This is a genomic window from Pseudomonas sp. 2822-17, assembly GCF_002742485.1.
Classification (GTDB): Bacteria; Pseudomonadota; Gammaproteobacteria; order Pseudomonadales; family Pseudomonadaceae; genus Aquipseudomonas; species Aquipseudomonas cyclaminis.
In genome coordinates this window covers 1-83,209 of sequence record NZ_LJRZ01000428.1, presented here as the reverse complement: position 1 = coordinate 83,209, position 83,209 = coordinate 1, and the positions used below count along the sequence as shown (strand labels likewise).

At 61.4% G+C, this 83,209-nt stretch carries 74 protein-coding genes, 1 tRNA gene and 2 pseudogenes; 45 read left to right on the top strand and 32 right to left on the bottom strand.

The window, feature by feature from the left end; all coding sequences use genetic code 11:
- Positions 1–1,808, bottom strand: a 1,808-nt coding sequence (locus AOA60_RS15080; RefSeq protein ID WP_256592836.1) for a DUF6531 domain-containing protein, incomplete at its 3' end; no start/stop codon positions are given.
- 428 nt (positions 1,809–2,236) lie between these two features.
- Here AOA60_RS15080 and AOA60_RS15075 point away from each other — a divergent pair.
- Entirely contained in the window at positions 2,237–3,322 is a 1,086-nt protein-coding gene (locus AOA60_RS15075) for a DUF1615 domain-containing protein (RefSeq protein WP_099585100.1), read from the top strand.
- On the opposite strand, the gene AOA60_RS15070 is transcribed toward AOA60_RS15075, so the two are convergent.
- A complete protein-coding gene (locus AOA60_RS15070; protein WP_099585099.1) occupies positions 3,323–4,117 on the bottom strand; it encodes a DUF4349 domain-containing protein in 795 nt (264 codons plus the stop codon).
- Between the two features lie 155 nt (positions 4,118–4,272).
- On the opposite strand from AOA60_RS15070, the gene AOA60_RS15065 reads away from it, so the two are divergent.
- Positions 4,273–4,689 (top strand): PaaI family thioesterase, encoded by a 417-nt coding sequence (locus AOA60_RS15065; protein ID WP_099585098.1) that lies wholly within the window; start codon positions 4,273–4,275, stop codon positions 4,687–4,689.
- 103 nt (positions 4,690–4,792) lie between these two features.
- Here AOA60_RS15065 and AOA60_RS15060 read toward each other — a convergent pair whose 3' ends face one another.
- From AOA60_RS15060 to AOA60_RS15050, 3 genes are read right to left on the bottom strand one after another with little or no spacing between them, the layout of a single operon-like run.
- Positions 4,793–5,974 (bottom strand): acetyl-CoA C-acetyltransferase, encoded by a 1,182-nt coding sequence (locus AOA60_RS15060; protein WP_099585097.1) that lies wholly within the window; start codon positions 5,972–5,974, stop codon positions 4,793–4,795.
- Between the two features lie 11 nt (positions 5,975–5,985).
- The gene (locus tag AOA60_RS15055) at positions 5,986–6,645 is read right to left on the bottom strand and encodes a CoA transferase subunit B (protein ID WP_099585096.1); all 660 of its coding nucleotides are present in this window, start codon (positions 6,643–6,645) and stop codon (positions 5,986–5,988) included.
- 36 nt (positions 6,646–6,681) lie between these two features.
- Positions 6,682–7,380, bottom strand: coding sequence for a CoA transferase subunit A (locus AOA60_RS15050; RefSeq protein ID WP_099585095.1), 699 nt, complete (start codon positions 7,378–7,380; stop codon positions 6,682–6,684).
- 133 nt (positions 7,381–7,513) lie between these two features.
- Between AOA60_RS15050 and AOA60_RS15045 the strand changes: the two genes are divergently transcribed.
- The gene (locus AOA60_RS15045) at positions 7,514–8,419 is read left to right on the top strand and encodes a LysR family transcriptional regulator (protein WP_099585094.1); all 906 of its coding nucleotides are present in this window, start codon (positions 7,514–7,516) and stop codon (positions 8,417–8,419) included.
- Between the two features lie 61 nt (positions 8,420–8,480).
- Here AOA60_RS15045 and AOA60_RS15040 read toward each other — a convergent pair whose 3' ends face one another.
- The 6 genes from AOA60_RS15040 to AOA60_RS15015 form a co-directional block, all read right to left on the bottom strand.
- On the bottom strand, positions 8,481–8,810 hold the full coding sequence (locus AOA60_RS15040; RefSeq protein ID WP_032886651.1) for a hypothetical protein: 330 nt from the start codon (positions 8,808–8,810) through the stop codon (positions 8,481–8,483).
- 506 nt (positions 8,811–9,316) lie between these two features.
- Positions 9,317–10,162 carry an NAD-dependent protein deacetylase gene (locus AOA60_RS15035; RefSeq protein WP_099585093.1) on the bottom strand — a complete coding sequence of 282 codons (846 nt, stop codon included), beginning with the start codon at positions 10,160–10,162 and terminating at the stop codon, positions 9,317–9,319.
- A 9-nt stretch (positions 10,163–10,171) separates the two neighbouring features.
- Entirely contained in the window at positions 10,172–10,612 is a 441-nt protein-coding gene (locus tag AOA60_RS15030; RefSeq protein WP_099585092.1) for a CBS domain-containing protein, read from the bottom strand.
- A gap of 131 nt (positions 10,613–10,743) precedes the next feature.
- Positions 10,744–12,693 carry a DNA topoisomerase III gene (locus AOA60_RS15025; protein WP_099585091.1) on the bottom strand — a complete coding sequence of 650 codons (1,950 nt, stop codon included), beginning with the start codon at positions 12,691–12,693 and terminating at the stop codon, positions 10,744–10,746.
- A 217-nt stretch (positions 12,694–12,910) separates the two neighbouring features.
- On the bottom strand, positions 12,911–14,536 hold the full coding sequence (locus AOA60_RS15020; RefSeq protein ID WP_099585090.1) for an MFS transporter: 1,626 nt from the start codon (positions 14,534–14,536) through the stop codon (positions 12,911–12,913).
- A gap of 65 nt (positions 14,537–14,601) precedes the next feature.
- Positions 14,602–16,248 carry a GMC family oxidoreductase gene (locus tag AOA60_RS15015; protein WP_099585089.1) on the bottom strand — a complete coding sequence of 549 codons (1,647 nt, stop codon included), beginning with the start codon at positions 16,246–16,248 and terminating at the stop codon, positions 14,602–14,604.
- A gap of 129 nt (positions 16,249–16,377) precedes the next feature.
- Between AOA60_RS15015 and AOA60_RS15010 the strand changes: the two genes are divergently transcribed.
- Positions 16,378–17,268 (top strand): LysR family transcriptional regulator, encoded by an 891-nt coding sequence (locus AOA60_RS15010; RefSeq protein WP_099585088.1) that lies wholly within the window; start codon positions 16,378–16,380, stop codon positions 17,266–17,268.
- A 42-nt stretch (positions 17,269–17,310) separates the two neighbouring features.
- On the opposite strand, the gene AOA60_RS15005 is transcribed toward AOA60_RS15010, so the two are convergent.
- The 4 genes from AOA60_RS15005 to AOA60_RS14990 all read right to left on the bottom strand — a co-directional run bounded on the left by AOA60_RS15005 (position 17,311) and on the right by AOA60_RS14990 (position 22,682).
- A complete protein-coding gene (locus AOA60_RS15005; protein WP_099585087.1) occupies positions 17,311–18,408 on the bottom strand; it encodes a DNA alkylation repair protein in 1,098 nt (365 codons plus the stop codon).
- A 22-nt stretch (positions 18,409–18,430) separates the two neighbouring features.
- Positions 18,431–19,777, bottom strand: a complete 1,347-nt coding sequence (locus tag AOA60_RS15000) for a glutamine synthetase family protein (RefSeq protein ID WP_099585086.1) — start codon at positions 19,775–19,777, stop codon at positions 18,431–18,433.
- 11 nt (positions 19,778–19,788) lie between these two features.
- Entirely contained in the window at positions 19,789–20,346 is a 558-nt protein-coding gene (locus AOA60_RS14995; RefSeq protein WP_099585085.1) for a helix-turn-helix domain-containing protein, read from the bottom strand.
- 179 nt (positions 20,347–20,525) lie between these two features.
- Complete coding sequence (locus AOA60_RS14990; RefSeq protein WP_099585084.1) at positions 20,526–22,682, bottom strand: WG repeat-containing protein; 2,157 nt, start codon at positions 22,680–22,682, stop codon at positions 20,526–20,528.
- Positions 22,683–22,852: 170 nt separating this feature from the next.
- Between AOA60_RS14990 and AOA60_RS14985 the strand changes: the two genes are divergently transcribed.
- Together AOA60_RS14985 and AOA60_RS14980 are read left to right on the top strand one after the other, a co-directional pair.
- Positions 22,853–23,161, top strand: a complete 309-nt coding sequence (locus AOA60_RS14985) for an RcnB family protein (protein WP_099585083.1) — start codon at positions 22,853–22,855, stop codon at positions 23,159–23,161.
- A 76-nt stretch (positions 23,162–23,237) separates the two neighbouring features.
- Complete coding sequence (locus tag AOA60_RS14980) at positions 23,238–24,431, top strand: MFS transporter (protein ID WP_099585082.1); 1,194 nt, start codon at positions 23,238–23,240, stop codon at positions 24,429–24,431.
- Here AOA60_RS14980 and AOA60_RS14975 read toward each other — a convergent pair.
- The 4 genes from AOA60_RS14975 to AOA60_RS14960 form a co-directional block, all read right to left on the bottom strand.
- Complete coding sequence (locus AOA60_RS14975) at positions 24,394–24,666, bottom strand: DUF1652 domain-containing protein (protein WP_099585081.1); 273 nt, start codon at positions 24,664–24,666, stop codon at positions 24,394–24,396. The genes AOA60_RS14980 and AOA60_RS14975 overlap by 38 nt on opposite strands.
- Positions 24,667–24,769: 103 nt before the next feature.
- The gene (locus AOA60_RS14970; RefSeq protein WP_099585080.1) at positions 24,770–26,266 is read right to left on the bottom strand and encodes a PAS domain S-box protein; all 1,497 of its coding nucleotides are present in this window, start codon (positions 26,264–26,266) and stop codon (positions 24,770–24,772) included.
- 183 nt (positions 26,267–26,449) lie between these two features.
- Positions 26,450–27,337, bottom strand: a complete 888-nt coding sequence (locus AOA60_RS14965; protein WP_099585079.1) for a nitrilase family protein — start codon at positions 27,335–27,337, stop codon at positions 26,450–26,452.
- 215 nt (positions 27,338–27,552) lie between these two features.
- A complete protein-coding gene (locus AOA60_RS14960; protein ID WP_099585078.1) occupies positions 27,553–27,798 on the bottom strand; it encodes a DUF3077 domain-containing protein in 246 nt (81 codons plus the stop codon).
- A 396-nt stretch (positions 27,799–28,194) separates the two neighbouring features.
- Between AOA60_RS14960 and AOA60_RS14955 the strand changes: the two genes are divergently transcribed.
- The 6 genes from AOA60_RS14955 (at position 28,195) to AOA60_RS14930 (ending at position 37,843) form a co-directional block, all read left to right on the top strand.
- Positions 28,195–28,539 (top strand): FKBP-type peptidyl-prolyl cis-trans isomerase, encoded by a 345-nt coding sequence (locus AOA60_RS14955; protein ID WP_099585077.1) that lies wholly within the window; start codon positions 28,195–28,197, stop codon positions 28,537–28,539.
- Positions 28,540–29,317: 778 nt separating this feature from the next.
- Positions 29,318–32,023: a magnesium-translocating P-type ATPase gene (gene mgtA / locus AOA60_RS14950; RefSeq protein WP_099585076.1), complete on the top strand. Its 2,706-nt coding sequence runs from the start codon at positions 29,318–29,320 to the stop codon at positions 32,021–32,023.
- Positions 32,024–32,039: 16 nt separating this feature from the next.
- Entirely contained in the window at positions 32,040–32,756 is a 717-nt protein-coding gene (locus tag AOA60_RS14945) for an MgtC/SapB family protein (RefSeq protein ID WP_099585075.1), read from the top strand.
- 281 nt (positions 32,757–33,037) lie between these two features.
- Entirely contained in the window at positions 33,038–33,667 is a 630-nt protein-coding gene (locus AOA60_RS14940) for a response regulator transcription factor (protein WP_099585074.1), read from the top strand.
- A gap of 1 nt (position 33,668) precedes the next feature.
- Complete coding sequence (locus AOA60_RS14935) at positions 33,669–37,286, top strand: transporter substrate-binding domain-containing protein (RefSeq protein WP_099585073.1); 3,618 nt, start codon at positions 33,669–33,671, stop codon at positions 37,284–37,286.
- 134 nt (positions 37,287–37,420) lie between these two features.
- A complete protein-coding gene (locus AOA60_RS14930; RefSeq protein WP_099585072.1) occupies positions 37,421–37,843 on the top strand; it encodes a chemotaxis protein CheY in 423 nt (140 codons plus the stop codon).
- Here AOA60_RS14930 and AOA60_RS14925 read toward each other — a convergent pair.
- From AOA60_RS14925 to AOA60_RS33925, 3 genes and pseudogenes are all read right to left on the bottom strand, one after another.
- Positions 37,840–38,055 (bottom strand): annotated as a pseudogene (locus AOA60_RS14925) (aldo/keto reductase); the annotation flags it as partial. The gene AOA60_RS14930 and the pseudogene AOA60_RS14925 sit on opposite strands and share 4 nt — an antisense overlap.
- Positions 38,056–38,191: 136 nt before the next feature.
- Positions 38,192–39,262, bottom strand: a complete 1,071-nt coding sequence (locus AOA60_RS14920) for a 3-deoxy-7-phosphoheptulonate synthase (protein ID WP_099585071.1) — start codon at positions 39,260–39,262, stop codon at positions 38,192–38,194.
- Between the two features lie 341 nt (positions 39,263–39,603).
- Positions 39,604–39,738: a hypothetical protein gene (locus AOA60_RS33925; RefSeq protein WP_256592835.1), complete on the bottom strand. Its 135-nt coding sequence runs from the start codon at positions 39,736–39,738 to the stop codon at positions 39,604–39,606.
- A 146-nt stretch (positions 39,739–39,884) separates the two neighbouring features.
- Here AOA60_RS33925 and AOA60_RS14915 point away from each other — a divergent pair, with 146 nt between their 5' ends.
- Positions 39,885–40,634: a carbon-nitrogen hydrolase family protein gene (locus tag AOA60_RS14915; protein WP_099585070.1), complete on the top strand. Its 750-nt coding sequence runs from the start codon at positions 39,885–39,887 to the stop codon at positions 40,632–40,634.
- A complete protein-coding gene (locus AOA60_RS14910) occupies positions 40,635–41,060 on the top strand; it encodes a GNAT family N-acetyltransferase (protein ID WP_099585069.1) in 426 nt (141 codons plus the stop codon). It abuts the gene before it with no gap.
- A gap of 35 nt (positions 41,061–41,095) precedes the next feature.
- Here AOA60_RS14910 and AOA60_RS14905 read toward each other — a convergent pair whose 3' ends face one another.
- Positions 41,096–41,335 (bottom strand): DNA-binding protein, encoded by a 240-nt coding sequence (locus tag AOA60_RS14905; protein WP_034097254.1) that lies wholly within the window; start codon positions 41,333–41,335, stop codon positions 41,096–41,098.
- An 82-nt stretch (positions 41,336–41,417) separates the two neighbouring features.
- Between AOA60_RS14905 and AOA60_RS14900 the strand changes: the two genes are divergently transcribed.
- The 10 genes from AOA60_RS14900 to AOA60_RS14855 all read left to right on the top strand — a co-directional run bounded on the left by AOA60_RS14900 (position 41,418) and on the right by AOA60_RS14855 (position 50,804).
- Complete coding sequence (locus AOA60_RS14900) at positions 41,418–41,783, top strand: helix-turn-helix domain-containing protein (RefSeq protein WP_099585068.1); 366 nt, start codon at positions 41,418–41,420, stop codon at positions 41,781–41,783.
- Positions 41,784–41,934: 151 nt separating this feature from the next.
- Positions 41,935–42,576, top strand: coding sequence for a UvrY/SirA/GacA family response regulator transcription factor (gene uvrY / locus AOA60_RS14895; RefSeq protein WP_099585067.1), 642 nt, complete (start codon positions 41,935–41,937; stop codon positions 42,574–42,576).
- A 1-nt stretch (position 42,577) separates the two neighbouring features.
- A complete protein-coding gene (uvrC, locus tag AOA60_RS14890; RefSeq protein ID WP_099585066.1) occupies positions 42,578–44,401 on the top strand; it encodes an excinuclease ABC subunit UvrC in 1,824 nt (607 codons plus the stop codon).
- Positions 44,402–44,433: 32 nt separating this feature from the next.
- Positions 44,434–44,994, top strand: a complete 561-nt coding sequence (gene pgsA, locus AOA60_RS14885) for a CDP-diacylglycerol--glycerol-3-phosphate 3-phosphatidyltransferase (protein ID WP_099585065.1) — start codon at positions 44,434–44,436, stop codon at positions 44,992–44,994.
- A gap of 60 nt (positions 44,995–45,054) precedes the next feature.
- Positions 45,055–45,130 (top strand) — tRNA-Gly (locus AOA60_RS14880).
- 400 nt (positions 45,131–45,530) lie between these two features.
- Positions 45,531–46,097 (top strand): hypothetical protein, encoded by a 567-nt coding sequence (locus AOA60_RS33920; protein ID WP_244643838.1) that lies wholly within the window; start codon positions 45,531–45,533, stop codon positions 46,095–46,097.
- A 316-nt stretch (positions 46,098–46,413) separates the two neighbouring features.
- Positions 46,414–47,676: a serine hydrolase gene (locus AOA60_RS14870; protein ID WP_099585063.1), complete on the top strand. Its 1,263-nt coding sequence runs from the start codon at positions 46,414–46,416 to the stop codon at positions 47,674–47,676.
- Between the two features lie 116 nt (positions 47,677–47,792).
- The gene (locus AOA60_RS14865) at positions 47,793–49,130 is read left to right on the top strand and encodes a hypothetical protein (RefSeq protein WP_099585062.1); all 1,338 of its coding nucleotides are present in this window, start codon (positions 47,793–47,795) and stop codon (positions 49,128–49,130) included.
- 39 nt (positions 49,131–49,169) lie between these two features.
- Positions 49,170–50,273 (top strand): polyamine ABC transporter substrate-binding protein, encoded by a 1,104-nt coding sequence (locus tag AOA60_RS14860; RefSeq protein WP_099585102.1) that lies wholly within the window; start codon positions 49,170–49,172, stop codon positions 50,271–50,273.
- Between the two features lie 42 nt (positions 50,274–50,315).
- Positions 50,316–50,804, top strand: a complete 489-nt coding sequence (locus AOA60_RS14855; protein WP_099585061.1) for a DUF3237 domain-containing protein — start codon at positions 50,316–50,318, stop codon at positions 50,802–50,804.
- 161 nt (positions 50,805–50,965) lie between these two features.
- Here the strand turns inward: AOA60_RS14855 and AOA60_RS14850 are convergent, their stop codons facing one another.
- Together AOA60_RS14850 and AOA60_RS14845 are read right to left on the bottom strand one after the other, a co-directional pair.
- Complete coding sequence (locus AOA60_RS14850; protein WP_099585060.1) at positions 50,966–51,577, bottom strand: TetR/AcrR family transcriptional regulator; 612 nt, start codon at positions 51,575–51,577, stop codon at positions 50,966–50,968.
- Positions 51,578–51,663: 86 nt separating this feature from the next.
- Entirely contained in the window at positions 51,664–53,406 is a 1,743-nt protein-coding gene (locus AOA60_RS14845) for a sigma-54-dependent Fis family transcriptional regulator (RefSeq protein ID WP_099585059.1), read from the bottom strand.
- A 269-nt stretch (positions 53,407–53,675) separates the two neighbouring features.
- On the opposite strand from AOA60_RS14845, the gene AOA60_RS14840 reads away from it, so the two are divergent.
- The 3 genes from AOA60_RS14840 to AOA60_RS14830 all read left to right on the top strand — a co-directional run bounded on the left by AOA60_RS14840 (position 53,676) and on the right by AOA60_RS14830 (position 56,997).
- Positions 53,676–55,151 (top strand): benzaldehyde dehydrogenase, encoded by a 1,476-nt coding sequence (locus AOA60_RS14840; RefSeq protein ID WP_099585058.1) that lies wholly within the window; start codon positions 53,676–53,678, stop codon positions 55,149–55,151.
- A gap of 49 nt (positions 55,152–55,200) precedes the next feature.
- A complete protein-coding gene (locus tag AOA60_RS14835; protein ID WP_099585057.1) occupies positions 55,201–55,968 on the top strand; it encodes a coniferyl-alcohol dehydrogenase in 768 nt (255 codons plus the stop codon).
- Between the two features lie 81 nt (positions 55,969–56,049).
- Entirely contained in the window at positions 56,050–56,997 is a 948-nt protein-coding gene (locus AOA60_RS14830) for a transporter (RefSeq protein WP_099585056.1), read from the top strand.
- Here the strand turns inward: AOA60_RS14830 and mhpT are convergent.
- Positions 56,975–58,192, bottom strand: a complete 1,218-nt coding sequence (mhpT, locus tag AOA60_RS14825; RefSeq protein ID WP_099585055.1) for a 3-(3-hydroxy-phenyl)propionate transporter MhpT — start codon at positions 58,190–58,192, stop codon at positions 56,975–56,977. The genes AOA60_RS14830 and mhpT overlap by 23 nt on opposite strands.
- A 308-nt stretch (positions 58,193–58,500) precedes the next feature.
- Here mhpT and AOA60_RS14820 point away from each other — a divergent pair, with 308 nt between their 5' ends.
- The gene (locus AOA60_RS14820; protein ID WP_099585054.1) at positions 58,501–59,817 is read left to right on the top strand and encodes an OprD family porin; all 1,317 of its coding nucleotides are present in this window, start codon (positions 58,501–58,503) and stop codon (positions 59,815–59,817) included.
- 9 nt (positions 59,818–59,826) lie between these two features.
- Here AOA60_RS14820 and AOA60_RS14815 read toward each other — a convergent pair whose 3' ends face one another.
- A complete protein-coding gene (locus tag AOA60_RS14815; protein ID WP_099585053.1) occupies positions 59,827–60,315 on the bottom strand; it encodes a MarR family winged helix-turn-helix transcriptional regulator in 489 nt (162 codons plus the stop codon).
- Positions 60,316–60,504: 189 nt separating this feature from the next.
- Between AOA60_RS14815 and AOA60_RS14810 the strand changes: the two genes are divergently transcribed.
- From AOA60_RS14810 to AOA60_RS14785, 6 genes are all read left to right on the top strand, one after another.
- Positions 60,505–61,335: a p-hydroxycinnamoyl CoA hydratase/lyase gene (locus tag AOA60_RS14810; RefSeq protein ID WP_010567568.1), complete on the top strand. Its 831-nt coding sequence runs from the start codon at positions 60,505–60,507 to the stop codon at positions 61,333–61,335.
- A gap of 76 nt (positions 61,336–61,411) precedes the next feature.
- Positions 61,412–62,860 carry an aldehyde dehydrogenase gene (locus AOA60_RS14805; RefSeq protein WP_099585052.1) on the top strand — a complete coding sequence of 483 codons (1,449 nt, stop codon included), beginning with the start codon at positions 61,412–61,414 and terminating at the stop codon, positions 62,858–62,860.
- A 63-nt stretch (positions 62,861–62,923) separates the two neighbouring features.
- Positions 62,924–64,798: a feruloyl-CoA synthase gene (locus AOA60_RS14800; protein ID WP_099585101.1), complete on the top strand. Its 1,875-nt coding sequence runs from the start codon at positions 62,924–62,926 to the stop codon at positions 64,796–64,798.
- Positions 64,795–66,036, top strand: a complete 1,242-nt coding sequence (locus AOA60_RS14795) for a thiolase family protein (RefSeq protein WP_099585051.1) — start codon at positions 64,795–64,797, stop codon at positions 66,034–66,036. The genes AOA60_RS14800 and AOA60_RS14795 overlap by 4 nt, the downstream gene beginning before the upstream one ends.
- Positions 66,037–66,067: 31 nt before the next feature.
- Entirely contained in the window at positions 66,068–67,768 is a 1,701-nt protein-coding gene (locus AOA60_RS14790; protein ID WP_099585050.1) for an acyl-CoA dehydrogenase, read from the top strand.
- Positions 67,769–67,823: 55 nt separating this feature from the next.
- Entirely contained in the window at positions 67,824–68,537 is a 714-nt protein-coding gene (locus tag AOA60_RS14785) for a GntR family transcriptional regulator (protein ID WP_099585049.1), read from the top strand.
- 6 nt (positions 68,538–68,543) lie between these two features.
- On the opposite strand, the gene AOA60_RS14780 is transcribed toward AOA60_RS14785, so the two are convergent.
- Positions 68,544–69,494: a PDR/VanB family oxidoreductase gene (locus AOA60_RS14780; RefSeq protein WP_099585048.1), complete on the bottom strand. Its 951-nt coding sequence runs from the start codon at positions 69,492–69,494 to the stop codon at positions 68,544–68,546.
- Positions 69,491–70,531, bottom strand: a complete 1,041-nt coding sequence (locus tag AOA60_RS14775; RefSeq protein WP_099585047.1) for an aromatic ring-hydroxylating dioxygenase subunit alpha — start codon at positions 70,529–70,531, stop codon at positions 69,491–69,493. Before AOA60_RS14775 ends, AOA60_RS14780 begins: the two co-directional genes overlap by 4 nt.
- A gap of 266 nt (positions 70,532–70,797) precedes the next feature.
- Between AOA60_RS14775 and AOA60_RS14770 the strand changes: the two genes are divergently transcribed.
- From AOA60_RS14770 to AOA60_RS14755, 4 genes are all read left to right on the top strand, one after another.
- Positions 70,798–71,790, top strand: a complete 993-nt coding sequence (locus AOA60_RS14770; RefSeq protein WP_099585046.1) for a helix-turn-helix domain-containing protein — start codon at positions 70,798–70,800, stop codon at positions 71,788–71,790.
- Between the two features lie 104 nt (positions 71,791–71,894).
- Positions 71,895–72,791 carry a transporter gene (locus AOA60_RS14765; RefSeq protein WP_244643816.1) on the top strand — a complete coding sequence of 299 codons (897 nt, stop codon included), beginning with the start codon at positions 71,895–71,897 and terminating at the stop codon, positions 72,789–72,791.
- A 10-nt stretch (positions 72,792–72,801) separates the two neighbouring features.
- Positions 72,802–74,034, top strand: coding sequence for an MFS transporter (locus AOA60_RS14760; protein WP_099585044.1), 1,233 nt, complete (start codon positions 72,802–72,804; stop codon positions 74,032–74,034).
- A gap of 16 nt (positions 74,035–74,050) precedes the next feature.
- Positions 74,051–75,529: an amidase gene (locus AOA60_RS14755; RefSeq protein ID WP_099585043.1), complete on the top strand. Its 1,479-nt coding sequence runs from the start codon at positions 74,051–74,053 to the stop codon at positions 75,527–75,529.
- A gap of 2 nt (positions 75,530–75,531) precedes the next feature.
- On the opposite strand, the gene AOA60_RS14750 is transcribed toward AOA60_RS14755, so the two are convergent.
- Positions 75,532–76,137: a type II secretion system protein GspJ gene (locus AOA60_RS14750; protein ID WP_099585042.1), complete on the bottom strand. Its 606-nt coding sequence runs from the start codon at positions 76,135–76,137 to the stop codon at positions 75,532–75,534.
- Positions 76,134–76,595 carry a type II secretion system minor pseudopilin GspH gene (gspH, locus tag AOA60_RS14745; protein ID WP_099585041.1) on the bottom strand — a complete coding sequence of 154 codons (462 nt, stop codon included), beginning with the start codon at positions 76,593–76,595 and terminating at the stop codon, positions 76,134–76,136. Before gspH ends, AOA60_RS14750 begins: the two co-directional genes overlap by 4 nt.
- 68 nt (positions 76,596–76,663) lie before the next feature.
- On the opposite strand from gspH, the gene AOA60_RS14740 reads away from it, so the two are divergent.
- The gene (locus tag AOA60_RS14740; protein WP_099585040.1) at positions 76,664–77,095 is read left to right on the top strand and encodes a type II secretion system protein N; all 432 of its coding nucleotides are present in this window, start codon (positions 76,664–76,666) and stop codon (positions 77,093–77,095) included.
- Positions 77,096–77,101: 6 nt separating this feature from the next.
- Here the strand turns inward: AOA60_RS14740 and gspI are convergent, their stop codons facing one another.
- Entirely contained in the window at positions 77,102–77,488 is a 387-nt protein-coding gene (gene gspI / locus AOA60_RS14735) for a type II secretion system minor pseudopilin GspI (protein ID WP_099585039.1), read from the bottom strand.
- A gap of 137 nt (positions 77,489–77,625) precedes the next feature.
- Between gspI and gspG the strand changes: the two genes are divergently transcribed.
- The 6 genes and pseudogenes from gspG to AOA60_RS33915 form a co-directional block, all read left to right on the top strand.
- Positions 77,626–78,075: a type II secretion system major pseudopilin GspG gene (gene gspG, locus AOA60_RS14730; protein ID WP_099585038.1), complete on the top strand. Its 450-nt coding sequence runs from the start codon at positions 77,626–77,628 to the stop codon at positions 78,073–78,075.
- 8 nt (positions 78,076–78,083) lie between these two features.
- Entirely contained in the window at positions 78,084–79,007 is a 924-nt protein-coding gene (gene gspK, locus AOA60_RS14725; RefSeq protein WP_099585037.1) for a type II secretion system minor pseudopilin GspK, read from the top strand.
- Entirely contained in the window at positions 79,004–80,137 is a 1,134-nt protein-coding gene (gene gspL, locus AOA60_RS14720; protein ID WP_099585036.1) for a type II secretion system protein GspL, read from the top strand. The genes gspK and gspL overlap by 4 nt, the downstream gene beginning before the upstream one ends.
- Positions 80,130–80,639 carry a type II secretion system protein GspM gene (gene gspM, locus AOA60_RS14715; RefSeq protein ID WP_256592834.1) on the top strand — a complete coding sequence of 170 codons (510 nt, stop codon included), beginning with the start codon at positions 80,130–80,132 and terminating at the stop codon, positions 80,637–80,639. Before gspL ends, gspM begins: the two co-directional genes overlap by 8 nt.
- Positions 80,636–82,918: a type II secretion system secretin GspD gene (gspD, locus tag AOA60_RS14710; protein WP_099585034.1), complete on the top strand. Its 2,283-nt coding sequence runs from the start codon at positions 80,636–80,638 to the stop codon at positions 82,916–82,918. Before gspM ends, gspD begins: the two co-directional genes overlap by 4 nt.
- Positions 82,919–83,060: 142 nt before the next feature.
- A pseudogene (locus AOA60_RS33915) lies at positions 83,061–83,209 on the top strand (type II secretion system protein GspE); the annotation flags it as partial.

Sequence of the window (83,209 nt, the reverse complement as noted above, 5' to 3'; positions counted from 1 at the left end):
GGCTCATGTCCCTTGGCCCGCTGAACCTGGTAGTCCACCGCCACAATGCGGCCCGACTCATAGCGTAAAAACAGCGCGAAACCGACACCGTTATCCAGCCGTTCAATGCGCCCTAAAACGTCCCGACTAATCCGCAGCCGGTTGTCATACGCATCACTGATTGAAACCAGCACCCCATCGCGAAAGTGATAAAACCGCGACGTCTGCGCCAGCACCAACTCATCCGGCTCCGAGCCCAAGTAGATCGCAGCTTCAGCCAGGCTATTGGTGATTGCAGGTCGGGCAACTGTCGGCAGTGGAAACTCAGTCGAGCGGTTCTCATGATCCGTCCAGACCGCGAAATCACCGTCAACCGAAAGCCGATGCGCCAGCGAATGACTCCACCCAAACCCCAGCCCGACATCCACTTCCACCGCACTGGTGCGATACAGCCGTGTCCACTCAAACGGCAGAATCCCGTCTAAAACACCGTCAGTCAGCGTAAGTAATTCTTCGCCGGTGACCATCGACACCGGACACCCGTTGGTCACGGTCTTATCCGAAGCCGCAGCAGCATCCCCCTTCGGATTCGTCGCCACGGCAGGCGCGTCGTCGACATGTTCCTGGCGAACCAACACCGTCCGCTGTGTCTTGCCGCGAACCGCCGGCACCGCGTTCGAAACCAGATTCTCCCCAGCCTTCAACGGCGCAGCGGGTACCACCTTGATTGGCACAGCCTCACTCTTGAACAACACCGGCTTTAGCGCTTCGGCATGGCCATCCAGTTGAGCGGTGCCAAACTGTTTGGCTATTTGCTCCAGCCACTTGCGTACACGTTGAGACTTGATACTGCCGAGCACTTTCGTGCTCATACGCACCGCCATGCCCATGCCCGCGGTAGCAAGCCCCAGCAGTAGATAGATCAGCACCTCGGCACCGATCTCCCCCAGCATTTCGTTCATGTACGGAGGCGGCAACATCCTCATCCAGCTGACCAGCGCGGCCAGATGGATGAACATCAAGGGCTCATCACTGAGCACCAGCAGGCCCTTGGCGATGGTCTCTGTGCTCAACGCCAGTAACTGTTCAAATTCATCCTGGGTCAGGTATTGCAGCAGCTTTTCGGCGTTGGCCAAGGGGTCGCTCAGCCATTGGCAAAGCTGCTGGAGGTTGTCCCAGAGTGTGTACAGCGCGTCGCCAAAACCACGGGCATAGGCTTGATGCAATGAGAGATAGCGCTTGAGGAAGTCCGCCTCGGAATAGCCCTTCCACAATGGTTCAAACGTTTCGCTCCATTCAGTGCGCAACCACACTTCCAGTGGCGTGATCACCGACCGATAAGATGCGTAGAGCGCCTTGAAGTGTTCCTTGGAAACGTTGGGGTAGAAGCTGACCCGATACTGCTGGTTGCGATCACATTCTTTGATTTCAAGAATGCCGCTGGGGCCAATGGTTTTATGAATGGGCTCGCCCAATGGGCCGCCGTTTGGGTCGATGCGCTGCAGCACCACCGGCGTATTGCCAATGGGCACGAAGCGTGAACTTTGAAACATATGCACCAGGGTTAACGTCCCGCTGGCTTGACACTGTGCAACGGTCGCACTGGGGAAGAGGGAGCGGTTGATCGGCGCCACCAGCGCCACCTCATCCCCAACCTTGAACACCTGCTCGATATCCAGCGCCGAAAAACTGAAAAAGCTTTCGGCCCAGGCATCGTAGTGATTGAGGCAACTGCGGAAATCACTGAGCACGGACTCGACGTCACGCGTCTTTGAATCCATGGCCGCCAGCACCAGATACCCAATGGCTTGGCTGGTGGCGTTGATCATGAGACAGCCCCGTCAACCAGGGCCTTAACGAAAAGAACCATCTGCAATCCCTCGCACTGTGTATTCAGGCGAGGGACTTTGCAGAGGTTTTCAGGGGGAAGCTGTAGAGCTTATCCGGCGTCCACGTGGGAAGCTTCGACAGCTTTTGTCAGCTTGAAAAAAGCCTTTTGTGACGCGCAAACGCAAGGCCTAATTCCAGCCCTGCAAACGCAGCAGTGAAACACGTGATTCATTGCGAAGACAGACGGTCGCAGTGGGTGACGAGGAAGTTCAGGCTCAGCATGGCATTCAAACTCCTTGTACGAATGGTCGAAGAAAGATCCTGTCATGATCGGCTCGGGCTGGCGAGAGGGCGAGTTGACGAACCCGCGTTAGACTTACCTGTCCATATCCGCAACGCTCGGCCCATTGTTCTTCAAGGAAGCCCCATGTCCCCACGCCGCCTGATCCTGTGCCTCATCCCCTTGCTGGTGCTGGCCGGTTGCTCCACCTCACGCGGCCCGCAGCAACCGGAGCGCAGCGAGGCCGAGGTGAAGGCGCAGATTGTGCGCCTGCTCCCGGCCAAGGTGGCGGATCGCAATGGTTGGGCTCAGGATATCTACACGGCTTTCGACAGCCAGAAAATCTACCCCAGCACCGAGAATATCTGCGCTGTGCTGGCGGTGACGGAGCAGGAGTCGACCTATCAGGTCGACCCGCCCGTGCCCAATATGGGCAAGATCGCCCAGGACGAGATCCTGCGCCGCGCTGGCAAGGTGCATGTGCCGGCCTTCGTGGTGCGCAGCGCGCTGCAATTGAGGTCGCCCACCGGCAAGTCCTACGCCGATCGGTTGAATGCTGCCCGCACCGAGAAAGACCTCAGCGGCATCTTCGATGACTTCATCAGCATGGTGCCCTTGGGCAATACACTGTTTGGCGGCTTCAACCCGGTGCACACCGCTGGCCCCATGCAGGTCAGCATCGACTTTGCACAGAAACAGGCGCGGGGTTATCCCTACACGGTGGATGGCACGATTCGTCGGGAGGTCTTCACCCGCCGTGGCGGTATGTACTTTGGCATCGCCCATTTGCTCGGTTATCCAGTGAATTACGACCAGCCGCTGTACCGCTTTGCCGATTTCAATGCGGGTTGGTATGCGAGCCGCAACGCGGCGTTCCAGGCGGCGGTCAGCCGGGCTTCCGGCACTGAGCTGGCGCTAGACGGGGATTTGATCCGCTATGGCTCACTGCTGCCCGGCACCACTGAGCTGGCAGTGCGCTCCCTGGGCGCCAAGCTGGATATGCGCAACCCCAGCATCCGTAGCCAGTTGGAGCAGGGCGAACAGTTGGATTTTGAGGACACCACGCTCTATAAGCGCGTGTTTGCCCTGGCGGACAAGGCTGCCGGTAAACCGCTGCCCCGGGCGATCTTGCCGGGCATTGTGCTCAAGAGCCCGAAGATCACCCGTAACCTCACCACGGCCTGGTTCGCCAAGCGCGTGGATGAGCGCTATCAGCGCTGTATGAAGCGCTGATCAGGGGCGGCGGCGCACAAACCTGCGCCACAGCCACACCCACAACCAGACCACCGGGAATGCCAGGATCACAAAGGGCAGGACATAGCTGGCGCGCTCCAGGGCGTCAGCCGTGCCTTCCACCATATTCGTGCCCAGGTTGCTGAACATCCGGCTGAAGCGTGACGGTTGGTTCGCGCCGTCCGAAGAGCGGAAGTTGAGGGTGACACGGTTGGTATCCAGGCGGCGCTGCTGGCCGGCGGCAATCTGGGCCAGCGCCTGCAGGTCGTTTTCGATGCCGGCCTGTTCCTTGCTCAAGACGATCAGGTCGCTGACGGTGATGTCCTTGCGCTTGGCCAGTTCATCAAGGCGGTTTTGCTGGGCTTGCAGACGGTCCCGGCGGCGATTCACATCGTCGACAGCATCGGCCAGGTCTTCGGCGGTGGTGATGCGCTGGCCGAGCGTGCCGCCTTCAGCCGCCATGGCGACCATTGGCTCAACACCCGCTGGCGCGATACGCAGGATCATCTCGCCACCGTTACTGTCTTCGGTGATCCCCAGGATATTGCACGTGCCGAACCGCGCCGTTTCACAGGCCTCACGGGTGGCCTGCATCCGTGGCACGAGTAGGGCGCCGGGCAGGGCCAGGGTCAGCTCATGCTCATAGGCCAATTGGGCGCCGGCCTTGCCTTGTTCCCCATTGACCACCGTGGCGCGGGAGTGATCCTTGGGCGAGCAACCGACCAGGGCCATGCCGGCCAGCAAAATCAACAGAGGCGCGCGAAGCGAGTAAAGGTTGCCGTCCTGATGGCGCATTGCTGTTCCTTGAGGTGTGCGGGGAAATGGGCGGCGATTAAAGCCGGTCTGGCGGATTAACGCAAAGCATCGCGCAAGATTTGTGCGGCTGATGGTGATGGCTAGCGTTCGGAGCGTGGCGTACACGTCAAGCCTGACTCCAAGGAAGACTTGCCATGATTGCTCACGCCGTGCCTGAAGGATTTGTTCCACTGCCTCGCAGCAGCCCATTGCTTGACCTGCTTGGCCCGGCGTATTGCCGGGGTGAAGGCTTGCAACTGGAAGTCGGCCTGCGCGCCGACAATCGCCACGCCAATGGGCGCGGCACGGTGCATGGCGGGGTGTTGGCGACGCTGGCGGATATCGGCATGGGCTATGCGATGGCGTTTTCCAGTGAGCCGCCGTTGCCGCTGATCACTGCGAGCATGACCGTGGATTACCTGGGCGCGGTGCAGGTGGGGGAGTGGATTGTGGTGCGGCTGGAGCATCACAAGCGTGGGCGGCAGATGGCGTTTGGGACGGTGAGTCTGCAGGTGGGGGACAAAGTGGTGGCGCGGGCGAATGCGGTGTTTGCGGTGCCGCGCTCGGACTGAAAATGCCGATATGAAAGAGATATCCCTATTGGGGCTGCTTCGCAGCCCAGCGCGGGGCAAGCCCGCTCACCACAGCAAGCCCGCGCACCACAGATCGTCAATATCAGCTGCGTTCGAGAGCGAGGGCTACGCCCTGGCCGCCACCGATGCACAGCGTTGCCAGGCCTTTCTTGGCGTCGCGTTTGATCATTTCATGCAGCAGGGTCACCAGCACACGGCAGCCTGAAGCGCCGATGGGGTGGCCGATGGCGATGGCGCCGCCGTTGACGTTGACTTTTTCAGCGTCCCATTCCAGCTCTTTGCCCACGGCTAATGCTTGAGCAGCAAAGGCTTCGTTGGCTTCGATGAGGTCCAGGTCACTCAGTTTCCAACCGGCTTTGTCCAGGCAACGGCGGGTGGCCGAGACCGGGCCGATGCCCATGATCGCCGGGTCGACGCCGGCGTTGGCGTAGCTGGCGATACGTGCCAGTACCGGCAAGCCTAGTGCCTTGGCCTTGTCGGCACTCATCAGCAGCACGGCGGCGGCGCCGTCATTGAGGCTGGAGGCGTTGCCGGCGGTGACGCTGCCGTCTTTCTTGAATGCGGGTTTGAGTTTGGCCAGGGATTCGGCGCTGGTGCCGGCACGCGGTTGTTCATCCACGGCGAAGGCGACTGGGTCGCCCTTGCGCTGGGGGATCAGGATCGGCGTGATTTCATCCGCGAAGCGCCCGGTTTCGATGGCCGCGCTGGCTTTTTGCTGGGAGGCGGCAGCGAAGGCGTCCTGGGCTTCACGGCTGATGCCGTACTTGTCCACCAGGTTCTCGGCGGTGATGCCCATGTGGTAGTCGTTGAATGCATCCCACAGCCCGTCGCTGATCATGCTGTCGATCATCTTGGCATGGCCCATGCGCAAACCGGTGCGTGCGGCCGGCAATACGTACGGGGCGAGGCTCATGTTCTCCATGCCGCCGGCGATGATAACGTCTGCGTCGCCGCATCGGATGGCCTGGGCGCCGAGGTGCAAGGCCTTGAGGCCCGAGCCGCAGACCTTGTTCAGGGTCATGGCTGGCACAGCGTGGGGCAGGCCGGCGAGGATCGAGGCCTGGCGCGCGGGGTTCTGGCCCGAGCCAGCGGTAAGCACCTGGCCGAGGATCACTTCATCTACCTGGGCCGGGTCCAGGCCGGTCTGCTCCAGCAGGCGGCGGATCACGGCGGCGCCCAGTTCCGGTGCCGGGATGTTGGCCAGTGAACCTTGAAAGCTGCCCACGGCGGTGCGGGTGGCAGCAACAATCACGACGTCTTGCATGGAATCTGTCCTCACTGGAAGTGCATTTCTGGAACGTGGTCCGGGACGATCAGTTTACCGGCGGTCTTGCTCACAATCTCTTCAACGCTGACGCCAGGTGCGCGTTCCTTGAGGACAAAAGCGCCATTTTCGATCTCCAGGTACGCCAGGTCCGTCAATACACGCTTGATGCAGTTGGCACCGGTCAGAGGCAGGCTGCATTGGCTGAGCAACTTGGACTCACCATCCTTGGAAGCATGGGTCATGATCACGATGATGTTTTCCGCGCCGGCCACCAGGTCCATGGCGCCGCCCATGCCTTTGACCAACTTGCCAGGAATCATCCACGAGGCGATGTTGCCGAGTACGTCGACTTCAAACGCACCGAGCACGGTGAGGTCGACGTGGCCGCCACGAATCATCGCGAAGGACTCGGCGGAGGAGAAGATCGAGGCGCCGACGCGTGCGGTGACGGTCTGCTTGCCGGCGTTGATCATGTCGGCATCGATGGTTTCTTCCGTAGGAAACGGGCCCATGCCAAGCAGGCCGTTTTCCGATTGCAGCATCACTTCCATGCCTTCGGGGATGTAGTTGGCCACCAGGGTCGGAATGCCAATGCCGAGGTTTACGTAGAAACCGTCCTGCATTTCGCGGGCGACGCGTTGAGCCATTTGTTCGCGGGTCAGAGCCATGGTTGTGTTCCTCTTATTCTTAGGGCCGCAGGCGGATTATTTGCGCACGGTGCGCTGTTCGATGCGCTTCTCGAACGTGCCGCAGATGATCCGGTCGACGTAGATGCCAGGGGTGTGGATCTGCGCCGGGTCCAGCTCGCCCGGTTCGACGATTTCCTCGACTTCAACCACGGTGATCTTGCCGGCAGTGGCGGCCAGCGGGTTGAAGTTCTGGGCAGTGTGGCGATAGATGACGTTGCCGAAGTGGTCGGCTTTCCAGCCCTTGACGATGGCGAAGTCGCCGGTGATGGACTCTTCCATCAGGTACGGACGGCCGTTGAATTCGCGGGTCTCCTTGCCTTCGGCCACTGGCGTGCCGACGCCGGTGGCGGTGAAGAAGGCCGGGATGCCGGCGCCGCCTGCGCGCATTTTCTCCGCGAGGGTGCCTTGAGGGGTGAGGACCACTTCGATCTCGCCGCTGAGCAGTTGCTTCTCGAACAGCGCGTTTTCACCTACGTAGGAGGCGATCACTTTACTGATCTGCTTTTGCTCCAGCAGCACGCCCAGGCCGAAACCGTCGACGCCGCAGTTGTTGGAAACCACGGTGAGGTCGCGGGTGCCTTTGCGCTTGATCTCATTGATGAGGTTCTCGGGAATACCGCACAGGCCAAAACCGCCGGAGAGCACGGTCATGCCGTCTTCCAGGCCTACCAGCGCTTCCTCGTAGGACGCCACGCGTTTATCGAAACCTGCCATATGCACCTCTAGTTATTGTGTGTGGGCCAGCCAATGAACCGAGTGTTGCGCCGACGGATTGATTTGTTAAGTTGTTTTTTAAGGTTGATTGTTTTAGAAAACAGCATAGTCCATTCCCGTTCGGAGCAGCGTCATGACCGTTAAGCAGATGCGTGCGTTTCTCGCCGTGGCCCAAAGCCTGAGTTTTGCCGCTGCGTGCGAGCGCTTGCACCTCTCTCAATCGGCGTTGAGCCTGACCATTAAAGGTTTGGAGGAAGGCTTGGGGGGCCGCTTGTTCAGCCGTAACACCCGCAATGTCGCGCTGACGCCGGAAGGTGAATCCCTGTTGCCCCTGGCGCGCCGGCTGATTGCCGACTGGGACAATGCCGAGGACGAATTGCGCCAACGGTTCACCCTGCAACGCGGACGGGTCACTGTGGCGGCGATGCCATCGTTTGCGGGCAATTTGCTGCCGCCGATCCTGAAGATATTCCGCGCACGTTACCCCCAGGTGAATGTGACGGTGCACGACTTGATCAACGAACAGGTACTGGAAATGGTCCGCGACCGCCAGGTGGAACTGGGCGTAGCGTTTGAGCCGTCGGAAGGCTCGTCACTGGCGTTCACGCCGTTGTACCTGGATCGTTTCATTGCCGTAGTGCCGGGTGATTCACCTTTGGCGCAATGTGCCGAGATCGATTGGGCGACCTTGCTGGAACAGCCGTTCATCACCTTGCAGCGGCCGTCCACGGTGCGGGTAATGCTGGAAGAACACTTGGGCGCCTTACAGATGAAACTGCCCGTGGCGTTGGAAAGCCATCAATTGGCAACGGTGGGCAAGATGGTTGCCAGTGGCCTGGGCGTCAGTGCCGTGCCTGCATTGTGTGCACGGCAGATGGAAGAGGCAGGTGCCCATTGCATCACCTTGAACAGTCCAGTGATCGAGCGGCCGATTGGTGTGCTCACCAAGCCGGGGCATGAGCTGTCGGCGGCGGCACAAGTGTTGTTTGATATTTTTCGCGACGAAGCCGGCAAAGGACGATTTCCGGCAGTGTTGTAAGAGTGCAATTAAAAAGCCCGCTCGAACTATCGAGCGGGCTTGAATGTTAAATGCTGAGTGATCAGCAGTATCTATCAATCACCTTGACTTGCGACTGGCCTTTAAGGTTCTGCCATTCGGTATTCAATGTATGAAAGACCTGCTCTATAAAGTTGCGATCAGCCGCGGCCTTCTTGCCGACATAACCCTGGCCACGGCGATACACCTTCAGGCGCGCTGCCAGCTCACGGTTATTGCGGTCAAACTCGGCTTCTTCGGTATTGGGCTCCAGGCAGTCAAGTTGCACTTCGCCCGATTTGCCAATCCACAGGATATGGTCGTCGAGTGTGTCTTTCTGCGCTGCGAACATCTCAGCCAATTCGTCGATAGTTGGTTGGTTGTTCAGATTCATGTGTAAGCCCCTTGACCAGTTGGCGATCTATCAGTTGATTCCGTTAAAACTGCTTAGTTGTCTCCGGCGTTGAAAGCCGGGCGTCAGTGACGGTCTGCCGAATACGGGCAGGGTCTTGAACCTGATGCATGTAGTCTTGCTGATGAACTGCTACGCAATGGTTTCATAACGAAGACAAGCAGCGTTTGAGCTCCTTGTACCTATCCCTTTCGAGACGGGTCAGCTTCATCAATCTGCCTTGTGGGCAGTGCACATCCGGAAAAAACAGCTCGGCGGTCAGACGAGCTCTTTCAAAACGCTTGTTACCAACGCTCCCGATCCGGGAGACGTCTCGATAATGCAAGGACAAAAAGGTTACGTCAACGATTATGTAGTGATTATTTTTAGTCACTACATAAATTGCCGTGGGGACGGGGAAATGCGGGAAAACGTGACTTGGGCGTCATTTTCTGGAGCTGGCGGTCAAGCCGTAAAGGCGCTTTTGTTGCAAGCGGGCTTGCGGCAGGTCAGGTCAATCGATCGACAAGCAGGGGTAACAACCGCTCGCACGACGCTTGGATCTTCACCTGCAACAACCCATCCCCACGGGTCTTGCCGAGGTTGATGGCGATCACCGGTTTGCCTTGTTCAACCGTGGCTTTGCACAGGCGGAACGCCGAATACGCCATCAGCGATGAACCCACCACCAGCAACCCCTCGGCGTGCTCCACGGCAGCCATCGCCTTGGCTGCGGTGTCCTGAGCGACGTTCTCGCCAAAAAACACCACGTCCGGCTTGAGCCGCTGGCCGCCGCAATGGGGGCAACTCGGAACCAGGAAGCGCTCTTCAAACGCAGGATCAAGCAGGGTATCGCCATCGGGTGCCTGCACCGCGTCGACGCCAGCCAGGTAGGGATTCTGGCCTTCCATCAGTTGCTGGATCACATCGCGCTCGCTGCGTTGCTGGCAATCCAGGCACAGCACCCGATGCAGGCTGCCATGCAGTTCGATCACATCGTGACTGCCTGCTTGATCATGCAGGGTGTCGACGTTTTGGGTGATCAGTCCGCTGATTTGCTGGCGTTGTTGCAGGGTCGCCAGTGCCAGGTGCGCCTTGTTCGGCTCGGCAATACGCACCCTCGGCCACCCCAGCATCGCACGCGCCCAGTAACGGCGGCGGGCTTGTGGGGTGGCGAGGAATTCCTGGTACATCATCGGCGCCTTGCCCCGGCGCACGCCTTCGCTGTCACGGTAATCGGGGATGCCCGACGATGTGCTGATCCCCGCACCGGTCAGCACCAGAAAGCGCCGTTCGGCCATGGCGCGGAGCAGGGTGTCGAGGTGGTCTTCCTGGTGTTGCAGGCTGTCGAGCATGGGGGCTCCCTATTCGCCGCGGATGTATTGCTCCAGTTGTTTGATCAGATCGGCCTGTTCGGCAATGGCTTCTTTTACCAGGTCACCGATGGAGAGCAAGCCGAGCAATTTGCCATCCTCAACCACGGGCAGGTGACGCAGGTGGCTGTCGGTCATGATGTTCATACATTCGTCGACACTTTTGTGGGTATCGACGGTGATCACCGGGGAACTCATCACCTCGTGGACCTTGGTAGTGACCGACGATAGACCCTTGAGCATGATTTTACGTGCGTAATCACGTTCGCTGATGATCCCCACCACCACGTCTTCCTTGACGACCGGCAAGGCCCCGACGTTTTTCTCCGACATCCGCACCAGCGCTTCAAACACGGTGTGGTCCCATCGGATGGTGTGGACGTCCTGGTTCTTCTGGTCCTTGGCTTTGAGCACTTGTGCAACGGTTTTCATGGCGGCCACTCCGGTGTTGTTGTTAGGAAATCAGCAGGTCCCTACAGAATCCTAGACGTCCAACGCGGGAGCAAGGTCCAAAGCGGCGCTAAACCCGTCGAAAAACGTCATTCGCCGGATTTTTTCTGCATTTAGCCTGCATTTTTTGGCTTTTTAGCTCGCTTGGAGCTGGCGGCGGTCTTACGTGGGGCGGCCTTGCGCTTCTTTTTCCACGGCGTGGCGCCTCGACCCGCGGGGCTCGCCGGCCCGGTAATGGTCATGCGCATCCCATTGCAGCGCGCCACCTGCTTGCTCATCCACGCCGCCTGCTTGGCGACGAATTCTTCCAGGCTCATTTCACCGCTTTGCACCATGTCCAGTGCCTGCTCCCAGATGGCAGTGGTGCCAGGGTCGGCAATGGCCCGAGGCACAGCGTCGATCAGGCTGAACGCCGCCGGGGTGGCCGACAGCGCCTTGCCGTTTTTCACCAGGTAACCTCGGTCGAGCAGACCCTGGATAATCCCGGCGCGGGTGGCTTCGGTGCCGATACCGGTGGTGTCCTTGAGTTTTTGCTTGAGCAGCGGGTCTTCCACCAGCTTGGCGACGTTTTTCATCGCCTTGATCAGGTCGCCTTCGGTAAAGGGTTTGGGCGGCTGGGTCCACAAGTCCTTGAGGTTGACCTTGGCCACGGCATAGTCCTGGCCCTGTACCAACGTCGGCAAGGCTTGTGGTGCGGGGGCTTCACGGCCCTTGGTCGGCGCCAGGGCTTCGGGCAAGGCGCGTTTCCAGCCTGCTTCGATCACCACCTTGCCCACCGCGCGCAAGGCAAAGCCCACGCAGTCGAAATCCGCCTGCGTGCGATCGTATTCATGGTTGGGCAGAAACTGCGCCAGGTAGCGCGCACGAATCAGCGTGTACACCGCTCTGTGTTTGCCTGTGAGCTGCCCGACGTCCTTGCCGGCGCCCGTTGGAATGATGCCGTGGTGGGCGCTGACCTTGGCGTCGTTCCAGGCCCGCGAGCGGCGTTGGGGATCGATATGGGGCATCAGCTCGTTGACCGCTGCGTCGGCGCGGCCCAGAGCAGCAAGAATCTTCGGCGCATCGCTGTGCTGGCTCACGGGCAGGTAGCCGCAGTCACTGCGTGGGTAGGTGATGACCTTGTGGGTTTCGTAGAGGGATTGGGCGATGTCCAGGGTTTCCTGGGCGCCGAGGCCGAGCTTCTTGGAGCAGATTTCCTGCAATGTGCCGAGATCGAAGGGCAGGGGCGCCACTTCGCGCATGCGTTCGGTACGCAGTTTTACCAGGCGTGCGCTGGCGGCGTTGCTCATCGCATCGGCGGCTTCACGGGCCAGCTGAGGATTGAGGCAGCGGCCTTGATCGTCGCAGGCGTCTTCGGCGGCACGCCACTGGGCGGTGAAGGTCATGCGCTCGTGACGCAGGTCCACATCAATGGCCCAATAAGCCACCGGCACGAAATCGGCGATGCTGCGGTCGCGGTCCACCACCAGGCGCAGGGTCGGGGTTTGCACCCGGCCTACCGGCAACACACCTTGATAACCGGACTGACGCCCCAGCAGGGTAAACAGACGACTCATGTTCATGCCGATCAGCCAGTCGGCACGGGAGCGGCCCAGGGCCGAGTGATACAGGCTGAAGGTTTCGGCACCCGACTTGAGCGCTGCCAGGGCTTTGCGAATGGAAGCGTCATCCAGCGCCGACAACCACAAACGCTGGATCGGCCCGCGATAACGACAGTGCTCCACCAGCTCGCGGGCGATCATCTCGCCCTCGCGGTCGGCGTCGGTGGCGATCACCAGCTCCTGGGCTTCCCCGAGCAGGCGCTTGACTGCCTTGAACTGGCTGGCGGTCTTGGGCTTGACCCGCATCTTCCATTTTTCCGGGACGATTGGCAGGTCGGCCAGCACCCAGCGCTTGTACTTTTCGTCGTAGGCGTCGGGCGGAGCGGTTTCCAGCAGATGGCCGATGCACCAGGTGACTGTGACCCCATTGCCCAGCCAGCACCCGTCGCCCCGGCGACTGGCGCCAAGCACGGCCGCGATATCCTTGGCCTGGGAGGGTTTTTCACAGAGGTACAGCCGCATGGTCAGCCCATTCGTTTCACAGTTGAATGGAGAGCAGGATGGGCATAAGAAGGGAATTGAGCAACTGTTATCTGTATGGATATACAGCTATTTATGTAGGCGCTGGGGAATGAATGTGGAAGGGGGCTTGCTCCCGATAGTGGCATACCAGTCCCTGCAACGCTGACTGCACCATCGCTATCGGGGGCAAGCCCCCTCCCACAGGGGATCTTCGGGATCAGTTTTTATCGATATCCACATGCCGCGTTTCTTTGAGGCAGATCATCCCCACGATCAGGCTTACCCCGGTCACGACCACCGGGTACCACAGCCCGTAGAAGATATCCCCGGTGTACACCACCAGCGCAAACGACACGGTCGGCAGGAACCCGCCAAACCAGCCATTACCGATGTGGTAGGGCAAGGACATCGAGGTATAGCGGATGCGCGTCGGGAACAATTCCACCATCAGCGCCGCCAGCGGGCCGTAGCACATGGCCGCGATCAGGATCAGTGCGACGATCAGCACCACCACCATGACCTTGTTGACCTGAGCCACATCTGCCGAAGTCGGATAACCGGCCAGGGTCACGGCGCCGCGCAGGGCCTTTTCGTCAAAACCGTCGATGCGCACCTCGCCCACGCTCACCTGCACCGGGCTGCCGGCGGGTGCGGCGGCGCTGCTGTAGGGCAGGCCTTGCTTGACCAGGAAGGTCTTGACCTTGTCGCACGGGCTGTCAAATTTCGCCTTGCCCACCGGGTCGAACTGGAAGGTGCAGGTGGCCGGGTCGGCGAGTACGGTGATGGGGGCTTGAGTGCTGGCCTGGTCCATCGCCGGGTTGGTGTAGTGCGCCAGGCTCTTGAAGATCGGGAAGTACAGCACGGTGGCCAGCAGCAGGCCGAGCATCAGCACCGGCTTGCGGCCGACCTTGTCCGACAGCCAGCCAAAGAAGATAAAGAACGGCGCGCCGATCACCACGCTGATAATCAGCAGCATGTTGGCCAGCGCCGGGTCCATCTTCAGGAACTGCGTGAGGAAAAACAGCACGTAGAACTGCGACGCGTAGAAGGTCACCGCTTGCCCGCCGTTGATGCTGAACAGCGCAATCAGCACCACCTTGAGGTTTTCCCATTTGCCGAACGACTCACGGATCGGCGCCTTGCTGGCCTTGCCTTCCTCTTTCATTTTGAGGAACGCTGGCGACTCGTGCAGGCTCATGCGGATCCAGGTGGAAATGCCCAGCAGCACGATGGAAAACAGGAACGGAATCCGCCAGCCCCACACTTCGAACTGGTCACCGGTGAAGTAACGGCAGGCCAGCACTACCAGCAGCGACAACAGCAGGCCGATGGTCGCGGTGGATTGAATCCAGCTGGTATTGAGGCCACGTTTGCCGGCCGGTGCATGTTCGGCCACATAGGTCGCCGCGCCGCCGTATTCACCGCCCAGCGCCAGGCCTTGCAGCATGCGCAGCACGATCAGGATGATCGGCGCCGCGATGCCGATGCTGGCGTAAGTCGGCAGCAGCCCGACGCAGAAGGTGGCGACGCCCATCAGGATGATGGTGACGAGGAAGGTGTACTTGCGCCCGATCATGTCGCCCAGCCGGCCGAATACCAGCGCGCCAAACGGGCGCACCACAAAGCCGGCCGCGAAGGCCATCAAGGCAAAGATAAACGCCGTGGTGTCGTTGACCCCGGCAAAGAACTGCTTGCTGATCACGGCCGCCAGGGCGCCGTAGAGGAAAAAGTCATACCACTCGAACACCGTCCCCAGGGACGAGGCGAAGATGACCTTTTTTGAGTCGTTGGTGCTGCTGGCGGTGTTGACCGTCGAGCCCAAGGGTTGAGCATGTTCTGACATCGGGTAGCCCTCACAGTGATTATTTATTGTTGTTCCACTGTCGGCGCCAGGTGCGGCGCCGCTATTCAGATTGCATGAACCAGTTCTTTCTCCGGGGCGAGGCTCCTTGTAGGCGGCGAAAGGATCAGCTGCGCGGCTTTCTCCGCGATCATCAGCGTGGGTGAACAAGTGTTGCCGGAGGTGATGCGCGGCATGACCGAGGCATCAGCGATGCGCAGGCCGGGCACGCCATGCACCCGCAGTTGCGCATCGACCACTGCGTCTTTGTCACTGCCCATGCGGCAGGTGCCCACCGGGTGGAAAATCGTCGTGCCGATACGGGCGGCGGCTTCGTGCAGTTCCTCTTCGGTTTGCAGCGAATCACCGGGCAGGTATTCCACCGGTTTGAACTGGCTCAGGGCGGGGGCGGCGACGATGCGTCGAGTCAGGCGAATCGCGTCGGCGGCCACGCGCAAGTCTTGCGGATGGCTGAGGTAGTTGGGCCGGATCAGCGGCGCATCCGCCGGGTTGGCCGAGCGAATATCGATACGGCCACGGCTTTGCGGGCGCAGGTCGCACACCGAGGCGGTGAACGCCGGGAACGCGTGCAACGGTTCGCCGAAGCGCTCCAGGGACAGCGGCTGCACGTGGTATTCAAGGTTGGCCGAAGTCTGTTCCGGGCCGGAGCGGGCAAAGGCGCCGAGCTGACTGGGTGCCATCGACAGCGGGCCGCTGCGGTCGTACAGGTAGCGCAGGCCCATGCCCATCTTGCCCCACACGGTGCCGGCGATCTGGTTCAGGGTGCGGGCGTTTTCCAGCTTGTAGATCAGCCGCAATTGCAGGTGATCCTGCAGGTTGCCGCCCACGCCAGGCAGTTCATGCAACACGTCGATGCCCAAGGGTTTGAGCACGCTGGACGGGCCGATGCCGGAGCGTTGCAGAATGCCCGGCGAGCCCACGGAGCCGGCGCACAGCACGATCTCCTTGCGCGCCTTCCAGCTTATCTGCTGGCCGTTTTGACGCCCGACCACTGCCGAGGCGCGGCCGTTTTCCAGGACCACGCGGTCGACTTCGACTTCAGTCAGCACGGTGAGATTGGGACGTTGGCGAATAGGCTTGAGAAACGCCTTGGCGGCGTTCCAGCGTACGCCGGCCTTCTGGTTGACCTGGAAGTAGCCGCAGCCTTCGTTATCGCCCTCGTTAAAGTCATTGATATTGGCGATGCCATTTTGCGCCGCCGCCTCGCGAAACGCATCCAGGATCGGCCACGACAGGCGCTGCTGCTCGACGCGCCATTCACCGCCGTCGCTGTGGAACTCGGAACCACCGGCGAAGTGGTTTTCGCTTTGTTTGAACAGTGGCAGCACGTCTTTCCAGGCCCAGCCGAGGTTGCCCTCAGCGGCCCAGCCGTCGTAGTCCTGGGCCTGGCCGCGCATGTAGATCATGCCGTTGATGGACGAGCAGCCGCCCAGCACCTTGCCGCGCGGGTAACTCAGGGCACGGCCTTGCAGGCCTTCCTGGGCTTCGGTCTTGAAGCACCAGTCGGTGCGCGGGTTGCCGATGCAGAAGAGGTAGCCGACCGGGATATGGATCCAGGGGTAATTGTCGCGGCCACCGGCTTCGAGCAGCAGCACGCGGTGGGCGGGGTTGGCGGACAGTCGATTGGCCAGCAGGCAGCCTGCGGGGCCGGCGCCTACTACCACGTAATCGTATTCAGCAGCTGCAATGGGCATCTGAGGTCTCGCTTGTTTTTCTTATTAGCTCCATCCTAGTTGTTAGTTTTCGTCTTAAAAATGTTAGTTTTTACCCAGCTGCTGTGCGTTTTTAAACAGCGCTGCCCCTGCTGATGGAATGGAGGCGACATGTTCGACTGGAATGACCTGCGGTTCTTTCTTGAGCTCCAGCGCAGCGGCCGCCTGCTCACCGCTGCGCAACGCCTGAAAACCACCCACGCCACCGTGGCCCGGCATATCGAGGCCATCGAGAAGAGCCTCGGCACCGCGTTGTTCGTGCAGCATGCCCAAGGCTATGAGCTGACGCCTTCCGGCGAAGCGCTGCTCAAACACGCCGAAGCCATGGAAAACGTCGCACTGCTGGCCGAAGACGAACTCACCCATTGCGCCGCGCCCCTGGGCAAGATTCGCCTTGGCGTGGCTGAAGGGCTGGGGGTGATGTTCCTCGCCAGTCGCATGGGCGGGTTGTTCGACCGTTATCCGGGATTGGAGGTGGAGCTGGTGGCGGTGCCGCGCTTTGTCAGCATCCTCAACCGCGAAGCGGAAATCAGCATCCATCTCGAACGCCCCAGCGTCGATCAACTGGTCACCCGCAAACTCACCGATTACCGCCTGGCGCTCTACGCCAGCCGCGCCTACCTGGACCGCAGCCCACCCATCGAAAAACGCGAAGACCTCGCCGCCCATGCCTGGATCGATTACGTCGACGACCTGCTGTTCAGCCAGGAGCTGAAACTCCTCAGCAGCTTCTGCCGCAATCCCAAAGTGGTGTTTCACAGCACCAGCGTCATCGCCCAGCACCAGGCGGCGCGCTCCGGGTTGGGCATTGCGGTGTTGCCGTGCTTCATGGCCTCGGGCGACCCGGATCTGGTGGCTGTGTTGCCGGGGGAGGGGATCCAGCGCAGCTACTGGATCAGCTCGCGTCGGGAGCTGCACAAGTCAGTACGATTGCGGGTGTTGTGGGATTACGTGGTGGAACTGTGCGCGCGGGAGCAGGGGTTGCTGCTCGGCGAACCTTGACTGAAGAAACCGCCCCTCCCACATGGGTGCTCTGGTGTGGGTTCAATCGCGCAATTCGAATGCAGCACTGCCGAGCCTTTCACCATTCACCATCACATGCACCTTGTGCCGACCGGGATAGTGCTTGCGTGTGGTCAGTTCACGGATGTGTTGCTCGCGGCTGATGCGCTGCTGTTCTCCGGCCCCCAGGGTAAACGCCTTGAGCTTGAATACCTTGCTCGCGCTGTGCCCGGCGCTTTTTACATAGTCGATGGCGTAATCCACCACCAGTTTTTGCGCAGTGACCGCAGTGGATTCCAGGCTGAACGACAGGTTGATCCGTTCCCCCAGCCTGATCACCGCCGGCGTTACGCTCAGGTGATGGAGCTTGACCTCGGCCTTGGCCCCCGCGCCCATGATCGTCAGTGCGCGGGTGTTGCCTTGCTTGATCAGGCTGCGCAGCGCATGGCGGGCGATCCAGGCGGTGTGGGGGTTATCGAGGTTCCAGCCTTCGATCAGGCCAAGCACCCACTCGGGATGGTCCTTGGTGATGTCATTGAGGTGGTTGGCCACGGACTTGCGCACGTAGAGGCTCGGATCGGCCTTGAGGTTGTCGAGGATCGAGGCGCATAACGCTGGGTTGGCCTGCACGTCGGCCAGACGAAACGACCACGGTAAACGCGGTCGCGAACCTTCGCTTGCCAGGCGGCGCACGTGGTCGTTGTCATCCAGCGACCACTGCTGCATCACCGCCAAGGTGCGTGGCAAGTCTTGAAGCAGGAAGTGACGAATGGCGAATTCGGCAGAGCCAAAGGTAGTGAAGTACTTGAGTGCCGCCATGGATCGCTTGAAGTCCGCCAGGCCGTAGCTCGCCACGTAGTGCGGCAGAAACAGGCTGACAAACCCGCTGTTCAGGCGGGGCGCGAGGGCGTAAAGCAGTTTGAGGCTTTGCGGATAATCCAGCGGGATCACCGCATGCAGGCTTTCGCTGACCCGTGCCACGCGCTGCATCACCGACAGCTCGGCCAAGCCGGCCTTGGCGTGTGCGAGGAAGCCTTTGGCGTCGAACGCCGGGTACACCGCCGTCATTTCCGTGGCGATATGTTGCAGGCGTTCGACGTTGAAGATGTCCTTGAGGGCCGGGGCGCTTGGGTCGGTCATCGGTGATTCCTTGGCAGTTGAGTCAGAGAAACCAGCGGTATTCCCGCGCGTGGATCTCTTGCTGGAAGGCCAGGTGATCCTGGCGCTTGTTCTCGCAGTACACGTCGACAAATTCGGCGCCCAGCTTATCGCGCACTACCGCTTGATGCTGCATGGCACGCACAGCGTCGAGCATTTCGACGGGGAAGTCGGTGCCGCTGGCGCGGTCCTCGTTCAGCGGTGGGATGGGCTCCCGTTTGGCGTCGAGGCCATGCTCCAGACCGACGAGAATCGCCGCCAGCACCAGATACGGGTTGGCGTCGGCGCTGGCCAGGCGATGTTCGATGCGCAGGTTGCGGGGGTCGGACTCGGGGACGCGCACGCACGCGTCGCGGTCTTCAAAGCCCCAGCAGGCGCGGGTGGCGGCGTTGACCGTGCCGCCCAGGCGGCGAAAGGCGTTGTGGTTGGGCGAGAAGATCGGCATGCAGTGGGGCAGCAGTTCCAGGCAACCGGCGACGGCATGGCGCAGCGGCTGCTGTTGATGCGCCGCCAGCAGGTTATTGCCCGCGCCGTCATACAGGCTGACATGCACATGCATGCCGCTGCCGGGAAATTGCAGGTAAGGCTTGGCCATGAAGCTGGCGCGGTAGCCGTGCTTGAGTGCCACGCCGCGGGTGCTGCGGCAGAACAGGGCAGCCCAGTCGGCGGCGCACAGGCCGTCGCCCTGGTGGCCGAAATTGATCTCGAACTGGCCGGGGCCGAGCTCGGCGGTGATCACCGTGATGTCGATGCCCTGGTCCTTGGCGGTCTGGGCCATGTCGTCGAGTACTTCGCTGAAACGCGACAGCCGTTCGATATGCAGGTTGGGCTGGTCGTCGGCGTCATCACTCAGCGGGTCGCGGGCGAATTGTGGCAGGCCGTTGTCGAGTTTCTTGTCGAACAGGTAGAACTCCAGTTCAAACGCCACCACCGGGTGAATGCCCTTGTGGTGCAGGCGCTCCAGCACCTTGGCCAGCACCTCACGCGGCTCGAACTCGATGGGCGCTTCGGTGCCGTCGGAAGTGATCAGCATCTGCCCCAGGGGCTGCGATTCCCAGTTCACCGGCTTGAGCGTGCCCGGCACGAGGCGGCGGTTGGCGTCTGGGTCGCCGTCGTTGAAGCAGTAGTCACCAATCTTGAACAGCCCGCCTTGGGCGCCAAGCAGCACAGCGTTCTGCGGCAGTTTCAACGGGCTGCCGGCGGCGACCTTTTCCAGCATCTCGATCGGGTAGCGCTTGCCGTAGAAATGCCCGGGAATGTCCAGGGCTATCAGGTCGACGTAGCGCACGTCGGGGTGGTTCTGGCGAAAGGTCCGTACTTCGGCCAGTAACGTGGCGGCATGGCTTTTCACGGGTGCAGCTCCTAGTTGTAAACCCACAACACGCGGGCGGGCAGGTCGGTCAGGTTGGCGTAGCGGCAATGGGCGAAACTGGCCAGGTGGAAACTGTCGCCGGGGCCGAGGGTGACCGAGTCGGCCTGGCCTTCGACCCACAGTGTCAATTCACCTTCGAGCACAAAACCGGCCTGCTCGGCGCGGTCGCTCATGGTCTGTTCACCACTGTTGGCTCCGGGCGCCAGCAGGCTGTCGAGTATCGAAAACGCACCCTTCATGCTGGGGGAGACCAGGATGTCGGTGATCCCATTGGCGTAATACACCGTGCGCCGCTCGTTGGGACGGGTGATCCAGTCCACCGCTTTGGGCTTGGGTTGGCTGTAGAAATAAGTGGTGGGCACGTCGAGGGCGTGGCTGATGGCCGTCAGGTCTGCCACAGTCGGGCGCGACAGGCCGCGCTCTACCTGGGACAGGAAGCCTACTGAACGCTCGATCTTTTGCGCGAGTTGGGCGAGGGTCAGCTTCTTATGCTTGCGAAGGTCGTGGACCAGGCTCGCCAGCGCGTCGAGTTCTTCTTGTTGGTTCATGAAATTTATATCGAGAAATTTCATGAAAAATTACAGTATAAATTTCACGCGGGCAATGGGTGGCCGAGATTCAAAGGCAGCCCCCCTCCAGCCACTGGGTTTTTTAGAAAGATTGCGGTTCGGCTTTTTGGGGCTGCTGCGCAGCCCAGCGGGAGCAAGCTCCCTCGCCACAGGGGCGGTTACTCGCGTTGGTAGCTGTCCACCTGTACGCCGTCGGCATTGAACACATTCACCCGGTTTTCGTCTTTCGCGTCCCAGATGCTGTACGTCGCGTCGTTGCTGTTGGTGGGCAGGCTGTAGGTGGTGTACGAGCCGAGTTTTTTCACCAGGGTGTTGTTTTTGTCGATCAGCACCAGGCCTCTGAAACCGTCCATTTCCGCCGAGGCGAGGTTTTTCTGGAAGGGGTTGAGGCGGGTGTACTTCAGGGGCACGCGCAGTTTGCCGGCCAGGTCGAGCGCGCCGTAGCGTTCACCTTTTTTGACCACGGCCATGCCATTGGAGAACGGCTCGACTTCGTCATAGGGCAAGCTGATGGGCAAGGGTTTGCCTTCGGCGTCGATAAAGCGGTATTTCCGGTTTTTGCGGTCTTGCAGCAGTTGCGGCTGGCCCTGGATAAACGCGCCAATGGCCGTGCTGCCTGGTGGATTGAGCTTTTGCAGTTTCAGCGTATAGATGTCGATTTGCCCCCCGTCAGCCGAGGTGGTGTAGAGGTGGTCACCGACGACGTCGATGTTGGAGAAACGCGGCGCCAGCAGTTCCTTGCCGGCCAGGTTCCACACGCCGTAGGAGGAGTCGCCACCGTAGGTCTTCAGCCCAGGCCGGGCAATGAACAGGTCGCCGACTACCTGAACATTGACGTACTTCATCGGCACCACCACTTGCTGCTTCTTCACGTCGTATACGCCGTAGGGCCCGTTCGTTTCGCGTTCGACGATCATCAGCTCATCATTGAGCGGTTTTTCGATGATCTCGAACGGTAACTCCTTCAAGGTGTGCCCGCCGGGCACGAACGCAAAGTACTTGAATTGCAACTGGCTCCAGCCATCTTTCTGCGGTGTCCTGCCCACCTGCATGTTGAATACACCGGGCATGGGGCTGTACTCGATGCGCTCAAAGCGCGGCTTGACCACCCATTGGCCGTTGCTGTCGATAAAGCCGCTTTTTTTCGTGGCATTGTCGTAAGCGATATAGCGAGCCTGGGCCGGCACACTGTTGTGCATCTCCAGCGTCAGGGGTTGCGGTTGGGCGGGGTCCAGCAGGTAGATGACGATGCTCGCCGGGGTGTCTTCGAACTGGTAGGTGGCTTGCACGTTGGTCAGGGCACCGTCGCTGTCCGGCAGGCCTTTGACGAACTGCTCCAGGTGTTCCTGCAGTTCGGCGCTGGTGGTATAGCGGGAGAACTGGTCCTGCATGCGCAGCAGTTCGTCGTAGTAAGCGCGCAGGTTGGCCTTCTGTTCGGCGGTAGGCGAGGAGTTGCTGCTGTTGCCGCCGCTGTAGAGTGTCTTGCCGTCGGCGCTCAAGCCCTCGATCACGTAGGTCTTGTCCTTTGGCGTGGCCAGCAGCAGGGACGCACGCTCGTCAGCCAGGGCGGTCAATTGGTAGACCTCGCCGTTGTCGCCGGTAACTTTCGGATGCTTGGGGTCCAGCACGATCTTTTTGAAGCCAGGGTAGCTGGGGTAGGTGAGGGTGACGCTGACGCGTTCTACCGGCTTATTGACCTTGAGTTCGACCGTGGAGGTGTCCTGTTCTTCGCTGATGTTGGGCCTAACGTCGGCAAACGCCTGCTGCGTCCCGTCGCGAAAGTACAGGGTGTGTACCGCGTAACGTTCCTCTTCGCGCTGGTCGGGCAGGGCGCCACGCTTGAGCAGCTCGCGGATCGGCTCCACGTCCAGTTTCAGCCCCGACTGGTTGTCGAAAAAGAACTGCTCGAACGTCGGCTTTTTCTGTGCGAGGTCTTCCAGCGCGGTTTTCAGCTCGGCAGCGGGGAAGGGGACGAAGGGTTCGTCATAGCGCAGCTGTTTTTTCTCGCCGGGCGACTCGGCAGTGTTGGCTACCGGCGAAATTTCCAGGCGCATGCTTTCGATCATTGCGATCTGATTGATGCTGTCGCGCGCGTCCATTTCCAGGTAGTTCAGGCGTTTTTTCGCTTGCGCCAGCGTCAGGCTGTGGAGGTCGTCCACCGCGCCTTCATTGAGCTGCTCATCGCTGTATTCGGTGCCGCTGACCAAGCCCGTGATGACGTGCCGGTCAAACAGGTAATAGGCCGCGCCGCCGATGACGGCGACCACCACCAGGGCGCTGGCAAGAAGTTTGGTTCGGGTCAGGGCGGTTTTCATTATTGTCAGACTCGAGAATAGGGCTGGCGCAAGGTTAGCAGGTGAACGGTGGCGGGGAACCTGGAGTGGCACAAGCACAGTGCGCGATACCAGGCGGGTTTCATACGGTGAATGATTGCGCGCGCCTGCGGTCGGAACCTGGGTACGCGCCATTCATTGAAGGAGTACCCATGAAGTCCAAAACTCTCGCAGCCTGTGTTTTAGTCGCTGCCAGCCTGTCCACCGTCAGCTTTGTGGCCCAGGCCGGTGATACGCCCCAGGAAACCGTGCAACCTTCCAACATCAATGCCCGTGATTTAAAAGAAGGCGACCGCGCCCCGGATATCCTGATGCGCAAGGAGTCGGCCGTCAGTGACTGGAAAAAGCGCGGCCTCAAGCAACCCGAGGAAGACAGCCAATGGGCGCGGGTAGGCGATAAGTTCGTGCTGCTCAAGACCACCAACGGCACTATTCTGGAGATCACCCCAGTCAAGAAGTGACCCTCCTTTTTGCCTTGTTCTTGCGTTAAGGTAACCGGCCGCAATGGTCGCGTTACCTTCGAAGAATGAGAGCAGGATGCTTGCCACAATAAGAAACTACCCCCGCACCGTGAACCTGCTGCTGGGCGCCACGTTGCTGCTGACGCTGGCCAAGGCCATCACGTTTCCGTACCTGGTGATCTACCTCACCCACCATTTCACCCTCGACATCACTCAAGTTGGCCTCGTCATCGGCAGCTCGCTGATTGTCGGTTCGCTACTGAGTGTGTATGGCGGTTTCCTCGTCGACCGTATCAACAGCTACCGGTTATTGCTCTGGATGAGCCTGCTGTTTGTGCTGGGGTTTGTCGGCACGCTATTGGCGCAGAACATCTGGGCGTTTTATAGCTGCCTGATCCTGATCAACCTGGCCTACGCAGTCATCGACATTGCGGTGAAGGCCGGTTTTGCCAGCCTGCTGCCGGAAGACGCGCGCAGTGAAGTGTTTTCCATCAAGTACACCCTCACCAATATCGGCTACGCGGTCGGGCCGTTTTTCGGGGCGATGGTGGCGAAGCTTGATATCAGCCTGCCGTTCATGTTGTCAGCACTGCTGGGGGCGGGGTTTTTCCTGCTGTATTGGCGCTGGGGCGACCGCAGGTTAACCACGGTGGACGTGGCGCAGAAGCCGGTGTCGTTTCTCGCCGTTGGCCGTGTATTGCTGCAGGACCGTCGGCTGGTGTGTTTCACGATAGGCGGCTTGCTCAGCGCAGTGGTGTTCGGCCAGTTCACGGCCTACCTGTCGCAGTACCTGGTGACCACAACCACGGCTGAATACACCTACACCGTGATCAGCGCCGTGCTCACCACCAACGCGGTGATGGTGATCGCCTTGCAATATGTGATCGGCCGACGCATCTCGCACCGTTACTTGAGCCAATGGCTCATCTTCGGCTTGAGCATGTTCATGCTGGGGTTGATTGGCTTTGCGCTGTCCACCAGCGTGCTGTGGTGGGTGCTGGCAATGGCAGTGTTCACGGTGGGGGAGATTGTGGTGTTTCCGGCCGAGTACATGTTTATCGACCGAATCGCCCCGGACCACCTGCGGGGCATGTACTACGGCGCGCAGAACCTGTCCAACCTCGGCGCTGCACTGGGGCCGGTGTTGTGTGGGCTGGTGCTGGCCAACCTGCCGGCGCACACCATGTTCTACATGCTGGGGGCGTTCATTGTGGCGGGCGGGGTGTTCTATTTCATTGGTTCGTCGTTGAAGGAAAGTCATCCAACGTAAGTTTGCCCATGGTGTTGCTGTGCAGTTCGTAGCGCAGCTCTTCCACCATTTTTTCCACTTCTTGCGGGGTCTGCAGGCGGTTGGTACTGATCCCGGTCACCACCAAGTCAACCCGACCGGTATCGGCGTCATAGACCTTGAGGGTCAAGGACGCATCCCGGCACAGGGTGAATTCGCAGGTCAGTGGCGACAGGCCTTCTTCGATGCAATTTCGCAGTTGGGCGAGGGTAAACATGCGTGTTCCTTCAAGACGTCCGGTTAGATGCCTTGAAGGTTATTGCGTGCACCGCTGCGCCATAAGTTGAATTCGCACTAGCCGCTCTAGTGCATTTGCACTGTCAGGACTTGTTTTTCAGGCGCAGTTCGCCGGCAAACAGCCCGCGTTCACGGGCCCAAACGATGGCCGCGCTACGGCTGTGCACCCCCAGCTTGGAGTACACCGTGGCCACGTGATTGCGTACGGTGTTGGGCGCCAGTTTCAGGCGTGAGGCGATTTCTTTGTCAGCCAGGCCTTCGCAGATCAACCCCAGCACATCGCGCTCACGGGCGGTGAGGTCGGTGAAGCTGATATTCGGCGCGTTGGGGCTGTTGACACTCTTGGCGTTGGCCAGTTTCTCGATCAGGGTCTGGCTGAACCAGGACGCGTCCTGCATCACTTCCTCAATGGCCGCCACCAATTCCAGCTCCGAGCGCTTGCGTTCGGTGATGTTCATCAGCACCAGCAGGTAGCAGGGCACGTCCTCGATGATCACGGTGTCGGCGGACACCACGCAGTCGATCACCTCGTTGCCTTTTTTGCGCACCTTGAGATCCTGGCCGTCGAGGTTGCCCGCTTTCTCCAGGGTGGTGAACAACTGCGTGCCCGCCTGGGGGCTGTCGATAAAGTCGATGTCTTCGATGGATTTGCCGATCAGCTCTTCGCTGATATAGCCGGTGATGCTCATAAACGCTTCGTTGACGTCCACCACCTGGCGGTTGGCGGCGTTGCACACCAGCGTGGGCACCGGCGTGAGGCGGAACGACTCGGCAAAACGTTCTTCACTCTGGCGCAGGGCCACTTCGGCCTTGCGTCGCGGCTCCAGGTCGGTGAACGAAAACAGCATGCAGTCTTCCTCGTTCATGTCCAACGGCTGGCCGGCGACGATCACCAATTTGCTGCCGCCGTCGGGCAGTTTGAGTTCGGCCTGCATCTGCGGGATCGTCGCGCCTTCGCCCAGGCGCTGGATAGCCAGGTCTTTGCGCTCGGCCTGCTCCAGCACGTCCAATTCATACACTGATTTACCGATGACCTGGTCACGGTTGTAACCGGTCATCTCCAAAAAGCCCTGGTTGACCTTGATGTAGCGCAAGTCGCTCAAGCGGCAGATCACCGCAGGCGCGGGGTTGGCGTTGAAGGTTTTTTCGAAGCGCTGCTCGGCGCTGGCCCATTCGGTGGCGTCGCTGAGGATCAACACCAGCAGCTCCGGCTCGCCGTGGGAGTCACTGATCACCAGGCTGCGCAGGCGGTGCACCCAGGTTTTGTCCGGGTCGGCGGTGGGCGTGACTTCCACCACCACATCGCTGAATTCATCACCGGCCGCCGCGCGGGCCAAGGGGTAGTTATCCAGCTGTACGGGATGGTTGTTGCGGTACCGCAGGGCGAAACGCTCGGCGTAGGCGTGAGTGTTGGCGCCCAGTGCCTGCACGTCATCCACGCCGTGCATGGTCAGCGCGGCTTCGTTGGCCCACAGGATGGTCTGGTCGACTTCCGCGAGGATGATCCCATCCGAGAGCCCGGAGATGATCTGCTGCAGTTGGCGGCGGTTGGTTTCTTTGGCAAGGACGTCCTGGCTCATGGTGTCTCCCTGGGAAAGCGCATGCAAACTCCGACAGCCAGGGGGCCGGATAGTGCAAAGAAAATGCGGTCGGGGGAGGTATGAATGCACGCGATTGGAGGGTGCATTTGAGCCAGGGCTAGCCCTTTGTGCCGGCGTCGAGCGCGAGCGACAACCACAACAAGCCCCGCAGGCATATTGGTTTCAACGAGGCAGCGCGTGGTGCCGGGTGTATCCCAACATTTGATCGTACAGATCCGCACGTCGATCCCGTTGCAAGTCGTTCAAGTTGTTCCAGATCGGCGCACTGCGTGCCCTGCTCAGGTCGACATCCGCAAACAGCACCTCTTGCTGATCGGCGGATGCCACCTTGCCGATCGGCCAACCGTTGGTGCCTGCAACCAGTGAGCATCCCAGATAACGCGCATCACGTTCCTGGCCGATTCGGCTTGCGGCGGCGATAAATACGTTATTGACGTGTGCCGCCGTCATCGTCAGGTAAGACGCCATGCACTTGCCCGCTTCGTCGAACAGTGGGGGAGGCGTCCAGACCCAGTTGTTCAAACTGCAAATAATATCGGCACCTTGCTGACCGAGAATGCGCGGCACTTCGGGAAACCATATGTCCCAGCAGATCAGCATCCCGATGCGGCCGATGGGCGTGTCGAACACTGGAAAACCGGTATTACCGGGGGTGAACCATAGCTTCTCCAGGTTCCACAGATGAGCCTTGCGGTACTTTCCGATCATACCGTTCGGGCCTAGCAGCACGGCAGTGTTGAACAATTGCATTTCATCGACTTCATTGAGACCGGCCACCAGATAAACCTGATGCTTGCAGGCAAAGTCGACCCATGCTTTTACGCTAGGTCCCCCTGGGACCGCTTCGGCGTGGGCGAAGGCATCCTGGCGGTCAGCAAAGAAATAGCCGCAGTTTGAAAGCTCCGGCAACACGATCAATTTGGCGCCACCGTTGGCGGCCTGCGCTGCCAGCTCCAGGCTAAGGCGCAGGTTTGCGCGGCGGTGGTCAATCCCCACCTGGGGATCGAATTGCACGATAGCGACACGGACAGGGCTTATGGATGGGTTCATGACGGGTGTCCTCTTTGGGTAATAGGGTTTGCTGTCCATAAGAGGTGATGCGCAGGCCGGAGAATATCGGGCGCTTCTGCTTGGGGTGTCAGGTGGCTCCTGAAATAAGCGAAGGTCCTGCTGCTGCTGCTGCTGCTGCTGCTGCTGCTGCGCAGCCCAGTGCAAGCAAGCTCGCTCCGCCACAGCAAGCTTGCTCGTCATAAGGTCGCGCAGGGTTAGCGCGGCTGCACGCATTCCAGCGAGCGATCCACCATCACGCTTGCCATGTCCACCAGATGCATGACCGACAGCACCAGCGTGCGTGAAGTACCGTCCAATTGATCCCCCGCCGTTTGTGCGGCCACGGCTGCGCAACGCAGTACGCTGCTGGCGTGGGCCAGGGCGTCTTCGAAGCTGACGTCTGGGGTGGTGGTGAAGAAATGCAGTTCTGAAGCGGGTGGTGCGGGGACAAGTTTGTCCATGGGTTCAACTCCTAATCTAAGTTGGAAAGCCACCACCGTCGCTACCAAACGACTTTAGGGTGGTGACCGTACGCAGATTGGTAGACCGGTGATTAGGACCCGGTGCACCCGAAGGTGCCCTGCGCACGGCCACCATAACGCAGGGCCGAAAAAAAGCGCCTTGCAGAAGGGGGCGCTTAGCGCCTAATCACTCGTGGTCTACCAAACCCCGAATCACTGAATTGGCAGTGACCGGCGAAGACTAGCCAGCGGATTTGAGCGGCGCAAGCGGTTGGGATTCTCTCGGAAACGTCCCGCAAGTTAAAGGGAAATGTCGCTGCTCCAACTTTTCCTACACTTGCCAAACCCCACCGATTCTGGGAAAACCCCAGCCTTTACGCCTTCAACGAGAACCCCATGAATCACGACGAACTCCAGATCACCGACATCCGCCAGGGCACCGGCAAAGCCGTGGTGAAGGGCGCGCTGATCACCACTCAATACACCGGCACCCTGGAAGATGGCACGGTGTTCGATTCATCCTGGGAACGGGGCAAACCGTTCCAGTGTGTGATTGGCACCGGGCGCGTCATTAAAGGCTGGGACCAGGGCCTGATGGGCATGCAGGTCGGCGGGGTGCGCACGTTATACGTGCCGGCGCACCTGGCCTACGGCGAACGCTCAATGGGTGCGCATATCACGCCCCACAGTAATCTGCGCTTTGAGATTGAGTTGCTGGAAGTACTGACGCGGGATGATTGAGTCGTTTCGACGCAAGGAGGCTGCATGAACATACTTCACGCATTGCGCGACAGCTGGGGTTGGGAGGGTTAAGGACTACCTGGCGTTGGTTGAGCGGGATCTACCAGGCACACCCTAGACAACTGCCAGTGAGCGAAGTGTCTATAACGAATGGGCTGTTGTGGTGAGCGGGCTTGTCCCGCGCCGGGCTGCGAAGCGACCCTAAAATCAGACTCCGTGGTTTATCTGGGTTATCGCGATGGCCTTCCTTATTGGGGCCGCTTCGCGCCCCAGCGCGCCCCAGCGCGGGCAAGCCCGCTCACCACAACAAGCCAGCTCCTGCATTTGATTTTCTGCGTGCCCAGAGCCGGTTCCTGAACCCATCCTGAAGAATCTTCTTATTCACCAGGCGGAAACTTTCCTACGGTTTACTCTCCTGAAATCGGGGCGTAAGCTTCGCGCGTTTTCATCAATAGCGGAGACCCTCAGTGGGTACTTGTTCGAGTGACAGTAGTCGGCCGGTTGCGGTAACCGGCACAGGCTTGGCAAGGTAACGCGCATTTATCCGATGCCGTTGTCTCGCCATCAAAGCGAGAAGCGGCATCAAGGCAGCGGCCAGTCCTGGCTCTGTTTCGATCCTCTTTCATCGACGCTGACCAGCACCTGAGTAACCTTGGGATGCTACGGACGCGCCTGCCTTTTGCGGCGGGCGGGCCAAGCCGGCTGTGCCTGTCTGACAGGCACGGTGCGGATGGGCAGTACCTGCACGACGGTTTTTTCCTCGCGCAGGAGTAACACCATGAACCTCACTCTGTTGAAAGAGTTCTTCGCCGGCTTCCTGCGGACCCGGCACATTGCCCGGCATTTCCGTCGCCTAGCCATGCTCGAAACCGTCACCGACGCCAGCGTCAGCCGCGAAGTGCCGCCGACCCTGGCGCAAACCCTGGTGGTCGCGGCCAACAGCAGCACCGTGCAATTGCTCGGCACGTTGGGCAGCCATGCCGAGGGCTTGAGCTCTCAGGAAGCTGACGCCCTGCGCGTGCAATATGGCCTCAACGAAGTCGAGCACGAGCAGCCGCTGCCGTGGTGGGTGCACCTCTGGCACTGCTACAAAAACCCGTTCAACCTGCTGCTGACTTTGCTGGCGGTGATCTCCTGGCTGACCGAAGACATGAAGGCCGCCACGGTGATTTTCTCCATGGTGGTGCTCTCGACGCTGCTGCGTTTCTGGCAGGAGGCCAAGTCGAACAAGGCCGCCGACGCCTTGAAAGCGATGGTCAGCAACACCGCCACGGTACTGCGCCGCGATGCGGCCAAGCGCATCGAGTTGCCGATCAAACAATTGGTGCCTGGCGACCTGATCGTACTGTCGGCCGGCGACATGATCCCCGCCGATTGCCGCGTGCTCAGTGCCAAGGACTTATTCGTGAGCCAGGCGGCGATGACCGGCGAATCGATGCCGGTGGAGAAATTCGCCCAGCAGCGGGACGCCCACACCCGCAACCCCCTGGACCTGGACAATATCCTGTTCATGGGCACCAACGTGGTGTCCGGTGCAGCGACGGCGGTGATCCTGACCACCGGCAACAGCACCTATTTCGGTGCGTTGGCGCAACGTGTGACGGCCACTGACCGTGCCACCACTTCGTTCCAGCATGGCGTGAATAAAGTCAGCTGGTTGCTGATCCGCTTCATGTTTGTGATGGCGCCGCTGGTGCTGTTCATCAACGGCTTCACCAAGGGCGACTGGACCGAGGCGCTGCTGTTTGCGCTGTCGATTGCCGTGGGCCTGACCCCGGAAATGCTGCCGATGATCGTCACGTCCACCCTGGCCAAGGGCGCGGTGTTTTTGTCGCGCAAGAAGGTCATCGTCAAGCGTCTGGACGCGATCCAGAACTTCGGCGCAATGGACGTGCTGTGCACCGACAAGACCGGCACCCTGACCCAGGACCGGATTTTCCTGGCGCGCCATGTGGACGTGTGGGGCCAAGAATCCGACGACGTATTGGAAATGGCCTACCTCAACAGCTACTACCAGACTGGCCTGAAAAACCTGCTGGACGTGGCGGTGCTGGAGCATGTGGAGGTGCATCGCGAGCTGAAAGTCGGCACCGCGTTCCACAAGGTCGACGAGATCCCGTTCGATTTCAATCGCCGCCGCATGTCGGTGGTCGTGGCCGAGCAGGGCTTGCCGCACCTGCTGATCTGCAAGGGCGCCGTGGAGGAGATCCTCTCGGTGTGCAACAGCGTGCGCCACGGCGACACCAACGAAGCGCTCACGGAGGAACTGCTGGCGCGCATTCGCCAAGTGACCGCCGCGTTCAATGAAGAAGGCCTGCGTGTAGTGGCCGTGGCCGCGCAACCGATGGCACCGGGGCGCGACACCTACAGCCTGGCGGATGAAAACAACCTGACGTTGATCGGCTACGTGGCCTTCCTCGACCCGCCCAAGGAAAGCACCGCGCCTGCTCTCAAAGCCCTGAAAGCCCATGGCGTCGCGGTCAAAGTGCTGACCGGTGACAACGAGCTGGTGACTGCAAAGATCTGCCGCGAAGTGGGCCTGGAGCAACAGGGCCTGCTGATGGGCAACGACATCGAAGACATGACCGATGCCGAGTTGGCCAAGGCCGTGGAGACCACCAATGTGTTCGCCAAGCTGACGCCCAGCCACAAGGAACGCATCGTGCGCCTGCTCAAGGCCAACGGGCATGTGGTGGGTTTTATGGGCGACGGCATCAACGATGCGCCGGCGCTGCGCACGGCGGACATCGGTATTTCGGTGGACAGCGCGGTGGACATTGCCAAGGAAGCGGCCGACATCATCCTGCTGGAAAAGAGCCTGATGATCCTGGAAGAGGGCGTTCTGGAAGGGCGCCGCACCTTCGCCAACATGCTCAAGTACATCAAGATGACCGCCAGTTCCAACTTCGGCAACGTGTTCTCCGTGTTGGTGGCGAGTGCATTTATCCCGTTTCTGCCGATGTTGCCGATGCACCTGTTGGTGCAGAACCTGCTGTATGACATTTCCCAGATCGCAATCCCGTTCGACAACGTCGATGACGAGATGCTGGCCAAGCCACAGCGCTGGCAGCCGGGGGATGTGGGGCGCTTCATGCTGTTTTTCGGGCCGATCAGTTCAATCTTTGACATCACCACGTTCGCACTCATGTGGTACGTGTTTGATGCCAACACGCCAGACCATCAGACGCTGTTCCAGTCAGGCTGGTTTGTGGTGGGGCTGCTGACCCAGACGCTGATCGTGCACATGATCCGCACGCCGAAAATTCCGTTCCTGCAAAGCCGTGCAGCAATGCCGTTGATGGTGATGACCGGCGTGATCATGGCGGTGGGAATTTTCCTGCCGATGGGGCCGCTGGCGCACTACTTCAAATTGCAGGCGTTGCCGTCACTGTATTTCGTGTTTTTGCCGGTGATTCTGCTGGCGTACATGGCGCTGACCCAGGCGGTGAAGGGCTACTACATCCGTAAGTTTGGCTGGCAATGAGCAGGGACGATTTCCGATGCAAGCAATCAACAACATCAACCTCGATTCCCTGATCGACACCCTGGTCAGCCTCACCGCCGCGTTCATCCTCGGTGGCTTGATCGGTTTCGAGCGCCAGTACCGCCAGCGCACGGCGGGCCTGCGCACCAATGTGCTGGTGGCGGTGGGAGCGGCGATTTTTGTCGATATGGCCAGCCGCCTCGGCGGCGCGGAAGGCGCGGTGCGGGTGGTGGCGTATGTGGTGTCGGGCATTGGCTTTCTCGGTGCCGGCGTGATCATGCGCGAAGAAGGCAATGTCCGTGGGCTCAACACCGCCGCCACGCTGTGGGCGTCGGCGGCGGTAGGGGCCTGTGCCGGCGCCGACCTGGTGCTTGAAGCGTTGCTGGGCACACTGTTTGTGCTGGCAGCCAATACCTTGCTGAGACCCATCGTCAATAACATCAACCGCCAGCCGCTTGATGTGGTGTCTGCGGAGGTCACGAACATCCTATATGTGATTGCCCGGCGCACTCAGCAAACCGCGGTATTGGCGTTGCTGGAAGCCGAATTGGCGCGGTGCAATTACCCGGCCAGCGATGTCGATGTGCGACCGTTTGGCACCGAAGAGGTGGAAATCGAAGCCACGCTGGCGGTGACCTCTGTGGACGGTGACGAACTGGACGCCCTGGTCGCACGGATTTGCAGGTCGAGCCTCGTGGTGCAGGCCTTCTGGAGCCCGAGTACGACCGAGTAGTTCTGGACACCTGGTCTTGCGTTATTGAGGAAAAGTCCTACAAGCAGTCGAGAGTATCCCTTCATTTTGAACGGCACACGGTTGATAAGGTTGCGCGCTTGCGTCTGCTCAGGAATCAAGGCGTCGCACTACACGTAGTTACTGTGTTTTTCAAAGGAGGGGCCTTTTCTGCCTGAAGCGTCGTACAGAGTAGTCAGTACCGTTTGTCGGAACTGTTACTTTTCACAGGTAGTTGGGTCTCGCGTGATATGTCAGCGTACTGATGTTCTCCGGGGACTCTTATGAGCAACAAAGCTTTAATTGTGGACGATCACCCTTTTATACGCGCCACCGTCAGGTACCTGTTGAAGCAGGAAGGCTTCGATAGCATCTACGAGGCGGATAACGGTGCCGACGCCATGCAGGCTGTGCGCGAACAGCATCCGGACCTGATCATTCTCGACCTGGCGATGCCTAAACTCGGTGGGCTGGAGGTGATCAGTCGGGTCAAGGCGCTTGGGTTGGACTGCAAAATCCTGGTGCTCACCTCGTACCTGGCGGTGTTTTTTTCCACCCGTTGTATGCGCGCTGGAGCGATGGGGTTCGTCTCCAAGACCGGCGAGCTCGATGAGTTGCAAAAGGCGATCAGGGCGATCAGGTCTGGCTACAGCTGCTTCCCTAGCTTGCCTACCAGCTCGGTGCGGCGCGACGACTTGCAATCCACTGAGCGGGAGTTGGTGGAGGCGTTATCTGACCGTGAGTTGGCCGTGCTGCAGAAGCTGGCGCTTGGCCTGGGCAACAAGGAGATCGCTGAGAACATGCTGTTGAGCCACAAGACTATCAGTACCTACAAGACGCGCCTCAAGGAGAAATTGCGAATGTCATCGGTGGTGCACCTGTCCAAGTTCGCTCAGCGCAATCACTTGATCTGAAATGATTGCCACCCGTCTGTTGAGGTACGTGGCCATGCTGCTGGTGGGGCTGATGCCCTCTGGTGTGATGGCCCTGGATGAGCCGCACACACTGCGGCTGTTGGGCCACTCCACCCTTGAAGGGCCGCCGGTGGTGCTGGACGAAGCCGATTGGTCTTGGCTGCGCACCCAGCGCACATTGTCGATGGGGGTGTCGGCGCCCGATTACGCGCCCTTTGATCTGAGTAATAACAACGATGAGCTGGAGGGCATCACCGCCGATTATGCGGCGCTGATCGCCCAGGCGTTGAACATTACCATTGAGGTGCGGCGTTACGACACCCGCGATGAGGTGATCGAGGCCGTCAAGACCGGCGCCGTGGATTTTGTGGGGTCTGCCAATGGGTATGAGGCGGCCGACCCTGAGTTGGCGCTGTCCCGTTCTTACGCCAACGACCAGCCCGCACTGGTAGCGCGCGCGGGGGAAAGTCACACGCTCACGGCCGACCTTGCGGGCAAGCGCGTGGCGATGCTCTACCACTACATGCCGCCCGACGCTGTCCAGGCCTTCTATCCCAAAGCGCAATTGCTTTTGTTTGCCTCGACCTTCGAAGCCATCGGGGCCGTCGCGTTCGGCCAGGCGGATGTCTACCTGGGCGATGCCATCAGTGCCCGCTACCTGATCAACAAGAACCACCTCAATAACGTGCGCATGGCGGATTTTTCGGCGTTGGAAGTCAATCCTTTCGGATTTGCCTTCGCCAAAGATAACCGGCGCCTGTTGAACATCGTCAACGTCGCGCTGGCTGCTGTCCCGGCCAGCCAGCAGATGGAAGTCCTGCGCCGTTGGAGTGCTGGCGGCAGCGGTTTTCTGGAGGCCGATCAGTTGCGCCTGAGCGAAAGTGAGCGGCGCTGGCTGGAGAAAAACCCACGGGTGAAAGTAGCGGTTCCCGACAAACTCGTGCCGTTGTCTTTTTTCAACGATCAAGAGCAATTCGAAGGGTTGAGCGCCGAGGTGCTGACGCGTATCAGCTTGCGCACGGGCTTGAAATTTGATGTGGAGCGCGGCAGGTCACTGCCCAAGCTGATTGAGCAGGCAAGTTCAGGTCGCGTAGACATGCTGGCGGTCGTCACCCCGAGCGTGGAGGGAGCCGAGAAAATTCGCTTTACCCGGCCTTACCTGTCCAACCCCTATGTGTTGGTAGTACGCGCCGCCGACGAACATCTGGTAACCCTGGAAGATATGCCCGGCAAGCGCCTGGCGATTATTCGCGATACCAGCCTGTCTGCGCAGATCGCCCGGGATTACCCCAGTATTGAGTATGTTGATGTCGAGAGTCCTGAACAGGCCATGGAGTTGGTGGCCAAGGGCAGTGTCGAGGCGACGGCCGTTTCGCTGATCAGTGCGCGCTATATGATCGCGCGCCATTACCGTGAGCGCCTGCGCATCACCAGTACCGTCGGTAGGGAGCCTGCGCGTTTTACCCTTGGGGTCAGTCGCAGCCAATTAGAGTTGTACTCGATCCTCGACAAGGCGTTGTTGAGTATTTCCCCGGAAGAGATGGACGAACTGACCAATCACTGGCGCAGTGAAATCATCCTCGAAGACAGCTACTGGATGCGCCATCGCAATGTGATTATCCAAGGGTTCGGCCTGGCCGCCCTGCTGTTGTTGGTCACCCTGGGCTGGGTGTTCTATCTGCGCAACCTGATTCGCAAGCGCGCTCAGGCCGAGCGTGCCTTGAGCGACCAGATGCGGTTTATGGGCGTGCTGATCGATGGCACGCCGCACCCGATTTATGTGCGCGACCGCCAGGGTCGCTTGATGGCCTGCAATAATGCCTATCTCGATGTGTTCGGCTTCAAACTGGAAGACGTCATCGGTAAGACTGTGGTGGAAACCGACACCGGTAACCCGCCCCAGGCCCAGTCGTTCCATGCGGATTACTTGCGCTTGATGGCAGAGGGCGAGCCGCAGATCCATGACCGCGTGCTCAAGTTGCCTGCCGGTGGTGTGCTGACCATCTACCAGTGGATGCTGCCGTACCGTGATAGCCATGGCAGTGTCGTGGGCATGATTGCCGGTTGGGTGGATGTCAGCGAGCGCCAGCGGTTGTTGGGCGAACTGCAGGAGGCCAAGGAGGAGGCTGACGCCGCCAATCGCGCCAAGACCACCTTCCTGGCGACCATGAGTCACGAGATCCGTACGCCTATGAATGCGGTGATCGGCATGATCGAGTTGGCCCTGAAAAACGCCGAGCATGGCAGGGCCGACCGCGATGCGCTGGAGGTTGCGTCGGTGGCATCCCGCAGCATGCTGGAGTTGATCGGCGATATTCTCGACATTGCGCGGATCGAATCCGGTCACCTGTCCCTGAGCCTGGAGCCGGCCAACCTGCATGAACTGCTGGCCTCTGTGGCGCGGGTATTCGAAGGGTTGGCGCGGGACAAAGGCCTGATGCTGCAGGTGGAGCTTGACCCGTTGATCGACAGGGTGGTGTTGGTCGACCCGCTGCGCTTTAAGCAAGTGGTGTCCAATCTGCTCGGGAACGCGATCAAGTTCACCAACGCCGGCCATGTGCGCCTGAGCGCCCAGTGCGCACCGGCAGTGGCTGGCGACCTGTTGAACCTGCGCTTGTGGGTCGAAGACTCGGGCATAGGTATCAGCGCCGAAGATCAGCAGCGTTTGTTCAACCCCTTTATCCAGGGTCACAACAACGGGCAGTCGGCGCGCAGCGGTTCGGGCCTGGGGTTGGTGATCAGTCGGGACCTGTGCGAGATGATGGGCGGTCAACTGCACCTGACCAGTGTGCTGGGCAAGGGCACTCGGGTTGACGTGGCGGTGGCACTGACGACCACCACGCAGGTATCGGCCAGCGCAGAGGCTGCGAACCTTCCACCGGCTGCCACGTTGAACATCCTGGTCGTAGATGACTATCCGGCCAACCGCCTGCTGCTGGCGCGGCAACTGAGTTTTCTGGGGCATCGCATCAACACGGCCGAGGATGGTATCCAAGGGTTTGCACTGTGGCAGGCCGGGCAGTTTGATGGCGTGATCACCGATTGCAATATGCCCTTGAAGGACGGTTATGCGCTGGCACGTGATATTCGCGCCGATGAGCGCGAGCGTGGGCTGAAACCGTGCCTGATACTGGGGTTTACCGCCAATGCCCAGCCGCAGGAGACCGAACGTTGCCGGCAAGCAGGTATGGACGGTTGCCTGTTCAAGCCTACCGGGCTTGACGACTTGAGGTTGGCCTTGGCGTCACGTACCGCCGAAACCGTAACGGATGAAGCCTCGCCGGCGTTTGATTTAAACCCGCTGCTTATGCTGACCCAGGGTGATAACGCTGCCCTCAACGAGCTGCTGTTGCCGTTGCTCGACAGTCTCGCAGAGGACCGTAGGCGCTTGTCGGTGCTGAACGGCCAAGGCGATATCGCCAAGCTTCATGACTTGGCTCATCGTGTCAAAGGCGGCGCTCGCATGGTCAAGGCCCAGGTGTTGATCACTTGCTGCGAGACGTTGGAAGACGTGTGTGAGCGGCGTGACAGCAGTGGGTTGGGCGCTGCGGTCGAGGCGTTGGACGTGGCCATCGAACAGTTGCATCACAGCCTGAGTCGGTACCGCAATCAGGCTTGACTGAGGTGGATGGCCATTCGGTGGATTTGGGAGAACTCCTACACGAAGGGGGAACATGCCTGATTTTGTCTTCGGGATATGTCTGGAAAATGGGCGTCGCTCACTGACGAGCGCTGCCTGCCCAGGGGTTTGCCATGCCGAACAAAGCACTGACCATCCTGATTGCCGATGAACAACACCTGCAACGGTTGTACATCGAGAAAATGCTCAATCAGTTGGGGTACCACCGGATCGTGCCGGTACAAACCTTCGAAGAGGTCCAGATACTGACGGCCATCCCAGCCGAGCCCTTTGACGTGCTGATCATCAATGCGGGGCTGACAACTCATGCCTGTGGGCCCCAACCCCAGGTGCGCCATGTGTTGGTCTACGATCACCTGGATTTGGGTGCAGCCCCCGGCGTAACACCGGCGGTGCTGGTACGGCTGCCCGGCGTGCCGGACAACGTCAATCTTGAACACTTCATGGACATTATCGACCCACCCGAGGCCTGCGCCGGCCTGCGGGTGTTGCCCTGGCTGCGTGAATTATCACGCACACGGGTAGCAGGGATTTAGTCCCACTTCGGCGCGATGCCCTTGGGGCTGGTCAAGCGATGGCCGCGCTCCAGCCCGGCAATCTGCGCCATATCGGCAGCGCTCAAGGTCAGTGGCACGGCCTTGAGGTTGCTTTCCAGGTTGGCGCGCTTGGTCGACGAAGGGATGACCGCATAACCCAACTGCATGGCCCAGGCCAGGGTTACTTGTGCCGGGGTGGCGTGGTAGGCAATGGAGTCAAGTATCCCGCGTCGTTCCTTCGCAAACACAGCCGAATCCGAAAAGGACTCTTGACTGCAAATCACGAATGGCAAGTGTGTGTGGCGGGGTGTTGAGGCGCTGTACCCGCTGTAGCAGCGCCTTGATCGATCACTCTTGAGCGCGCAGGCGCTCTGCGGCCTTGCGCAACAACTGCTCGGTGGCGGCCCAGCCGAGGCAACCGTCGGTCACGGACACACCGTATTTCATCGACGGGCTCAATGGCTGGCAGCCTTCGAACAGATGGCTTTCGAGCATCATGCCGATCAGCGCGGTGTCACCCTTCAAGCGCTGTTCCAGCACGTCGTTGAACACGGCTGGCTGGCGCAGTGGGTCCTTGCTGCTGTTGGCGTGGCTGCAATCGACCATGATCCGTGGCATCACCTTGGACTTGGCGAGATCGTGTTTCACCGCTGCCACGCTCTGGGCATCGTAGTTCGGCCCGCTATGGCCGCCGCGCAGCACCAGATGTGTATCAGGGTTGCCTGGGGTCTGGATGATGGCCGGGTGGCCCTGGCTGTCGACGCCGAAGTGGCGGTGCGGGTGGGACGCCGAGCGCATGGCGTCACAGGCAATCGCGACGCCGCCGTCGGTACCGTTCTTGAAGCCCACGGGCATGCCCAGGCCGCTGGCCATTTCGCGGTGGATCTGGGATTCCGTGGTACGCGCGCCAATTGCCACCCAACTGAGCAGGTCATCGAAGTAGCCGGCGGCCATGGGTTGCAACAGCTCGGTGGCGACCGGCAGGCCCAGGCGCAGCATTTCGCGCATCAGTTCGCGGGACAGGGTCAGGCCAGCCGCCATGTCATCGCTGCCATCCAGGTGCGGGTCGTACGCCAGGCCTTTCCAGCCGATGGTGGTGCGCGGTTTTTCGACGTAGGCGCGGATCACCAGCAACATCTGGTCGCTGACCTCAAGGGCCAGTTTCTTCAGGTTTCGCGCGTATTCCATGGCCGATTCCGGATCGTGGATCGAGCACGGGCCGACAATTACCAGCAAGCGTGAATCTTCGCCATTGAGGATGGCGCGCACGGCTTGGCGATGGGCGTGGATCTGTTCGTTGAGGAACGGGCTGAGAGGGAGCTGGTGCTTGAGCTCAAGCGAGCTGGGCAGGCGCTGAGTCAGGGCTTCATTGGCGCTGGTCAGGTTTGAAACAGGCAGAGCGGCGACGGAGGAGTTCATATTCAAGGCTTCCTGGGCAAGCGGCGGGTTGCTCCCGCGCGCTTGGCCTACTGGGGTGTTCGACAATTGGCCGTATCGGCTACGTGTGTTGGCTTGCCACCCATTGGTGACCGATCGGAGGCGGCAGGCTGTCCCGAGCGGAGCTTGCTAAATCGCCATGCAGTGCAAGTGTCGTAGCGGTAATAAGTGGCGTAGTTCATGTCGTGATTCCTTTAAGTGTTCTTGATCAAGCTGAAAAGTGTGTGGGGACCTGAAAAACAAAACCCCCGGTCGGGGAGCCGACCGGGGGTTAGATTTCTCTGGTAGGCGACCCCTTGAGTAGTGGGCGCCGATTTCAGGTATCAGGCGCGCCAGTGGCTAAACCAATACCCAAAATAAGAGCTGACCAGTGCGCTCAAACCGTTCACACGGGTAGCCGACACCGAGCGCTGGGCGCTGGCAGTAGGGCAAACCTGAGTGTGGGTGAGTTGCAACATGGTATGTCTCCAAATGATGGGGGGAGCTTACTAGAGGCACGCAGGGGGATTCAATCAGTAATTTCTATTGCGGTGGGGTACTTACGGCTATGGGGTGAGTGCCGATATGCTGGTAACACTTAGATATTGATTGCTTGGACGCGACCATGACTGCCTTCACCCTTGCTGCTGCTCAATCCATTTCCATTGCGGGCGATGTGCCGGCCAATATCGAACGCCACCTGGCATTTATGCGCGCTGCGGCGCAGCAGGGTGTGCAATTGCTGGTGTTCCCCGAGTTGTCGTTGACGGGCTATGAACCGTCGCTGGCGGCTGAGTTGGCGATCGCGTCAGAGGACCAGATGCTGGCGCCCCTGCGTGAAATGGCACAGGAGCTGCGACTGACGGTGGTGGTGGGTATGCCGATCCGACTGGCGCCGCAGGCAGGTGTGTTGATCGGTGCGCTGGTGTTGGGCGCAGATGGCTCACTGGCGGTCTACACCAAGCAGCATCTGCATAATGGCGAAGAAGGCGCGTTTGTCCCAGGGCAGGGCGGTGCGGTCCTTGAGTTCGGGGATGACCGGATTGCACTGGCGGTGTGTGCGGACTTTTCCCATGCTGGCCATCCGCGTGCTGCGGCCCAATCGGGTGCCACGGTGTATGCCGCCGGTGTGTTGATCAGTGAGGGCGGTTACGCAACGGACAGTGCGCTGCTCCGAGGCTACGCTGCGGAACATGGCCTGGTGGTGTTGATGGCCAACCATGGCGGCCCCTCGGGTGGCTGGGCCTGCGCCGGTCGCAGTGCGATCTGGGCCGCCGATGGCGGTTTGCTTGCGGCTGTGCCTGGGGTAGGCGATGCGTTGCTGATCGCCCGTCGCGACGGTGAGCGTTGGACTAGCCAAGTGATGGCCCTCTAAATGGTTTTTCACCTACGCGCGGCGACGGATCAGCACTTGCCCTTCGCACGAACGCTCACCCACGAAGCGATGGCCCGCTATTACGTGCAGTACGGGCTGTGGTGGTCCAACGATGGCTTCGACACCGCCTGGGCCGGTCGGGAAAATTGGCTGATCTGCCGTGACGACGCCGTGCTGGGGTTTGTGAGCCTGAGTCGCGATAGCCGCGCGCTCTACATTCGCGAGTTGCATATGCTCGAAGAATGTCGCCGGATCGGCGCCGGGACCTGGGTGTTGGGGCAGATGGCGCTGAAGGCACGGAGGCCTGGCCTCTTGCGTCTGACCGTGTTCAAAACGAATCCGGCCCAAACGCTCTATTTGCGTATGGGCTTCAATATCGTGGGTGAAGAAGACTGCTTCTGGCGCATGGAACGTGTCTGCAGCTAAACCATGCGTTGAATCTTAATAAGCGCATACTGGCCTCAGGAGTCGACTTCCTGATCGTTGTTTTGGCCATCGGCCTCAGAAAGGATGATCCCCTCTTTCATGCCCAGAAGGACCGCTACCTTATGGGCCTCTCCACGCCGTCCCTTTTTGCGCCCAGCGAGCACTTGATAGGTGGTTGCCGGATCGACGCCATGTTCTCGGGCGAACGCTTGAACTGATTTTCCTTGGTGTTCCAGCCAGGCCTTGGCTTGTGCAGCAGTACGGATTCCGGGCATAGTTCAAAACCGTTCAAGTTTGTTTAACTAAGAGATGAGTGTGTCACCTCTTGGGGTGTGCCAAATAGGATCATACATCCAAATGAGTGGAATCGGTTCGCGTTTGAGGCAAGAAAGAGAGCGACTTGGCTTGTCGCAAAAAGTATTTGGTGAAATAGGAGGCGTTGAGGCCAACGCACAAGGCAAATACGAAAGTGGAGGGCGGGCACCTAAAGCGGACTACCTGTCGCGGGTCGCCGAAAGAGGCGTGGACGTGCTGTATGTGTTGACCGGTGTGGCCACGCCGATTCAATTGGAAAACCTGAGCCAGATTGAAGAGAAGGTGCTTGGGGACTACCGCGCAATGTTCAAGGAAGACCAGGCTGCGATCCGTCGTCTGACCTCGACCCTCGCCGAGCATTCATCCGCGATGAACGGAAAAGCCAAGCCGCAGCCCCAGGATTCCTGACCCTTCGCCCAGCAAATCAAGCCACCCGCCTGCCAGCGGGTGGCTGTCGTTTAACCAAACTCCATATATATGACGTGTGCAACTAGGTCTGCGCCTTGGTTTTTTGCTAAGGTGTTCAGCAACCTATAAGACCATTTCGCGAGGTGTCTGCTTGATTAGGGTGCTAGTAGTCGATGACCATGATCTCGTTCGTACAGGCATTACACGAATGCTGGCTGACATCGATGGCCTGCAAGTAGTCGGCCAGGCAGAGTCAGGGGAGGAATCCCTGATCAAGGCCCGGGAGTTGAAACCCGATGTGGTGTTGATGGACGTCAAGATGCCTGGGATCGGCGGTCTTGGTGCGACGACCAAATTGCTGCGCAGCCATCCGGACATCAAAGTCGTAGTGGTGACCGTGTGCGAGGAAGATCCGTTTCCGACACGTCTGCTGCAGGCAGGCGCTGCGGGTTACCTCACTAAAGGCGCTGGCCTGGCGGAAATGGTCCAGGCCATTCGCCTGGTGTTTGCCGGCCAGCGCTATATCAGCCCGCAGATTGCCCAGCAATTGGCTATCAAGTCCTTCCAGCCTGTCAGCGACTCGCCGTTTGATACGCTGTCAGAGCGGGAAATCCAGATCGCCTTGATGATCGTCGGTTGCCAGAAGGTCCAGACGATCTCCGACAAACTGTGCCTGTCACCCAAGACCGTCAACACCTACCGCTATCGCATTTTCGAGAAGCTCGCTATCAGCAGTGATGTTGAATTGACCCTGCTCGCGGTGCGCCACGGTATGGTGGACGCCAGCGCCTGACATGACCACACCGTTTGATCCGAGTGCCTTTCTCTCAACCTGCAGTGGCCGCCCCGGCGTGTACCGCATGTTCGACGGCGAGGCACGCCTGCTTTACGTCGGCAAAGCCAAGAACCTGAAGAACCGTCTGGCGAGCTACTTTCGCAAGAGCGGCCTCGCGCCGAAAACCGCCGCACTGGTGGCGCGTATCGCCCAGGTCGAAACCACCATCACCGCCAATGAAACCGAGGCGCTGCTACTTGAACAGACGCTGATCAAGGAATGGCGACCGCCCTATAACATTCTGCTGCGTGACGATAAATCCTACCCCTACGTGTTTTTATCCGACGGTAACTTCCCACGCCTGAGCATTCACCGTGGGGCGAAGAAAGCGAAGGGCAAGTACTTCGGGCCTTATCCCAGCGCCGGGGCGATCCGTGAAAGTCTGAGCCTGCTGCAAAAAACCTTTTTTGTGCGCCAGTGTGAAGACAGCTTCTTCAAGAACCGCACGCGGCCTTGCCTGCAATACCAGATCAAACGTTGCAAGGGGCCGTGCGTGGGTCTGGTGGAGCCGGCGGAGTACGCCGAGGATGTGCGCCATTCGGTGATGTTCCTCGAAGGACGCAGCAACGCGCTGACCGACGAGCTTTCCACGGCCATGGAGCAGGCGGCCAGCACCCTGGATTTCGAGCAGGCAGCAGAATTGCGCGACCAGATCTCCTTGCTGCGCCGGGTTCAAGACCAGCAAAGCATGGAAGGTGGCACTGGCGATGTGGACGTGATCGCGGCCTTCGTCAACCCAGGCGGCGCCTGTGTACACCTGATCAGCGTGCGCGGCGGACGAGTGCTGGGCAGCAAGAATTTCTTCCCGCAGACCGGCATCGACGAGGAAGTGGCCGAAGTCATGGCCGCCTTCCTGGGCCAGTACTATGTGAGCAGCCCTGAGCGCGACCTGCCGTCGGAGCTGATCGTCAATGTGGTGCACGAAGACTTCCCCACCTTGATCGAAGCGATCCACGAACTTCGCGGCCGGGAACTGGACATCAGCCACCGTGTACGCGGCACCCGAGCGCGCTGGCAGCAACTGGCGGTGACCAACGCCGAGCAAGCCCTGAGCGCACGCCTGGCCAATCGACAGCATGTGGCCGCACGCTTCGACGCCCTGGCCGAAGTCCTCAACCTGGACGAGCCGCCACAGCGCCTGGAGTGCTACGACATCAGTCACTCCAGCGGCGAGGCTACTGTGGCCTCCTGTGTTGTGTTCGGGCCGGAAGGGCCGATCAAGTCCGACTATCGGCGCTACAACATCGAAGGCGTGACCCCCGGCGACGACTACGCCGCCATGCATCAGGCCCTCACGCGCCGCTTCAGCAAGTTGAAGGACGGGGAGGGCAAGTTGCCGGATATCCTTCTGGTCGACGGCGGCAAGGGTCAGCTGTCCATGGCCCGCGACGTGCTCAACGAGCTGGCGGTACCCGATCTGATCCTGCTGGGCGTCGCCAAGGGCGCCACGCGCAAGGCCGGTTTCGAGACGTTGTACTTGAATGATGCCGCCCATGAGTTCACTTTGAAGGGCGATTCACCCGCGCTGCATTTGATCCAACAGATTCGCGACGAAGCCCACCGTTTCGCCATTACCGGCCACCGCGCCCGCCGTGGCAAAACCCGGCGAACCTCAACCCTGGAAGGGGTGGCAGGGGTCGGCCCGACGCGACGTCGCGACTTGCTTAAACATTTTGGTGGCTTGCAGGAGCTGTCCCGTGCCAGCATTGACGAGATAGCCAAAGCACCCGGTATCAGTAAAAAGCTCGCTGAGCTGATTTATGCGAATCTGCACAGCGAATAGAATGCCTTTCCACCTCGTAGCCAGTTGTGCCGATGAATATCCCTAATCTGATCACCGTTCTACGCGTCCTGCTCATTCCGATTTTTATACTGTTGTTCTATTTGCCGTACGAATGGAGCTACCTGGCCTCCAGTTCAGTGTTCGCCTTTGCGGCCGCTACCGACTGGCTCGACGGCTACCTGGCCCGCCGCCTGGAACAGAGCACGCCTTTCGGCGCCTTCCTGGACCCTGTGGCCGACAAACTCATGGTGGCCGTCGCCCTGGTCCTGCTGGTTCAGGAGCATGGCAACCTGTGGCTGACCCTGCCAGCCGCGGTGATCATCGGCCGCGAGATCGTCGTCTCGGCGTTGCGCGAATGGATGGCCGAAATCGGCGCCCGCGCCCATGTGGCCGTGTCCAACATGGGCAAATGGAAAACCGCCGCGCAAATGCTCGCGCTGGTGATCCTGCTGGCCAACCCGTCGGACTTCACCTTCTGGGTCCTGCTCGGCTACGCCTTGCTGCTCATCGCCGCCGGCTTGACCCTGTGGTCGATGCTCCAGTATCTGCGCGCCGCCTGGCCGCATCTGCGCACTGAGGTTGAAAAGAAATAAAACTTTTTTGAATCAAGAGGTTGACGGGTGCTCAAGATTCTATAGAATGCGCATCACCAAGCGGGAATAGCTCAGTTGGTAGAGCACGACCTTGCCAAGGTCGGGGTCGCGAGTTCGAGTCTCGTTTCCCGCTCCAAGCATTAAGAAAAAGCCACTCAAACGAGTGGCTTTTTTTTTGCCTGAAATTCACCAAACAGAAGCTTCGCGTCTTTTTCATTTCTGCGCAAAACCACTGGCATCCGGGGTAATCCGCTACGTTCAAGTACCTTTTCCTGGAAGACTCACCTCAAGGCACAGCCGCTCAATGAGGCACATCAGGTGATGCCAATTTTGATAGTTGGAGTTTCAGGCGTCGCTCATGGTTTCGCCTCAAGATGCGCGGCACCCGCAGCAATTGTCCCATTGTACTTGTGGCGTTTTTGACAAGCTTTTACTCGTCATGTCGTTGTTTTTTTACTATTATCGGTTAGCTGCGCACTCAAGGAAGAGAGGCTGAGTGCCTTGAGGCTGGTAGAAACTTTACCCTCGATCATTGAATGAGTTCTTACCTTTACCCCGAACGTAATGACTCAGCCAACCATAATTACCCCTTGGTGAAACCGATGAATAAAATTTGTGGCATCGTTGTATCGGTAGGGCTCGCCCTCTCTGGATGCGCTACGAAAACTCCAGAAAAACCTGGAGTGACTCCAGAACCTGTCGTCGTCCAGCAATCACCAGCTGAAGTCTCCACCCCTGCAGCCGCAAACCCATCTGAGGGTTATTCGGTGCGGTATGAGTCTGCCGCTGCTGCGGCCCCGGTCGCTGTCTCGCCCCATACGACTCAGCCAGAACCAGAAGCGAGCTCAAACATCTATAGCGCTGAGCAATGCCGCAAAGAGCTCGATGTTTTGAAGGTTTACAACAAGGCGTCGTACAATAAATACGAGGCGGAATACCAGGCAATCGCCAGCAAGACGGGTAAATACATGGAAATCAAAGACTCCATAAGCCCGGATATTAACGATATGGTGATGCCGGCTTATCAATTTCAAATTCGTGAGTTCTGCTTCCGAGTCAAGAGCCGTCTGACGCAGCTTGTGATTCGCCAAGCCAGGCAATGATTTCTTCAGGGCGCGATTTACGCCAGATGAGGGCACACTGAAAAAGACGCTACGGCGTCTTTTTTCGTTTCTGCGATAAACCGCTGAAGCCCAGGCTGGCGTTGTTTGTCCTCTGGCTATCTCAAACCTCACGTGTCGGTAAAATTATGAGGCTTGGCTAATCGTTCATGCCTGCTCTGGCTGGTGATAGCGCGGTAGCTCGATGTCCTGTGAAATTCAGATTACCTCGTAAAAAGTTTTATTGACTAAAATAAATTATCGGATAATTATTCCTGGGCATCTGCTGTCATGCAGAGTCATCTTCAGGGTTATCCCGATGAGTCAAACAATCGCGTCCTCGCTAGCGACGCTTTACGTCGAGGCAAACGAATCGTCATTGGCAACAGGCGTTGCCCCCTTGCTGATGCAGGGCTTTCCTGCCGAACTGAAACACCGGGTCACGTGGCACAACTGGATGCGTGCGCCCTTCAACCAGTGGGGGTTCCGTAACCTGGCGCGGCTGCGGCCCTCCATTCATGTCGCGGCAGGCCCAGGTCCCGTGGGTACGCTCAAGGACGCGCCCAAAGCCCTGGAATCGCTGTGCTTTGACAGTGAATGTGGGCTGAGCATCAGCGTTATCGATCACCTTGTCGCCAGCCAGACCGACGCCTTTTTGGTGATGCAGGGCGACACGGTGCTGTTCGAGCGTTACTTCAACGGGCAGCGCGCCTGTGATCGACACATCATGTTCTCGGTGACCAAGTCGCTGATCGGCACCTTGGGCGAGCAACTGGTCACCGAGGGTGTGCTCAGGCCCGAGTTGCCTGCTGCGTATTACGTCCCCGAACTGGCGGGCAGCGCGTTTGGCGATGCCACCGTGCGCCAGTTGTTCGACATGGCGGTAGGCATCGACTACAGCGAGGTCTATGACGATCCCAACTCAGAGAGTTCGCAGTACGGTTACGCCTGCGGTTTTCAGCCGGCGCCTGCGACTTACGCACAGTTCGAATCCCTGTATCAGTACTTGCCGTCCCTCAAGAAGCGCGGCAGCCACGGTGGGTTTTTCCACTATGTGACCGCGACCACCGAAGCCCTCGCCTGGGTCATGGAACGTGCCTCGGGCAAGGCCTGCAGTCAGATGCTGGAGGCGATCTGGAAGCGCTTGGGGTGCGACCGTGATGGTTATTTCATGGCCGATGCCTGGGGACGCAATGTGGCGGGGGCGGGCTTCAGCGCCACCTTGAGAGACATGGCGCGTTTCGGTCGGTTACTGGCCAACGATGGCCGTCACGACGGTCTTGAGTTGCTGTCGCCTGACACCGTGGCCCGAATCGCTGCCGGGGCCGATCCGGCGATCTATGCGCAGAATGACGAGTTTTCCAGCTGGACGCCGGGAGCGTCCTATCGCAGCCAGTGGTACGTGTTCAACGACCACAGCCAAGCGCTGATGGCCGGCGGAATTCACGGCCAGTACTTGTTCATCGACAAGCCCTCCGGCGTGGTGATCGTCAAGCAATCCTCCCTGGCGGAGGCGGTCGGCCCGTTCGATGCCGACAGCGTGCGCATGCTGCGCGCCATTGCCGCCCACCTGAACCACTGACACACGCCAAACAATAAGAGTCTTGCGTTCTATTCACCTGGCCCGCCCAGGTGTTGGCGGCGCGCTGCGTCGCCATTGACTGCCCTGTAACAACAATAATTCCACAGGAGCTTCTTATGGTTTTCACCAAGCGTTTTTCCCGGGCGCTCTTAGCGGTCGGCTTACCCTTGACCACCCACGTCGCGCTGGCGGGCTACACCTTTGAGGACGGCAATCTCAAGGGTGAAGTCAATCTCACGGCGGGCGGTGGCACGCTGTTTACCCGTGGCGTCAACTTCGGCAGTGGCCAGGTTGATGCCCGCAGCGGTAAAAATGGCGGCGCCAACATCAACTGGCAAGAGCTCTACGTCAAACCCGGCGTCAAGCTTGATTATGCGCTGCAACCCGACTTCAGCCTGCTGGCGGGCGGCTCCCTGGTGGCGGCCAGCACCTTCGGCGACGGCGACGCGGGCGGCTTCACCCGCAGCTCCGACGGCAAGGCCGCCGTCGAAGAACTCTACGCGGGTGTTCGAACCGGCGAATGGACGCTCACCGCAGGCCGCCAGAACTACATGATCGGTACGGGGTTCATCGTCATGGACGGCAACCTCGACCAGTACAAGGACGCCGCCTACTGGCTGGGGCCTCGCACCGCGTTCAAGGATTCGGCGATCCTGGCCTGGAACCATGGCGCATTCAAATCCCAGGCATTTACCTTGCGCACCGACGACGATTTGGGCGACTTCCGCATGACCGGCGTCAACCTCGATTACAACCTCGATGACCAGGTAACCCTCGGGGCGATGGCCATGAAGGTCCATGCCTTGGGGCCAAAAGGCAGCACGTTCCCGCGTCTTCGTGACGGGATGCAGGTCTACAACGTGCGAGCGCTCAACGCCAAGGTGCCCGGTGTGCAAGCACTGACGCTCAACGCCGAGTACGCCGTGGAGCGTGGCAGCGGCGAGGGTGCCGATTACGCTGCCAACGCCTGGTATGCCCAGGCCGACTACGCCTTCAGCACGCTGCCGCTGACACCGATCATCGGTTATCGCTACGCGAGCTTTTCCGGGGATGACAACCTCACCGACAACCGCCAGAAAGCCTGGGATCCACTGAGCAAAGGTTTTCTCGACTGGGGCACGTGGCTCGTCGGCGACGTGGTCGGCAATTACCTGCTGTTCAACAGCAACGAAAAGGTCCAGCAGTTCTCGCTCAAGACCCACCTCAGCGATACCGTGACCCTCGGCACGATTCACTACCAGTTCTGGCTGGACGAGAAAAACTACCTGGGCGCCGCAGTCAGTGAGCGGCGTTTTGCCGATGAGAGCGTGGTATTTGTCGACTGGACGCCCACGCCGTCGTTCTATACGTCGCTGTCCTATAACTGGGTCAAGCCACTGGCCGCTGCCAAGCAGGTCTTTGGCGATGACCAGACATTCAGTGCGCTGGAAATGTATTTCACCTATCGCTATTAAGTGCCGCGAGCCATCGTGGCCGCGCTGGAGTGTTTCATCATGAACAGGTTTTTGCGTCACACCTTGCTGGGTACGGTTGCCTCATTGCTGATCAGTGGCGCTTGCGTGGCTGAAGAACGAACCGTACGGATCTACAACTGGATCGAATACCTGCCGCCGGAAGTGCTCAAGAGCTTCCAGGAAGACACTGGCATTCGCCCGATTTATGACGTGTTTGACAGTGCCGAAACCATGGAGTCCAAGCTGCTGACGGGCAACTCCGGGTATGACGTGGTGTTCCCCGGCACCGCGAATCTCGGGCACCTGATCACCGCTGGCGCCGTCCAGCCCTTGGACCGCAAGCAGTTACCGAACTGGCAACACCTGGACCCGCAGTTCATGCAGTCCCTGGAAGCCGTGGGTGACACTGGCAATCGCTACGCCGCGCCGTACCTGTGGGGCACCACGCTGATCGGCTACAACGTCGACAAGGTGCGCAAAGCCCTTGGCCCCGACGTCAAAATGGACACCTGGGCCGTCATCTTCAAGGAAGAGAACCTCGCCAAACTCGCCAGTTGTGGCGTGGGTTTTCTCGACGCGGGCAACGAGATCGTGCCTATCGCCTTGCACTATCAGGGCCTGGACCCCAACAGCCAGAAACGCGAGGACTATCCGCTGGCCCAGGCGGTGATGATGAAAATCCGTCCCTACATCACCTACTTCAACTCGTCGCGCTACGGCATGGACCTGGCCAACGGTGATATCTGTGTGGGCGTGGGCTGGTCCGGCGGCGTCGCGCTGGCCAAGCAATTGGCGGATGCCGCCGGCAAAGGCGTCAAGGTCGAGATGGCACTGCCCAAGGAAGGTGCGCCGATGTGGTCGGACGTGATGATGATTCCGGCCAATGCTCCCGACGTCGCTGAGGCCCACGCGTTCATCAATTACATCCTGCGCCCGGAAGTGATTGCCCGCATCAGCAACAAGATCGGCTATCCCAACCCGAACAAGGACGCTACCGCACTGGTGGACGCGAGTATCCGCAACAACCCCAACATGTACGTGCCGGAGGAGGCGCGCAAGACGCTGTTCGCGCTTGAACCGATTCCAGCCGCGATCGAGCGCATTCGTACTCGCACCTGGACCAACATCAAGACCAACCGCTGATCAGTGTGGCCCGGTGTGTGCGCGCCGGGCCTGGAGGGTGCCATGAGTGAACATTTGGACTTGCTGGATATCGCGCCCAACCTGCAGCGCGTGCTGACGTTGCGCGTGGCGATAGGGCCTGGCGTGATGCTGGGTGACAGCGTTGAAGGCGTGCGCTGCAACTACCCGATTGTGGGCGGTGATTTCGACGGGGTCGGTGTCAGAGGCCAAGTCCTGGCGGGCGGCGAAGACTTGTTTGTCTTGCGCCCGGATGGCGTCGGTCAGCTGGATGCGCGCTACAGCCTCAAAACCGACCAGGGCGAGTTGATCAACCTGCGGAACCGGGGTGTTCTGAACATGACTGAGTACGGGCGCCAACTGGAACGTGAGGGGCAGTGGCCGATTCCGGAGGCGGAATACCGCTGCACCTGCACGCCGGTGTTCCAGGTGCCCAAGGGACGATTGGATTGGCTTGGGCGTTCCAGTTTTATCGGCCTGGTGCATTACCCCAGTGTCGACCAAGTAGTGATTCGTTGTTATCGGTTTTACTGAGACCCTTGCTCCCGTGACGGCCTGACAGACGACTATCTTCACTATGATCACGCGTAGCTGCCCCTCCGTCGTAGCTGTCGAGCGCAAGCGAGGCTGCGTCGGCGACACAGCCGATCCAAGGGTGTCAGTCAATCCGCCATGCTGCCAGGTCGGCCATGGATTCAAGCCTGCATGCCATAGAACAACAGCTCAGTAATACGCCTGACCTGCAGCGAGTGCGCGTCGATGTCCGGTTGCTCCTGATTCACCAGCCTGAACAGCTGCAAATGTGAATAGTCGTTCAACAGGAACGCCGCCAGTTCCACATCGAGTTGCGGGCGCAGCTTGCCGGCCAGTTGCAGTTCGCGCAGCAGTTGGCTGATCTCGGCCCTGAGCGCATCGTTCATGGCGCGGTAGCCGGCGGGTAATGCGTTGGTGCCGCCGAACAGGATCAGGGGCAGCAATTCTCGCCAGAGGCTGGGGTGCATGACTTCCAGGGCGTAGCCCGTCAGCAGCCGTTCCAGGTGGCACAGCGCATCGACCGGATCCTCGAAGTCATGGATCAGGCTGCGAGTGTCGGTGATTGCGCGCTGGTCGGCGTGGTGCAGGATTTCCAGGATGATCTCCTGCTTATTGCCGAAATACTTGAACACCGTGGGCGCCGACACGCCAGCCTGGCTGGCGATCTGCTCGATGGTGGTGTTCTGGAAACCCTGGCGCTCAAACAGTTCGATGGCCGCCTGGCTGATGGCTTGCCGGCGCTCGGCTTTCTGACGTTCACGCAGTCCGGTCACGGGTGCTCCTGGTCACGATTCAAAGGGGGCTCGATATGCCTGCAAAATACTTAATTGGGTAAAGCTTTTAAAGCACTAATTACCGTTCAAGAGGTTTGCCGCTGATGCTTCTTCAACCGATAGGCAAATTGAGCGCGGCTAAGCCCCACAAGCCTCGCCGCCGCCGCCAGGTTGCCGGCGTTCTGTTGCAGCGCTTCGGTGATCAGGCGTGATTCAAGGCCTTCGATGGAAAACCCCTGGTCCAACTGGCCGAGAGTGTCCAGCAGTGCAGGGCGCTGCGAGGGCGCGGTGTTGGACAGGCTGCCATGGTCGTCCAGGCCGTAAGGGTCCGCCGGCATCGGCTCATTGCGAAACAGGTGTACCAGATCAATGGCCTGGCCTTCGTCGCTGGCGATCAGGCCGCGCTCGATCAGGTTTTGCAGCTCGCGCACATTGCCCGCGAAGTCGTAGCGCAGCAGCACTTTAAGGGCGCGCATGGTCAGGCCCACGGGCGTACGGGCGTATTCCTGGCAGAAGCGGGTGAGGAATGCGTTGATCAACAGCGGGATGTCATCGCGGCGTTCACGCAGGGGTGGCAGGGCGATGGGGTAGACATTCAGCCGATAGAACAGATCTTCGCGAAACGTGCCTTCAGCCACCGCTTTGCGCAGGTCGATATTGGTGGCCGCTACCACTCGCACATCCACCTTGATGCCCTGCACGCCGCCGACCCGTTCGATCTCGCGCTCCTGTAACGCCCGCAGCAGTTTGCTTTGCCCGGCCAGGCTGAGACAGGTGATTTCATCCAGAAACAGCGTGCCACCCTGCGCCCGTTCAAAACGCCCTGGGCGAGAGTGGGTGGCACCGGTGTACGCACCGCGTTCCACACCGAAGAGTTCAGCTTCGATCAGGTTGTCCGGGATGGCCGCGCAATTGAGCGCCACGAACGGGCCATCGTGGCGACGGCTGAGCTGGTGCAACTGGCGTGCGAACATTTCCTTGCCCACGCCGGACTCACCGCTGATCAGCACGGTGGCGGGCGTCAGCGCAACGCGTTGCAGGGCCTGCATCGCAGCGTTGAACGCTGCGCTGGCGCCCACCATGGGTTGAGACGGGCTGGATTCGGCAATGCGGTCGACCGGGCTGTGGCGTGCGGGGGCGGCGGCGGTGTGGGTGATGGCTGAGGACACGTTGAGGTAACGCAGGTCCTGCTCGACGTCACCCCATTGTTCGGCTGTCTTGCCCACCACCCGGCAACTGCTGTGGCCCATGCCTCGGCATTCCACTTCACGAAAAATCACCAGTTGCCCGAACAGGCCACTGACAAAACCGATGGCATAGCCGGTTTCTGTCCAGCACACCGGGTCCTGCCCGATGCCGTACGCGCCTACGTGCTCATCGGCCTCGCAGGAGTGGTGCCAGAGAAACTCGCCTTCATAAAAGCCCGAGTCGGCGTCGAACTTGAAGTGCAGCGGCTCGACCTTGGTCATGCCCTCCAAGGTATGCAGATGCGTGCCGGCGCGGAACACGGCCGCCGCATCGGCGTGTGGCCAGCGCTCGCGGATCAGCCTGGCGTCCCGCGCACCGGAGGCGTAGCCGGTACGGGTGAACAGGCCACGCGCCTGCTCCAGGCCCAGGCGCTCGATGACTTCCCTGCGCAGGGCACCGAACGAGGAACTGTGCAGCAGCAACATGCGCTGGTCGTTGAGCCAGATCCGCCCGTCTTCGGGAGAGAAGAACAGGCAGTCGGTCAGTTCCGCAGGCGTCGGCGAGCTGCTGTCGCTGAGTTGGCGGCTGTCGCCCCGTGGATGGTACGGCGCATCGGCTGGCGTGCTGTGGGGATTAGTCATTGTTATGCCCCTGCAAAGCGATTGAACGAAATGAGTAACTGCTCAGATAGTTACTAAACATAACCTTATCAATTGAACAAGTGCCAGCACCCCGGTTTTTGCCGCCAACCGGCGGCTGGTGAATGAGCTATGTGCGAAAAAACCCGGCCCAGAGCCCTCGATGGTTTATGTCAGCGCCGCCGTGCACAAGCGGCACAGCCTTTGCTCAAGCCCAGATGCGGCGTTTGCACTTGTGCAGGCGATGACAATTACAAGAACCGGGAGTTGCCATGTCAGTGTCTGAAACCACCCACCTGTTACAGCGGGCCCTAGCGTCCGAATGCCTGTTCAACGGCGATTGGATCCCCGCTTCGGGAGCCGTGATCCCTGTGATCGAACCCGCCACCGGCGAACCGCTGATGCGCTGCGCCATGGCCAGCCCGGCCGATGTTGCCGTGGCCAGTCGCAGCGCGGCCTTGGCCCAGTCAGCCTGGGCCGCTCTCGGTCCGCGGGAGCGCGCCGAGGTGTTTCGCAAGGCGGCGGACGTGGCGCAGCAGTCATTCGCCGAGCTGGCGCTGTACGTTGCGCGGGAAACCGGGGGCGCCTTATTCAAGGGCGAACACGAAGTGCGCGAGGCGATCGTGTTGCTGCATCAGGCGGCGGGCCTGTTGTCCCAACCTCACGGGCTGGTGCTGCCCAGCGAGGCGGGGCGCTTGTCCTATGCGCGGCGTCAGCCCCACGGCGTAGTCGGGGTGATTTCGCCGTTCAATTTCCCGCTGATCCTGTCGTTGCGCTCGGTGGCGCCGGCCCTGGCGGCAGGCAATGCGGTGGTGCTCAAGCCCGACCCGCAGACGCCGGTCAGCGGTGGTTTTCTCATCGCCCGACTCTTCGAGGAAGCGGGCTTGCCCAAGTGCCTGCTGCACGTATTGCCCGGCGACGCGCTGGCCGGTGAGGCGCTGTGCCGCGACCCTAATGTGCGCATGATCGCGTTCACCGGCTCCACGGCGGCGGGGCGCAAAGTGGCCGAGACAGCCGGGCGGCACCTGAAAAAAGTCGCGCTGGAACTGGGCGGCAAGAACCCGTTGATCATTCTCGAAGACGCCGACCTCGACCTGGCCGCCAGCAATGCCGCGTGGGGCGCGTGGCTGCATCAGGGGCAGATCTGCATGGCCACCGGGTTGATTCTGGTCCATGAGTCCATCGCCGCCAGCCTGACCCGCAAGCTGGTGGACAAGGCCCGGGCACTCACCGTGGGCAACGCCGCCCGGGGCGAGGCCGCACTCGGCCCATTGATCAACCAGCGCCAACTGCAGCGCGTGCACGAGATTGTCAGCGACAGCCTGCAGGCAGGCGCACGGCTTGAGGCCGGTGGCGAATATGACCGGCTGTTCTACCAGCCCACGGTGCTCAGTGGCGTACGGCCGGGCATGCGCGCCTTTGAGGACGAAGTGTTCGGGCCGGTGGCCACGGTGGTCAGTTTTGCCACGGACGAGGAGGCCATCGAACTGGCCAACCGCACGGAGTACGGCCTCTCGGCCGCGATCATTTCGCCCTCGGTAGGGCGTGCCATGGCCATGGGCGAACGGCTGGATTGCGGCCTGCTGCACATCAATGACCAGACCGTGGCCGACGAATGCGTCAACCCCTTCGGTGGGCGCGGCGCCTCGGGCAATGGCGGCAGCGTGGGCGGGCCGGCCGACTGGGATGAATACACCCAGTGGCAATGGGTCACCGTAAAAAACTCGCCGCCCCGCTATCCCTTCTGAGCCTCGGCTCACACCTGCCTAGACAACAAAACAATAAGAGGGCTTGAACATGAACCTGTACCGCAAAACCCTGATCGTGACCGGCGTGGCCTCGGGCATTGGTGCGGAGGTCGCGCGCTTGGCGCGCTTCCAGGGCGCCACCGTGATCGGCGTCGATCGCCATGAACCACAGTTGACGCTCGATGGCTTTTTCCATGCTGATCTGAGCGATCCCACCAGCATCGATGCACTCGTGGTGCGTCTGCCGCAGCGGGTCGATGCGCTGTGCAACATTGCTGGCGTGCCTGGCACGGCGCCGGTGCAAACGGTGGCCGAGGTCAATTACCTGGGCTTGCGCCATCTGACTCAAGCGCTGCTGCCACGCATGCCGAAGGGCGGCAGCATCGTCAATGTAGCCTCGGTGCTCGGCGCGCAATGGCCGCAGCGGTTGGCGTTGCACAAAGCGCTGGCGGCGACCGAAAGCTTCAGGGCCGGGCAGCAGTGGCTGGCAGCCAATCCGGTCGAACAAGCCACTTGTTATCAATACTTCAAGGAGGCGCTGATTGTCTGGAGCCTGCAGCAATCCCAGGGTTGGTTTCGCGACCATTCGGTGCGCATCAACTGCGTCGCGCCGGGGCCGGTGTTCACGCCGATCCTCGGCGATTTCGTCAGCATGCTCGGGCCGGAGCGGGTGGCCCAGGACAGCCAGCGCATGACCCGTCCGGCCCTGGCCGATGAGGTGGCGTCGGTGATCACGTTCCTGTGTTCGGACGCGGCGCGCTGGGTCAATGGGGTCAACCTGCCGGTGGACGGCGGGTTGGCGGCCGCCTACGTGTAGGGCGCGCTTCAGCGCCATGCCCCGGTGCGGAGCCACCGTGCCGGGGGTCTTGAACAACAACAAAAATACAGGACATCCAGGATGCTCAAGCCTATCTTGCGGCCGGTTGCGGCCATCACGTTTATTGCACTGTCATCCGCTGCACACGCTTATGACCTGCCCGGACTCAACCTGGGCAGCACCAGTTTCTACGATGGCTCGCCAGCGCCTGCCGGGCCCGGTTGGTACCTGGAGGAATACCTGACGTATTCGCGCGCCAGCCGCTTCAATGATGCCAACGGCAACAAGCTGGCCTTGCCCAGGCAGGACGTGGAAGTGGTGGCGCCTACCACGCAGATCATCTATGTCGGCCAACCCCTGGCCAATGGTGCGATGCCCGGATTCACCTTGATCAACACATCCCTGGCCCACGTGGATGTGGACGATGGTTTGAATAACGCGGCGCTGAGTTCCCGTGCAGGCTTTGGCGACGTGGTCGTCGGTCCCTTCCTGCAATTGCCGACCCTGAGCCGCGCCGATGGCAGCCCGCTGCTGACCCAGCGGGTCGAAGTCGATGTGGCGATTCCGGTCGGTGCCTATGACCGCAAGCGCTCGATCAACCCCGGCAGCAACTTCTGGTCCTTCAACCCGTACTACGCGGCGACGTACTGGTTCAACCCGAAGTGGTCGACGAGCGGGCGGTTCATGTACCTGTGGAATGGCAAGAATGACCAACCGTCGGCCAGCTTTGGCGATGTGTCCGACACCCAGGCCGGGCAGGCGCTGCATGCCAACCTGACGCTGCAGTACGCAATCGACCAGCAATTGAGCGTGGGCTTGAATGGCTATTGGTTGAAGCAGATCACCGACACCCAGGTAGACGGGCATGGGGTGAGTGGGCGGCGGGAAAAGGTCTGGGCCATTGGCCCAGGCCTGGTGTACGCATTCAACAAGGAGAATGTCCTGTCGGTGAATGCGTACTTTGAGCAGGAAGCGGTGAACCGCACTCAGGGCAACAAGCTGGTGCTTAACTGGTTGCACCAGTTCTAGGCAGGTTCCGGGGCGCCGCACGCACCATCACGCTGATGATGGTCAGTGCGGCGATCACCACGCCGGGGGAGGTCGCCAGCAGCACGCCGGTGGTGCCGGCACCTGCCGCAAGCAGTTGCCCGGCCGCCAGCGGCCCGGCCACCGAGCCCAGTCGGCCGATGGCCACGGCCGCACCCACGCCGGTGGCACGCACCGCCGTGGGGTAGGCGGGCGGGGCGCTGGCGTACAGCACCAATTGCGCCGCCATCACAAACAATCCGGCGGCGAAGCCAGCGATGGCCATCGGCACGATGCCCACCGACAAACCGACCCCGGCCAGCGCCGCGAGCAACCCGGCGTACACGAACAGCACCACTTTGAGCGCATTGCAACGGTCCAGCAGTACACCGCCCAGCAGTGAGCCGAGGGCGCCGCCAATGTTGAAGAGCATCTGCACCATGCCCGCCTGGGGTTTGCTGAAACCCTGCTCCAGCAACAACGAAGGCAGCCAGTTAAGCAGCATGTACATCACGGTCAGGGTAAAGAAATAACTGAGCCATAACGCCAACGTGGTACGGGCGCGACCCTCGCCGAACAGCGCCTGGCCCGTGGAAGGGCGGGCGCCTTGGGTGTGGTCGACCTGTTGGCGAAAGGCGGTGGATTCGGGCAGCAGCAGGATCATCAGCGGCACGGCCAGCAAAGGCGCAAGGCCGCCGATGATGAACGTGGTCTGCCAGTGCTCGCTGGAAAACATCGCCACCACGGCGGCCAATGCGCCACCCAGCGGCACGCCGCAGTACATGACACTGATCGCGGTGCCGCGATTGCGCTCGCTCACCGCTTCGGCACACAGCGCAATCAGGTTGGGCAGCGCCGCGCCCAAGCCCAGGCCGGTCAGGAAGCGCACCAGCAACAGGCTTGAGTAGCTCTGCACAAATGCCGTGCTCAAGGAGAACAGCCCGAACAGCAGCACCGCGATCACCAGGATCTTCTTGCGGCCGATGCGATCGGCGATCCACCCGCCAAAAAATGCCCCCGGCAGCAGGCCAATGATCCCGACGCTGAACACCCAGCCGAGCATTTTCGGATCCAGGGCAAAGCTGTGGCGCAGCCCGGCGGCGGTGGTGCCGGCCGCCTGCAGATCGAACCCCTCGATCAGCGCAACGATAAAACACAAAGCGATCGTCAGCGTCGAACGACGCGATGGACTGTTCATGGGCAAACCTCATTGTTGTTTTTGTTGTGGTGGCGAGCCTGACCGGCTGCTGGCAATTAAGATAACAAATATAACTATAAAAAGAACGGCGCCGAACCCCTGCGCGAAATCATGGTGCAAGCCGTCTAACTCAGCGGTTTGGGATGAGTGCGGGTAGGCAATAGGAAAATAGGTAGGTTTATTAACGTTCGATTATCGGTCAGTGGCGGTTGACGAAGCGCTGCGGCTGTTTCCATTCTCTGTTCGCCAAGCCCGTTGGGCCAAGTGTGTACCACCCCAAAAACAACAACAAAAAATGGACATCGAACATGCCAAACCTCCCCACGGACGCCGTCGCGGCGCCCTGCTGTGTGTCGAACCGCACTCCACGCCTGATCAGTGCACTGCTGATGCTCGGTGTGCTGCCCACTCCGCTGTGGGCGGCGGGGTTCATCGACGACAGCCATGGCACCCTGACGCTGCGCAACTACTACCTGGACCGTGACTACAAGGACGACGGCGCCAAGACCGCCGCGCGCGAATGGGCCCAGGCGTTCATCCTCAACCTGGAGTCCGGGTACACCCCTGGCACCGTGGGGTTTGGCCTGGATGTGCGCGGGCTGATGGGGGGCAAGCTCGACTCGTCGCCAGACCGCAGCGGCACCGAGCTGTTGCCGGTGTCGGCCGGCGACAAGCGCGCCGCCGATGAATACTCGCGCCTGGCGCCCACGGCCAAATTGCGGTTTGCCCAAACCACCGTGAAGGCCGGCGACGTGTCGATCTTCCTGCCATTCGCCTTCGCCAGCCCATCGCGCCTGCTGCCCCAGACCTTTCGTGGCGCCACGTTGAGCTCCAAGGACATCGACGGGCTGACCCTCAATACCGGCTATATCGACCGCATCAACAAGCGCGACTCCACCGATTACCAGGCCATGACCATCGCCTCGCCCAATCGGCGGTTCAACGCGACAGCGACCACCTCACACCTGGCTTACGTCGGCGGTGACTATCAGGTCAATAAAGACCTCAGCCTGCGCGCCTATCACGCCGAAGTGGCGGACCTCTACCAACAGGACACCCTGGCGTTGCTGCACAACCTGCCGCTGGGCGAGGGCGTCTTCAGCAGTGACCTGCGTAGTTTTTTCAGTCGCGAGGACGGCAGCGCCAAGGCGGGCAATGTAGATAACCGCAACCTCTCGGCACTGTTCGGCTACCGCTTCGGTGGGCATCGCGTCAGCCTGGGCTACATGCATTCCAGCGGGGACACGGCCACACCGTACATCTCCGGCACCGAGCTGATGGGCATGAGCGAACTGACCATGAGTTCGGATTTTCTCAACGCCAAGGAGCGCACCTGGCAGGCCATCTACGACTATGACTTTGTGGCCTCGGGGGTGCCGGGGCTGAAGGGGCGGCTGCGTTATGTGCGCGGCGATAACATCGAGCTGGCGGCGTTCAATGCCGAGGACCGCAAGGAGCGCGAGTTCCAGATGGAGTTGGGCTACGTGATCCAGAGTGGCCCGCTGAAGAACGTCGGGCTGATGGCGCGCAAGTCGATCTACCGCAACGACTTCCCTGGCGGCGCGGCGTTTCGCGATGAGAACCAGACCCGCTTCCTGGTGCTCTACACCGTGGCGCTGTGGTAAGTCGCGGGATCAGTCCTGATAGACCTTCTTGAGCAAGCGCAGCAGCTCTGCACGTTCCTCGACGTCCAGGGCTGCGGTGGCGTCGAGGTCGCTCTGCGCGGCGATGTCCTTGAGGGACTTGAGCAGGGCTTCGCCCGGTTTGCTCAGGAAGATCCCATAAGAGCGCTTGTCCGGCTTGCAGCGCACGCGCACGGCGAGGGCGCGGCTTTCGAGCTTGTTCAGCAATGGCACCACCTGGGGCGGTTCGATGGCCAGGGCGCGGGCGAGGTCGGCCTGCATCAGGCCGGGGTTCTGCTCGATGATCGCCAGGGCCGAGAACTGCGCGGGGCGCAGGTCGTGGTCGGACAGTCGGCCGATCAGGTTCTGGAACAGCTTGAGCTGGGCGCGGCGCATGGCATAACCGATCAGATCGTCCAGGGCCGAATCCAGCGGCGGCTGTACCTCGTCATTGTCGGGCAGGGCCTGGCTGGTGGCGGCGATGTTGGAAGGCTTGGCCATTGGCAGTGCAATCCTCAGAAAGTAGCGGTTAAGAAGGCTATCTAGTTTGCCGGGGTTGGCGCGCTGTGGCTATGCCGGTTTTTTCACTGCCGTTAAATATTGGTTACGCTGATTAATAGTTAATTGACATAACTATATTTGCGGTTTAATTTCGAATCATCTTCAAACCCAGAACAAGAGCACACCGCCATGAGCAATTACGAAGGCCGTTGGACCACCGTCAAGGTTGAGATCGAGGAAGGCATCGCCTGGGTCATTCTCAATCGCCCGGAAAAACGCAACGCCATGAGCCCGACCCTCAACCGGGAAATGATCGACGTGCTGGAAACCCTGGAACAGGATCCCGCCGCCGGTGTGCTGGTGCTGACCGGCGCCGGTGAAGCCTGGACGGCTGGCATGGACCTCAAGGAATATTTCCGCGAAGTGGACGCCGGCCCGGAGATCCTCCAGGAAAAAATCCGCCGCGAAGCCTCGCAATGGCAATGGAAACTGCTGCGCATGTACGCCAAGCCCACCATCGCCATGGTCAATGGCTGGTGCTTCGGCGGCGGCTTCAGCCCGCTGGTGGCGTGCGACCTGGCGATCTGCGCCGACGAAGCCACCTTCGGCCTCTCGGAAATCAACTGGGGCATTCCGCCGGGTAACCTGGTGAGCAAGGCCATGGCCGACACCGTGGGCCATCGCCAGTCGCTTTACTACATCATGACCGGCAAGACCTTCGGCGGGCAGAAAGCCGCTGAAATGGGCCTGGTCAACGAAAGCGTACCCCTGGCGCAACTGCGTGAAGTCACCATTGAACTGGCGCGCAACCTGCTGGAGAAAAACCCGGTGGTGCTGCGTGCCGCCAAGCATGGCTTCAAGCGCTGCCGCGAACTGACCTGGGAGCAGAACGAGGATTACCTGTACGCCAAGCTCGACCAATCGCGCTTGCTCGACACCGAAGGCGGTCGCGAACAGGGCATGAAGCAATTCCTCGACGACAAGAGCATCAAGCCTGGCCTGCAGGCGTATAAACGCTGAAGGACGCGGCCTGCGGGCCGCACCGTTTTACCCTGCTTGAACGTATTCCCGATAAAGACAATAAAGAGGAATCACCATGCTGGACGTGCCCCTGTTGATTGGCGGCCAGTCGTGCCCCGCACGCGACGGCCGAACCTTCGAGCGTCGCAACCCGGTGACCGGTGAAGTGGTCTCGCGGGTCGCCGCCGCTACCCTGGAAGATGCCGACGCCGCCGTGGCCGCTGCCCAGGCCGCGTTCCCCGCCTGGGCAGCGCTCGCGCCCAACGAACGCCGTACCCGGTTGCTCAAGGCGGCCGAGCAGTTACAGGCGCGCAGCGATGAATTTATCGCGGCCGCCGGCGAGACCGGCGCCATGGCCAACTGGTATGGCTTTAACGTGCGCCTGGCGGCCAACATTCTGCGCGAAGCGGCGTCGATGACCACCCAGATCACCGGCGATGTCATCCCTTCCGATGTGCCCGGCAGCTTCGCCATGGCCCTGCGTCAGCCCTGCGGCGTGGTGCTGGGCATTGCTCCGTGGAATGCCCCGGTGATCCTCGCCACCCGCGCCATTGCCATGCCGCTCGCGTGCGGCAATACCGTGGTGCTCAAGGCCTCGGAGCTTAGCCCGGCAGTGCACCGCCTGATCGGCCAGGTCTTGCAGGACGCCGGCCTGGGCGATGGGGTGGTCAACGTCATCAGCAACGCTCCGGCGGATGCAGCGGCGATCGTCGAACGGCTGATCGCCAACCCGGCCGTGCGGCGGGTCAATTTTACCGGCTCGACCCATGTCGGGCGGATCGTCGGCGAACTCTCGGCGCGCCATCTCAAGCCGGCGTTGCTGGAGCTGGGCGGCAAGGCGCCGTTGTTGGTGCTGGATGACGCCGACCTCGACGCCGCCGTCGCGGCTGCCGCCTTTGGCGCCTACTTCAACCAAGGACAGATCTGCATGTCCACCGAGCGCCTGATTGTCGATGCCAAGGTTGCCGACGCTTTTGTCGCCAAGCTGGCGGCCAAGGTGGCGACCCTGCGCGCCGGTGATCCGGCGGCGACGGATTCGGTGCTGGGTTCCCTGGTCGATGCCAGCGCCGGTACACGCATCAAAGCGCTGATCGACGATGCGCTGGGCAAGGGCGCACGGCTAGTGGCGGGCGGTCAATTGGACGGCAGCATCCTGCAACCGACGCTGATCGATGGCGTTACCGAAGACATGCGTTTGTACCGCGAAGAGTCCTTCGGCCCGGTGGCGGTGCTGCTGCGTGGTGACGGCGACGAAGCGTTGCTGCGCCTGGCCAATGATTCGGAGTTCGGCCTGTCGGCGGCGATTTTCAGTCGTGACACCGGCCGCGCCCTGGCCCTGGCACAGCGGGTGGAATCGGGCATTTGCCATATCAACGGCCCGACCGTGCATGACGAAGCGCAGATGCCCTTCGGCGGGGTCAAGTCCAGCGGCTATGGCAGTTTTGGCGGCAAGGCGTCCATCGAGCACTTCACGCAGTTGCGCTGGGTGACCTTGCAGAACGGGCCACGGCACTACCCGATCTGAGCCGGCACCGGACATAACAATAAAACAAGGCGGCGTTGATCCGCTTTGATGGAGGACACCCTTGTGAGTTCCGAATTCAGACCGCAACCCCCGTCCGCGCCGCGCTACCGCGAAGTGTCCATCGGCCACGCAGCGGTGCAGGTCACTGAAGAGCAGGGCGTGTTGCATATGCGTTCCCTGGAGCCGTTGGCCGAGTTGCCCACGCGCTTGCTCGACCGCCTGGTGCATTGGGCCCAACTGCGGCCCGAGCAGACGTTTATCGCCGCACGCCAGGCCGGTGGCGAGTGGCGCCACGTCAGCTACCGCGAGATGCTCGACAGCGTGCGTTCCATTGCCCAGGGTTTGCTGAGTTACGGGTTGTCGGCGGACAAGCCGCTGGCCTTGTTGTCGGGTAACGACATCGAGCATTTGCAGGTGGCGCTGGGCGCGATGTACGCCGGTATTCCGTATTGCCCGGTATCGCCGGCGTATTCGCTGCTGTCCCAGGATTTCGCCAAGCTGCGGCATGTGTGTGGCCTGCTGCAACCGGGGCTGGTGTTTGTCAGTGATGCGGCTGCCTACCAGCGCGCCATCGAGGCGGTATTGCCGGCTGAGACGCCGTTGATCTCGGTGCGCGGTGAGGTGCCCGGGCGCACTCGGGTCAGCTTCGACAGCTTGCTGAACACACCGGCCGGCGCCGAGGCGCAAGCGGCGTTTGACGCTACCGGGCCGGACAGCATCGCCAAGTTTCTCTTCACCTCGGGCTCGACCAAACTGCCCAAGGCGGTGATCACCACCCAGCGCATGCTCTGCGCCAACCAGCAAATGCTGTTGCAGACCTTTCCGGTGTTTGGCGAGGAACCGCCGGTGCTGGTGGACTGGCTGCCGTGGAATCACACGTTCGGCGGCAGCCACAACGTCGGCATCGTGCTCTACAACGGCGGCACGTTTTACCTCGACGACGGCAAGCCGACGGCCCAGGGGTTTGCCGAGACCTTGCGCAACCTCAAGGAAATTTCGCCCACCGCCTACCTGACCGTGCCCAAGGGTTGGGAAGAGCTGGTCAGCGCCCTGGAGCAGGACGCCGAGTTGCGCACACGGTTCTTTGCGCGGATGAAACTGTTCTTCTTCGCCGCAGCGGGCCTGTCCCAAAGTATCTGGGACCGCCTCGACCGGGTTTCCGAGCTGCACTGCGGTGAGCGCATCCGCATGATGGCCGGGCTCGGCATGACCGAAGCCGCGCCGTCCTGCACCTTCACCACCGGGCCGTTGTCCATGGCCGGCTACATCGGCTTGCCCGCGCCGGGCTGCGAGGTGGCTTTGGTGCCGTTGGACGGCAAGTTCGAAGGGCGCTTTCGCGGACCGCACATCATGCCGGGCTACTGGCGGGCGCCGGAGCAAACCGCCGAAGTGTTCGATGAGCAGGGTTTCTACTGTTCCGGTGATGCGATCAAGCTTGCCGATCCCCGTCAGCCGCAACTGGGGCTGATGTTCGACGGGCGCATTGCCGAAGACTTCAAGCTGTCGTCCGGGGTATTTGTCAGCGTCGGCCCGTTGCGCAATCGTGCGGTGCTCGAAGGCTCGCCCTATGTGCAGGACCTGGTGATTGCCGCGCCGGATCGCGAGTGCCTGGGAGCGCTGGTGTTCCCCAGAGCTTACGAGTGCCGCCGTCTGGCGGGCTTGAGCGCTGATGCCAGCGACGCCGAGGTGCTGGCCAGCGCGCCGGTGCGCCAATGGTTCGGCGACTGGTTGCAGCGCCTGAATCGCGAGGCCACCGGCAATGCCAGTCGCCTGGAATGGATCGCCGTGCTCGACGAGCCGGCGTCCATCGACCGGGGGGAAATCACCGATAAAGGTTCGATCAACCAGCGTGCGGTACTGCAATGGCGTGCGGCCAAGGTCGAGGCGCTGTATCGCGGTGAAGATCCAACGATCCTGCGCGCCGGGCCCAAGCCTTGAGCGGGGCCGGGCAGTATTCGGCGTTTGCCGACGCGGCGATTTTCGAGGCGGTGCGCACGCCGTGGGTCGATCTCGGCGGCGCGCTGTCCCACGTGTCGCCCATCGACCTGGGGATCAAGGTCGGCCGTGAAGTGCTGGCCCGGGCCGGTATCGATCCGCAGGCGGTGGACAGTGTGTTGGCGGGTTCCATGGCCCAGGCCAGCTTCGATGCCTACTTGCTGCCACGGCACATCGGGTTGTACAGCGGTGTGGCGCAATCGGTCCCGGCGCTGGGGGTGCAGCGCATCTGCGCCACCGGTTTCGAGCTGCTGCGCCAGGCCGCTGAACAACTGCGCGACGAGGTGCAACTGGCCTTGTGCGTGGCGGCGGAATCGATGTCGCGCAACCCGATTGCGGCCTACACCCACCGGGGCGGGTTTCGCCTGGGGGGCGAGGTGCAATTCAAGGATTTTCTGTGGGAGGCACTCTACGACCCGGCCCCCGGCCTGGACATGATTGCTACCGCCGATAACCTCGCGCGCCGTTATGGCCTGAGCCGCGAGACGGTTGATCGATACGCCTGTGACAGCCATCAGCGCGCATTGCAGGCGCAGCGTGAGGGGGCCTGGGCTGAAGAGATCGTCCCCGTCGATAACCAGGTGTTCGAGCTTGACGGTTACCAACCCCGGCGCCTCACCCTGGCCCATCGGGCCGCTGCGGTGACCGAGGACAGCCACCCACGGCCCACCGACCTTGACGCACTCGCACGTTTGCGCGCCGTGCATGCCGATGGCGTGCAGACCGCTGGCAACAGTTGTGCGGTGGTCGACGGCGCGGCGGCAGCGTTGGTGGGACGCGCCTCGGACTGCACGCGCCCGGCCCTGGCCCGGTTGGTGGCCAGCGCAGTGGTCGGCGTGGACCCGGCGTTCATGGGCATCGGCCCGGCCCCGGCGATCCGCCTGTTGCTGCACCGCAGCGGGTTGCGCCTGGACGAAATCGGCCGCGTCGAGATCAACGAAGCCCAGGCCGCCCAAGTGCTCGCGGTGGCCCAGGAACTGGAGCTGGACAGCGCCCGGCTCAACGTCCTGGGCGGCTCACTTGCGCTGGGGCATCCCTTGGCTGCCAGCGGTCTGCGTCTGGTCATGACGCTGGCCCGGCAACTGCGCCGGCACAACCTGCGCTACGGCATTGCCGCCGCGTGCGTAGGCGGCGGGCAGGGCATGGCGCTGCTGATCGAGAACCCCGCCTGGCGCGCTTGAACACACGACTTTAATTCGATGAGGTGTCCCGATGTGGAGCTATGAGGCGCCCCTGCGCGATATGCAGTTTGTCCTCGAACATTGGCTGCAGGCGCCCGCTGCGTGGGCAGCCCTGGACCTGCCCCTGGCGATGCAAGTGCTGGAGGAGGCCGCCCGCTTCAGCCAGGGCGTGCTGGCGCCGCTGAACAGCAGCGGGGATCGTCAGGGCTGCCGCTGGCACGCGGGCCAGGTCAGCACCCCGGACGGGTTTGCCGAGGCGTATCAGGCTTACGTCGACGGTGGCTGGCCAGGGCTGGCGTGCGCCGAGGCAGCAGGCGGGCAGGGCTTGCCGCAGCTGCTGGACGCGGCCTTGCAAGAAATGCTCTATGCCAGCAACCACGCCTGGGCCATGTACACCGGTATCGCCCACGGCGCCTACCTGTGCCTCAAGACCCACGCCGCACCCTGGTTGCAGGCGCGCTACTTGCCGCAGATTGTCAGCGGCCAGGCCTTGCCCACCATGTGCCTGACCGAGCCCCAGGCCGGCAGCGACGTCGGTTTGCTGCGTTGTCGCGCCGAACCCCAGGCGGATGGCAGTTACCGCCTGAACGGCAGCAAGCTGTTTATTTCTGGCGGCGAGCATGACTTCACGCCCGATATCCTGCACCTGGTGTTGGCGCGCTTGCCTGATGCGCCGGCGGGCAGTCGCGGGATTTCACTGTTCCTGGTGCCCAAGCGGTTGGGCGATGGCCAGGCCAATGGCGTGCGTTGCGACGGCCTTGAACACAAGATGGGCATCAAGGGCAGCGCCACTTGTTCCCTGGTGTTCGAGGGCGCGCAGGGCTGGCTGATCGGAGATGCCAACCGCGGCCTGGCGGCGATGTTTGTGATGATGAATTCGGCGCGCCTGCACGTGGGCCTGCAAGGCCTGGGGCATGCCGAAGCGGCGTGGCAGAACGCCCGGCAGTACGCCATTGAGCGCGTGCAGATGCGCGCACCGTCCAGGCCAGAAGAAGTGGCAGCCCAGGCGGCCGACCCGATCCGTTATCACCCGGCCATGCGCCGCGTGTTGCTGGAGCTGCGCACCACCAGCGAGGGCATGCGCGCCATTGGGTATTGGGCGGCGCACCTGCTGGATCAGGCCGACCCATTGGCGCAGTTGCTGACCCCGGTCATCAAGGCGTTTTTCACCGAGCAGGGTTTTCGCCAGGCCAGCAATGCCTTGCAGGTTTTCGGCGGTTACGGCTACGTCGCCGAGTTCGCCATTGAGCAAACCCTACGCGACAGCCGTATCGCGATGATCTATGAGGGCAGCAATGAGATCCAGGCCAATGACCTGTTGCTGCGCAAGGTGCTGGGGGATGAAGGTCGCTCGTTCGGCCTGCTGCTGGACGAGTTGCGTGCCGAAGCCGCGCAGGGCAGCGAGCATGTCGAATGCGCGGCGTTCTGCCTGGCACTGGGCAGCCTGAGCGACGCCTTGGATGCGGTGGTGAGTGCCATCCGTGAGCATGCCCAGGAAGACAGCGAATACCCTTATCGCGCCGCGCCGGACTTCCTCCAGTTGTGTGGCGTTGCGCTGCTGGCGTTTGCCTGGGCGCGGGCCGCACGGGTGTCCAGGGCATTGCCCGAAGGAGATCCGGTGCGCGGCGCCAAGCTGCAAAGCGCCGGGTTCTTTTTTGATTACCTGCCATCGCGGCTGGCTCAGCACCTGGGCGCGATCGACGGCGCGCGAGCCGCGCTGGCGTTCGTCTGACGGCGGCAGGCGCTTGCGGTACTATGGCGGCCCACGAGTTCTGGAAGTTGCCTGGATGAGCAAGCCCGGTCAATTGGTGCTGGTTGCACTGCGCAAGATGATCGCCAGCGGGGAGTTGGCGGCAGGCGAGCGCCTGATGGAGATCCCCACGGCGCAACGTTTCGATGTGTCGCGCATGCCGGTGCGCATGGCGTTCCGCACCCTTGAACAGGAAGGGCTGCTGGTGCCGTTTGGCGGGCGCGGGTATCAGGTGCGCTCGGTCAGCCCCAGCGACATCGCCGGCGCGGTTGAAGTGCGCGGCGTGCTCGAAGGCCTGGCTGCGCGTCAAACCGCCGAGCTGGGCTTATCCAGCGAGGCACGCGCCACGCTGGAGCGCTGCCTGGTCGAGGGTGATCAACTGTTCGAAAAAGGCTATGTGACCGAGGACGATCTTGAGGTCTATCACGACCTGAACATGCGTTTTCACCAAGTCATTGTCGAAGGCAGCCACAACCCCGCCATTGCCGACGCCCTGGCGCGCAATGACCATCTGCCATTCGCCTCGGTGACCGCGCTGGCGGTGGACCGCGAAGACATGGTTCGCGAATACCGGCGCTTCAACTATGCCCATATGCAACACCATTCGGTCTTCGACGCGCTGGTCAACCGCCAGGGTGCGCGAGCCGAAGCCATCATGCGCGAACATGCCAACGCGACCCTGCGCTACGCCGAGATTTTCAGCTCAGCTACCGCCGACGCGCGCATGAAGGTGATCCTGCCCGCGTCGTGACGCGGTTCAGATATCCAGCACCAGCAACGGCGTTTTCGCCCGCGAGCAGCAGGGCGTGAACTGGTCATTCACGGCTTGCTCCTGCTCGGTGAGAAACAGGTCACGGTGCTCCGGTATGCCTTCCAGCACGCGGGTCAGGCAGGTGCCACAAATCCCTTGTTCGCAGGACACGGCAATCTCGATGCCGTGGCTTTCCAGGACCTGTACCACGCTTTTGTCGGCGGGTATCTCGAAGACCTGGCCACTGCTGGCGACCTTCACCGAAAAACACCCGTCAGCGCTGCTGTCCACTGGCGCCGCCGAGAAGTATTCACGGTGCAGGCAGTCTTCCTGCCAGCCCTGGGCGCGGGCACTGTCGAGGATATGCTGCATAAAGCCGCCGGGGCCGCAGACGTACAGGTGCACAGTGGCCTCGGGGGCCGCCAATACCTGGGCGGCATCGAGCGCCGTGTCAGGCTGCTCGTCAAAATGCAAGAACACCCGCTCGGCAAACGGCGACGCCTTGAGGCGCTGGACAAACGCCGCACGCTCACTGGCGCGGGCGCAGTAATGCAGTTCGAAATCGGCGCCTGTATGGGCCAGCCGCTCGGCCATGCACAGGATCGGGGTGATGCCGATGCCACCGGCAAACAGCAGGCTGCGCCGGGCGTCGTGGGCCAGGGGGAACAGGTTGCGCGGTTCGCTGATGGTCAGGCGGCTGCCTTCGTGGATCTGTTGATGCAGGCTGAGTGAACCGCCCCTGGAGGCAGGATCGTTGAGCACGCCGATCAGGTAGCGATGACGTTCTTCAGGGTGATTGCACAGGGAATATTGGCGGATCAGCCCATCCGGCAGGTGCACATCGATGTGCGCGCCGGCACTGAAAGGAGGCAGCGGCGCGCCGTCGACGCGGGCCAGCTCATAGCTGCAGATGTCCTGGGCTTCAGTGCGCCGGGACGTCACCACGACCTCGATCATGTTGGCTCTCCGGCGCGTTCGCGAGCGATCAGTCGCTCCAGGATCTTGCGCGACTGCACACCGCCGGCGTCGATATTCAGCTTGAGCAGGTTGCGCGTCGGGTGGGCCAGCAGGTTCTGTTGCTGGCGTTCGAGCATCTCCAGGTCTTCGCTGAAAATCTTGCCCTGGCCTTCGCGGATGCTCGCGGTCAGCGCCTCATCCTGGGGGTTGAAGTTGCGCGCCATGCCCCAGAAGTACCAGATCGAGGTGTCGGTTTGCGGGGTGATGAAGTCCACCACGATGCTCGCGGCCTTGTGCTCGGGCGCGGCGTCGTAGCCGCCCTTGCCGGCATGGGCCACGCCGACTTCGATCAGCACGTGGCTGGGTGGGGTAAAGCGGCAGATCTGCCAGCGGTCCACCGGCACATCATCGGCCAGGTTGTTGCCGCGCAGGGCCATGCGCCAGAACGGCGGGGCCATGATGTTTTCCATGTGCCGGGCGGTCACCACTTCGTCACCGTTCACCGTGGTCACGGGCGGCGCCTCGTCGATTTCCTTCTGGCCGATGCTGGAAGCATGCACGTAGGTTTCGTGGGTCAGGTCCATCAGGTTGTCGATCATCAAGCGGTAGTCACACTGGATATCAAACAAGCCGCCGCCGTAGGCCCACTGGTCACTCTCGGCCCATTCCAGATGATGGATCAGTGCGGGGTCGGCCTGGGCCTGATCGCCGGGCCAGACCCAGATGAAGCCGTAGCGTTCCACCACGGCAAAGGTCTTGTTGCAGGGAAAGCCACGCACCCGCTGGCCGGGCATGTCGACGGTCTTGCCGTCGCCGCCCATCACCAGCCCGTGGTAACCGCAGACCAGGTTGCCGTTTTCGACATAGCCCAGCGAAAGCGGCGCGCCACGGTGGGGGCAGAAGTCCTCGACCGCGACCACGGCGCCTTCCTGACCGCGATAAAACACCATCTTTTCACCGCAGATCTGTCGACCCAGGGGCTTGTGCGCAATTTCATCGGGGGTGCAGGCGACATACCACGTGTTCTTGGGGTACATGGTGACTCTCCAGGCTGAGCGTTATTTTTATTTAATGGATCCATTAAATTGTTCGCTGGTTGAAGAGTCAAGGCGTATACGGTGTTTTGTTGGGCGATTATCGGTCGTTTTCTTTATTTGTGGATCCAGTAATTCGCGTTCAACGTTCGAGGCGCCGCGAGCGCCGGCTATCCGTTTTCGGCACAAATACGCCGCACAGCTTGAACGCGGAATGGAACTTGCGTGATTCCCGACCGTAAACCGTGCAACCGAGAAAGGTGGGGTCAATGAATAATAAAAATGGGCAGATGCCTGTGCCCGTACCGGGTGTCGGATCGGCATTACCTCTCCAGCGTTTCCTGACCCGTGACATCGATGAACATGCGCGCAACCTGGGGGGGTGGCACGTCAGCTACGACCAAGTCTCGCCGGGAGCCTTTGAAGGCGAACTGATCGAGTTCCGCTCGGGCTGGATGCAACTGGTGCGCGACCGCTCTAATCAGGCCTTGATCAAGAGCGGTGCGGCCTGGAACGGCGCGATCACCTTCAGCATTCCCTTGAGTGCCCACGGCCCGGTGTATTGCTCGGGGCATCCGATTTATGAGTCCAGCCTGTTGGTTGCCCGTGGCGATAATCTTCCTGAACTGCACACCCCCCAGCACCTGGATCTGCTCAGCGTGGCGATTGAAGAGCGGGCGCTGGAGCATGTCTTGCAACGCCAGGGCAGCCATTTTCGAATTACCGATCTTCCCAAGTGTTACCGCTTGGGCCAGTCGTCTGTGCAAGGTGAACTCGCGGCGTGGTTCGACGACCTGTCGGGCAATGACCAGCGGCGTGAGGCGTTGCTGGGTCACGACTCGATCCGCCGTGGCCTGCGCGATGCGGTCATGCTGCACTTGCTCGAATTGATTGCGCCGGACGAGGCGCCGACGCTCACCCCCACGGCCCGCAAACGGATGGTTGATCGTGCTCGCGAATATGCCCTGAGTCACCTCGACGAGCCGTTGTCGATCCTCGACCTGTGCAACCACATCGGTGCCAGCCGGCGCAAACTTCAATACTGTTTCCAGGAAACCCTGGGGATCAATCCGGTGGCGTATTTGCGTGCGCTGCGCCTCAATGCAGTGCGTCGCGAACTGCGAATGAGCACGCAATCCCAGGGCGTACAGGACGTGGCCGCACGCTGGGGTTTCTGGCATTTGAGCCGGTTCTCCGGTGATTACCGCGCCATGTTTGGCGAAAGCCCGTCACAGACCCTGCGTCGCACGCAACTCTGCTGAAAACGGATAACCCGCCCACTGCGCTGCTGCCTAGGATGACCCACACCACTTGATGGGAGGGGCATTCGATGAGCAATAACAATAACGCACGCACCGCAGGCAAGATGCTGTTCACCCTGGGGCTGCTCGGCTGCTGCGCCGGCGTCCAGGCCACCGAGAACGGCGCGCCGACTACGGCGGTCGGGGTGTATGACTTCGGCGCGGGGATGATGCCGCCCGCCACGCCGTTCGGCACCCTGGGCCTGCGCACGGCGTTCTACTCGGCCAATGTGCAGAAAGACCGCAACGGCCGTTCTGTCGACAACCATTTCTCGCTGGACGTCTTGTCGATTGGCGTCGCCTACATGCGCATGACCGATCACACCATCCTGGGTGCCAATTATGGGTTTGGCGTGGTGGTGCCGTTTTTCAAGATGGACGCTTCGGTCAAGGTGCCGACGCCGATGGGGCCCTTGAGCCTGGAAGCCGACCCGTTTCGCTTGGCTGATGTGCAATTCTTGCCGGTGATCCTGCAATGGAACCTCTCGCCGAATCTGTTCATCAACACGCAATTGCAGATCCAGGCGCCGACCGGTGACTACGACAAGAACCGGCTGATTTCGCCCGGTCTCAATCACTGGACGTTCTCGCCGATCGTCAACGCCACCTACCTCAGCGACAGTGGCTTCGAGGTTTCCTCAAGCTTTGAAGTCGACGTCAACACGCGCAACCCCGCAACCGATTACAAAAACGGTGTCGAGTACCGCCACGAGTTTGCCGTGGGCCAGCATCTCGGGCCGTGGACGGTGGGGGTGGGCGGTTACTACTACCGCCAGTTCAGCGATGACGATGCGCCAGGGCTGCAATCGGGCAACCGGGCGCGGGTGCTGGCGGTCGGGCCGGCGGTGAGTTACTTCTCGCCGGGCCTGCCTCCGATCTGGCTGCATGCCTACAAGGAAACCGACGCGCGCAACCGTGCCGAGGGTTACACCGTGGCGCTGCGTATTTCTCAGAGTTTCTAAGGGGCTGGTCATGAATCCATCACGTTCTGAGTGTGCAGCACCCCGGCAGGCCAGCGGTCGCCGTGAAGGGCTGGTGCTGATGCTCGGCAGCAGCCTGACCGTCATGGGCGCGGTCATGGTTGCGCCGATCCTGCCCAAGCTGGGGGCGACGTTTGGCCCGCTGGAACCCCGCGCCGACGTGCTGGTGCCGCTGGCGGTCACTGGCCCGGCGCTGGCGATTGCGCTGTGCGCGCCGTTGGCCGGGTGGCTGGCCGACCGGGTCGGGCGCAAGGCATTGCTGGTCATTGCGACCTTGTTGTATGCCGTGCTCGGCGCCTTGCCGGCACTGCTGGACAACTTGCAGGCCATCGTCGGTGTGCGCCTGTTGTTCGGCTGCGCCGAAGCGGCGGTGATGACCTGTTGCGCCACCTTGATTGCCGACTATTGGCACGGTGAGGAACGGCTGCGCTACATCAACCGGCAAGTGGTGACCATCGGCCTGGTGGGCTCGCTGTTCTTTGTGCTGGGCGGCGCGCTGGGCGAGCATTCCTGGCGCCTGCCGTTCCTGCTGTACCTGCTGCCATTGCTGCTGGTGCCGTTGATGATGAAGGTGCTGTGGGAGCCTCAAACCCGCCAGCAGTCTCTCGACGTGCCGGAGGAGGGCAGGGTTGCCGTGGTGCCCCTGGTGCTCGGTTACCTGTTGATTCTCAGCGGTATGGTCCTGAGTTTTATCGTGCCGATCCAGGCGCCGATTCTGCTGGTCGGCCTGGGCGTGACGTCGAGCACGCTGATCGGGCTGTCGGCGGGGTTGGGCCTGCTGGCGACCCTGGGCGGCTCGCTGGCCTGGCCACTGTTGCGTCGACGCATCGGGATCGCCGGTTGCAACGCGCTGTTGCTGACCTTGCTGGGGTCAGGGCTGTGGCTGCTGATGCGCGGGCAAAGCTACAACGCGGTGCTGGTGGCGGTGTTGATTCACGGCCTGGGCGCCGGGCTGCTGGTGCCCAACGTAATGGCGCCGGTGATGAATGCCCTGAGCGCCCGGACCCGTGGACGCGGCCTGGGCGGGTTCACGTCTTGCCTGTATTTCGGCCAATTTGTCAGCCCGTTGGTGGTGGCGCTGCTGAGTATCTACTCCGGCGACCTGCGCGCCTCCATCCAGTGGCTGGCACTGGCCAGTTTTGCCGCGGCATCGGTCTGGGCACTGGCAGGCCTGTATGCGCGACGCAAAGCGGTCCCCGGTGCCATCGGGCCAAGTCATTCGTAATCAAGAGGAGAGGAACATGCACATCCAGAATTTGTTGGACACCGAAGACGCCACCGGGCTGGCGGAGTGGGTCCGCCGTGGTGAAGTGCAACCCAGCGAGCTGCTTGAAGCCGTGATTGATCGTATTGAGCGAGTGGAGCCGCAGCTCAACGCGGTGGCCGAGCGTCTGTACGATTCTGCACGGGAAGCTGCACGCACAGCGCAGCCCGGCCAAGGCGTGTTCGCTGGCGTGCCGACCTTGATCAAGGACCTGTTTTCGCCGGTCAACGGCGCGGCGATGACCAATGGTTCCGTGGCGCTGGGCGGGTTTCGCGCCGACTTTGAAGGGGAAATCGTGACGCGTTTGCGCCGGGCCGGTTGTGTGATCGCCGGGACCAGTACTTCACCCGAATTCGGCACGTCGTACTCCACCGAGTCCACCCGATTCGGCGCCACGCGCAACCCCTGGAACACCGGCCACAGCGCAGGCGGTTCCAGCGGTGGCGCGGCCGCGCTGGTGGCGGCGCGTGTGGTCCCGTTCGCCCACGGCAACGATGGCGGCGGTTCCTTGCGTGTACCGGCGTCCTGCTGCGGGGTGTTCGGCCTCAAGCCGAGTCGCGGATTATTGCCGTCAGGGCCGATGGTCGGCGAAGGCTGGGCCGGCATGGGCACGCCCCATGGGATCACCCTGTCGGTGCGTGACAGCGCCGCCTTGCTGGATGCAACGGCCGGGATCGACCTCGGTGCGCCCTATGCGGCACCGGTGCAGGCTCAGCCCTATGTCTTGGCGTTGCAACGTGACCCGCGACCGCTGCGCATCGCGCTGGTGGAGCAGCTCGGACCTTGGCCGACCTCCAGCGAAGCGCTGGCATCGGTGCAGGAGGCGGCCAGGCTGTGCCAATCCCTGGGCCATCGGGTTGAGCCGGTGACATTGCCGGTGGCGCTGCCGGAATTTCTCGATCAGGTCTTCACCATCATCGGCGCCAGTACGCGTCACTATCTCGACGTGCTGGGCCAGATGCGCGGTGTTGCGGTGCAGCCCGAGGAGCTTGAAGCGCGCACCCGGATCATCTTGCGCAGCAAGGGCGATGTCAGCGGTGCCGAATATGCCGGTGCCGTGGAGTGGATACACGCGCTGGGACGGCAGTTGGCGGTGTTCATGCAGGATTACGACGTGATCCTCACGCCTACCCTGGCCCGCGCGCCGGCACCGATTGGTGAGTTGGATCTGCAGGACGACCGCCTGAGCCTCGATGAACTGATCGAGCGGTTCCACAGCTACTCGCCCTTCACCGCGTTGTTCAATGCCAGCGGGCAACCGGCAATGTCCGTGCCGTTGTATTGGAGCGCCGCCGGCCTGCCGATGGGCGCCCACTTCGCCGGGCGTTTTGGTGAGGAAACCACCCTCTTTGCCCTGGCCGCGCAGTTGGAACGTGCCCAGCCCTGGCGCGGGCGGATACCGCCGGTCAATGCCTGCGGCGTGCCTGCTTTGGCGGCGTACTCAACACGCAGCTGAGCTTACTGAAGTGGCCCCACGACGAGCCGGTAGCGTTCCTCGCCCTGCAATGTCCTGCGAGTCAGGTTGATCTCCAGGCCGATGGGATCTTCCTTGCGGTTGCCGGCGAGCTGGCGCCAGCCTTGGCCCGGCTCCCAGACACGCACTTGCAGGTCGCTGACGGAGGACAGCACCGCTACCGCTTTTTTCGGCGCCGGCAACGGGTATCGATCCCTGGTCACGGAGGTGGCGCGGTACAGCGTGTCACCGTCCAACCACCAGCGCACGCGCTGCAAACCGATCCCGGGTGACGCTGCGCTGCGGATGATGTTCAACTGGAAGTCCTGATTGTCGGCGCTGCGAAGGCTGATGGCGGCGGTGCCTTCGGGCTGCTCGTCAGGGGTCAGGGCTGGGGTTCTCAGTTCCACGCTGGCGCGCAGGGCCAGGTCGCGGTCCAACTGGTTCAAGGTGCGTAACAGCGCCTCGGTCTGTTCGGTGCTGGCCTGCAGATGGCTGTCGGCACGGCTCACGCTGTCGAGGCCGCGCCAGGCAATCAGGCTGACAATGGCCATCAGCATGATCGCCACCATCACTTCGATCAGGGTGAAGCCGCGCTGGTCGGTTTTCATGGTTCACTCGCCACCCGTAGTTGGCCGGTGGCCGTGCGTTGCACGGTGAGGCGGTGCTGGCCGTCCGAGAGTTGCAACTGCAAGGGCGTGGCGAACCATTCGGCATTCAGCACCACCGGTTGTCTGGGCATGACACGTACCGTCATGGACGGCGTTTCCCAGGGGCGGGGACGCAGTTGCGGGTCGTTCATGAAGTGATCCAGGCCTGGGCCGGTGTCGTTGCGACGGCTCAAGCGAAAGCCCTTGGCGTCTGCGCGCCAGGTGATGGGACGGCCATCGGCGCGGGCTTCGGCCTGGGCGATTTGCAGGGTCTGGACCAGGCGGTTGGCGTCCTTGCGCAGCATCTGCAACGGGTCGGGTTTGATGCTCAGGCTGATCGCCGCGCTGGCAATGCCGACGATCACCAGCACCACCATCATTTCGATCAGGGTGAAGCCGTGTTGGTTGTGCTTGCTCATCACGCAACGCTCCTTCGTTGTGACGCTCTCCTGTAGACTGCCCGGCTGGACAACAAGGAGGTTGTATCTTGGTTACTTTCTTTGCTTTATCGGCGCCGCGCCTGTTGCAGGCCGTGGCGTTGGTCACGGCGCTCGCCGGTGTGCTGGTCTGGTCTTCGGTGTTGCTGACACCGGCCGAGTCCCAGGTGCCGCAGGTCGCGCCACAGGTGTTGGCCGCACGCTCTGATACGTCGGCATTGCAGTGGTTTTCCAGCCAGCCGGCGGCGGTGGATATCAAGGTCTCCGGGTTGATGGCCGGGGCGCGGGGTGCAGTCGCTATTCTGAGTCTGAACGATGGCCCACCGCGCAGTTTTCTGGTGGGTGAGTCGTTGGCCCAAGGTGTGCGCCTGGCCGCGATCGAAGGCGATGCCGTGGTGATCGAGCGTGGTGCGCAGCCCCAGCGCATCAAGGTCAGCACGTTGCCGGACGCGGTGGTGCTGCCGCGATTGACCCAACCCTGAGCCGGCTCATTCGTGTGTGCCTGGTGGTGGGTTGAGCAGCGTTTCCAGGCGCGCCAACGGCGGTGCCTCGCCCTTGCGCTGCGACACCAGCACGGTGACGCGCATCATGCGTCCGTCGGCGCTGGGGGTGATGCGTTGTTCGCAGCGCAACTGCAACGCTCCCTGGTCACACTCGAACGCCTTGCGTCCGGTGGGCAGTCGCGCCTCCAGGCGCAGTTCGGCGAGCCTGCTCTGTGCCGACAGCAGCGCCATCGAACGGTCGCGCAGCAACCCATTGCTTTGGGTCATCAAGCCCGCCACGCGCACCGCCGCCGCCATCGCCACGGCAATGATCGCCAAGGCGACGAGCACCTCGATCAACGTAAAACCTTGCTCCTTGCGCGACAGCTCCATGGGTCACTCGTGGTGTAAAAACACGCCGCAGAATAGCACTCGCGGAGCCGTCGGCAGTGGCCAATTATTTTTGCTATCCAGATAGTTAGTTTTGTTACACTGCGCGCCGAATTAGGATCAAGCCAAGGATGGTGGATATGGATTTCGCACGCAGCAAGGGTGGGCCTCGCGCCCGCCGCGCCCAGCAAGGTTTCACCCTGATCGAGATCATGGTGGTGGTGGTCATCCTCGGCATTCTGGCTGCGATTGTCGTGCCTAAAGTGCTTGACCGCCCAGACCAGGCCAGGGCGATTGCGGCGAAGCAAGATGTCGCTGGCCTGATGCAGGCACTCAAGCTGTATCGCCTCGACCACGGCACCTATCCCAGCATGAACCAGGGCCTCAAGGTGCTGGTCGAGCGCCCCGCAGATGCCAAAAATACCAACTGGCGCTCCTATCTGGAGCGCCTGCCCAACGACCCGTGGGGCCGTCCTTACCATTACCTGAATCCTGGCGCGAACGGCGAAGTCGATATCTTCTCCCTCGGCGCCGATGGCCAGCCTGACGGCGACGGTGTGAATGCCGATATCGGATCCTGGCAGCTCTAAGCGCCGCCATGAAACCGCCGTCGCCCACCGTGGCGAAACAGCGTGGCATGGCGATTATCAGCGCTTTGCTGATCACGGCCGTGGTTGCGGTGATCGCCGCTGGCATGCTCACACGCCAGAGTGTGTTTACCCGTTCACTTGAGGCCGAGCAGGCCCGTGTGCAGGGCAGCGCCTTGCTGCTCGGTGGCCTGGAAGTCAGCCGGCAATTGCTCCGGGACGCCCGTGCGCAAGATGTGCTGACCCGGCTCGACCAGCCCTGGGCGCGCCCGATCCGTACCGCGCAGGACGGCGAATTCGAAGGCCGTCTTGAAGACCTGCAAGGCAAGTTCAATCTGCGCAATTTGGTCGTTCGCGAGCAGGTGGATCTCGGGCAGATGCGCAGTTTCGAGCGGCTGTGCGCAATGATCGGTGTCGATGCGCGTCTGGCCCAGCGCATCAGCCAACGTGTCATCGCGGGCTATCCACGCAAACCGGTTGCGTCGGCATCAGGCCTGCCGGGGCCAGCGTTACCCGCCACCCAGCCGATGCTGCGCAGCCTTGACCAATTGCGCGGTATCGAAGGCCTCGACGAGCCGCTGTTGGCCCGGTTGGAGCAATACGTCAGCATTATTCCGGTGACTACCTGGGTCAACAGCAACACGGCCAGTGCCGAGGTCCTCGCGGCCGTCGTGCCGGGGTTGTCCCTGGCCCAGGCCAGCCAGTTGGTGGCGGGGCGCGACAGAGGCCAGTGGTTTATCAATCGCGGCGATTTCGTCAACCGCGTGCAATTGCCCAAACTCAACGTGGATCAACTTGATGTGGGGATCACCAGTGAGTGGTTCCTGCTCCACGGGCAGGCCCGTCGCAACCAGCGCCGTGTTCAGTTGGACGCGCTGCTGTATCGCCCGGAAGACGCGATGCCCAGGGTCATCTGGTCGAGGCTCGGCGTATGACGCGCCTGCGCATTGCCTTGCCGCCATTGGATGGCTTGACGTCACACAGCGAGCTTGAGTTCGCGCAACTGGACCGCAACGGCAGCATCCGTCACGTCGCCAGCAGCACCCTGGAACGCTTGGGGCAAACCTTCAAGGCTCACACCGTCGAGTGTTTCCTTCACCCCACCGACAGCATCCTCACCCGTATTGACTTGCCACCTCTTTCTGCGGCACGCACCGCTGCGGCCGTCACCTGTGCTGCGCAGGCGCTGATTCTGGGGCGCAGCGAGCAGATGCATGTGGCACACAGCGCTCGGGACGGCGCTGGGCAGGTGCATTTGGGTTGGCTGCCCAAGGCCGCACTGGACCGGGTCGGCCAGTTGCTCGGCCTGCATCAACTGAAGCTTCGCGGCCTGTACCCAGCACCTTACCGGTTGCCTGTGCCGCCGGCAGGGCAGGTCAGTACGTGCGCGGTGGACGGCCAGTTACTGCTGCGTTTCACCCAAGCCCACGCGGCGGTGGAACCGTTGGCCGAGGACCGTCTGCAGGCGCTCGCGGCTGCCGGGGAAACGCTGCTGTGGCCCGTGGATCAGCAGTGCTGGAGCGGCGCCGCGCCAGGTTGGAGTTTGCACGCAGGCATCGGCAAGGGCGCTGCACCGGCAGCCGGCTGGGGCAGGGCAGCGGCTTGTTGTGCGCTGGCCGTCGGCGTCTGGGTCGCCGGGCTGAACCTTTACGCCGCCCGTGAAATCGCCCAGGGGCAACAGCTCAAACAGCAGATGAACCAGCGCATGAAGCAAGCATTTCCAGAGCTGCCGGTGATCCTCAATCCCCTGCAACAGGCCCGTCAGCAATTGGCGGCCCGGCAAGGGGGCGGGGCAGCGCAGGCCCATCATGATTTTGCGTACCTGGTAAAACACGCCGCCAGTGCGTTGCCGTCCATGGTCGGCAGCGTCCAGGCGTTGACGTTCGGCCAGCGCCAGTTGCAGGTGCAGATGACGGCCGAGGCGCCTCCCGCCGCAGACAGCACGGTGCACGCCGCATTGAGCCAGGCGGGACTCTCTGCCAGCCGCGAAGAACGCGTATGGACGCTCACCGCGCTGGCCGAGCCCGCTGAGCCTGATGCCAGCCAGGAAGACAGCGATGAATAGCCAGAGGCTGGTGGCGTTGCGAGGGCGTTGGAACGCATTGGCCCCCCGCGAAAAAATCATGCTCAGTGGCGCGACGGTGTTTCTCGCCAGCCTGTTGGTCTGGGTCTCATTGATCCAACCCCCCCTCAGGCAGCTCGACTACTGGCAGGTCGAAACCCCGAAACTGCGTTCCCAGACTCAGGCGCTGGAACTGTTGCTGCGCGAGGTCGCCCCGCCTGCCGGGCTGAACCTTGCGCACGCCTTGCAGCAATCCCTGGATACCGGCGGATTGGCTGGGCACTACCGCTTGCAGGCCCAGGATGGGGGCTGGCAACTGACACTGGACGCTGCGCCCGCCGATGCGGTGATCGGCTGGTTATTGAGTTACCCAACACAATTTTCCCTGGACGTGGTCGAGGCGTATTTGCAGCGTGCAGGCGAAGCCACGCCCGACAACACGGCAGGCACTCTCTCAGGAACCGTCCGCATGGATCAGATGCAGGTCGCTAAGGAAGCTTCATGAAGTGGTCAGGTTCCCATTATGTAAGGACGGCGGCGCCGTTTATGTTGCTGGCGTTGGGTGCCTGCAGCGTGCATCCCAGCGTTGATTCGCCGTTGGACAGTGAACTCGGCGTGCCCCTGGCCGTCACCCCGCGCAGCGGTGACGCGTTGGTGGACAGGCAACGTGCGCAGGTGAAAATCGAACGGCAGGTGCGGCCGCTGCACAAGGTCGCCAGCCCTGCGCGCAGCAGCGGCGCGGGTCGTAACGGCACGGTATCGAGCACACCGTTGGGTGATCAACCGGTCACCCTGAATTTCGTCGAGGCCGACATTCAGGCCGTGGTGCGGGCATTGTCCCGCGCCACCGGGCAGCAGTTCCTGGTGGACCCTCGTGTTAAGGGCAGCCTTACGCTGGTTTCCGAAGGGCAGGTGCCGGCGCATCAGGCGTACGACATGCTGCTGGCGGCGCTGCGCATGCAGGGGTTCAGCGTGGTGGACGTGGGGGGCGTCGCGCAAGTGGTGCCCGAAGCTGATGCCAAGCTACTGGGCGGGCCGATCTACAGTGCCGACAAACCTGGCGGCAATGGCATGCTCACGCGCACGTTCCGTCTGCACTACGAAAACGCGGTGAACCTGATCCCGGTGCTGCGCCCGATTGTGTCGCCGAACAACCCGATCAACGCCTATCCGGGCAACAACACCATCGTGGTCACCGACTACGCCGAGAACCTCACGCGGGTGGCGCAGTTGATCGAAGGCATCGACACGCCGAGTGCTATCGATACCGACGTGGTGCAGGTTCAGAACGGCATCGCCGTGGACATCGCCGAGATGGTTGCGCAACTGCTGGAGCAGGCCGGCGGCGACCCGACGCAGAAAATCACGGTGGTGGGCGATCCCCGCTCCAACGCCATCATGATCCGCGCCGGCAGCCCCGAGCGGACCGAGCTGGCACGCAATCTGATCTATAAGCTCGATAACGCCCAGGCCAACCCGAGTAATTTTCATGTGGTGTACCTGCGCAATGCCCAGGCGGCAAAACTGGCGCAGACCCTGCGCGGTTTGCTGACCGGCGAGAGCGACAGCGGCAGTGGTGATAATGCGCGGTCGGTACTCAGCACGATGGGCGCCAGTACCACGGGCAGCCAGACCGGGCAGAGCAGCAGCCAAAGTACCACCAGCACCAGTGAATCGGCGCAGACAACCAGCAACTCGACCAGCCAGGCCGGTGCGCAACAGCCCGAGCAAAACGTTGCGTTCAGTGCCGGTGGCGTCACCCTCCAGGCTGACTCGACCACCAACACCCTGCTGATTTCCGCCCCGGAACCGTTGTATCGCAACCTGCGCGAAGTCATCGACATGCTCGACCAGCGCCGCGCCCAGGTGGTGATCGAAAGCCTCATCGTTGAAGTGGGTGAGGACGACGCCAATGAGTTCGGCGTGCAGTGGCAAAGCGGCGACCTGGCCGGCAAAGGCGTGATCGGTGGCGCCAACCTGGGCGGCACGGGGTTTAACCTCAATGGCAAGACCAGCGTTGACGTGCTGCCCGGCGGGCTCAGCCTGGGCTTTATCAATGGCACGGTGGATGTGCCCGGCATTGGCAAGGTCATGGACCTCAAGGTGTTGGCCCGGGCGCTCAAAAGCAAAGGCGGCACCAACGTGCTGTCGACGCCCAACTTGCTGACGCTGGACAACGAGGCCGCGAGTATTTTTGTGGGCCAGACCATCCCATTCGTGAGTGGCAGCTACGTGACGGGCGGCGGCGGTACCAGCAACAACCCGTTCCAGACCGTCACCCGCGAAGAGGTCGGTTTGAAGCTGAATGTGCGGCCACAGATTTCCGAGGGCGGCACGGTCAAGCTGGATATCTACCAGGAAGTCAGCAGCATCGACGAACGCGCCTCCAGCAGCGCGGCCTCGGCGGGTATCGTCACCAATAAGCGCGCTATCGACACCAGTATTCTGCTCGACGATGGGCAGATCATGGTCCTGGGTGGCTTGCTGCAGGATGGGTACAGCCAGAGCAATGAAGCGGTGCCGTGGCTGTCGAGCATTCCGGGGCTGGGGGCGTTGTTTCGCAATGAGAAGCGCAGTGTGAGCAAGACCAACCTGATGGTGTTCTTGCGGCCTTACATCATCCGTGACAGTGGGGCGGGGCGGGCGATTACGTTGAATCGCTATGACTATATGCGCCGGGCTCAAGGTGGGCTGCAGCCGGAGCATAGTTGGGCGATGCCGGATGTGCAGGCGCCGCAGTTGCCGTCGGTGGAGAAGGCGATTCCGGTAGGGACACGGCCATGAGCCTGCTGTGCGCAGGATTAAATGTGGGAGGGGGCTTGCCCCCGATGGCGGTGGGTCAGTTAAAAATTTGCCAACTGACACTCCCTCATCGGGGGCAAGCCCCCTCCCACATTTTGACCGCATTTTACTGGGGGAGGCTGGTATGAGCCTGCTGCCCTACGCCTGGGCCAAATCCCAGCGCATCCTTCTGCGGCCCGGCGACGAAGGCATGCTCCTCACCGTCTGCCCTTCAACCCCCGGCTGGTCCATCAGTGAAGTCCAGCGCCAGTTTGGCGAGTCGCCGATTGAGCA

Excerpts from the sequence above, each read along its gene's own strand:
- AOA60_RS15075 (WP_099585100.1), top strand. The coding sequence starts at position 2,237 with ATGTCCCCACGCCGCCTGATCCTGTGCCTCATCCCCTTGCTGGTGCTG.
- AOA60_RS15070 (WP_099585099.1), bottom strand. The coding sequence starts at position 4,117 with ATGCGCCATCAGGACGGCAACCTTTACTCGCTTCGCGCGCCTCTGTTG.
- AOA60_RS15065 (WP_099585098.1), top strand. The coding sequence starts at position 4,273 with ATGATTGCTCACGCCGTGCCTGAAGGATTTGTTCCACTGCCTCGCAGC.
- AOA60_RS15060 (WP_099585097.1), bottom strand. The coding sequence starts at position 5,974 with ATGCAAGACGTCGTGATTGTTGCTGCCACCCGCACCGCCGTGGGCAGC.
- AOA60_RS15055 (WP_099585096.1), bottom strand. The coding sequence starts at position 6,645 with ATGGCTCTGACCCGCGAACAAATGGCTCAACGCGTCGCCCGCGAAATG.
- AOA60_RS15050 (WP_099585095.1), bottom strand. The coding sequence starts at position 7,380 with ATGGCAGGTTTCGATAAACGCGTGGCGTCCTACGAGGAAGCGCTGGTA.
- AOA60_RS15045 (WP_099585094.1), top strand. The coding sequence starts at position 7,514 with ATGACCGTTAAGCAGATGCGTGCGTTTCTCGCCGTGGCCCAAAGCCTG.
- AOA60_RS15040 (WP_032886651.1), bottom strand. The coding sequence starts at position 8,810 with ATGAATCTGAACAACCAACCAACTATCGACGAATTGGCTGAGATGTTC.
- AOA60_RS15035 (WP_099585093.1), bottom strand. The coding sequence starts at position 10,162 with ATGCTCGACAGCCTGCAACACCAGGAAGACCACCTCGACACCCTGCTC.
- AOA60_RS15030 (WP_099585092.1), bottom strand. The coding sequence starts at position 10,612 with ATGAAAACCGTTGCACAAGTGCTCAAAGCCAAGGACCAGAAGAACCAG.
- AOA60_RS15025 (WP_099585091.1), bottom strand. The coding sequence starts at position 12,693 with ATGCGGCTGTACCTCTGTGAAAAACCCTCCCAGGCCAAGGATATCGCG.
- AOA60_RS15020 (WP_099585090.1), bottom strand. The coding sequence starts at position 14,536 with ATGTCAGAACATGCTCAACCCTTGGGCTCGACGGTCAACACCGCCAGC.
- AOA60_RS15015 (WP_099585089.1), bottom strand. The coding sequence starts at position 16,248 with ATGCCCATTGCAGCTGCTGAATACGATTACGTGGTAGTAGGCGCCGGC.
- AOA60_RS15010 (WP_099585088.1), top strand. The coding sequence starts at position 16,378 with ATGTTCGACTGGAATGACCTGCGGTTCTTTCTTGAGCTCCAGCGCAGC.
- AOA60_RS15005 (WP_099585087.1), bottom strand. The coding sequence starts at position 18,408 with ATGACCGACCCAAGCGCCCCGGCCCTCAAGGACATCTTCAACGTCGAA.
- AOA60_RS14995 (WP_099585085.1), bottom strand. The coding sequence starts at position 20,346 with ATGAACCAACAAGAAGAACTCGACGCGCTGGCGAGCCTGGTCCACGAC.
- AOA60_RS14990 (WP_099585084.1), bottom strand. The coding sequence starts at position 22,682 with ATGAAAACCGCCCTGACCCGAACCAAACTTCTTGCCAGCGCCCTGGTG.
- AOA60_RS14985 (WP_099585083.1), top strand. The coding sequence starts at position 22,853 with ATGAAGTCCAAAACTCTCGCAGCCTGTGTTTTAGTCGCTGCCAGCCTG.
- AOA60_RS14980 (WP_099585082.1), top strand. The coding sequence starts at position 23,238 with ATGCTTGCCACAATAAGAAACTACCCCCGCACCGTGAACCTGCTGCTG.
- AOA60_RS14975 (WP_099585081.1), bottom strand. The coding sequence starts at position 24,666 with ATGTTTACCCTCGCCCAACTGCGAAATTGCATCGAAGAAGGCCTGTCG.
- AOA60_RS14970 (WP_099585080.1), bottom strand. The coding sequence starts at position 26,266 with ATGAGCCAGGACGTCCTTGCCAAAGAAACCAACCGCCGCCAACTGCAG.
- AOA60_RS14965 (WP_099585079.1), bottom strand. The coding sequence starts at position 27,337 with ATGAACCCATCCATAAGCCCTGTCCGTGTCGCTATCGTGCAATTCGAT.
- AOA60_RS14960 (WP_099585078.1), bottom strand. The coding sequence starts at position 27,798 with ATGGACAAACTTGTCCCCGCACCACCCGCTTCAGAACTGCATTTCTTC.
- AOA60_RS14955 (WP_099585077.1), top strand. The coding sequence starts at position 28,195 with ATGAATCACGACGAACTCCAGATCACCGACATCCGCCAGGGCACCGGC.
- mgtA (WP_099585076.1), top strand. The coding sequence starts at position 29,318 with ATGAACCTCACTCTGTTGAAAGAGTTCTTCGCCGGCTTCCTGCGGACC.
- AOA60_RS14945 (WP_099585075.1), top strand. The coding sequence starts at position 32,040 with ATGCAAGCAATCAACAACATCAACCTCGATTCCCTGATCGACACCCTG.
- AOA60_RS14940 (WP_099585074.1), top strand. The coding sequence starts at position 33,038 with ATGAGCAACAAAGCTTTAATTGTGGACGATCACCCTTTTATACGCGCC.
- AOA60_RS14935 (WP_099585073.1), top strand. The coding sequence starts at position 33,669 with ATGATTGCCACCCGTCTGTTGAGGTACGTGGCCATGCTGCTGGTGGGG.
- AOA60_RS14930 (WP_099585072.1), top strand. The coding sequence starts at position 37,421 with ATGCCGAACAAAGCACTGACCATCCTGATTGCCGATGAACAACACCTG.
- AOA60_RS14920 (WP_099585071.1), bottom strand. The coding sequence starts at position 39,262 with ATGAACTCCTCCGTCGCCGCTCTGCCTGTTTCAAACCTGACCAGCGCC.
- AOA60_RS33925 (WP_256592835.1), bottom strand. The coding sequence starts at position 39,738 with ATGTTGCAACTCACCCACACTCAGGTTTGCCCTACTGCCAGCGCCCAG.
- AOA60_RS14915 (WP_099585070.1), top strand. The coding sequence starts at position 39,885 with ATGACTGCCTTCACCCTTGCTGCTGCTCAATCCATTTCCATTGCGGGC.
- AOA60_RS14910 (WP_099585069.1), top strand. The coding sequence starts at position 40,635 with ATGGTTTTTCACCTACGCGCGGCGACGGATCAGCACTTGCCCTTCGCA.
- AOA60_RS14905 (WP_034097254.1), bottom strand. The coding sequence starts at position 41,335 with ATGCCCGGAATCCGTACTGCTGCACAAGCCAAGGCCTGGCTGGAACAC.
- AOA60_RS14900 (WP_099585068.1), top strand. The coding sequence starts at position 41,418 with ATGAGTGGAATCGGTTCGCGTTTGAGGCAAGAAAGAGAGCGACTTGGC.
- uvrC (WP_099585066.1), top strand. The coding sequence starts at position 42,578 with ATGACCACACCGTTTGATCCGAGTGCCTTTCTCTCAACCTGCAGTGGC.
- pgsA (WP_099585065.1), top strand. The coding sequence starts at position 44,434 with ATGAATATCCCTAATCTGATCACCGTTCTACGCGTCCTGCTCATTCCG.
- AOA60_RS33920 (WP_244643838.1), top strand. The coding sequence starts at position 45,531 with ATGAGTTCTTACCTTTACCCCGAACGTAATGACTCAGCCAACCATAAT.
- AOA60_RS14870 (WP_099585063.1), top strand. The coding sequence starts at position 46,414 with ATGAGTCAAACAATCGCGTCCTCGCTAGCGACGCTTTACGTCGAGGCA.
- AOA60_RS14865 (WP_099585062.1), top strand. The coding sequence starts at position 47,793 with ATGGTTTTCACCAAGCGTTTTTCCCGGGCGCTCTTAGCGGTCGGCTTA.
- AOA60_RS14860 (WP_099585102.1), top strand. The coding sequence starts at position 49,170 with ATGAACAGGTTTTTGCGTCACACCTTGCTGGGTACGGTTGCCTCATTG.
- AOA60_RS14855 (WP_099585061.1), top strand. The coding sequence starts at position 50,316 with ATGAGTGAACATTTGGACTTGCTGGATATCGCGCCCAACCTGCAGCGC.
- AOA60_RS14845 (WP_099585059.1), bottom strand. The coding sequence starts at position 53,406 with ATGACTAATCCCCACAGCACGCCAGCCGATGCGCCGTACCATCCACGG.
- AOA60_RS14840 (WP_099585058.1), top strand. The coding sequence starts at position 53,676 with ATGTCAGTGTCTGAAACCACCCACCTGTTACAGCGGGCCCTAGCGTCC.
- AOA60_RS14835 (WP_099585057.1), top strand. The coding sequence starts at position 55,201 with ATGAACCTGTACCGCAAAACCCTGATCGTGACCGGCGTGGCCTCGGGC.
- AOA60_RS14830 (WP_099585056.1), top strand. The coding sequence starts at position 56,050 with ATGCTCAAGCCTATCTTGCGGCCGGTTGCGGCCATCACGTTTATTGCA.
- mhpT (WP_099585055.1), bottom strand. The coding sequence starts at position 58,192 with ATGAACAGTCCATCGCGTCGTTCGACGCTGACGATCGCTTTGTGTTTT.
- AOA60_RS14820 (WP_099585054.1), top strand. The coding sequence starts at position 58,501 with ATGCCAAACCTCCCCACGGACGCCGTCGCGGCGCCCTGCTGTGTGTCG.
- AOA60_RS14815 (WP_099585053.1), bottom strand. The coding sequence starts at position 60,315 with ATGGCCAAGCCTTCCAACATCGCCGCCACCAGCCAGGCCCTGCCCGAC.
- AOA60_RS14810 (WP_010567568.1), top strand. The coding sequence starts at position 60,505 with ATGAGCAATTACGAAGGCCGTTGGACCACCGTCAAGGTTGAGATCGAG.
- AOA60_RS14805 (WP_099585052.1), top strand. The coding sequence starts at position 61,412 with ATGCTGGACGTGCCCCTGTTGATTGGCGGCCAGTCGTGCCCCGCACGC.
- AOA60_RS14790 (WP_099585050.1), top strand. The coding sequence starts at position 66,068 with ATGTGGAGCTATGAGGCGCCCCTGCGCGATATGCAGTTTGTCCTCGAA.
- AOA60_RS14785 (WP_099585049.1), top strand. The coding sequence starts at position 67,824 with ATGAGCAAGCCCGGTCAATTGGTGCTGGTTGCACTGCGCAAGATGATC.
- AOA60_RS14780 (WP_099585048.1), bottom strand. The coding sequence starts at position 69,494 with ATGATCGAGGTCGTGGTGACGTCCCGGCGCACTGAAGCCCAGGACATC.
- AOA60_RS14775 (WP_099585047.1), bottom strand. The coding sequence starts at position 70,531 with ATGTACCCCAAGAACACGTGGTATGTCGCCTGCACCCCCGATGAAATT.
- AOA60_RS14770 (WP_099585046.1), top strand. The coding sequence starts at position 70,798 with ATGAATAATAAAAATGGGCAGATGCCTGTGCCCGTACCGGGTGTCGGA.
- AOA60_RS14765 (WP_244643816.1), top strand. The coding sequence starts at position 71,895 with ATGCTGTTCACCCTGGGGCTGCTCGGCTGCTGCGCCGGCGTCCAGGCC.
- AOA60_RS14760 (WP_099585044.1), top strand. The coding sequence starts at position 72,802 with ATGAATCCATCACGTTCTGAGTGTGCAGCACCCCGGCAGGCCAGCGGT.
- AOA60_RS14755 (WP_099585043.1), top strand. The coding sequence starts at position 74,051 with ATGCACATCCAGAATTTGTTGGACACCGAAGACGCCACCGGGCTGGCG.
- AOA60_RS14750 (WP_099585042.1), bottom strand. The coding sequence starts at position 76,137 with ATGAAAACCGACCAGCGCGGCTTCACCCTGATCGAAGTGATGGTGGCG.
- gspH (WP_099585041.1), bottom strand. The coding sequence starts at position 76,595 with ATGAGCAAGCACAACCAACACGGCTTCACCCTGATCGAAATGATGGTG.
- gspI (WP_099585039.1), bottom strand. The coding sequence starts at position 77,488 with ATGGAGCTGTCGCGCAAGGAGCAAGGTTTTACGTTGATCGAGGTGCTC.
- gspG (WP_099585038.1), top strand. The coding sequence starts at position 77,626 with ATGGATTTCGCACGCAGCAAGGGTGGGCCTCGCGCCCGCCGCGCCCAG.
- gspK (WP_099585037.1), top strand. The coding sequence starts at position 78,084 with ATGAAACCGCCGTCGCCCACCGTGGCGAAACAGCGTGGCATGGCGATT.
- gspL (WP_099585036.1), top strand. The coding sequence starts at position 79,004 with ATGACGCGCCTGCGCATTGCCTTGCCGCCATTGGATGGCTTGACGTCA.
- gspM (WP_256592834.1), top strand. The coding sequence starts at position 80,130 with ATGAATAGCCAGAGGCTGGTGGCGTTGCGAGGGCGTTGGAACGCATTG.
- gspD (WP_099585034.1), top strand. The coding sequence starts at position 80,636 with ATGAAGTGGTCAGGTTCCCATTATGTAAGGACGGCGGCGCCGTTTATG.